Here is a 115,343-nt window from a genome sequence, read left to right as displayed (position 1 = left end):
TTATTGTCTGTCTTAAAAAATTCAATGGCAGTTTTTAAACTGGTTGCCAGTTGATTGGTTTGAGTAGAATTGACTGCCAGCGAGTCCATGACAGCGGCGGTCTGTTTGGTATTTGTTGAGACTGTTTCGGCTTGTTCTGCCGTATTTTCAATCACAGATGCCAAAGAGTCAATTAAATCAATAATCTTATCTGAATGGGTGACTTCTTCATCGGTGATGGACAGCACGGCTTCAATGTCAGTTACGGTGCTGGTTACTGCTGAAAAAATATCATTTAACGCCTGCTGAGCTTGACCGGCACCGGCTACGCCATTTTCGACTTCGGTCCGGCTGCCTTGCATAGCCTGAACGGCGGCAGCAGTGCTTTCCTTTATTCTCTGAATAAGTGCCACAACCTCAGCGGCTCCCTGCGTAGATTGCTCGGCCAGTTTTTTGACTTCTTGTGCTACCACCGCGAAACCGCGGCCAGCCTCACCTGCCCTGGCAGCTTCGATAGCAGCATTTAGAGAGAGCAAGCTTGTTTGGGAGGCAATACCTGTTATGGTGTCGGTGATAGCACCAATTTTGGCGATATATTGATTAAGGGTTCCAATTAACTCCTCGGTTTCCAGTGTTTTGTTCCGGATGTTATTCATACGAACAACGGTACTGGCCATGGTTTTGCGGCTGTCCAGGGTGGTGTTCAGTGTTGATTTTGAGTTAGCTACCGCTGACGCGGCTTCACGTTTGGCAATTTCAATGAGTGAGGAGAGTTCTAATAGTGATTTAGACACTTCGATAACCGAAACTGTGCCGACAGCAGCATCATCGGCCAAGTGGGTACTATAACCTGCCAACTCGGTAGCGGTAGTCGAGACTTGCTCAACAGATGCTGCTGTTTCCTCTGAGGCAACCACTACCTGATCTGCTGATGAGGAAACTGTTCCTACCAGTGAATTCAGGTTAATGACCATGGCATTGATGGCAATACCCAAACGTCCTATTTCATCATTAGCGGTGATAGAAATTTTGGGCATTGCCAAATTGCCAGTAGCCACTTGTTCGACGTAAGTAACCATATCGTGGATTTCGCGGAGAGTTCGTTGGAGGATAAATAGGACCAAGGCAATGGCTATGCTTAATCCGGCGATAATCATGATCGAAAACAGCGCGATGAGCCAATGATATCTGTCAGTAGCGGCTTGATATTCTTTTTGGGCTAATTCCAGTTGGAGGTCTATGAGTTCAGACAGTTTACCTGAGACTGGCTCAATACTTGAGTACAATTCTTCAATCATAAAAGCATTCAACGCTTGTTTGTCTTCTTTTATCATGATGGTAGTGGCATTGGCAAGTGCACCTTCAGCAATTCCTAAAAAACCGTCTATCTGAGCAACCAGCCGTTCTTCTTCGCTTGTAGCTACATGGTTTTTGTAAGTGGTCCATTGCTGCTTAATAATTGTGGTGCCTTCAGTAAGCTTGTTTCGGCCTAAAGCCCAGGCCAGATGGCCGTCACTTACTTTGTGACAGGTTTCTACAACATTCACTGTAAGTGCGTCAGACATAAGCTTAAGTTCTTGTAGGGTTATAATGCGACTGGTGTACATGTTTCGCAAAGCATCGTTGGATGCCTTGATACCGTGCAAGCCAACAATTCCAATACTAATCGATAACAGGGAAAAGATAGCTACAACGACAAGCAGCTTAGTGCGTAAACTTGGTTGGTAATGCAATTTTAGTTTTAACGCCAGATGATTAGTAGGTATGAGGGTTTTTATAGTGTTTAGTGGTCTGGTGATAGTAGTAGCAAATTTTTTTATAAAGCTCATGGCAGATGCTCCTTTGTCGACATGCATTTTGTGAGAAGATGCGGCTTAGTACTATGGATAGAAACAATTTACGCGATATAATACATGTTATTCTTTCCAGCTAATTCTCCTCCCCTGGTAGTTTAAGGTCTTGTTAACTTTATGTTAAGTTTAGGTAAAGTGGCTAAAAACTATAATAAGTAGACATAGTAGAGGGCGGAATATATAATTATTATGAAAAGTAAGTGGATGGACGAGGAGAATTTCCGATGGCGAAAAAAAACAATAAGTTGAAATGGATTGCAGTAATTGTGCTTATTCTCGTAGCTGTTATCTATTACCAGACAATGCCGGCACCAGAAAAATTACCGTCACCTGGTCCTGGCTATGAACTGGAAAAGACGGGTGCGGGGGTGGTGGTTGACTTCATAACTACGGCTTCCAAGATTCATACTGCTGTGGATAAGGGGTTGACCAAGGCATCTATAACTCCGCAAGAAGTTAAAGAGGAACAACGTGAAGTTCCCCGTAAAGGGGTAGAGGGGCTTATCCGTTGGCATACACGGAGTATGCTGCTGGTTATCCCGGAAACCATGTCACTGGAAGGAGTTGAGCAGGCCCTGGCTCCGTTGGTTGGCAAAGCAGGCGGTAAGGTCATCGGGAATGAACCGGATAATTATAATGGAGTGTCAGCTGTACGGGTAGATGTGGGAATTAAGGATGTTCTTAATAGCGAGCCGCTTACGATTGTCACTGACCGCTTATTTATTGTTAAAGCTAACGGCACACTGCCGCCACCTGCACCACCTAAGCCCAAGGGCGAAGTTAGGGCGGGAGATATGGCGATCATAATCGATGATTGTGGTTATACCATGGGGCCTGTTGCTGATTTTGTCGATATGGGACGACCTATTACTTTTGCTATTTTGCCTTATCGTGCTTACAGCAATGAGGCTGCCTCCAGGGCGCTAAGTGCAGGTCACCTGGTTATCTTGCATTTGCCGCTAGAACCAATGGATGCTGGCGCAGTGACAGAGCCGACCGTGATTACTGTCAGTATGAGTGATGATGAAATCAAGCAGACAGTGGGTCAAGCCCTGGCTTCTGTACCAGGGGTTAAAGGGGTCAATAACCATCAAGGCTCAAGGGCAACATCTGATCGTCGGGTCATGAAGGCTGTACTTGGTGTTTTGAAATCACAGAATCTGTTTTTCATTGACAGCCGCACTATTGGCACAACGGTGGGCGCAGAGGTTGCGAGACAGCTAGGTATGAGAAGTGGAGAAAATGAATTGTTTTTGGATAACAGTTCAGATGTAGAGCTAATAAAAAAACAACTGCGAAAAGCAGTTGTTTTGGCTCAAAGGAATGGCAGTGTGACTGTTATCGGTCATGCCCGGCCCAATACGGTCATCGCGGTACGGGAGATGATCTCCGAAATGGAGGCTGCCGGCATTCGGTTGGTCTATGCAGATCAGTTGCTGAATTAATTGGGTCAGGAAGGGGTATGCAATAACTTCACGCTCGAGCTAGGCAGCTTTGGCGTGATATTTTTTTGTATGCGGTCAAACTCGGTCATATATTTCCAGTAACGCTTTGGCATATGGCTCATGCGGCACTCTGGGTTATGCCGTCCGTGTATTGCAATGGTATCATAAAATAGCTGCCATAGTTCGCGAAAAGTTTGCTCTTCCTCATCTACTTCGGGCAATTCAAGAGCTCCAATAGGAATGACTGCAGACTGGTATGGCTGATAAACCAGTCCCATGCCATGTGTTTTGTCATGGATTAAAAAGCGCTCTTCCGGATAACGCTCACAAAAATGCTGTACGAGCAGTGGCAATACAAAATTTTTTGGCGCTATTTCGCCCACAAGAACATTGTTGATGATAGAAAATCGCAGAAAGCCTTTTAATAGATGGCTTTCCTGCTCTAAATGCCTGACTGCTTTAAACAGGGTATTTACTACGTCGTCTGTCAGCATATTCATTACGGACCGGCCATGGCGGAATCCCAGCCGAAGGAATAACAAGATATATAACTCTTTTTGTAAAAGGCAAGTTAAAAAAGCGTGTTGGACAAAATTAAGTGCTGCTGTTCCCAGTTTTTTTGGAATAGAATCCAGCACCCGCTTTGCTTTTTGTGTGTCAGTCGGGATGTTTTTGGTGGCAAAGAGTATGGCGTGTGAGGCCTCGGACAGAAGAATATCTATTGGTATTTCTTTGTTTTCGTAGCTTTCAAATACGCAGCATAATAATCCGTCAAAGCTTCCGTCATAGCAATAAACTAGCTCAGATTGGGTAGGCATTTTCGTAGACCTCCTGTGGCAATGATAGCAGTGACGGCTGGTCAAAAAGGGAAAGTTGTTCTGTAGGTGATGAAAAATCTAAGTGGTGTAGTTCCCGTGTTTTCTCGGACAGTAGGGAGCGGAGCATTGTGTTCGGAGTAAGCTTACTATCAGGTGCTGTTTTTCCGTTGCAAGTAACAAAATATTGTGCTCGCTTGAGGACAACGCCTAGTGATTTAAGGCCATTAAAATAAAGAGTTGTTGTACGCCGGGCAGTAAGAATACGTTTGGCACTTGTTACGCCAATACCTGGAACTCGCAGTAAGTCGCGATAAGAAGCGCGGTTTACATCCAAGGGAAAAAAATCCATATGATTGAGTGCCCAGGTGCATTTGGGGTCTAAATAGGGGTTAAAGTTTTGATGCTGTTGATCAAGAAGTTCATTAGCGGCAAAACCGTAAAACCTGAGCAGCCAGTCTGCCTGATAAAGCCGGTGTTCACGCCATAGCGGCGGTTTCGTATCGATTGTTGGCAGAAGACTATTCTCTGCAACTGGCATATAGGCTGAGAAAAAGACGCGCTTAAGTTTATATTTATGATAAAGACTTTCGGTTAAATTTAGTATTTGATAATCTGATTCCGGGGTAGCTCCTATTATCATCTGCGTGCTTTGCCCTGCAGGAACAAATTTGGGAGCATGCCGGTATTTTACTAAATCCCGCGAGTTTTCCTGTATTCGATTTTGAATATAGCCCATGGGGGTTAAAATGGAATGCTTGGATTTGTCCGGTGCTAAGAGCTGCAAACTGTTCTGGGAAGGTAGTTCAATATTTACACTCATCCGGTCAGCAAGCATACCAAGGCGGGCCAGCAGCAGACTGTCGGCGCCAGGGATAGCTTTGGCATGGATATACCCGGAAAACCGATATTCTTCACGCAGGATACGCAGTGCCTCAATCATTTGTTCGCAGGTATAGTCGGGATTTTTTAGTACGCCGGAACTTAAAAAAAGGCCTTCAATGTAATTGCGACGATAAAAGTTTATGGTTAGTTCAGCTAGTTCACGTGGTGTAAAAAAGGCCCGCGGTGTATCATTGGATAAGCGATTGACGCAGTATTGGCAATCGTAAGCGCAAATATTGGTCATCAGTACTTTTAACAGAGAAATGCACCGTCCATCTGCTGAAAAACTGTGACAGATTCCACAAGCAGAGGCATTACCAATTTCTCCGGCCGATGCTTTTTTATTCACACCACTTGATGTGCATGCTACATCATATTTGGCAGCATCGGTTAGAATTTTTAACTTATCGTAAACATCCATATACTTCAGCCCCTTACTAAAATAGAATACCACAAGAACAAGTGTTTTGCAAACATTTGTTCTTGTGGTAAGAAAGTCTTATTAAACAAGTGGTGTCAAGTATAAAACCCGGCATCCCTCGTAACTCCCGTAACCCCCCGGCCTTTGCCGGAAAAAGCGTTCCGCAGGAGAAAAGCCGGGCGGTATTCCGTTAAAAAATCCGTACTGTTTGAGCGTAGCGAGTTTACGGATTTTAGGAATATCGCTCGGCTTTTCAGCTTTTGGAGGCTTAGGGCCTAGACCTTTTGTTACTTTTGGGGCAATGCCAAAAGTAAAACCCCTCACCAGAAATTGCATGCTTTGGCAGATAAAGCGCTGTACGAAGCTAAGAGTGGTGGGTACAATCAGGTGAGATTTGCGGAGCAGTATTCTGATTAATGAGGTATTGCCAGAATGATTCAAGGCAGAAAGGAAACAGCGGTTGACGGCTAATAGCGTAGAATTGGCGCTTGATTGCCGGGCCAGGTAGCGGCAGGGTGATGAGTTGACCGGATTTTAGTTCAGTTTCTACTGCCCAGGCCGAAATAAAGCCGACGCCGATTTTGTTAAGAATGGCTGCTTTTACTGCTTGGTTACTGCCTACTTCCATAATAACACTAAGCTGTTCAGGGGCAATATTCAAGCCGGCCAGGGCGTCTAAAGCCGCTCTTGCTGTGCCTGAGGATTTTTTGCGCAAAATAAACGGTAAGGAAAGCAGCCAGTCTTGTATAGGACTGTCCTGGGTGTATGTTTTATAATCTGGATGGGCGGCAAGTACCAGCGTGTCATGCCAAAGGGGCTTGCTGATAAGATTATCCGCTGGTTTAGTGCCAACTACTGCGATGGGGATCTCACCTGCATTAAACTTTTCTAAGATAGCCTGGCTGTCACCTGTTACCAGGGATACAGTCAGGCCCATGTGGTCTTTAAGAAATTTTGCAATCAACGGCGGTAAAATATAATCGGCAGGGATGGTACTGCCGCCAAGCAGTATCCGCCCGGCGGAACCCTGTGCCATGGCTTGAATTTCCTGGTGAGTGCCGGCAATCAGGCCATTGATTGTCCGCGTAGTCTCATGAAGTTTTTTACCATAAATTGTTAAAGAAACACCTTTGGATGTCCGGGTAAATAGCGGGCAGCCAAAATCTTTTTCCAGATTATCAATGTGAAAAGACACAGTTGGTTGTGTAAGTTCTAACTTTTTGGCGGCCGCAGAAAAACTACCTTCTTCGGCAACATATAAAAATACGGTTAAAGATTGAATATAAGACATGAGCTCACCTCGTTTGTTAATAACAAAACATAATTATAAGTAGTAATTCGTAAAAGAAGACAAAATTTCCTGTTTCCGTCTTACCCAAGCAGGAATATATATTGTGAACATATAATATTTATTGGTGTAATAATAAAATTTTCTATGAGGTGATGTGGTGAACTGGTTAATTATTGTCACGGGTATGGTATTTGGATTAGGAGCAGTGCTGCTGGTCAAGTTTGGCAACCCGGGTAACTATGGTTTCTGTGCCGCTTGTCATTTGCGGGATATTGCTGGCGCGTTGGGTATTCACAGCGTCGCTACGCTGCAGTATGCTCGACCGGAAATTGTCGGCTTTATCCTGGGGGCGTTTGGGCTGTCCCGTTTTAGTGGTGAATTTAGGCCGCGTGGTGGTTCCAATCCTGTACTACGATTTTTGTTGGGGATGGCCATGATGATAGGGGCACTCGTGTTCTTAGGTTGTCCGCTAAGGGCCATTCTGCGGGTAGCAGGTGGTGACCTCAATGGCCTTACGGCCTTGGCAGGCTTTATTACCGGTATTGGCGTGGGCGTGGTATTTTTGAAACGCGGCTTTAACCTGGGACGGGCGCATGTTTATACAGGTGGCGTGCAGATTACCGGTTATCTGGCAGCGGCTGCGGCGCTGGTATTGCTTATTGCTGCAAGTATTGGGGCTGGCTTTTTAAACATTAGTGCTAAAGGACCGGGTTCTATGCATGCCCCGATTATTATTAGCTTACTAGTCGGTTTGGCAGCAGGTGCCTTGGCTGGGCGCACCCGCATGTGTCTGAGTGGTGGTTTCCGCGATTATATGCTCACTCGCGATACTTCATTGCTTAAAATCTACGGAGTTATGTTTTTAGCTGCCTTGGCAGGCAACCTATATTTTGGCTTTTTTAAATTAGGTTTTGAAAACCAGCCACTGGCGCATACCATGCATATCTGGAATTTCCTCGGATTATTCCTGACAGGTTTGGCAGCTACTTTGGCAGGCGGCTGTCCGCTGCGGCAAATGATTATGGCAGGCGAAGGCAATACAGATGCCATGTTTTGTGTACTGGGCATGCTGGCAGGTGCCGGTGTAGCCCACAATCTTAATGCCGCTGGTTCGGCTGCCGGTGTTGGTATCAATGGACAAATTGCCGTAGTGCTTGGCATTGCTGTAATTTCCGCTTTAGGTTATCTATGTAGAGAAAAACTTGTGCCGATAAGCAAAGGAGTCTGATAAGTTATGGCGAATATTCTTGATTTGAGAGGGTTAAGTTGCCCGATACCACTCATCAGGACCAAAGACGCATTAGTTGGGGCTGAAACAATCAGTGTTGTGGTTGACGAGCCACCAGCTAAAGAAAATATTATTAAATTTGCCCAGTCCCAGAACTTCCGGGTGGAATGTTCAGAGGCAAATGGTGAGTATACTATTAACATATCCAAATAGAGCAGATTATGTACTAGCTGTTAAATGATGAAAGGGTTAGTCTATGAATTGTGTAATTACATTTCCATCAGTCTATCATGCTTTTAGGGCTAAAAAAATCTTAAAAGAGCAGAGTATCATTGCTGAGCTTGTACCTATACCCCGCGAATTAAGCGCTTCCTGTGAGGGGTTAGCAGCGCAAGTCAGTGAACAGGATGTTGACCGGGCTGTCGAAATACTGGGAGCCAAAGGCATTGTGATGCTGCAAAAGGGTGTAAAGCTTGTGCAAGCATATTAGAGGCTGTTACAAAATATTAAGGAAAGTGTGTTTTTTGAAACACACTCTATTAATGAAAAGTAAGAATTTCAAGAGTCTGTTGGTGCAGGCTCTTATTTTTTCTGTCAATCAACAGGAAAAGGCAAATTTATGGAGAAAATATTCATGTTAACCCTACTTAACATACGGAGGAAGCTATGCAAAATATTTTTGACCGTCTGAATCCGGCGCAGCAGGAAGCTGTCGCCTATATGAACGGACCACTGTTAATTATGGCCGGGGCCGGGTCAGGCAAAACTAAGGTATTAACCAGTCGGATTGCCAATCTGCTGGCTCAGGGAGTGGCGCCGTATAATATTCTGGCCATTACATTTACCAACAAAGCGGCTGCTGAAATGAAAGAACGGGTAGCCGGTATCGTTGGGCATGTTGCCAAAGATATTTGGCTAAGTACGTTTCACGCATTTTGTGCCAAGTTTTTGCGGATGGAGATCGAAAACCTGGGTGGCTATACCCGGAATTTTGTTATCTATGATGCCGGTGATTCCCAGTCAGTCATTAAAGGCTGTTTGAAAGAGCTTAACCTGGACGAAAAACAGTTTACGCCAAATGGTGTGCAATCTACCATCTCTAATGCCAAAAACGCGTTGCAGGATGTGCGGGAATTTACCACCCAGGCTGACAACTTTTATAACCTGAGGGTAGCCGAAGTGTACAAACTGTACCAGAGCAAGCTGAAAGCTAATAATGCCCTTGATTTTGATGATCTCCTGATGCTGGCAGTAGAGCTGTTGGAATATAATCCTACCGTCCGGGGAAAATATCAGGATAAGTTTCACTATATTTTGATTGACGAATACCAGGATACCAATAGGGCCCAGTATCTGCTTGCGCGGACACTGGCGGCCAAGTCCCGCAACATCTGCGTCGTAGGTGATATTGATCAGAGCATCTATGGCTGGCGGGGGGCGGATATTAAGAATATCATGGATTTTGAAAGAGATTATCCTGAGGCTAAGGTCATTAAGCTTGAACAAAATTACCGCTCCACCCAAATAATTTTGGATGCAGCGAATGCGGTTATCGAGAATAATTGCAACCGCAAGCCGAAGTCACTTTGGACAGATAACCAGGCAGGGGAGTCAATAACCCACTATTTGGCAGTTGATGAACGGGACGAAGCCCGCTATATTGCTGATAATATTGTTAAGCTCAATACGGTTTACCGTACACCCTACAAAGATATAGCCATCCTGTACCGTACAAATGCTCAGTCACGGGTATTGGAAGAAGCCTTGCGCAATGCCGCTATTCCTTACACCATGGTGGGTGGACTTAGGTTCTATGACCGTAAAGAGATAAAAGACATTATGGCCTATATTAAGGTGCTGTTCAATCCGGCAGATGCTATCGGATTGCTGCGGATTATCAATGTGCCGCGCAGGGGAATTGGTGACACTACCATCAGGCATTTAGCCGAATATGCTGCCCAAAATAATGTACCGTTGTTTGACGCTGTGTCCAATCCTGATTTGGTGCCAGGCCTAACCGCCCGTGCCAAGCACCAGTTAGAAAAGCTGGCTGAACTCATCTTTAATCTGATGGCTTGTCAGAATACGTTACCAGTTGCTGAACTGGTAGATAAAGTAATGCGTGATTCTGGATATTTAGCTGAACTGGAAAGCGATGCTGATCCTTTGGCGCCTAACCGCATTGAAAATCTGAAGGAACTTGTCAGTGATGCCAAGAAGTTTGCGGAAAATGAAGAGGATAACACGCTGGAAAACTTCTTGAGTCATGTATCGCTGCTAACTGATAGCGACAAGTCAGAAGAGGAGGATGATCAGGTTACGGTCATGACTTTACACTCGGCCAAAGGACTGGAGTTTCCCATGGTATTCCTGGCCGGTCTGGAGGAGGGAATCTTTCCCCATGTCCGGACCCTTATGGATGAGCATGAAGTCGAGGAAGAGCGCCGCCTATGCTATGTTGGTATTACCAGGGCAAAGCGTAAGCTATATATATCCAATGCCCGCCAGCGCATGATTTATGGTAATATTGTATGCTATTCACCGTCCCGTTTTCTTGATGAGATTCCGCCTGAACTTATCGAGAAGTACGCACCCAAGCGGCCTAATCCCTTACCGTCTGTGCAACCCAGTCGTCCGGCAAATGTCACCATGCCACCTCGGGCGATGATTAAACCTGAGCTGACTCTGCTCAAAGGTATGGTGCAAAACCCGGCTAAACCGCAAAACATCGACTGGAAAGCAGGCGAAAAAGTGTATCACGCCAAATGGGGCACAGGTACGATTGTCGCTGTTACCGGCAGCGGCAGCAATATGCAGTTAAACATTGCTTTTCCTAATGAAGGTATCAAAAAACTGGTGGCCCAGATGGCACCGATCAGCAGAGTGTAATTTGCCCGCGCCGGGTCATTGTTATATATCGAAACAGGCTCTTTAATAATAATAATAAAACTACTCTTTTGCTGCAGCTTAACCCCTATGTTTTCGGCAGCAAAGAAGCGGGAGGAACTATTGTATGGATATTGGTGCTCGTATTAAAGAGCTAAAAGAGAAGATTGAGTACCATAATAAGAAGTACTACGAAGAGGATGCACCGGAAATTACCGACTTTGAGTATGATTCTATGCTGCGGGAATTGAAGAACCTTGAGTTTGAATACCCAGAGCTGGCAACACCGGAATCGCCGACAAAGCGGGTGGGTGGAAAAGCCAAAAGAGGAGCTAAACAGATTGCGCACGATGTCCCTATGCTTTCCCTGGATGATCGGTTCTCAAGAGAAGAAGTAGCAGACTTTATTACAAAGATACAAAAAGAAGTTGAAAACCCTGTATTCATTGTAGAACATAAAATCGACGGTCTCTCTGTTGCGCTGCGCTATAGAGGTGGGGAATTTGTAGAAGGCATGACCCGTGGCGATGGTATAAGCTATGGGGAAGATATAACAGATAATCTAATGATGATCGATACTGTGCCACTAAGTATTCATGAAAAACTTCCGTATCTTGAAGTGCGTGGCGAAGTTTATATGGATAATGCTGCATTTGAGGCTGTCAATGAGCGGCAGGAAGAGATAGAGGGTAAAATCTTTGCTAATCCACGAAACTGTGCAGCAGGCACGATGCGGCAGCTAGACCCGAGTGTAGTTGCTGAAAGGGATTTATCTATTTTTGTCTTTAATCTCCAGGCAATTCAGGGAAAGGAATTTACCTCTCACGCTGAGACACTTGACTGGTTGACGACGCAAGGTTTTACAGTACCTAAATATTTTACGTGCACTACAGAAGAAGGCGTTTGGGATGCTATCACCTTAATCGACGAAACCCGGGGTGAGCTGCCATTTGGAATAGACGGTGCAGTTGTAAAATTAGACAATCTGGCTGATCGTGAGAAACTTGGTGCCAGTTCAAAAGTGCCGAGATGGGCGATTGCCTACAAGTATCCTCCGGAAGAAAAGGCAACTAAGGTGTTACATATCGAAGTAAACGTTGGTAGAACCGGTCGACTAACTCCCTTAGCGATTTTGGAACCTGTTAGGTTGGCGGGTACAACTGTTTCTCGTGCATCGTTGCATAATCAGGATCAAATTGACCGGCTGGATATACGTATTGGTGATACAGTAATCGTACGCAAAGCGGCTGAAATTATTCCGGAGATTGTTAGGGTTATAAAGGAGCAGCGTGCCCATGATACTACTCCTTTTAAAATTCCCGATAGATGCCCGGTCTGCGGCGCTCCTGCTTTACGGGGGGAAGACGTAGCCGACATCCGTTGCAGCGGAATTAACTGCCCTGCGCAGCTCGCCCGGCTTATTGTTCACTTTGCATCCCGGGGAGCAATGGATATAGAAGGTCTGGGACCGGCTGCAGTTCATTCCCTTATGGATAAAGGCTATATAAAGGATATTGCCGATATATACTATCTCAAAAACTATCGGGACGAGTTTATTGCCAATGGGATAACTCCCCGACCTCGTAAACAAGTAACTCCACGTAAGGATGGGAGATCACGTAAACAGAAGGAACCCGATTACACAGCCAGTACTGATAATTTACTTTCTGCCATAGAGCGCTCAAAAGATCAAAATCTTGAGCGGCTCATAAACGGTTTTGGAATACCAAATATAGGTAAGCAGACAGGAAGTATCCTAGAAGAAAACTTTCCTGACATACATGCTATTGCTAAGATTAGTTATGATAAATATAAGCAGTTGAAAGACATCGAAAAGCAATTAAATAAAGAACGCAGTAAACTTACAAAGACGCTGAAGATCTCTACGAAGCCGGAGGACTTAGAACTGCTTAATGAAATGAATAAGCGGCTAAGCGATGTCGGGAAAGAACTGAAGGCAAATGGAGATATCAAAGGTATTGGGGAAGTAAGTATCAAAGCGATTGCTGTTTTTTTTGCCGAGCCCCAAACCAAAGTTATCCTTGAGCGTCTTAAAGAAGCCGGCGTTAATATGAAATCAAGATCTGCCAGCAAAGTGATTGATGATCGACTTGAGGGGGCAACATTCGTCCTTACAGGGACCTTGCCGACATTGGGCCGGGAAGAAGCAGCTCAACTAATTCAGGAGCACGGTGGGCGCGTTGCTGGAAGTGTATCAAAGAAAACGACCTATCTTTTAGCTGGCGAGAGTGCTGGCGATAAAATGAATAAAGCGCAAGCTCTTGGTATTAATATTATTACTGAGGACGAGTTTCTAAAGATGATCGAGTAACTCCCGTAACCCTCCGGCCTTTGCCGGAAAAAATGTTCCGTAGGAGAAAAGCCGGGCGGTATTCCGTTAAAAAATCCGTACTGTTTGAGCGTAACGAGTTTACGGATTTTAGGAATATCGCCCGGCTTTTCAGCTTTTGGGCGCTTGGGGCCTAGACCTTTTGTTACTTTTGGGGCAATGCCAAAAGTAAAACCTCAGAATATATTAGTCTTAGGCATTATTGCAATAGGATGGGAGTGACTTTTTTGGAGAAAAAATCAAATAATCAGCGTGCTTTTTTGCTATTAATTCTTGTAGTATTTCTTTGGGGCGTTAATTCAGTCTCCATAAAATATCTTACCTATTTTTTTCCGCCTCTGGCCCTAGCGCCTATTCGCTTAACCTTGGCAAGTGCTTTATTGTTACCGATTGTGCTTTATCAATATGGTTATCAAAAAATACCAACAAAAGCTGTGTTACCTATTGCTGGTATTGCCGTATTTTGCATCTTCCTCCATCAAATTGCACTGACTATAGGCATCGGTGCTACTAGTGGGATTCATGCGGTTCTTATACTGGGATTAAGTCCTTTGTTTACAACAATCTTCTCCGTTTTTCTTTTACATGAATCGTTTACCCTTGCTAAAGGACTTGGTATTGTACTCGGTTTTGGTAGCTTACTTTTCGTTGTAGCAGGTCAAGCCCAAACCGGCGCAAGCCTTGTAGGCGATGGAATCACATGTATTGCTACAATTACCTTTGTAATTGGTTCTCTTTTTGTTAAAAAGGCTACCTATTATGTTTCTCCATTGGTGGTAACTGCCTACAGCCACGTAATGGCTGCAATCGGCCTTGATGTTCTCGGATTAGTCACTAATTCAGTGTGGCTTTATCCGGATCATCTTGGATTCTGGCCCATTGCCATATTACTATTTTCAAGCTTCATGAGTACTGCTGTTGGTGCACTATTATGGAATATGAGCATTCAAATAGTAGGTGCTTCTACGGCATCTTTCTTTCAAAACGCTACCCCTATTATTGGTATTTTTGCTTCGGCCTTATTTCTTGGTGAGGAATTGCACTGGCAGCATTTTTATGCGCTTATCCTTGTTATGATAGGTGTTAGCTTAGGGTCTGGCGCCATCAAAATGTCAGCACTATCCTGGCTCAGAAGTAGATCATAGTACTGAAATCGCAAGCAGTATAGATTGTATTTTTAAGCATATAATTTTTTCTTATGAACTTTAATAGAATTTATATATTTCCCCTTTGGATAATAACATAGTAAAATTTTGGCGGAAATTACTATGTAATTAATTGCAAAGTGGGTGAATGATTGTGGACAAGATGACGCGGCGTACATTTATTAAGATTGGTGCAACAGCAGGAGCCGCAGTTGTAGCTGGTGCTTATTTCAACTGGTTTGGTGAAAATATACCGGCGACAGTACGCAATGGCACGGCAATGTATGATGTATTGATTATTGGCAGTGGTGGTGCCGGGATGCGGGCAGCGTTGGAGGCTGCCAAAGAGAAGGGTCTCAAGGTAGCAGTCATGACAAAAATGGTTCCTACCCGGTCAGCGACGACTATGGCTCAAGGCGGGATTAACGGCGCCTCAAGGATTACTGATGATAAGGATTCACCGGAGGCTCACGCTTTCGACACTGTAAAAGGCGCCGACTATCTGTGTGACCAGGATGCCGTAGCGTATTTTACCGAGCAAGCAGCTACGCTTTTGTTTGAGCTTGATTATTTCGGTATTGCGTTTAACCGTCAGGAGGATGGACGTTTTCACCAGCGTAAAATGGGTGGCAGTTCGTATGCACGGGCTGCCTATTCGGCTGATATATCAGGACATGCAGTATTGCATACCATGTTTGAGCAGTGCTTAAAACATGACATTGATTTTATTTCGGAATGTCAGTTGCTCGAAATTGTAACCGAAAATGGAAAATTAAATGGTGTAGTTGCCATTGATATGCGCAGCGGTAATATGTTGTCTGTGCCGGCTAAAACAATTATCGTAGCTACCGGTGGCTATGGTCGTGCCTACTGGGTTCGGACAACAAATCCATATAGTTCAACAGGGGATGGTATTGCCGCCTGCCTGAATATTGGTATTCCGTTCAAAGATCCGGAAATGGTGCAGTTCCATCCTACCGGACTTGCCAGTAATGGTGTATTGATGTCGGAATCAAGCCGCAGTGAAGGCGCCTATTTGTTAAATAAAGACGGTGAACGGTTTATGGCCAAGTATGCGCCCAAAGCTATGGAGCTAGGACCGCGTGACTTGGTTTGTCAGTCGGTAGAAAAAGAAATACTGGCAGGGCGTGGTATTGGTGAAGGCTTAAATGCGGCCGTATATTTGGATTTTCGGCATATTCCCCGGGAGCGTATTATGGAACGGCTGTTCCAGGTTTACCAATTAGCATTGCAATTTGAGGGCGTGGATATTTTAGAAAAGCCTGTGCCGATACGCGGGACATGCCACTATTCAATGGGGGGCATTGACGTAGTGGATTATAAGACCTGCGCCACGAAGGTTCCCGGTGTATTTGCCGCCGGAGAATGTTCCTGTATTTCGATACATGGAGCAAACCGTTTAGGCGCTAATTCTTTGAGTGAAGTGCTTGTATTTGGTAAAACAGCGGGAGCGGGTGCTGCGCAATACGCAAAAAATACGGGCTATGAAGGTTCTAAAGAGAAACTACAGGCGGCAGTAGACCGATGGAATAAGAAATTTGACGAGGTCGCAGGCAAAAACAGCGGTGTTTCGGTTGCTTCTATCCGGGACAAGATGGCAATGACCATGTGGAACAATGCCGGAATTTTCCGCACTGAGGAAGGTTTACAGCAAGCGCTGCGGGAAATTGACGGTTTGCAGGAAGAATACAAAAATTGCTTTGTCGGTGATGCCAGCCGAACCTGTAATACGGCATTTATGAATTATGTAGAGCTAGGTAATCTTCTTGGAATTTCTAAAGCAATTGTCATGGGGGGGATAGCCCGTAAAGAAAGTCGGGGGAGTCATTCCCGTCCGGATTTCCCGCAACGTGACGATCAAAAATTCTTGCAACATACCTTGATTAGTAAAGAAGGCAATACCTTTAAAACTGAGTATCGTCCGGTGGCAATTACCCAATATAAACCGGTAGAGAGGAAGTACTAATCATGCAGATTACATTAAAAATTCAGCGATTTCTTAAGGATAAACAGTGGACTCAGGATTACAGCATGGAAGTAGCAACAGGAATGACTGTTCTTGCGGCGTTGATAAAAATTAAGGAAACAGTTGATCCTACTCTGACTTTTTCAGCATCATGCCGGTCAAGTATTTGCGGTGCCTGCGGCGTGCGCGTAAATGGCAATGCCGTACTTGCGTGTGAAGCTTTAGTGGCGGATTTGGTAAAACGCTATAACACCGAAGTTCTTACTGTAGGGCCGTTAGCTAATTTTACAGTTTTGCGTGACTTAATGGTAGATTGGAAGCCTAAGTATGAGAAGTTAAAGAAAATTAAACCGGCGCTGCAGCCTAAAGATGAATTTAGTGCTGCTACCGGCTGCAAGCAGTCACGGGATGACTTTAGAAAGTATAGCAAAAATTCAGAGTGTATTTTATGCGGTTCCTGTGTTTCCGAGTGCAACAAAAGTACAGCCGATTCCAGTGATTTTCTTGATCCGTTTATTTTTTCCAAGGCGCAGAAATTTGTTGCCGATTCCCGGGATAAAGACCCTGTCGCTCATTTAGAGCCTGCGGTCAAAGAAGGTCTCTGGAAGTGCATGAACTGCCAGGAGTGTGCTGCTAAATGTCCCAAAGGCCTTAATCCGGCAGAAGACATAGAAAAACTGCGCATTGCCACCTTTAAAAGTAAGTTATCCAGTAACGCGGGCTCTGACCATGCGCAGGCTTTCTATGATGATGTTCATGAAACAGGCCGCCTTGATGAAGTGAAGCTAGGCCTTAAAACAGAAGGATTAAAATCTGCTCTGCGTATCCCTGTTGCCTACCGGTTAATGAGGGTTGGTAAACTGGCACCTCTTGAAAAGGCCGAAGTCATTTCGGAAATTGAAAAGGTACGTACGATCATGGCAGCGGCAAAGGAGGAAAAATAAATGAAATACGCATTTTTCCCAGGTTGTGTTCTTCGGGGAGCTGCAAGTGAGGCGTTTTTGGCTACTGTAAAAGTAACGGAAGCTCTGGGAATCGAGCTTGTTGAGATTCCCAGTTGGACATGCTGCGGTGCATCCCATTTACAGGATGTCGATAATATTACTGCTTTGGCAATCAATGCGCGTAACCTGGCAATAGCCGAAAGTATGGGGTTACCGGTTATGACAGTGTGCAATACCTGTACACTGCAATTACGTCGAGCCAAAGAGGATTTGGATCATGATGAAAATCGTAAGGGCCAGGTAAACGCCATTTTAGCAAAGTCTGGTTATGAGTACAAGGGAACCGCTGAGGTTACCCATCTCTTATGGGTGCTTGCGTCCAATCCTCAGCTATTTGAGGGTCAGGTGGTTAAGCCGCTTACAGGCTTAAAAGTTGCCGGGTATTATGGCTGTCATTTGTTGCGGCCACCAAAGATTATGAACTATGAAGATTGTTTAAATCCGCAATCTTTGGAAAAAATTATCGGGTTACTCGGAGCTCAGGCAGTAAACTTTGATTTTAGGCTGAAATGTTGTGGCTTCCATGCGTTTTGGACAGCAGAAAAGGACGTTATGAAAGTTACCGGGCAGGCTGTGGATAGTGCTGCTAAAGCTGGTGCTGAATTAGTGGTTACTCCTTGTCCTTTGTGTCAGATGCAGCTTGATATGTATCAGCCTGAGGGAAGGGAAGCGGCTAAGACCAGTGTTGAAATTCCCGTTTTACATTTGCCGCAGCTTATTGGTATGGCATTAGGCATGAGTAAAGCAGATCTTGGAATTGGACGACACGTTTCGGCTGCAGATAAAGTTCGATTTTAATATTTGTAACCAAAATTTTTGGTATAATGAGCTATGTAAACGGCTTGCTGCTGTCCAATCTATTGTAATTAACATTGCTTGATGTACTCAACAAACGCGTTAACTGCTGATAATTCTAATGCAGAATCCTGATACATCATCCAGGTCTTTCGTCTAAGCGGTTTGCCATTTTTCCAATATAACTCTTGGGTATATAGATTGTCATGTTTTCTTAGCCCGATAGCCGGTAAAACTGCCCAGCCTAACCCTTTTAGTACCATTTGCCGGCAGGTATCCATATTGTCAACCTCCATGGGATTCAAAGGAGGCTGCGCAAAAGACTGACGCCACCACTCTTTAATGACGTCATATAAAGAACCATCTGTTGCATAGGAAATTTGCGGCTGATTGGGCAAATCTGTGTACTCGATAGGCAGGGAAGAAACAAGGCAAATTGGCTCGTCGCGCAATAGTACTTTTCCTTCGTTCCATAAGTAATCACCACGTAAGATTGCGACTGCAATATCCCCTTTTTGGAGGGCGTGGTTGACAGTATGGCTAAGCCCCGTTTTAAGGGATAGATCGATCTGCGGGTATTGCTCGCGGAAGCCTTTTAGTATATCTGGCAATTCATAATGGGCAAAGATTGAAGACGTGCCAAGGCGGAGCGTGCCTTGAACTGTATTTTCCATGTTCAAGACACGCTCCTTTGTATCTCTAAACTGTACGAGCATCGCTTTCGCATAGTCAAGTAAAAATTCGCCTTGAGAAGTAAAGGTTACTCCGGTTGATCTTCTCTGTAAAATCTTAGTGCCGAAGTCTCTCTCCAGATTCTTTAATCGCTGACTTATCGCTGGCTGTGATATATAAAGCCGTTCAGCGGTTTTGGTGATGTTTTTTTCTTCAGAAATAACTTGTAGCATGAGCCAGTCTTTATCATCCATTTTTTACTCCTTACATCGTTATATGATTAGAAATAATTATCGGCTTAGAGAATTATCATTTGTTTTATTTATTGGACTTATTATACTATAATGAATGAAGGTTTCAAATAATATGTAATTTATTGACAAAGCATAGTTGCGTTTCTAGAGCGCTGTTTCCTCAAGTGTGATTGACGAATCATTATAGAGGGAGAAATAAAATGAATGTAAAACTGATAAAAGGTACCACTTGTATCGTAATACCCAGTATTATATTGTTACTCCCTGTTCCTGCAGGGCTAACTCTATTGGCCTGGCAGTTATTTGCCATATATTTAGGAGCGGTTCTTGGAATTGTACTAAAGCCTGTTTCAGAGCCGGTGGTACTTCTCACAGCTATGGCTGCAGCGTCAATATTTTTTAAACAAATTCATGCGGCTTTGGGTGCTTTTAGTGAAAGAACACCATGGTTGGTGTTCACTGCTTTTATTATTGGACAGTGTTTTGTAGAAACTGGTCTTGGAAAACGGATTGCCTATTTTCTAATCGATAAGTTCGGTAAGTCAAGTTTGCGTTTAGGCTATATCTCGACTGTAACCGACTTGCTATTGTCGCCGGCGATACCTTCCAATACCGCAAGAACGGGAGGTCTGGTTTATCCAATTTTCCAAAGTCTGGCAGTCACTCTCAATTCTCGGCCTGATTCCAATCCAAGGCGTATTGGTTCCTTTCTTATGGTATTGATGTACCAAAATAGTCTGATAACCGGCACGATGTTTATGACTGCCGGCGCCATTATGCCAATGATGATAAAGCTGGCGAATACTATTATGCATGCGGATATTTCCTGGATACAATGGGCGGCTGCCATGTCTGTTCCTGGGTCTATCTGTTTACTCCTGGTTCCTTATCTGGTTTACAAAATATATCCTCCTGAGATCAAAGAAGTAAATAACAAAGCTATCGCGCAAGCGGGTTATAAAGAACTAGGTCCCATGAGCAGACGTGAAACAATACTGGCGGTATTGTTTGCTCTGGCAATTGTTGGCTGGGCGACAGGAACAATCACTACTATTGATTCCACCTCAGTTGCCCTTGGGTTACTTTCTCTAAGTTTATTAACCGGAGTTATTTCCTGGGAAAAAGTATTACAATGTAAAAGTGCCTGGAGTACTTTTATCTGGTATGCAGGTATCATTTCGTTAGCAAATGGACTAAATAATGTTAAGTTTTTTGTTTGGCTGGGAAACGTATTTGAGCAAAATTTGTACTTCGCTGAGCTGGATAGCTTGGTTGCACTTGCAGGTCTAATAGTTATGAGTGTTATCGTTCGCTACTTTTTCGCTTCGACAATCGCCTTCGTAGTTACTTTTATCCCTGTAATTTTTACTATGGGTGCTGCGGCTAAACTGCCGGCCCTTCCTTTGCTGCTGCTGTGTGCGGCTTCAGCCCAGATTGCCAGTCTGATGACTCACTATGGTAATGCGGTGGGAACAGTATTGTTCGGTGCAGGATACGTGGACCAGGGGACATGGTGGAAAATTGGCCATATTGTAACGGCTATAGCCTTAACTATTTATTTTGTTGTGGGTCTTTCCTGGTGGAAAGTGCTAGGCTTGTGGTAACCTATAATATATTACAAGTTTCTGGCGCTGGTACAAATGCCTGAGGCATGATATAATATCTGTTATTGAAAATATTGGCACATTTTACTTTTAGGAAGGTGAGATTATGAAAATAAACCGCCAAGATGTTGAAAACGTGGCCCTTTTGTCACGTCTGGAGATGACTGCCGAGGAATTAGAGGCTTATTCCGGCCAGCTCAACGCCATCTTAGAATACGTTGATGTCCTCAATAAGCTTGATACAAAAGGCATTGAGCCTACGGCTCACGTTTTGCAGCTGAAAAACGTAATGCGGCCTGATGAAGTTAAACCCTCTTTGCCGCAGGAACTAGCCCTGTCCAATGCACCAGAAGCCGAGGACGGCTATTTCAAGGTACCGAAAGTAATGGAAAGCTAAGCGATTGGAGGTTGATACCGTGGAATTATTTAAACACACTGTGCATACCCTGCATGGCATGCTTGTTAAAAAAGACATATCAGCCGTCGAACTGGCAAAGTCGGTATTTGCCCGGACAGACGCTGTTGAACCCCAGATACGTTCCTACATAACCGAGACCAGGGAGCAAGCGCTGGCTCAGGCAACCGCTGTTGATGCCAAAATTACGCGTGGGGAAGCGATTGCACCGCTGGCCGGTATCCCTGGAGCCCTGAAAGATAATATTTGCACCAAAGGTATTAAGACTACCTGTGCGTCCAAAATTTTGGCTAACTTTGTCCCGCCTTATAATGCTACAGTGGTAGACAAGCTGGCAGCCCAGGATGCTGTCCTGACAGGCAAGGCCAATTGTGATGAATTTGCCATGGGCGGCTCTACCGAGAACTCGGGCTTTTTTGTTACTCACAACCCTTGGGACACCGAGCGGGTGCCTGGCGGGTCAAGCGGCGGCTCGGCCTCGTCGGTGGCAGCAGGCCAGGCTATCTGGGCGCTTGGCTCAGACACCGGCGGTTCTATCCGTCAGCCGGCTGCCTACTGTGGCAATGTCGGTCTCAAGCCAACCTATGGCCGCGTATCCCGCTATGGCCTGGTCGCTTATGCTTCCTCACTGGATCAACTTGGCCCCATTACCCGGGATGTGACTGACAGTGCCCTTGTGCTTAACGCGATTGCCGGGTATGATGCTAAAGATTCTACTTCGATTAATGCCGAGACGCCTGACTATACCAAAGCCTTGGTACAGGATGTTAAGGGGCTTAAAATTGGTTTGCCCAAAGAATATTTCGGCGCTGGTATTCAGCCGGAAGTTGCCGCTTCCATCAAACGGGCTATTGACCAGCTAACCGCTATGGGCGCTGAAGTTAAGGAAGTATCCCTGCCGCACACCGAATATGCCCTGCCGGCCTATTACCTCATTGCTCCGGCAGAAGCCAGCTCCAACCTGGCCCGGTATGATGGCGTAGGTTTTGGCCATCGTGCGCCAGGTAATGATATTATTGAGATGTACAAAAAGACCCGCAGTGAGGGCTTTGGCCCTGAGGTTAAGCGTCGCATCATGCTTGGCACCTATGCCTTGAGCTCAGGCTATTATGATGCTTACTATCTCAAAGCGCTGCAAGTACGTACCTTAGTCAAACAGGACTTTGATAAAGCCTTTGCCGAAGTTGATATACTTATTACGCCAACAGCGCCGACAACGGCTTTCAAAATCGGCGAACTCAGTGATCCGCTGGCCATGTATTTGCAGGATATCTGCACCATTCCCATTAACCTGGCTGGTCTGCCGGGGATATCCATCCCCTGTGGTTTTGTAGAGGGTCTGCCTGTAGGTATGCAGATTATCGGCAAACCGCTGGCCGAAGCCACCATTATTCAGGTGGCTTATGCCTTCGAACAGGCTAATGATTATCATACGCGTTTTGCGCCGCTGGGGGAGGTTTAAGCTATGAACTATGAAACAGTCATTGGACTTGAGGTCCATTCAGAACTTAAAACTAAATCTAAAATATTCTGTGGTTGCAGCACCAAATTCGGTTCAGACCAAAACACAAATGTGTGTCCGGTCTGTCTGGGACTTCCCGGGGTACTGCCGGTCATTAATGAAAAAGTAGTAGAGTTTGCCATTCGCGCAGGACTTGCCCTTAACTGCAAAATCTTACCGTTCAGTAAATTTGACCGAAAAAATTACTATTATCCTGATTTGCCGAAGAACTACCAAACCTCGCAATATGATCTGCCTATTGCTGTTGACGGCTACCTGGATATTGAAGTCAATGGCGAGACCAAACGCATTGGCATTACTCGCGTTCATATGGAAGAAGATGCCGGAAAACTAGTACATTCAGGCACTATCAACAATAGCGAGTACGCCTTGGTAGATTACAACCGCACCGGTGTACCGCTCATTGAAATTGTGTCTGAGCCTGATCTCCGGTCGCCCGAAGAGGCTAAAGCCTATCTGGAAAAAATGAAGAGCATTCTGCAATATATTGATGTGTCTGACTGCAAGATGGAGGAAGGCAGTTTGCGCTGCGATGCCAATATCTCCCTTCGCCCGGTGGGTACGGAGACTTTGGGCACGAAAGCCGAGCTGAAAAACCTAAATTCTTTCCGTTCTGTGCAGCGTGGTCTTGAGTATGAAGTAGAACGCCAGACAGAAGTGCTGGGAGACGGCGGTCATATTATTCAGGAAACTCGCTCCTGGGATGAAGGCAAGGGAGTAACATTATCCATGCGTAACAAAGAACAAGCTCATGACTACCGTTATTTCCCTGAGCCAGAACTTGTTCCCATTGTGGTTGATCCGGCCAAGGTAGAAAGCATCCGGGCTAACTTACCCGAAATGCCTGATGCCCGTAAGGTAAGGCTCATGGCAGACCATGGTTTGTCGGCTTATGATGCCGAAACCATCATCGCCAGCCGGGCAATGGCTGATTACTATGATGCTACCGTTAAAGCAGGGGCTGATGCCAAAGCGGCCGCTAACTGGCTAATGGGTGAGGTCTCCAAGCATTTGAATGCTGCCAATAAATCAGTCGAGGAGTGCCCGGTTACGCCAACGCAGCTAGCCAGCCTGGTTGGGCTTATTGCCAAAGGAACCATCTCCGGCAAGATTGCCAAAACAGTATTTGAAGGCATGTGGGACAGTGGCAAAGATGCGGAGGCCATCGTTAAAGAACAGGGCCTTGTTCAAATTAGCGACGAAGGGGCAATTGTTGCCATTGTGGACGGTGCCATTGCCGCCAATCCGCAATCGGTAGCCGACTTTAAAGCAGGCAAAGAAAAAGCGATTGGCTTCCTGGTTGGTCAGGTTATGAAGCAAAGCAAAGGCCGGGCCAACCCCGAACTTGTGAACAAATTATTAAAAGAACGGTTAGCCTTACTCTAAAGTAGTTGCATAAATTTCCAGGCAGGGCGCGGATTTTCGCGCCCTGTTTTTGTATGGTATGAAAGCTGGTAGGAGCGCATATAATGGTATTGATGTACCTAAAAAAAGAGGTTGACAATATGCTAAAAGCCACCTGGAATTTACGCGCCGTACTATCTGTTCACATTTTGCGTCTGGCAGTTGGAATTTTTATTGTGCGACTAGTCTATCCACTATTTTTTGACGCCAGTTCCTTTGTTATTGAAATGACAGACCGCATGCTAGTCGTAGCGTTAGTATTATGGACAGTTCGTCATACTAAGGGTGACCTGACACAGCTGGGATTTTCCCTAAATAACTGGGGGCGAAATGTGCTAACAGGCCTGGCAGGCGGGGCAGCGCTACTCTTTGTCAGCCTGTACAGTGAACGGCTATATACCACCACGCTGTTAGTGTCGCCGACCCAGCACCCGATAGTAGCGCAGGTACAAGCAGCAATGTCCTGGCAGCAGCTCATCATGCCATTATTTCTGGCTGGCGTTGCTGCACCGGTGACAGAAGAAATACTCTATCGGATGTTTACCTTTTTGCCGCTAAAAGATAAGTGGGGATTATGGGGTGGGGCAGTAGCCAGTGCCGCTATTTTTGCTCTTTTTCATTTCAATGCCTATTGGCTGGTGGAAATGATTATTGTGGGCATCGGTTTTGCCTTACTCTATTTTTGGACAGGGTCACTACTAACTTCAATTACGGCTCACTCTTTCATCAATACCAGTAAAATAGTAATGATGGTATTGGGAGTGCCCTTAGTGTAGCAGGATTTTTTCAATAGAAAGTAGAATGCACTTTATGTGGAAAAATCTACATAAATGTGTAGGAAGATGAAAATAAGGGAGGACTTCTTTTCATGGCCATAAGTCAGGAATTGCCAATCGAAAAACTCCGCTTTAACTGTGATGAAACGGCTTTTACCTTTGATACAACTGAAACTGTGCCGCCGCTGGAAGTCATGATTGGTCAGGAGCGGGCCGTAAAGGCAGTTGAATTTGGCCTTTTTACCAAAAATCCCGGTTATAATATCTTTATGTCCGGTCTAGTTGGTACGGGAAAAATTACTTACGCTGAAGCAGCGGTGAAAAAAGTTGCCAGCACGCAGGAACGTCCCTATGACTGGTGTTATGTAAATAATTTAGAAACTCCCGGACAGCCTATTGCCTTAGCATTGCCTTCAGGTATGGGATATATTTTTAAGCAAGATATGCAAGAACTTATCGAAGACCTGAAAACAGATATTCCCAAAGTATTTAGCAGTGAAGACTATGAACAGGCCAAAGCCGGACTGGTAAAACAATACCAGGAACAGCGCTCAGTTATGGTGGAAGAATTCACTCAATATGCTGAAACCCAGGGAATTTCGCCACAATGGAGTTCTACCGGTTTTGTCGGGTTGCCCATGCTGGATGGCAAGACCTTAGCCCCTGAGGATTTTCAACAGCTGGCCAAAGAACAGCGTGACGCTATTGAGAAAAATTTATTTGCGGTTCATGAAAAAGGCATGGAAGTTGTTCGGCGTATTCAACTGCTGGAACGGGCGACGCGTGAAGAATTAAAGCAGCTTGATATCAAAATTGGCTTATTTGCTGCCGGACACTTAATTGATGAGCTGAAAGAAAAATATGATGGACATAAAACGGTTGTTGATTACCTGGAGGCCATCAAGCAGGATGTATCCAAAAATATTAACGAGTTTAAACCTCAACAGGAAGAGGATAACAACCCGCTGGCCTTGCTCAAACGCCCGGCACCAGATGCTAAAGACAAATATAACGTCAATCTGCTGGTAGACCACCGTGAGACCTTGGGGGCTCCTGTCATCGTGGAGATTAATCCCACCTACTATAATCTAGTTGGTCGGGCTGAGTATGAAAATCATATGGGAGTGGTTAGTACCAACTACACCATGATTAAACCAGGAGCGTTGCACAAGGCTAATGGCGGCTATTTGATCTTAAATGCCCGTGATGTACTGACAAATGTCGGCGCCTGGGAAGCTTTGAAACGGGTACTTAAGACTAAAAAACTACAAATTGAGAATCTGGGTGAGCAATATGGCGTATTGGCTATGGCCTCACTAAAACCGGAGCCCATTCCCATTGATATTAAAGTAGTTCTTATTGGCAATCCCAATATATATCAACTTTTATATAACTATGATGAGGATTTCCGCAAACTATTCAAAGCCCATGCCGATTTTGACGTAGTTATGGAGAATAACGCCGGCAACATTCAAAAATTAGTTGGCTTTATCAGCTCTACCGTCAGCCGGGAAAAACTCAAGCATTTTGATAAAGCAGCAGTCGCTAAGGTTGTTGAATACAGTTCACGCCTGACCGGCACGCAAACCAAGCTGACTACCCGCTTTAATGATGTTGTTGAGTTACTGTGCGAAGCCGATGTCTGGGCTACAATGGATAACAGCCAGATAGTTACAGCTGCGCACATCAAAAAAACCATCGAAGAAAAGCGCTACCGCGCTAATAAATATGAAGACCGGCTGCAGGAAATGTTTGCCGAAGGACATCTCCTGATTGACACCGAGGGTGAAAAAATCGGACAAGTAAACGGCTTGGCGGTACTGTCTGTGGGCGAGTACATGTTTGGTAAACCCTCCCGCATAACCGCCAATACTTATCTTGGGAAAAGCGGCGTTGTTAACATTGAGCGTGAAACTAAGATCAGCGGTACCAGCCATACCAAAGGCGTGCTTATCCTAAGCGGTTACCTTGGTCAGAAATACGCTCAGAAACATCCGCTGACCCTGACCGCCAGCCTGACCTTTGAACAACTATATGACGGTGTTGATGGCGATAGTGCATCAAGTACAGAACTATATGCCATATTATCCAGCTTAGCTGAATTGCCGATCAAACAAGATATAGCTGTTACCGGATCAGTTAATCAAAAAGGTGAGATTCAGCCTATTGGCGGGGCCACGGAAAAAATTGAAGGCTTTTTCTCGGTGTGCAAGCTAAAAGGTCTGACAGGCAGGCAGGGGGTAATGATTCCCCATCAAAATGTCAGTAATTTGGCATTAAACGACGAGGTTATTGAGGCGGTGCAGCAAGGTAAATTTCATATCTACCCGATTACCACCATTGACCAGGGGATTGAAGTCCTGACAGGCACACCTGCCGGTGAATCCAATCCGGATGGAAGCTATCCACCAGGTACGGTCAACGCCCTAGTTGCCCAAAAACTCAAAGAATATACAGATACCCTGATTAAGTTAGCCAAGGCTTCTGACGATAAAAAAGAGTAAGCAAAGAGGGCGGACATTTCCGCCCTCTGTTGCTATTCTGACAGTCATTGCGAGCCTTTAGTTGCAGCAATTATTCGCGGTGGATATTTTAAAAGAAAAGGTGACATTCGTGACCAACAAAGCTTCATCAGTTCCCGTAGAAAAAGGACAAACCTATACAATTGATATAACCGGTCTCGGACATAGTGGCGAAGGCGTAGGACGATATCAGGATTTCACAATATTTATTCCGGGGGCCTTGCCAGGAGAAACAGTGACGGCAGCCATTATTACTGTCAAAAAGACCTATGCTATTGGCCGTCTCGCAACAGTTCAAACTCCATCGCCCCACCGGATTATCCCCGAATGCGGGATATACAGCCAATGTGGTGGCTGCCAGCTACAGCACTTGAACTATGAAGAACAGCTCAATAGTAAGCGGCAGCAGGTTGTTGATGCGATTACTCGTATTGCTAAGCTGCCGGAGGTTCTTGTTCATCCTACCCTGGGTGCGGACAGTCCCTGGTATTATCGCAATAAAATGCAATTTCCTGTAGGGAGAAAAAACGGCAAAGTAGTGGTAGGCTGCTATTCTCAGGGAAGCCACGATATTGTCAATACCGAGAACTGCCTTATCCAGCATCAAAGCAATAACGATATTGTCAGGGAAGTTAGAAAAGCAATCCAAGAACTTGGCATTGAACCCTATAATGAGCGTACCGGGCAGGGTGTTATTCGTCACGTCCTGGGGCGGGTAGGCACAGCAACCGGCCAAGTCATGATCGTACTGGTGACAGCCACTGCGCAACTGCCCCAGCAGCAAGCTCTCATTGAATGTCTTCAAACCAGGATATCGGGGCTTGTCAGCATTGTTCAAAACATAAATTCCAAGCGTACTAATATTATCATGGGCCAAAAAACTCGCACCCTCTGGGGCCAAGACACGATAACCGATAAACTTGGTGAATTCAGCTTTGCCATATCGGCCCGGTCATTTTTTCAGGTAAACACGGTCCAGGCTGAGGTACTCTATAACCAAGCCGTTAAGTACGCCAGACTAACCGGCACGGAAACCGCCATTGATGCTTACTGCGGTACTGGTACCATCACCCTCTTTCTGGCCCGGCAGGCAGCCAAGGTTTACGGTATCGAAATTGTCGAACCGGCCATCCTCGACGCCCGGCAAAACGCCAGCAATAATAATGTCCAAAACGTAGAGTTCCTTGTCGGCGATGCCGTTGCTGTCATGCCACGCATGTTTCAACAAGGCATCAAACCAGATGTTATCGTCGTCGATCCCCCCCGGGCCGGCTGTGATCAGAAGGTGCTGGAGACCTTTGTGAGCATGGAACCCAAGCGGATTGTCTATGTATCTTGTAATCCCGCTTCACTGGCGCGGGATTTGGCGGTGTTGAATGACTTAGGTTATAAGGCGCAGGAGATACAGCCTGTTGATATGTTTGCGCAAACAAGCCATGTGGAGTGCGTGGCGTTGCTAGAGAAGGCATAAGGCTTGATTTTAAAGGCTTGGCGGGTTTCTGTCATTTAAACGCCTCAAGACATTTGAGTAACAGTTTTAGGAGGGAAATATTATGGAACATGAATTGAAAGAGTTTATTAAAAAATGCGACCTTGCGATAAGGCAAGAGGATTTTGATACGCTGATGAATTATTATACTGATGATGCAATTTTGATTGTAAAGCCTGGAATGATTGCACGGGGCAAAGCGGAAATCAAAAAGGCATTTATTGCAATTGCAAAATATTTCAATAACAGTATTGTACCGACACAAGGGGAAATGATTATTTTAGAAGCTGGAGACACCGCATTAGTTATCTCCCAGACATTTCTTGAAGCCGATATAAAGGACTCGGAATATTCTATGGAGAGAAAGGCAACATATGTGTTTAAGAAAAATTCACAAGGTACATGGCTTTGCGCAATCGACAACTCATATGGTACAGACTTACTCAGTAAGAAGACATTATCAAATGGCACATTGAGTCAGTAGTTCTCCTGCAAAGAAGAGAAACCACAAAATAGTTTATGAATGCAAATTGCTAAAAAATAAGGAAAGAAGGAGAAAATTATGAATTATAAGGAAGTACTGGAAAATGCACGTACCTGTATTGGCAATTACTGCAAGGCATGCAATGTCTGCAATGGTATTGTCTGTAAAAACAACATTCCTGGACCGGGGGCAAAGGGCGTTGGAGACACAGCCATCCGCAATTATCAGAAATGGCAGGAGATTCGTGTCAATATGGATACACTCTGTCAGAGCAGACCAGTAGATACAACATTGGAATTATTTGGTCAGACATTCAACTATCCGTTCTTTGCGGGACCTGTTGGTGCGGTAAATATGCACTACAGTGATAAATTTAGCGATATGACTTATAATGATATTCTGGTTTCTGCCTGCATGGAAAATGGAATAGCTGCGTTTACCGGTGATGGTACAAATCCGAAAGTCATGGAGAGTGCAACAGCGGCAATTGCTAAGGTGAATGGTCGTGGTATTCCTACTATTAAACCATGGAATATGGATACAATTAACGAGAAAATGGATCTGGTGCATAAGGCAGCTGCTGTTGCTGTTGCCATGGATATAGATGCAGCCGGACTGCCTTTCTTAAAAAATATGACACCTCCGGCTGGTGGGAAATCGGTCGACGAACTCCGGCGCATTTCTGAAATTGCCGGTGTTCCGTTTATTGTAAAGGGGATTATGAATATAAAGGGCGCATTGAAGGCCAAAGAAGCAGGAGCAAAAGCAATTGTTGTTTCTAACCATGGCGGCAGGGTGCTGGATCAGTGTCCGTCAACTGCGGAAGTGCTTCCGGAAATCGCAGCGGCTGTTGGAAGCGAGATGAAAATTCTCGTTGATGGTGGTATCCGTTCTGGTACAGATATTTTCAAGGCACTAGCACTTGGTGCAGACGGTGTCCTAATCTGTCGTCCGTTTGTAACAGCTGTCTATGGCGGTGAAAAGGAGGGCGTGAAGATTTATATTGAAAAATTGGCTGAAGAATTAAAGGATACGATGGCAATGTGTGGTGCTTTTAGTCTAAGTGAAATTACAAAGGATATGGTACGTAGATAGTGAATTTCCATACATTTAAAGACTGATCCAAACCTGAAAGACTAGCATAAGTGAAAGTACTTCGGGTGGGAACTGGAGGTGGTTTCATGTATTCCATAAGTAAATTATGCCGTGAATTTAACCTTTCAAGGAGTACTCTTCTGTATTACGATACCATTGGATTATTAACCGCTTCTGAACGCACTCGGGCTAATTACAGGCAATATTCGGAAGAAGACAAAAATCGTCTGGGTCAGATATGTGCTTTTCGTGAAGCAGGAGTGCCTTTAAACCAGATAAAGGATATACTTGATGCTGATGATGGTATGAATGAGAGTACTATTTTAGAGAGACGCTTAAATAAATTAAACCAGGAAATACGGTATTTAAGATTGCAGCAAAAACTGCTTGTTGAAATGCTCAAAGGGAAACCCCCAACTGACAAAAAAATGCTGATGGACAGTCAAACATTTATCTCCATACTCAAATCCACAGGGCTTGATGATGAAACATTGAATTATTTACATATACAGTTCGAAAAGAATTCACCAGATTCTCACCAGTTTTTTCTGGAATTCTTAGGATTAGCCGACGAAGAGATAAAACATATCCGGGAGTGTTGCCTGCAGGCAGAAAAAAGAACCTGATAAATACTTGACCTGACTATAGCTTTATAGTTTAAGATAACCTAAAGTTATAGAAAGGTCGTAATAAATATGATTAATAAAAGCTTTACTTTTCTTTGGCTGGGAAAGGTTGTATCTCAACTGGGAGATAAGTTTTATGCCATAGCGCTTGCGTGGTGGATTTTGCAAAAGACCAATTCTCCTTCTATCATGGGATTTTTTTTATTGATATCAGTACTTCCGGGTATTCTTCTCGGATTTCTCGCTGGGGCGTTGACTGACCGCTGGCAGCGGAAAACAATGCTGGTTGTGACCGATATTATCCGGGGCTGCTTTGTGTTGGATATAGCTTATCTATCGATGGCCAATGCACTTGAAATCTGGCATGTTTTTCTAATCGGATTCTGTTTGTCCCTGGCCACGGCCTTTTTTGAACCGGCCATACAGGCGATTATTCCAGAAATAGTCGAGAAAGAAAATCTGACAAAAGCAAATGGCATGAGCCAAATGGTCAGTGGTATCTGTACGGTGGCGGGACCGCTGCTGGGGGCGGTGGCTGTAAGCATTTTTGGATTGACATGGGTGTTTTTCGCCAACAGTATTTCTTATTTTGTTTCTGCATTTCTGGCCTGTTTTATAAGAATAAACAAAGCTTATCGAACCCCCGGCGAAAAGAGAAGTATTTGGCAGGATATGCATGAAGGTATTTGCTTCATCAAAAAACAAAAACGGCTAACTTTTGTATTGAAAATTATCGCGATAGCCCATCTTTTTGTGGGAAGTTTAACAGTTTCACTGCCGTTTTTGGCAAATGGGCTGGAGGGCAGCGGCGTGAACAACCTCGGTTACCTGGAAGCGATGATAGGGGTTGGACTGGTTGCAGGAGCAGCATTTATGAGCGTGAAAAAGAAAGCTTCCATAGACGAACGAACATTGGTTTCATTTATCATGGCGGTGGGGTTTTGCTATATAGCAATCAGTGTTTCGCTGTTTTTAGGAATACAAACCGTGTACATCTATATGTTAATCATGACGGTTATCGGCGCTTGTGTTGCTTTTGCGGCAGTGTTTTGGCAATCATTGCTGCAAAGCTATACGCCAGACCATATGACGGGAAGAGTGTTCAGCGTGTCGACATTGGTCGGCAATACGTCGCTCCCGCTTGCTTACGGCATATTCGGCGTATTGTTGAACGTAAGCTCCGTCTATATTTTGATGGCGGCATGCGGCGCGTGCTTGATAGGCATATGCGCTTATTATATTTTTAGAATACGAACACGTATTTAGTCAAATTGAATTAGCATAAGAAAAATACGAAATTTAAATTAAGAATTTTATCCATGTCCGAAAACAGCCAGTATTTTTTGTCGTTCACTGTTATAATGAGTCTTGGGTGATGGAAAAGCATGATGCAAACAGAAATACCAAAATTGCTTTTGGATAGTAAAGCCTGTTATGCCGCCATGCAGGCTCGTGATGTCCGATTTGACGGACGTTTTTTTTGTGGGGTTTCTTCTACTGGAGTATATTGTCGGCCAATTTGCAGGGTAAAACATCCTAAGGAAGGAAACTGTACTTTTTTTATTAGTGCCGCTGCGGCAGAAGCAGCTGGTTATAGGCCTTGCCTTAGATGCCGTCCGGAGTTAGCCCCAGGATCGGCACCAGTCGACTCGACAACTCGATTGGCGCGGAGCGCCGCCTTGATTATGGCGGAAGACTATTTGACCACTTGCAAGATTTCGGAATTGGCAGCTAAGCTCAAAATAACTGACCGGCACCTCAGACGAGTCTTCTTTACTGAATATGGCGTATCACCAAGTCAATATTTTAAAACACAAAAATTGCTGTTAGCTAAAAGTTTGCTAACAGATACTCGGCTTACAGTGACCGATGTGGCGCTAGCTGCGGGTTTCAATAGCATTCGCAGATTTAACGAGCTGTTCAAAAAATATTACCACCTTACCCCAAATGAACTTCGAAATAAAGGTCGAAGTATAGAAAAAAACAATGATCGAATTACATTATTTATGGGCTATCGACCACCGTATGCTTGGGATAGTCTGCTTTCTTTTTTTGCAATTCGGGCTCTTCCGGGAGTCGAGAGCGTGACCGAAAACACTTACCGCCGTACGGCAGTCATCAAAAAGGGTGGAACGTTCTATTTCGGGTGGATTGAGGTAGAAAATATATCAAAAAAAAACGCCCTTTCTGTAACCATTTCGGCAAGGTTATTGCCGGTTTTGTCACAAGTATTGGCTAGAATCAGGTTTCAATTTGACCTGAATTGCAGCCCGGAAATAGTATACGAAAAGCTTGTGGCGATGAACGAGGTTGTGCCAAATATCTGTGTGCCAGGAATCCGGGTGCCAGGATGTTTTGATCCGTTTGAAATGTCGGTGCGAGCTATTTTGGGGCAACAGATAACTGTTAAGGCAGCTGGTACATTGGCTGCACGATTAGTTGCGGCTGTTGGCCAAAAAGTGGATACTCCATTTTCAGAACTCCAGTATACGTTTCCTCAACCGGATAGATTTTGCGCCATGGAAGGCCTGATAGAGAATCATCTGGGACCACTTGGTATAACGAAGACCAGGGCTCGTTCAATTTTGGCCGTGGCGTCGGCGGTGACGAATAATGCTATCACACTTTCATATAGTGCCAATCCGGGAGTTGTGATGGAAAAACTCTTGAAGCTTCCGGGAATTGGCCCATGGACAGCCCAATATCTTGCACTTAGGGCTCTCGGTTGGCCGGATGCTTTCCCGCACACTGACTATGGAGTAAAAAAAGCGCTTTTAGATTGTTCGCCACAAGAAATATTGCAACTGTCACAGAACTGGAGTCCCTGGCGTTCATACGCGACTATTTTGCTGTGGGACTTTTTTACCCAAAAACATGAAATTGAGAAAGGGAGTTGTTGTAGCCATTGATTTACACGTGTTCGATAGATACCCCTTTAGGGGCGATGACTGCCGCCCTAAAAGATGAGGCCCTCGTTGGTTTGTGGTTTATCGGGCAAAAATATTATCCTCACCAATGTAACGAGTGGATTTACGCACCCGATCAACCGATTTTTAAGGCTCTACGAAACTATCTTGCCGGTTATTTTGCAGGTAAGTCCAGAACGTTTGATGGACGGCTTAACCCTCAGGGATCTCCGTTCCAAAAAATGGTCTGGAATATTCTGTTGACAATACCGCTGGGACAAGTTGCTACTTATGGACAAATTGCCAAGTGCGTGGCTTTGAAACGGGGTTTAGCTTCAATGTCTGCCCAGGCTGTGGGTGGGGCTGTCGGTCATAATCCTATTGGAATTTTGATTCCCTGTCATCGAGTTGTCGGATTTGATGGAAGCCTGACTGGTTATGCTGGTGGATTGGATAAGAAAAAGGCCCTGCTGCAAATTGAAAAGGTAGATTTAGCAAATCTTAATCGGAGCACTCAAATTGAGATCTAAATTTATAAAATCCGTCATAAAAACACGGTATTTCCAATTGCCGTGTTTTTTATGATGGATTTGCTGAGGTTTTCAATCAAGGCCAGTGAGGTTGTTCCTTTCTTGTCAATGAAAACCAATAACGAAGCAACGAAGCAACGAAGCAACGAAGCAACGAAGCAACGAAGCAACGAAGCAACGAAGCAACGAAGCAACGAAGCATCAAATAATACCACTCTGTTCTCATAGACATAGCATGTTGAGTCAGTTGCGTTGATAGAGCCGAAATAGCCTTATTCCGCAAGGGTTCGCGGGTTTTGATAAATTAAAAATGTGTGTATTTATGTTTGCATAGACGTATTAAACGGGGCGAACGTATGTTGGGGGTCGACACCCCCTAAAAGAAATTCGGCGGGGTTAAGGGGCGCGGGGCCTTGAAATATAAGGGTTTTACAGCTATGAACATTAAATGTATCGAACGTGTGTTGGGGGTCGGAAAAGCGACCCCCCTAAGTCTATGCGAACATAGCTTAAATGAGTTAATTATGATCGTTGTTTTGGTAAATGTGTACGATAGTTTTATATTTGGAAAATTTTTGAAGTGCTCCAGCCCGTGAAAATATGGGTCAGAGCACTTTTTTGAATTTAGAGAACTATTGCAGAGCAGTTTAGTACTAGTATCAGATGCTTTTTAAACCGGCTGAAAACCTGGCGGCAAAAATTGCGTCAGAACCCTGTTTTCTTGTAAATATTTACAAAAAATTACAAAATAGCAGGAATATTTATCTATGTGTAGAATTAAATACTAAATATTATTTATTGAGCTTCGGGGGTAGGATATTGGATTTATCAGGAGTCGAGCACTTTCAAATACTTTCACTTGACGGCGGAGGTATAAAAGGACTATTCTCTGCTGCAATTCTAGCCGCTATAGAAGAAGATACAAGGAGTAATATTATTGATCATTTTGACCTAATTACAGGTACGTCCACTGGTGGCATAATCGCTATTGGACTTGGATTGGGGATGAAACCCAAGGAAATTGTCGAATTCTACTTGGAGGATGGCCCTAAAATATTTCCTCGTAGATATGGATTAAATTATATAAAACACTTTTTATATAGGAAATTTTCACCACAACCGCTTGAAGATGCCTTAAAGGCCAGATTTCAAGATAAGACATTAGGTGATAGTATCAAACCACTAGTAATTCCCTCTTATAATCTTGGCCAAGATGATGTGTATTTGTTTCGTACCCCCCATAGTAGTAGATTAAGGCGTGATTACAAAGTTCATGCTTGGAAAGTTGCTCTCGCAACAAGTGCAGCTCCTACTTATTTCCCATGTACTCGCGAAGTAGATAGGGTTCGATTAATTGATGGTGGTGTATGGGCAAATAACCCTACTATGGTTGGTATAGTGGAGGCATTGTCCATGGGGGTTCCCCTAAGTTCGCTATCAGTTTTAAGTATAGGTACTTCTGACGAGGTTGCATCAAGATCTAGACTACTGAATAGTGGCGGGCTTTTAACTTGGATAATCAGTAAAGCAGCTACAAACGTAATTTTGAGAGGCCAAAGTATTGGTGTGACTAACCAAGCAAGATTCTTATTAGGGAAAGAAAAACTCGAGCGACTAAACCCAAAGGTACCAGAAGGAGACTTTTCTCTTGATAACATAAATAAGGTTGAGGATCTAGTTGGTATGGCAGCTCATCATAGCCGACACTTTATTCCAACCTTTGAGAATAAATTTATGAATCATACCGCTTATCATTATAACCCTTTATACACTGTAAATAGGGAGGCTTTCATAGATGGCAATTAATGATATATTGGTAAAAATCTCATCAGCCTTAGATATTCCTGATTTTGTGTATGAGAATGCAACCTTAAAGTATGAGGATGTTGGGCAATGGCTTGCTGAAGAACATTCGGAATTAAAAGGGTATTCCCCTGAAATTTATCCGCAGGGTTCATTTAAGCTTGGCACTGTGGTGCGACCAATTTCGGGACAAGACCAATATGATATAGATTTAGTTTGCTATTTAAACCTTCAGAAAGAGCAAACAACGCAGGCTAATTTGAAAAAAATAGTTGGAGATAGAATAAAACAGCGTGAAGATTTGAGAAAGTTATTGAAAGAATCAAGAAGATGCTGGACTCTAAACTATTCATCAATTGGCGCACCGCAATTTCATATGGATGTATTGCCGTCAATATGTAACACTGAATCACCTAATGGAATATTGTTAACTGATAAAGAATTGAGATTTTGGCAAAAAAGTAATCCTAAAGCATATGCAGATTGGTTTTATAAAAGAATGGAGACTATTTTTCTTGAGAAAAGAGCATTACTGGCAGAGAGTATGAATGCAAGTGTAGAAGATGTACCTGAATGGCGTGTAAAGACGCCTCTTCAAATAGCTGTACAAATACTAAAAAGGCATAGAGATATACACTTTCAAACCAAACCGGATATTAAACCGGTTTCAATTATAATAACTACTCTTGCAGCAAAATCTTATAAAGGTCAGGCAGATGTCTACGATGCCCTACAAAGCATCGTAGCTGAAATGCCTAAACATATTGAATATATTAATGGGAAGTGGTGGGTAAAAAGCCCTGTTGCCGACGAAAACTTTGCAGACAAATGGAATGAATATCCGGAGAGAAGGGCAGCATTTATAAATTGGCTTAACAAAGCCCAGGCTGACTTTTCAACTGCAGCTAAATATCAAAGTATTAATGAATCAGCAAATTTTTTAGCTCCAATCATGGGACAAAATACTATGACAAAAGTTGCCGCCGATCTAGGTGTTTCTTTAGGGTCAAGATCAACGGTTATAGAACCAATTTCTGCTATAGCACAAGTACCTGCGTTAGGAGATATCTCACACTGTAGGCCTTTACAATGGCAACAGTGTCTAAAATATATAGCAAAAGTTAGAGGATCCGTACATTTTAAATACGGCGGTAAACAACTATGGGCTATGTCTGATAGGCCGGTTCCCCAAAATGTTTGGCTTAAATTTGTTGTGACTACCAATGTTCTAGAACCATATGAAATACATTGGCAGATTGTAAATACAGGATCTGAGGCACAACGTGCGAATCAACTAAGGGGAGAATTTTTATTAAGTGGTACTCCCAGTAATCCCGTACACTGGGAGTCAACAAGTTATAGAGGGACACATTGGGTTGAGGCTCTAATAATAAAAAATAACCAATGTGTTGCAAAGTCGGGTCGCTTTTATGTGAAAATAAGGTAATATCCATTAGGGGCTTTGAATTCTTCTAAGATATAAGGTTATCATTAGTTAGAAAATAACTATCTTAAACACCGCATTTTGCGGACATTAACACGATTACTTTGCAATGGCATAATGATAACGAATTAAAGGATAATCCTGCTCCCCGTCTGGTGGAAAGAGGAGCGAAGTGCCTATGCGCATGACGAAATATGGCATTAATGTGCCGGATGAATTGTTAGTGAAACTGGAGAATGAACTGGTCGTATTGTTTGTTGGGGCCGGTATCTCTATCCTAAGCCTTCAGGATTACCCAACTTTGTAAAATTAACTGAAGATATCTGCAAGGAAGCAGGTATTGTCTTCTCAGATAATTATCACTTGATTATAACCTAAGCAGGTATCTAAGGCCGGATATGACGTTCATCAACGAGTTCTTGAGAAAATGAAGCCTTCGAAATCTCAAGCCGAATGAATGGAATGAAACCCTCCTCCGATGGTTTGGAAATAAAAGTAAAGCACGTATTATCACAACGAACTTTGATCCACATCTGAGTAAAGCCGCTAAAAAAATGAAATGGAAAGTACAAACATTATAGTTCCTATGGGTTTGTAGACTTTCCAGTGCCTGTAACATTGCAAGGACTTTCATACATAAAATTTTTACTCATCCTCATCTGCCGCGAAATTTACCCGTACATTCGGAAGTTCGTCAGTGTTTGCGCACATTCTTACCATGGATATTTTGTAGGCCTGAGCACTATAGACTGTTCCGTCCACCTTTGGACGAGTTCCCCATACTTGCGTATCAGAGCAGTTCTCACGCGACTTCACCGAGCTTCTGACGTTTCAGTACTTACTTATATCGACGCCAGTCGGAGTATTAAAGTGAACCCTTCAAGGCGTTACCCCATCATTTGATTTATCAAGATATTAGTTCTCTTGGCATTAATGCCAGTGCCTAAGCTTTTCACTTAGAAACGTGTCGCACTTTATGTTCGTTTAGACATTGTCTAAGCGATTTTTTGTTGAGGGGGGCGACAGTCTTATACAAATATTGCACTTTTAGAATTTAGTATTTTTACATGTAGTCCACAGCGAGTCGGGAAGTAAGGCTGGAAAGAAAACACAGCTAATGCCCCCTTATCTCGCAAGCAATTGAAGGATTTTACTTTAGTTCCTTATACACAGGTAAAATGGTAAGGTAATGATTTTAAAATTAAAGTACAGGATTTTTACAAGTAAAAATAGAATTGTCTAAAATTGTAGGTTTGTTATCTTTTAACATGCCAATAACGTCAAGCCTGAGTGAGTAAACAGCACGGAATAATGGTTCTTGGGTAAACAAGCTATCCATAAGGACATGAATATGCATGGACACCACTTTTTAATGTATGGTTATCATATCAGGAATAATGTCAGTTGCCTTTTTAATGCTTCTAAGCGGCGTTTATAACCATGACTTCGATTGTATAGAAATAAATAGATAGGAGAATCACCCTATAAATGAACATGGAAAAGAAATCAAAAGGCAATACGCTAAGAGTTTTTGAAGCGTTTGCTGGAATTGGAGCGCAGGTAACTGCATTCAAAAGGCTAAATATTAACTATGAAATTGTTGGAATCAGTGAATGGTTTGTCAACGCAATCATTTGCTATGATGCTATTCATTGTTCTTATAATGAAATTGAGATACCTACTTATGAAGAACAACTGGAATACTTAAATAAATTTCAATTTAGCGGTGATTCTATGCACCCAATTAAAAACATTAAAGCCCTTGGTAGGAATGCAATAGAACAACTGTATATAGCAAATAGGAGGAGCAATAATTACGGGTCAATTACTCAACTTCATGGGCGGCAAATGCCTGAGACAGATTTGCTTGTATATAGCTTTCCGTGTCAGGACTTGTCTACAGGTGGAAAAGCTTTAGGTATGAAAAAAGGTTCTGGCACCCGTTCCGGCCTGTTATGGGAAATAGAGCGAATCTTACTTGAGCTAAAAGATTTAAATAGGTTACCGGAGTATCTTTTACTTGAAAATGTAAAGAACATACTTGCTGAAGTGAACAAAACTGATTTGGATGAATGGCTTAACTTTCTAACTTCTATAGGATATCAAAATGATGAATTTATGATGTTGGATGCAACTGATTTTGGTGTACCACAAGAGCGTCAAAGGGCATTTTTGGTAAGTCATCTTGGTTCTAAAACCAAGATTGAAAGGGAAATTATTAAACAAGAAAAGAACTTTGATATTTTAAGATTTTTAAGAACTGATTATGAAAATCCAGTATACCGGCATGAAGCTGATATTGCACAGCTTAACCGAACTCCTTCTCGTGAAGTAATGTGGAAAAAGAATGGCAGAGAAATCAATGACAATACAATAATTCATACTATAACCTGTAATATGGATAGAACCAATACTGCTGCACTTTTTAGATATATTGGAGCCAAAGGGGATACATACAGACGCCTTACTATCCGTGAAGCTTTTCTGTTAATGGGGTTTACTGAGGAGGAATATGAAAGAACACTGTGTCTGGAGTTTAGTTACCGGCAAATGAATAAACTGATTGGGAATTCAATAGTTGTCAATATACTTGTCGAGATTTTTCGTGCACTTTTCAGTGAAAAGTATGGCAAGGAGGATTCTGATTGAATAAAATAGTTCTACCGATAGACACGAAGTCTCTTCACTATAATATAAAAAATGATAACAAATCAAGACACACAGCGACAGTGTCAACGCCTCTTAAGCAGGGTAGTTCATACCGTGAGGATTTAGGAAGGATATATAACATACCTCACAACATCAGCATACAGAGCGAAGACGGATTGATTGAGCAGTTAATTAGTTTGTCACGTTCCAAAGTACGTATTACAGATGTATTTGTTTTTGATAAGATATCTGTAAACGGAATAGGTGTTAGCACAAGTGCAAGCTTTTGCATTTACCTTAGAGAAGAAACAGATTCCAAAAGCGTACATTACGGTCGTATAAAGGTTCATTACCCCATTACCTTAAAATATGAGGATTCAGAAACAATTATTGATAATCGCAAAATTATCAACTCCATTTCAAATTGTCTTCATAATTATGCTTTCTTAGTAAAAGCGTTCGAATATGATTTTGATACTGGATTATTTAATTTTATGGTTACTATTGTTGGTGAAAATCAAATACCATATTCAAAAGTATTTGTAAATGAAAGAGGAACCGGGAATAAATTTACCACCGTTTTTAATGAGATTGCCGATGTATACGATATGGAAATAATCAGCATGCGCCAAAACATAGGTGAAAATATTTCACCTAGCAATTTTCCGGAGATCATGCAAGATAATAAGGAAAAAGCCATTAAACTGGCTGCGTCTGTACTTAAAACTAAAGGATTTAAAGAAATAATAAGTGTCAGTGAAGAATATCCTTATTCGCTTTTTGATATCCAATATACTGATAACGAAATAACTAAATATTTGATTGTGTGTTTTACCTCAACTAAATCTAAATATTTTAATCTTTCTGTAAAAAAAGTTGCCTTTTGTAATGATTTCTCTGATTTTGTTAAGGTACTATTAATAACGGATACTAATGCTAAGCCGGTAATAAATGAGTATACTTTTTCAGACTTTAGCGCCTTGCCTAAAAGAATCAATTCTATTATGTACATAGATGGGGACGAATTTTATGAGTAGAATAATTGAAAAAGATCCGCCTGCAAAATCTTTGATTTTTGGAATTAGAGCAATTGGGTATAGTTTCTCAACTGCTGCCGCAGATATTATAGATAATAGCATTTCAGCCGGAGCAAAACGTATTGATATAATTTCCGATCCACTTGATGAATCAACCTATTTTGAATTTCTTGATAATGGTTGCGGTATGGATCAAGTGGAACTTGAGAATGCAATGCTTCTAGGCTCTGACCGTATGGGTAAGCCCGATAGTGATATTGAACTTGGTAGGTACGGTTTGGGCTTAAAGTCTGCCTCACTATCTCAGTGCCGGGAATTTATAGTTGCCAGCAAAAAAGACGGACAGGTTAATGCGATGTCTTTCGATCTTGATTTAATTGAAAAAGAAAATAAGTGGTATTTAAAGATACTTGACATTGAAGAGATGGAAGACTTACCTAATATCGAAAGGCTGATTCAGTGCGAAACAGGGACGCTCGTTATATGGAAAAAATTTGATAAAATCGAGATGTTGGCTAAGAATTTTGAAGATTCTTTTAGGTCTTTCGTTGCTAATTCAAAGAAGCATGTCGAGTTTGTTTTTCACCGTTTTTATAACAGTGTTGATATTTATTTTAATTACAAACGTATTGAAGAGCGTGATCCATTTCTACGTGCCTCAGTTGGCAGGCAGCAAACAGGATATACTGAAAAACTTAATATTGACGGATATACAGTTGCCATAACTCCATATGCACTTCCGTTCTGGAATACATTGACTGATGAAGAAAAGGAATTGCTTGGTAACCCAAAGAGCATCTATGATGATCAGGGCTTTTATCTCTACAGGAATAAGCGATTGATTTTGTGGGGTAGTTGGCTTCGTATGGGTATTAAAAGCGAATTTAATAAGTTGGCTCGGATTCAAGTGGATATCCCATCGGCATTGGACTCTGTTTGGATGCTTGATGTTAAAAAATCATCAGCTAAAATTCCTGATAAAATAAAAGATGAACTCAGGGCTTCAATTAATGATTCTGAATTGAGAAGTAAAAAAACGGTTAAATTTCCCGGTATCAAGGAACAAGCAGCAATTAATAGAATATGGGAAAGGCGAGTAAATATACATGACAACACAGTACGTTATGAAATAAATAGAAACAACCCTATCATTACCGCGCTTTTTGAAGCAATTGGGGAGAATGAAGTAAAGCTTCTTGAAACTTTACTGTCACAGTTGGAGTGCTATATACCTAAATTTTCAATTCAGAATGACATTGCTGACTCTATTAAAATTGTAAACAACGGAGATGATGTTGATGAACAAAAGCTGATAAATGAGTTAATCGACATTATTTCCATGGTAGGTCCTGAAGCAAAAGAAAAGAAACTTAATATGCTGTTATCTATTGAAGCATATCAGGAATTATTTGATAAACGTGAAGAAGTAATTAGAGAGGTGCTGGGAGATGAAAGTTGAAAGATGAAATGATTGGTTTGATAAATGAAACGCTTATAAAAAAGGCATACAACATACTCGATATTCTGTTGGAAGGTTCTAAGCATACACATACAAATACGGTCAAGTGTGCTGTGTCTGTTGTGAGCGATACGCTTAAAGTACATAGAAACACTCCGGAATTTAAGGAATTAGTTGACATTATCGTCGATATGTATGAAGGTAATGTTGGTATCAAAGTGTATGATCCCGATATTATTGTTGAAGATCCAAATAGTGGTTTGTGGCTAAAGCAGAAGAAAGAGAAATTAAGCCACAGATATTTTTCACAATATCGGCACTATCTATTAAATGATGAGGGTTTTAGCAGAACTGTTATTGACAATATTGAAGCAAGCTGTGAAAAGGCACTTTCTTACTGCGCTGACCCTGAGAACTTTGCCGATATAGCAAACACAAAAAAACGGGGGTTGGTAGTCGGTGATGTTCAGTCTGGTAAAACAGCAAACTATCTAGGATTAATAAATATGGCATGCGATTACGGATATAAAGTAATCGTTTTGCTTGCGGGGCTAACAGATTCTCTTCGTAAACAGACACAGAAGCGTGTTGACATGGGATTTATTGGCGCTCATAGTAGTACGATCGGTAACATAATCGAATATGTCGGTGTAGGAATAAGCAATAAAGATCATTATGCTATTCCGCTAACAAATTCAGATAATGATTTTGCAAAATTCGTTCAGAAAAATTTAAATGCAACAGCTGGTGATTTTAATAAGCCAGTTGTTCTTGTTATTAAAAAAAATGCTAAAATTGTTGAAAGTGTGGAAAAATGGCTTAAACCTGGGCAAAACAATATCTCCGGAAAAAATGTTCTTATAATCGATGACGAGGCAGACAATGCCTCGGTAAACACCAAAAAGCCAGATCAAGATCCGTCAACAATAAATAAATATATCCGAAAAATATACAACAACTTTCCAATTGCATCGTATGTGGGATTCACTGCAACTCCATTTGCAAATATATTCATTAATCCGGACAATATCGATGACACGGATCAAGATCTCTTTCCTGCTGATTTTATCGTTCAATTAAAGGCTCCGAATAAATACTTTGGAGGAGAAAAGATTTTTCCGATTGATGGAAATCATTCAAGATCAGTACGGAAGCTAAATGAAAATGAACCCAAATTTTTACCAGTCAATCATAAGAAAAATGTTGAGCTTCGCGAATTGCCTGAAAGTTTAAAAGAGGCAATTTTATGTTTTTTAATTAACAATGTTATTCGTACAAAGCGTGGCCAGGCAACAAAACACCGTTCCATGATGATAAATATCTCTAAATACAATGATCCACAAGAAAGCATTAAATTTTATGTTGATAAGTATTTGGAAATAATACAAAACATCATAGAGCAAGACAGTTATAAACCGGTGCATGTATTTATCAAGAACGGGGAAATGAAGAAACTGTACTCTCTATATATGCACGTTGATCCAACAAAAGTTGATTTCTATAAAGACATTCGTAAAAAATTTCCATGGAAAGAAATACAAAACGTCCTTGAAAGTGAAATAAAACAGTTTGTTACTGCGATAATCAATAACCGCTATAAAGGTGACATGCGATTTGATTATGGAAATTATGGTAATAACGGTGCTAGAGTCATTGCAATTGGCGGATTTGTGCTTTCACGCGGACTGACACTTGAAGGGTTGATGGTCAGTTATTATAGCAGAAATGCCGGAGCGTATGATACTCTACTTCAGATGTGCCGCTGGTTTGGCTATCGTCCAAAATATGAAGATCTTTGCAGAATATACATATCTCAAACCAATATTGATAGCTTTTCCGCAGTTCTGGATGCTGTTAGAGACTTGAAAGAACAGTTTACTGAAATGGCATTAAGAAATAAGAAACCAAGAAATTTCGGATTAATGATTAAAGAATCCCCGGAGATATTGGAGACCACTTTGTTAATTACAAGCCGCAATAAAATGCGTGGTACAGATGTACTTACACGCTATTTGAATTACGGCGGTGTGTATACAGATACATCCAAATTATATAGAGATCCGACAGTAAATAACAAGAATCGTAATGCGTTTTTTGCATTTACACAAACTCAGTTGGAAAAAGACAAAACTCTTAATCATATAGAAACTGGTCGATATATGTTCACAGATGTTGACAAAAAGGATGTCGCAACTCTTCTAAAAAGTGTTGTAATTCCGTATGAAAATAAAAAATTTGATACCGAAAGTCTATCCGAATATATAGCAGAAAGTGAACAATTCAAATTTTGGGATGTTGTTGTTGCAAATGGTAAATCAAACCATAAATATAAAGTTATAAACGGGGTTTTGATTAATGCGGTAGAGCGTAGTTTTCATCTGGGAAAAGGTGAAAATTTTATTAGAATTGGTGGATCAAATAACCGTATTATTGATCCGGGTATTTTTAATAGTGGACTAGATTTGCCAAAGGATTTTATTAAAGACTTCCTTAGAAAAAAAAAGAAGGCAAACCCTGATAAAAACTGTGAAGAGCTCACGGCAAGAGATTATTTAAAAATCCGTACTAAACCTCTTCTCGCGATTTATCCTATAGACCTTAAAATTGAGGACAATGAGGATTTTGAAGAAATGAAAGCCGAAAAAATAGTGACTAAGGAGAGTTTTGGTACTGAATTGTTGATCGGTTTTGCTATTGGTTTTCCCGAAAAAGAATCGAAGGCTTATGTTCAATATCGTGCAAATAGAGTTAAACTTAATCAGTTAACCAAAGATATTGATGTTGACGAAGATGAGGAGGAACTCGACGATGATTGATTTTATAAATATGTACTCAGATCTTGAAAAAGATCTTTTAGAAAATCAGAAAAAGCTAATAATTTCATCTGTACTTAGTGTGTATTACGGAATTAATGGTGATGGTAATTTTAGATTGTCTTTCATGTCATCGGTTATTCCTCCAAAGATGGAATCAACTAAGATGCTAAAAGTATCTCAGTTCCAAGAAAGTGATGCTGTTTATTGGACATGCTTTGACTTGATGCAGTCCACAGCCAAACAAGTGTTTTATACTTTTTGCGGAGATATTGTCAGTTCAGTTTACGATATTCAGGATGAGCATAAAGCTCTTATACTGTTAAAAAACCGTTTTCACACATGGAAAAGCATGTTTAAGCGAGACACAAGCAAGATTACTGATGAAATGACCAAAGGATTGCTTGGAGAACTGTATTTTTTAAAGGAGTTTATGATTGTTAAATACGGTGTTGACGATGCAATTGAAGCATGGAGTGGCCCTGCCGGAACAAATAAAGATTTTTCAAAAGGTACTGATTGGTATGAGGTTAAAACTGTATCTGCGAATATGATTAGTGTCAAAATATCGTCGGTAACTCAACTTTCTTCATCTACTCCGGGGCACTTAGCAATAATACGACTTGAATCAATGTCTTCACAATTTGAAGACATTGATTCAAGCGTTGGCAAGTTATTCAAATCAGTTTTACAACTGATTGAAGCAGACGAAACCAGAGAGAAATTCTTAGAAAAATTACTTTCATACGGATTTGATCTTTCGGACGACTGCTGTAATGTAAAGTATAAAATTCTGTCTTGTACGCTGTACAAAGTAGATGACGAATTTCCGAGGATACAGGAAAGTGATATAAAATTTCAGGAAATATGCAAACTGAGCTATGAACTTATTATAAACGCACTTGAGAGATTCAGGGAGGGATAAGCACCATGGAACTAAATGAGTACAGAGAATATGTTATTAACCAAATTAAGGCTACTGCTATTGAGGAACAACGATATCCATATGAGGTCTTTATTGATTTTGCCGCCGATATTATGGTTAGTGACTATTCTATGTTCTCTGGTATTGAACAGTGCTATTTCTCTTTATCAACAGGCAATAAGTCGTTTAAAAGTATGCACATTGATGCTGGCTCGCTTGAGCTTTCAACCAATACTCTTAATTTAATGATTGCCGATTTTAATGATGGTAAACTTGCTAATATAAACAACAGTGATGTTAACGCTGCAATCGTGTCCATGATAAATTATTTTGAAAACTGTCTTAAAGGATTCTTTGTAACTGCTGAGCAATCAGATCCTGCTGTACAGTTGGCTGTTGAAACAAGAAGAAATCTCGAGTCTATTTATAAACTGCATCTGTTTATTGCCAGTACCAAGCAGCTTAGTAAGAGGGTCAAAAATGTAACGCTAACAGACTTTACATTTAAAGGCAAAACATTTAAAGTCGAACTTGATATAGTAGATATTGTTAAGATATTTAATGCGCAATTAGCAACTTCGGAAAAAGAAGATATAATAATTGATGTTACGGACTTTAATATTTCAGGCATTCAATGTATTAGGGCAGATATAAATTCGGAAAATTATGAGGCATATCTGGCAGTTGTTCCTGGAAGTTTTTTATCTGATATTTATAAGAAATATGGTCCGCGACTTCTTGAAGGAAATGTACGTTCATTTTTGCAATTACGTGGTGGAGTAAACAAAGGGATTCGTGGAACTATTCTAAACGAGCGCGAAAAATTTTTTACATATAATAATGGAATTTCTACAACTGCTAAAGATATTGAATTAAAAGAAGTATCGGGAAAGGGGCTATGTATTACCTCTTTTACAGAACTCCAAATAATAAATGGAGGACAAACAACGGCATCATTGGCCTCCGCAACTATAAAGGATGGCGTACTTTTGGACGGAATATTTGTCCAAATGAAGCTAACAATAGTAAAAAATGAGGATTCTGAATTTATTCGCAACATTTCTCGGTATGCCAATAGCCAAAATAAGGTCACGGCTGCTGACCTTAACTCCAACTATCCTTTTTACAACCGTATTGAAGAATATTCTCGCAAGATTTATGCTCCGGCAGTAAAAAACCAAACATATCAGACCATATGGTTCTTTGAGCGTTCAAGAGGTCAATATGATCAGCCCAAGATGAAAATGACAAAGAGTGAACGCGCGACCTATGAACGAATCAACCCTAACAGCCAGAAATTTGACAAGACGGATTTAGCAAAGTATATTAATTCAGATGAAATGAAGCCTCACGATGTTGCTTGGGGTAAAGAAGTCAATGCTACTAAATTCCAGACTGAAATGGAAAAACAGTGGGAGAAAAACGATTCTGTATTTAATGAATCATATTATCGTGACCTTATAGCAAAAGCTATAACATTTGGAACTATTCGTAAAACAATTCTAGGATTAGACTGGTACAAAGAACATAAAGGTTATTTAGTTCAATTGGTTACGTATTCTTATGCAAAATTAATATATGAAGTTAGAAAACTGAAGAAGTTTATGAATTACAAATATATATGGGATAAACAGGAATTGCCGGATTTCCTTATTGAGGATATTGCTGAGATTGCAAAATTGGCGGCTGAAACATTTTATGATCCAAATAGAACAAATGGTAATATCGAAACATACTGTAAGTCAAAGGTGTGTTGGGATAATTTGAGTGCTAAATTATACAATCTCTCAGATAAAACTAAGGTATTTTTGAAAAATGATGAAGAAATAAAGGTTGAAAAGATACAAGCTAAAAAAGAAAAAAATTTTAATAATAGCCTTAATATCGAAATTCAAGTATTTACATTAGGTTCTGAATATTGGAAACAGCTAATGGAAATTGGATGCGCACAAAAATTACTTACTCCCATGGATATGAAAGATTTACAAGATGTAATTGCATACTGTAACGGCGTTAAATCATTGCAACCTTACCAGTTTATCAGAATTTGGAAAATTAGAACGAAATTGGGCGAAGTTCAAGTGCCGGTATAATGTGATGTCAGGGGGACGGGGTGTGCGCCAGGTAAAGGGTGCATCATATAGCGGGTGGGAACCCCGCTGAATAAGGTTTAGCAAACTATGCCAATCGGGACGGTTCCGCCTGACAACGAAATTTCACTAATTCGTTTTGCCGATTATCGAGAGTGTAACTCACGGGAACAAAGGAAGACAAGTATAATCCAGGTGATGGTTCCTGACTTGTAGAGAACGGAGTTATCGGCAACAAATTTTGCTCAGCAATAATACACAAAAAATAAAACACCGCAAAGTAATAGCCAGTTAATATGGCTACTATTCTGCGGTGATTACCGGCACTTTCAAAGCTTGTCCAGGATAAGCACGCGCATTATTATCTAATTTATTTATCCACCGAATCTCATAAATGACTTCCCGGACATCGTCTTTAGCTGTAGTGTATTTAGCAGCAATTTGTCAAACGGTATCTCCGGGTTTTACGTAGACCGACTCATACGCAGTAGTATCAAAAAAAGCACGAGCAACAGCCAGTGCCAATATAACAAGAGCTAAAAATAGTATGAATTGAACTAAAAGATAAAGTTTAAAAAAGTATAGCATGATTGAAATTACATCAATGAAGATATATAATTTAGATGTCAAATTTAATTCACTTTCTTTGGCCCAGCACTAAGCTGGGTATTTTTTTTGCCTTCTTCCGGGTTTGAGGCTGGTGGACAATGTTTGGGTGCGCAGTATCATTAATGCAGTACACATGATGTATTGCCGGTAAGGATAACAAAAAATCCGCCGTATTCCATATTCATCGGAATAACGACGGATTTTTTGTTTTTCTTTATGGCGCCTGTAGTCATTTTTTCGGTCGACCCAGACAGGAGCTAGTTTGACTTCTGGGGTCATCGCTCGGTTTGGTTTACCGGCAATTTTAAACATGTTCGTAATGCCAACCGGGACGGTTCCGCCTGACAACGAAATTTCACTAATTTGTAATGACGATTATCGAGATTGGGACTCACGGGGACAAAGGAAGACAAGTATAATCCAGGTGATGGTTCCTGACTTGTAGAGAACGGAGTTATCGGCAACAAATTTTGCTCAACAATAATACAACAAAAAATAAAAACACCGCAAAGTAATAGCCAGTTAACATGGCAACTATTTTGCGGTGATCACATTTTTAGTAGATAGATTATATCTCTTTACGCCAATGATTAGTTTTTCTGAGCCGCAATAAGTTCTGCAATTCCGGTCTCTTTTACTATTTTCGATAGTTTTTTATTATCGGATATCCATCTATCGCCAAAATCCTCTGGCCCTAGATACTGGACTAACATTCCCAGTTTCTCCATATTCTCTTTGAACTCAGGGTCATTGACCATTTCCCTTAGCCCTGCTGCCAATCTGGCCTTTTCAGCAAGCGGCATTTCTTTGGGAGCGGCGATTCCGTTCCAAAAGCTGAAAGCAATATTGATTCCCTGTTCCTTGAAGGTTGGCACATCCTCAAAACCAGGAATGGTTAATCTATTCTCTTCGGCAACTCCCAGTATTCGGATTGTACCACTTTCTACATGTTCTTTTAAAGCCGCTGGATTATATGCAAAAATAAGCTGAATATGACCGCCTAAGAGAGCCGCCAAAGACTCTGGTTCACCACCCCGGAAAGGAACTTGTTTGATAGAAATACCAGCTTCTTTAGCAAATATTTCTGCTGTAACATGTACTGCTGTGCCCAAACCATTATGTCCAAACTTGATTTCACCTGGGTGCTGTTTAGCGTAACTGACTAATTCATTTAAATTCTTCCATGGTTTGTCAGTAAGACAGGCCACTATTGTAGGCGAAGATGTAACCTTAGCTAGCGGCTCTAAAGCAGTAGGATAATGGTATCTTGTCTGGCCATAGAGTGGTTGCAATATTGCGCCAACACCAACAACGCCAATTGTATAACCATCGGGTTTGGCACCAGCAAGCTCGTTCATGCCGATGGTGGCTGCACCACCGGGCATATTGACTACAATCAGAGGTTGCCCCAGATACTTTAGTGCCGACCTTTCTAGTGCCCGCGCCAGCATGTCGGTACTCCCGCCAGCAGCAAATGGCACGATTATCGTAATTGGCTTAACTGGGTATCTTTCTACAGATGCACTTTCTTTTGCTCCCATGTCACAAACTCCTAACATAATTGTTATGCTTAATAGGATGGTAATTCCAATAAATAAAAGCCGTTTTGAATTCATTAAGCCGGATTCCATCTCCTCTCATAATGGCATCATGGAATGATGCTTTTTCTTGGGGATTCACTTTGTTGGCATCACCTCTTATAAATTGTTTATTTCTTATAAAATTGTGTAATATTATATTTAATACCACAAAATAACATTAAATTCCTGCTTTTGACAAAAAATAAATAGCCGTGTTAGACGGCTAATGGTATCTGTGGGACATAGAAATACAGGGATGCTGTGTGTTTTCTGGTAGATATCTTATTTTTGCTAATAAATCATTGCTTACGATTACCGGCACTTTCAAAGCTTGTCCAGGATAAGCACGCGCGTTATTATCTAATTTATTTATCCACCGAATCTCATAAATGACTTCCCGGACATCGTCTTTATCTGTAGTGTATTTAGCAGCAATTTGTCAAACGGTATCTCCGGGTTTTACGTAGACCGACTAGTATGTAATAGTATCAAAAAAAGCACGAGCAACGGAATACGAGTAGCAAACGATACATTTCCTTCGAAACTGTTGTATTTATTATAATACAAGGAACATTTTAACTATGCTTTAAAAAAGTCTGCAATCCTACATATATATCAGTGAATTGCATACTTTTAACGGATTAGTCACAAGTGCATTAAGTCGAATTCGCACGGGAATATACAGGTAATTTTTTGCAGGAAATTTTGACCTTTTGTTGAAATAATTACAATTAAACAAAATAAGCACGGGGGGCGCGAGATGCTAACAACGTGCTTATTTTGTTTAATTGACAGTGCATTCCAATTCATCGGAAGCACTTTTGCAATATATACATCTGGAGGATACAAGGTGACGGTTCGTCCTGTTTCCTTTGCCTTATGTTTGACCATATTGATTATGACTCTTGTCAACATTTTTGCTTGTTTGAAACAAGTGAAAGGAAATAAGCTATTTATTGGCGAAAAGAGATAGTGGACTTTTTTGGTAATACTAGTGATTTTTTCAGTGGTTGCCGAAAATGATGTCAGCAATAAAGTTCTGCCTAGGGCGGGATGTTACTGGCATTATCATGTAGAAAAGGGAGAGATTAATTATGACAGAAGATGTAATAAAAGAAGAACAAGCTAATTCAAAAAAGGTGAGTTGGGAAGCTTTCGTAAAGCAGGATGCACTTAACTTTATGATGGCTCATAACTTACAGGCCATAACGGTTGATGATGGTGCCGGTAAGAAGGGCGTCATTAAACGGACAAGTAAAGGTGACTTTTCCGTACAGATCACTTCCAACGAAATATTGTAAAAGTGAGACCCCATAGGTGGCGACGAGCTACCTATGGGGTGCAGTTTATCATCTGCTATTAAATTTTCCGGGAGGTAGTCTTTTTGTTACCGGTAAAAAAGGTGGCTGTTTTTCTTATGATGCTTGGCGTGAAAAAAGGCCAAAGTATCCTTGAGTTAATGGATAATAGCGAAATCAAAGCTGTTGTTTCTGAAATTCGGAGCCTATCGGCGGTTTCACCAGAATTGCAAAAAAGCGTCTGGGCAGAGTTTAAAGAGTTAGGCTTCGAAGAAAACATGAGACCTTCTGAAATATTAACTGTTCTACGATTTTTATTCAACGGCAGCAAGATAAGTGATAAAGGGGACCGGCGATATGATTAGCAGCTTTCCGCCGTTGTTTGCGCTATTCATTCTATGGAATTTAGTTACATTTCTGATGGTTATGCTGGACAAGCGCCGGGCTCGCAGGAATGAATGGCGCATCCGTGAGCAAACTTTTTTCGTTTGTGCTGCAGCCTTTGGAGCGTCAGGGATTTTGCTTGGCATGCACGTTTTCCGCCATAAGACACGCCATCGATTATTTACTATAGGCATACCAGTGTTATGTTTGCTTAATCTTATTGTTGGATATTTTTTCGTGAAGTTAATAGCCTAAGTGTAGCTGCTCGCCGTTTTGTCCGTGCTTGCTCGCGACATGTGCCAAAATCTGCCCGACATTTTTAGGCCGTTATGGAAGTTCACTCTCGATGACGAGATGAATCAAATGGTTATCAATAAGCCTTTTGTTTCGTTGTGCCGCACTCAGTAAGCTGTGCATACAGACTTTGTTGATGGAACGGAAGGCGCCAGATGAATATTTGTAGATTTCGTCAATGGCTTTATCTGTAAAGAACTTGGCAGTTCAGTGTGCAGCCGATGACATGTAGCGCAATATCCGCGAGGCACCAAAAGCGCAACGCGAATACCGCAGCGAAGAGTGACGTAACGAAGTCGGTGGTCATGACAAGAAAGCGGGCCGTTGCAACACGGACAGACGGAAAGAATCTTACTTGAAAGTATTCCTATTGAAATGTTTTTCGTAACGTGATAGTATGACCATGTTGTTTATTTTTGTAACCACGGTACGGGATTGAGGGATCCTAGCCGTGGTTTTTTCATTTTCACCCCGGTATCAGCTAATACTGGCATTATACACTTATAACCTGGATTCCCGAAAAACATAACGATGAACATGCTAGAAAGCTAGTAAATATCGGTGTTTAAGCCACTTTTCTCTTGAGTTATACCTCGTTATGTTATATAATAAACATAACGAGGTGGTGGTTGAATTGCCGGCGATTGTTCATCAGAAAGATAAGCGTACGGGGATTACTTATGCATACGAGTCCATATCTTATTGGGACACAGAAAAGCAGCAGTCACGGGCAAAACGTAAGTTAATTGGTAGAGTCGATCCCGAAACCGGGCAAATCGTGTCGACACGCAAAAAAGCAGCTAAAACGCCTGGACCAGAGATACTTACACAGCCTAAGATTGGCCCCTTCTCCATTACCGCCATCACAAGATCCTATTATGGAGCAACTTATCTATTCGACGAAATTGGAAATATGTCTGGTGTTACGGAAGATCTCAGAAAATGTTTCCCTGATACTTGGCGTCAAATCCTGTCCATTGCCTATTACCTCATTCTTGAAGATAAGAACCCGCTTTATCGATTCTTAAAATGGTCAAGAATGCACTGACATCCTTATGGCGAGAATATCTCGTCGCAAAGAAGTAGCGAGCTGTTTGCATCCATTACGGAAGAAGCAAAGGAAAAGTTTTTCATCCTGCAGGGAAAGCGGCGTGTAGAGAAAGAATTTTGGGCGTATGATACAACTTCGATATCCAGTTGGTCGGAACTTCTGAAGGAAGTGAAATACGGTCATAATAAAGATCATGACTTACTGCCACAAATCAACATTGCCATCCTTTTTGGAGAGAAGTCCAATCTACCGTTTTATTATAGGAAGCTTCCAGGCAACATTTCGGATGCGAAGACGGTGAAAAACCTGTTGGCTGACATGCGCTTTCTTGGCTATGACAGAATCAATCTAGTTATGGATCGAGGATTCTATAGTGAAGAGAACATCAATGCCCTTTATCACGATCATCAGAAATTTTTGATCGGTGTAAAACTGTCACTGAAATTTGTCAGTGCAGAGGTTGAAAAGATCAGTGATTCCATCCGTAATTTAGAACATTATTCGGAAAAATATGATTTATATGCCTATGTGGTGCCCATCAAATGGAATTATTCGCAGAAACGTCCATATAAAGGTGATATCCTCAAGGATAAGCGCAGAATGTACTTGCACCTCTTCTATAATCCAGAGAAGGCAGTGGATGACGAACGCGTATTTAACCGGAGGATTTTATCATTGCGAGACGAACTGCTAAAGGGTAAAAGAAAAGCAGACCATGAAAAACAATATGAGACCTATTTCAATATAAAGAGCACGCCAAAACGAGGAATTCAAGTTTCCATCAAACAGGATGCTTTGGAAAAAAACAAAAAATGCTATGGATATTTTGCATTAGTAAGCAATGAAGTGAAGGAACCTATTTTGGCGCTTGAGATATATCGCAACAAAGATCTTATTGAAAAAAACTTTGGGAACTTGAAAGAGCGACTTAATTTCAGACGAACCCTGGTTTCCTCCGAAGAAAGTTTAGAGGGCAAGATTTTCGTGGCATTTGTGGCCTTGATCTATCTCGCTTATATAAAGAAACAGATGGAAGATAAAAATTTATTCAAAAAGCACACAATGCACGAACTTTTGGATGAATTTGATGTTATTGAGTGCTATGAACAACCAGGCCATGAGTTAAGGGTTAGCGAAATAACGCAGAAGCAGATTGAGTTATATAAAAATATGGGTGTAACTCCTCCTCGTTATGTTTGTCCGGGAGGATAGGTTATAATGGAAAATGGTTTTGAATTTTATAGACCTGCTATAATGGCAGAGTCTTTTTTGTCTGTATAGGATTTTACTCATTATATGTCGAAAGTCAAATTGTAGCCGCTAACTTCCTTTGACCATGCCTTGCCCGCGGCTTTTGTCCATGGCAGTATGGAATTGCTCTCTTGAATTGTCTCTTACCCCGGTATATAATTCCAGTTATCAACTGGTACCGGGGTGAAATAAAGATGCCACGCTGCGAGTGCCCTGAACAAGTCCTCGTAGCGTGGCTGCCAATAAATAGCATGGTTATACTATCACGTTACGAGATAAAATTCAATCCTCAATCGCATATTTTTTGTTACCAGTAAGGATTTTTCCATCTGCCCGTGCTGCGGTAAGCCGCTTTCCGGCTACGACCATCATCTTCGTATGGTTCGCCTCCGATGCGGCATCAAGGTCCGACTGCTTGTGCCAAGGGGGTTTTGTAGCAACTGTCATCGCCTGCATACTCAGCTACCGAGCTTTGTTCAGCCCTACAAGCACTATGAAGCCATGGTCATCCAGCAGGTCATGGAGGAGAAGACACTTTCTACCTGTCCGGTTGAAGATTCCACCATCCGCAGATGGCAGGCCGCGTTACGGCACGCTGCCCCGTATCTAGAGACACTGCTTTATGCCGCCAGGCACAGGAAGTGCCCTTTGTTCGGTGAATTCTTACTGGAGAAATTACAAAAATCCATCCGCCGATGGTTAACTATTGTCAACCGAATACTTATTTCTTCCGGTATTCATTTACCCACCTGCTTTGCGTTCACGCCGTCCGGCTGAAGGTGTATGCTCGCCTTATACAGATGAAGGGAGCTGAACCTTATGAAAAAATCTATGGAAGATGTGGCTGCGGCAAGGTTTGAGATCATCAGTCCTTTGCTCGATGCCGCCTTAGATCCGGTTTTGCGTATCGAGAAACAAAAGGAGGTATCCTGGCACTGTGGTAAATCCTATCGCACCATTGGCCGTTGGCTTAAAGCTTACCAGTCAACGGGCTTTGCCGGGCTGAAGCCGAAGAAGACCTGTCCGAAGACTGTATCCGTTTTGCCAGAAAATTATGCTGAAATTTTAGAGGCGGCCATCACGCTTCGCCGGGAATGTCCGACCAGAAGTGTGCGGGACATCATCCAAATTCTTGAGCTGGAAGGTGTTGCAGAGAAAGGCTCTTTGAGCCGCAGCACATTGCAGCGGCATCTGCAGAAAGAGGGCTTCGGCATGCGCCAAATCCGGATGTATGCCAAACACGACGCGGCTTCACGCCGTTTTTCGAAATCCCATCGCTGCATGTTGTATCAGGGAGATATCAAGTACGGGCCGTATCTGCCGGTCGGCAAAGACGGCCAGAAGAAGCAGACGTATTTGGCCGCTTGGATTGACGATGCGACGCGCTTCGTCGTCAGTGCTAGGTTCTACACCAATCAGAAGGTAGATATCATTGAAGATACGCTGCGAGAAGCCATCCTCACCTACGGAAAACCCGAGGCCATCTATGTTGACAACGGTAAACAGTATCGGAGCAATTGGCTTCAAAAGGCTTGTGCTCGGCTTGGCATCAGGCTTTTGCATGCCAAGCCGTATCACCCGGAGGGAAAAGGAAAAATTGAGGCCTTTAACCATCGGTTGGATTCTTTTCTGGCAGAGATTGCCCTGCAGAAACCAAACAGTTTGGAAGAATTAAATCACTATCTCGCTGTATGGCTCAAGGAGAAGTATCATAAAGATTCGCACGCCGGGCTCTCAGGTGTTTCGCCAGAGACGGCCTATCTTACGGATAAGCGCCCGCTTTCCTTTCCGGACATCGATGCCTGCCGGGAAGCCTTCCTACACACGGAGGTCCGCGAGGTAGACAAGGCAGGCTGCATCAGCTTTGACGGCCAGAAATATGAGGTTGGTCTGAAACTGGTTGGTCGAAAAATCGATGTTTTCTACGATGCAACCTGGAAAGACGAGGTAGAGATCCACCATAAAGATTTTTCTGCCTTCAAGGCCAAGCGGCTGCAGATTGGTGAGAACTGCGGCCAGACGAAGCTCTTCCCGGAAGTGACACAGCCTATCTCAGCGGAGAATTCGCGGCTGCTCACCGGTCTGGACAAGCAGTCTGCCAAGGTGCATAACCCAGCACCTGTCGCCACGAGCTTTCGCAGCATGGCAAAGGAGCTGAATGCTCATGTATGAAGAATTCTTTTCAATGAAGCATACGCCCTTTACCAATCGCATTCCAACGGATTGCCTGTATCTCTCCGATGCCGTGAGCGAAGGTCTTGGCCGCTTATGTTATGCGGCAGATCAGCAACTCTTTGCCGTAGTAACGGCTACGGTCGGCTGCGGCAAGACAACCCTTATCCGGAGGCTCGCGGGCAGTCTGAACCCGGAGAACTATCTGGTGCTGTATCTTTCGGATTCCCAGCTCACGCCGCGCTGGTTCTACAATGGCCTGCTGCAACAGCTTGGAACTGAGCCGAAATTCTATCGCGGTGATGCCAAGCTCAGCCTGCATCAGCAGCTCGAATATATCCGGCAGGCGAAACATAAGAAAGTCGTCACCATCGTCGATGAAGCACATCTCTTAAAGCGCGAGACATTGGAAGAGATACGGTTCATGCTGAACTACCAGATGGATTCACTCAATCCAATGGCGCTCATCCTCGTAGGGCAGAACGAACTTTGGGGCAAGTTGAACTTGCAGACATATGCTGCTGTTCGCCAACGAATCGACCTGAAATGTGAGCTGCCGGCGTTTGACCGATCGCAGACAGAAGCCTATGTGCATGCCCATCTGGCCTACGCCGATGGCAGCGAAGAAATCTTTACAGATAAAGCACTTGATGAAATCTACAATTATTCAGCCGGATCTGCTAGGGCAATCAATAAAGTTTGCACACACAGTTTATTGAGCGCAGCCCAGCGAAACAAGAAGCTTATTGATGACCACATGGTTCATATGGTTATTGAAAGCGAGCTTCCATAACGGCTTAAAGCTTGGCATCTTTCAAGGTGCCAAATTTTAAGCCGTTATGCGGCAAAATATATGAGCAGGTTTTGGCAAATGTCTTGGGCAAGGCAAGGACAAAACCTGCGAGCAGCAACATCAAATACAAATTAGCAGAGGCGGTGGAAGTAGTGGGAGATGCTATATTTAGCTTATTTAAAGCGAACAGACCACAAGAACAACTTGACGATAATGATTATTTTGGAAGTATTACAAAAGGAAAAATGATTATTGATTTTTTGCAAAATATAGTAAATCATCCTAGTGCAGAGATACAGATGATTGCATTATATGGTTCTTGGGGACAAGGGAAAACATCATTAATAAAATGGATGAAAAATAAACTTGATAAAAAACAGGAATTCAAAACATTTTTCTTTGAAGCTTGGAAGTATGAAAAAGACATAAATTTATCATTATCGCTTTTTGATGTTATGTATGAAAGTGTTAATACAAGTAAATATGAAACAAATATTAAAAGTACAAGGGAAATATTAATTTCAATTTTATACGGTTTATCTAAAAGCTTTGTATTAGATTGTGGATTTTTAAAATTTAATCTCAAAGATTTAGTACAACATATAGAAACTGAAGAAAAAGGATTAGAAACATTTCATAAAAAGATACGAAAATTTAGTAATGATAAATGTCAATCGGGACGGTTCCGCCTGACAACGAAATTTTACTAATTCGTTTTGCCGATTATCGAGATTGTGACTCACGGGGACAAAGGAAGACAAGTATAATCCAGGTGATGGTTCCTGACTTGTAGAGAACGGAGTTATCGGCAACAAATTTTGCTCAGCAATAATACACAAAAAATAAAAACACCGCAAAGTAATAGCCAGTTAATATGGCTACTATTCTGCGGTGATCACATTTTTAAGCAGATAGATTATATCTCTCCACGCCAACGATTAGTTTTTCTGAGCCGCAATAAGTTCTGCAATTCCGGTCTCTTTTACTATTTTCGATAATTTTTTATTATCGGCTATCCATCTGTCACCAAAATCCTCTGGCCCTAGATAATGGACTGACATTCCCAGTTTCTCCATATTCTCTTTGAATTCAGGGTCATTGACCATTTCCCTTAGTCCGGATATCAGTCTGGCCTTTTCGGCTAGCGGCATTTCTTTGGGGGCTGCAAGTCCACTCCAAAAATTGAAAGCAACATTGATTCCCTGTTCTTTGAAGGTTGGCACATTCTCAAAGCCTGGGAGAGTTAATCTATTTTCCTCTGCAACTCCCAGTATTCTGATAGTACCGCTTTTTACATGTTCTTTTAAAGCCGCCGGATTATATACTCCAATAAGCTGCACATGCCCGCCCAAGAGAGCCGCAATAGCTTCCGATCCACCCCGGAACGGCACTTGCTTGATCGTAATACCGGCTTCTTTGGCAAACATTTCTTCCGTAATATGCACTGACGTACCCAGTCCTGAATGACCAACCTTGATTTCACCAGGATGCTGCTTGGCATAGCTAACTAATTCACTCAAGTTTTTCCATGGTTTATCAGCAAGAGTAGCCAGCATTACAGGTGAAGATACAACATTAACCAAAGGTTCCAAGGCAGAAGGATAATGGTATCTTGTCTGCCCATAAAGCGGTTGCAATATTACGCCCGTACCAACCATTCCAATTGTATAGCCATCAGGTTTGGCGCCAGCAAGTTCATTCATGCCGATGGTGGCTCCGCCGCCAGGCACATTGACTACCACCAGCGGCTGGCCCAGATGCTTATAGGCTGACTTTTCCAGCGCCCTTGCCAGTATGTCTGAGCTTGAACCGGCGGTAAACGGTACGATTATCGTAATGGGTTTTTCCGGATATTTTTCAGCAACCATACTTTCTTTTGCTCCCATGCTACAACCTCCTAGTGTGATTGTCATGCCTAATAGGCTGGTAATTCCGATAAGTAAAATCCGTTTTAAATTCACTAGCCTAGTCCCATCTCCTCTCATAGTGGCATCATGGAATGATGCTTTTTCTTGGGGATTTGCTTAGTTGGCATCACCTCTTGTAATTGTTTATTTCTTATAAAATTGTGTAATATTATAATTAATACCACAAAATAACATTAAATTCCTGCTTTTGACAAAAAAATAAATAGCCGTGTTAGACGGCTAATGGTATCTGTGAGACATAGAAATACAGGGATGCTGTGTGTTTTCTGGTAGATATCTTATTTTTGCTAATAAATCATTGCTTACGATTACCGGCACTTTCAAAGCTTGCCCAGGATAAATACTCGCGTTATTATCTATTTTATTTATCCGACGAATCTCATAAATGACTTCCCGGACATCGTCTTTATCTATAGTGTATTTATTGGTAATTTGTCAAACGGTATCTCCGGGTTTTACGTAGACCGACTCATACGCAGTAGTATCAAAAAAAGCACGAGCAACGGCCAGTGCCAGTATATCAAGATCTAAAAATAGTATGAATCGGACTAAAAGATAAAGTTTAAAAAAGTATAGCATGATTGATAATACAACCATGAAGATATATAATTTAGATGTCAAATTGTACATCACTTTTTTGGCCCAGCACTAAGCTGGGTATTTTTTTTTGCCTTCTGCCGAGTTTGGGGTTGGTGGACAATGTTTGCTAAGCCGCATCATTAAAACCGAAATTTGTGGAATTTATTAGAATCCCACAGGAGACAATAAAGTGCGGAGGTGTTATGTCGTGAATATCGAAATTCCACAGGATTCGTTCCGTTTATATTTTCGGGATATACCAGATATGCCGTTCGGCTGGCTGAAGTTGAAGCATGGAGATATCGTTTGTGATAAAACGCTAATCCTTGCTTTTTTGGACGAGGCAATTGAAAAACATCTAATCTGGACCATGGATCAGATCAGAATTTATTACGAGGACTGTCCTGACCATGAATTTGAAAGCCCAACAGAAGAAGAAATGGCGCGAGCTGTGGAAAACGCAAACGAGAACACTATTCACAAATTGGGCGAGCCTAATGTTCCATTACAGGTGTTTTTCGTCGTCTCGAAGGCCACAGGTGGGTCTGGATGCCGGAGCGCAGTGTTATCATTTGCGGCATAGGCCACATACGAGATTTGACCATTGCTGGATTGGAAAAAGGGGTTTTAAACGACTTAGACCGCTTCGATGTCATATATAAAAACAGCAAACCGCTACCTAAAAAAATGGATATAGACTCCTTGCTTGCCATGATGCGCGGCGAAGAGAGATAAAAAACCAGGACGCCGATTGCCGTATCCTGGTTTTTAGTCTTTTTCGGCCTCTTTTTTTTCCCACGCTTCGATAATTGACATTAGCATTTCGACCGGAACCTTCGCCTTTTCCGCGCGTGCTTTCATTACCGCATAGGCCGTCTTTTCGCCGTCACCCAGGGCGCACTTAAGAAGGACGGCTTCATCCATGTAAAAGTAATACATATCAACCTTTAAAGCCTTGGCAAACTTCGCGGCTGTTTCTGTTGCTGGAAACAGCTTTCCGTTTTCATAAAGGGAAATAGTGCTTTGCTTTACGCCGGTCAACTCTTGAAGCTGCACCATTGTGAGCTTTTTGGCTTTACGAAGCTCTTTTAATTTATGCCCAAGAAACTTCATCCTTCTCCCTCCCTACCGTGTTTGTACAATTATCACTTTAGTTATATTATACTCTTGTTATAGCGCAAGGTATAGGGAATATAATACCAGACTAATATCTATTGACGAAATATTAAATCTAGTATTATAATTTGGACATAGAGTTTGTGATTATGTTAACAAAACTAACTATGCTTCCGCATACTACTAAAACGTATAACGAAAAAGGAAAGAGCTTTTGAAGCAGCAACTACTAGACATTGGTGTCCCTGGTTTGCCTGCTGGAAGTCGTCTAGTTAATTTGAACAACTATATAGTAGTATGCAAATGATGAAATTCGTAGCTATTGTGGTAAATAAATAAGCGCAGCAAGGAGGTACATAACGGCGCCAAATATAGTATAGTGTCGGGGTTTATATCGAATCACTTCCAGTTGGGTTCTAAGATAGTATTCTCTTAGCTAATCCTGATTAGTGATAGGAAGGACGATAATGGAAGATATGATAAAGATGGATATTAAAGGTGTGATTCCCTGTCCAGCATGTGGCAAGGAATTTGTATTTGCATACTCAGACGCCAGGGGGCACGCTTCGGTGCCTTGTGTAAGATGTAGGAGAATATCAATGGTTGATTACGGGACACTGTTGGCAACACTAATGCCACCTTTGAGTCGAAAGAATAAAGTTGATGCTAAGTAAATAAGAGAACGAGCACTGATGACCATAGCAATTATGTTACTTAACTAGTAATTTTATTAGGCGTTTTTAAAATTTAATAAAGATTAATACTGACTGAGCCACTTAGGGGCGCTAAAGCCACCACAAGGCCGGGGTATTGCTAGAAAAGCGATACTTTGGGCCTTTTTTTATTTGACTTTTCAGGGCTTATTTAGTGCTGCCTTTTTTCTAGCTATCCGGCTAGATGAAAGGAGCACTAAATGAAAATCAAGTATGAATTTGTAACTGGTGAGATTGTAGAAATTGAGGTGGAAGACAACATCGGGGAGGTAATGGTCCAAATCGATAGAGATATTTATCGCAGCAACCGGCGCGAGACTAACAAGCACAATTCGGTTGAGGCACTGGAAAATAAAGGCATCCAACTTGCCGACGAGAGTATGGATATTCCTTTTTTCATTGAACAGCAAGAAACAACAGAGGCATTACATAATGCACTAGACAAGCTTCTCCCTCAGCAACGTGAATTGATTCAAAAAGTATTTTTCACAGGCAAGTCAATCTCCGAGATTGCTCGTGCTGAAGGTGTTGATGAGTCGTCGATTCGTGATCGCTTAAAGCGGATCTATAAAAAACTTAAAAATTTTTCAAAATAGACCCCCCGAATTGATGTTTCCCACTGCTTATATATAGAGGCACTTTTAAGAGCCTCAAAAATGAAGGAGGCAACATCTATGAAAACCATCACGATCACGATTTCCAGTTGCAGTCCAGCATCAATTGTTATCACAGATCAAAAGCCAGAAGACAAAGAAGCAAAAAGAAAAGCGACACTAGCGTACTTAGACGCAATGTTTAAGCCAGTACTGAAAGAAATGGGGAAGTAATTTTTATGAAGTTTATCTACATTTGTTCACCCCTGAAAGGTGATTTTGAACGAAATATTCGCAAAGCAAATGACTATTGTCGATTTGCGGTCAAACATTCGGTTGTACCAATCGCTCCGCACGCCATGTTTACTGGTTTCCTGGATGATACCATACCGGAGGAAAGGGAAATAGGGCTAACAATGGGGTTAGAACTACTAAAGTATTGTTCAGAAGTATGGGCGTTTGGCAACAGGATATCGGAAGGGATGCTGGCAGAAATGGAAGTAGCCAAGGAACTGAACATTCCAATTCGCTACTTTACGGACAAGTGTGAGGAGGTTGCCAATTGATGAGCAAACAAACACTGGCCCTTGAAATAGCAGCGGACTTACGCAATCTTGCCGCTCGTATTGAGGCTTACGCCAAGGAAGCACAAGCATCTGGGGATATACCCAAGGTTGAGCAAGCCCAAGCGGAAGCGCCAAAGCCGGAACCAATCCCTATTGAAAGAATACGAGCTATCCTTGCTGAAAAATCGCAGTCCGGAAAACAGCCAGAGGTCAAAGCCCTTATCACAAAGTTCGGAGCCAAGAAGTTAACAGATATTGATCCTGCCTGCTATGCAGAACTGCTTAAAGAAGCCGAGGTGCTCTAGTGGCCAAACACGCACTATTATCTGCGTCCAGTTCTCACCGCTGGCTGCATTGCACTCCTTCAGCAAGATTAGAGGAAACATTCGAAAATGTGACCAGCGTTTTTGCTGAAGAAGGAACTGCCGCCCATGAACTGGCTGAGCATAAGCTCCGTTTGTTTTTAGGACAACCATCCAAACGGCCAGTCAGTGACTTTGATGGTGAGGATTTAGAGTGCTACACCGATGTGTATGTGGATTTTGTGAGTGAATTAATCACTGAGGCACATGCAAGGTGTAAAGATCCAATCGTGTTAATCGAGCAAAAGCTAGACTTTTCCGAGTATGTGCAAGAAGGTTTTGGAACTGGCGACCTCGTGATTGTAGCAGATCATACCTTGGATGTAATTGATTACAAACATGGCAAAGGGGTACCTGTTTCCGCAGAGGATAATCCGCAGATGAAACTTTACGCGCTTGGAGCCTTAGCGCTTTTTGATAGTCTGTACGATATCCAGACGGTTCGCATGACAATATGCCAACCACGACTTGATAACATCTCTACTTGCGAGGTACCAGTGGACGAGCTTATCTACTGGGCTGAAACTGAACTTCGCCCCAAGGCAGAACTTGCTTTTAAAGGGGAAGGTGAGTTTGCGCCTGGAGCGCATTGCCGTTTTTGCCGAGCCAGGCAGACCTGCCGGGCTAGAGCCGAGTGTCATCTGGAATTGGCAAAACATGATTTTAAGCAACCAACTTTGCTAACAGATTATGAAATTGCTGAAGTGCTGTCTAGGGCTGAAGTAATTGCCGCATGGGTAGATGATGTAAGAGCTTATGCACTCACGGAAGCAGTAAAGAGCGGGAGGCAATGGCCGGGCTTTAAAATTGTTGAGGGTAGGAGTAATCGCAAATACGCAGACGAGGCTAAAGTGGCTGAGGTGCTGCTGGCAACAGGTACCTATAGTGAGAGCGATATATTCACCAAAGATTTACTCGGCATAACAGCGATGGAGAAACTGCTAGGAAAAAAGCAGTTCAATGGCTTGCTAGGTAACTTTATTCAAAGACCTTCAGGAAAACCATCCTTAGTGCCAATATCGGACAAGCGTCCGGAATTTAATACCGCAATAGCGGATTTCAAGGAGGAAATTTAATTATGGAAAATACAACCAAAGTGGTTACAGGCAAAGTGAGATTTAGCTACGCAAATGTATGGGAGCCGAAGTCAATCAACGGTGGCGATGAGAAGTACAGTGTGTCCCTTATCGTACCAAAGGTTGATACAAAGACTATCGCTGACATCAAGGCTGCAATCGAACAGGCAAAGAAAGACGGCGTTTCCAAGTTCGGCGGAAAAGTCCCGGCTAGCTTAAAGCTTCCGCTCCGGGACGGTGACGTGGACCGCCCAGATGATGAGGCCTACAAGGATTGCTGCTTTATCAACGCTAACAGTAAAGATTGGGGCGTCCCCCGCAAAATAGACAGGAAAAACCCAAGAATTTCTCAATATCTCAAAGCCATGCTCATTATTTCAACAAAGTCACTAACTTTTTTCGTATCGACGCGATAATTTTCCTGATTTCGCTACGACTCATCCCGGCTAAATCGAGATCAAATTCTATGTCGTCTACGAATATGTCGCCCATGGCCCAAATGTCCGACTTCTTTATCGTCCAACCTTTGATAAACTTGTGCTTGGGAGGCGATCCGGCCTGACGATAAGATTCAAGTAGCTTGAAATCAAACGCCGTATCGGTTTTGAGCTTGCGTTTTATTGTTCGTATAAACATGATAACAACCTCTTGTGAAATATAGTCACTACAGCCGATGTTTATAGTCACTACAATCATCAGTCTCTACATTCGCAATGTTTTGCACAATTGCCTACGCCGCCAAGGCGATTGAATAATATTCTTCCGGAGTTAGATAGCCGTTGGTTTCATGCAAGCGCTGTCGGTTGTAAAATATTTCAACATATTCAAAGACGGCAGCTCTTGCCTCATCTCTTGTCTTAAACCGATGCTCATTGAGCCATTCGTATTTCATTTTCCCCCAGAATGACTCCATTGGCGCGTTGTCCCAGCAGTTTCCCTTCCGCGACATACTGCAAGTGAACTTATATCTTTTCAGCAGCTTTTGGTAGTCGTGGGAGCAGTACTGGCTGCCTCGATCCGAATGAAGTAATACGTTTTCTGGCCGGCCCACCCGAAAATAAGCGCTCTTCAAAGCGTTTATCACTAGTTCTTTCGTCATTCTATCCCCCATAGATAAGCCTACTATCTTCTGTCCGCAAAGATCCATTATTCCAGCAACATATAGCCAACCTTCCTCAGTCCATACATAGGTAATATCGCTTACCATCTTCTGATTAGGTTTTTCTGCTGTGAACTCACGATTTAAGAGGTTTTCAGCTACCGGCAGGGTATGGTTAGAATTCGTAGTGGCCTTAAACTTCCTGGCTACTTTCGAGCGGATTCCTTCTTGTTTCATGATTCGTTCGACCCGCTTATGGTTTACATGATTGCCGAGTCGTCGTAGTTCCCGGGTCATCTTCCGGCTGCCACAGGTCCGATTCTTTCTTTCATGAATTTCTTTGATTTTTTCAGCTAATGCTTGATTTTCAAGCGTTCTATTGCTTGCCGGGCGTTTTTCCCATGCGTAATAAGCGCTTCTTGCAACAAAGAGCACTTCACATAGCTTCGCTACCCGATATTCATGGCGGTGTTCTGCGATAAACTCGAACCTTTTTACTTGAGGTTCTTGGCGAAGTACTGCGCCGCCTTTTTTAAAATCTCATTTTCCTCCCGCAGCTCACGAATTTCTCGTTCCAGCTTACGCATCTTTTCATCATCGTCGCTGAGCTTGCCGCTGCCGGGAAAAGGATTTACCGGTTTTTCACGGTGCCGCTTTATCCATCCGTGCATCGTATTTTCATTAACCCCAAGATCAGCAGCCACTTTAGCGACCGATTCACCCGTCTGCTCCAATCGTCGAATTGCTTCCATCTTATATTCTGCGCTGTACTTCTTAGCTTGCTTCATCTTTTCTATCCCCTCTCTGATATCAGTATACTATGTGTTTCTACTGTCCATCAAACGGGGTACGCGGCAGATCGACCTGGTATCGTAGATAAAAATGTGAAACCCATTCTTGACAGAGCGAACTGTACAGTGGCTGCTACGGTAGAGCAAGCATTACCTTCTATGCCTTTAACCAGAACGGGAACAAAGGGGTAGCTTGCGGTTTGCAAAATCTGCAGAAATTGACTGACGGCGAACCTCTTAGCGGACGCAGCAGAGCAGAAGACGATTTTGATGCTGCTGAGGACGATGACTTTTTAGCTTAGCTAATCAAATAGGGTCCGATGGCTTTCCTATCGGACCTATTACTTTTTTAAGGGGAATGGATATGAAAACGATGGAAGAGATTTGGAAAGATATACCTAGCTATGAAGGCCGATACCAAGCTAGCACCTTCGGGCGCATCAGGAGTATTGATCGTTGTATAACACAAATTGGGCGTGGAGGAAAACCCTTTACTCGTAAGTTGAAGGGGCGAATTCTAAGGCCAGGGCAATTTTGTAAATCTGGACACGTTAGTGTGACTCTGGGAAAGGGAACTTCAGGTAAACCAGTTCATCAACTTATATTGCTAACATTTCAAGGAGATAAGCCTTCTGATTGCTTAGATGTACGGCACATTGATGGTAATCCCAAAAACAATAGACTAGATAATCTCATATATGGAACCAGAACAGAGAATATCCTTGATACGTACCGACAAGGAAAGGCTTGGCGGAAGTTAACGCTTGAACAGGCTAGTGAGATAAAGAGAGCTCTTTCGCAAGGAATTAAGGGTCGTACGCTTGCTCGGCTTTATGGTTTGTCAGATACTACGGTTTCTCGTATTAAACTAGGTAGGTACTATGCATGGATCTCCTAAGTATTGATATTGAGAGCTATTCTAGTGTGGAACTAAAAAAGGCAGGAGTTTACCCCTACGCCGGTTCTCCTGACTTTGAAATTTTGCTCTTTGGCTATGCTGTGGATAATGAACCCATACACGTTGTAGACCTTGCGAGCGGCGAGGTCATACCGGATGAAATTATTGCTGCTATTACTGATCCGACAATTACTAAAACTGCGTTTAATGTTGCTTTTGAACGAGTTTGCATATCAAAGTATCTTGGACTATCAGACTACTTATCTGCCGAGTCCTGGCAATGCACTATGGTTCATTCGCTGTACTTAGGATTGCCAGCCAGTCTTGATAAGGTAGCAACAGTGCTGCAGGTAGGTGGAAAGCTGACCGAAGGCAAAGACTTAATCAAATATTTCTGTGTTCCCTGTAAACCAACCATCGCAAATGGAGGCAGGACCCGTAACCTACCGTACCATGATCCGGAAAAATGGGAACGGTTTAAGCAATATAACTTCCGTGATGTGGAAGTAGAACGGCAGGTTCGAACCATGCTTTCAAGGTTTCCCGTACCGGAAAACGAGTGGCGGTTATGGGCACTAGACCAACAGATTAATGATCGCGGTATTTTAGTCGATAGCAGTCTCGTTGACCATGCCATTCGCTGTGACGAACAGCACAAAGCTGAGGCGATAGAAGAAGCCATTCGTTTAACTGGGTTAGATAACCCCGGTAGTGTGTATCAATTAAAAAACTGGCTCTATGAGAAAGAAGGCCTGGAAGCCGAGAAGTTGACGAAAGATACTGTGCCGGAGCTTGTGAAAAAGACGGGCAGTAAAACCGTTAAGCGAGTGCTGGAACTAAGGCAAGAACTGGCCAAGACCTCTGTCAGAAAATACACGGCAGTAAAAAATGCTTTTTGTAAAGATAACCGGGTACGAGGACTTTTGCAATTTTATGGGGCTCGAACCGGAAGATGGTCAGGGCGTATTTTTCAGCCACAAAATCTACCTCGTATATCCTTATCCCACTTAGATTTGACTACAGCACGGAACCTACTCAAATCCGGCCAGTACGAAATGCTTGATGTGCTATATAAAAGTACGCCAGATGTGCTTTCACAACTTGTTAGAACCATCTTGATCGCAAACAAAGGTCATATTTTTCATGTCGTAGACTTTAACTCCATTGAGGCTTTGCTTCTAGCTTACTACGCAGGTGAAAACTGGGCGATGGACGTGTTTTATGCAGGCGGTGATATTTATGCGCATACCGCGAGCCGCATGTATGATATGTCAGTAACAGTCATTACCAAGGAAAGCGCCGAAAGGGCACGCGGAAAACTTGGTTGCCTCGCCTGTGGTTATCAAGGCAGTATCGGGGCCATTCAGAAATTCATAAAACCAGGTGAGATGACAGAAGACGAAATGAAGGAGATCGTATATGGATGGCGTGAGGCTAACCCCAACATCGTAAAGTTCTGGAGACAGTTCGAAGAGGCTGCAAGAGAGGCAATCGCTACAAAAACGTCCGTTCCGGTAACAAAAGGAATTGGCTTTAAAGTCCAAAGTGGCATGCTCTTTATGCATTTACCAAGTGGACGGCGATTGTCGTACCCAAAGGTCAGGATTGAGCCTCACCCCGTCTATGGCTGGGATGCTATCAGTTTCGAAGGCATAAACAGCGTGACGAAAAAATGGGGAAAGCAATTTACCTATTCAGGCAAGTTGGTGGAAAATGCCATCCAGGCCATAGCCAGAGATTGTTTGGCAGAAGCCATGCAACGGGCCGAAGCGGCAGGTTACCCCATTTTATTGACTGTCCATGACGAGCTGATCACCCAAACTATCGACAATTTTGGAAGCGCCAAAGAGTTGGCAGAGATAGTAACTCAGCCAATATCATGGGCACCAGGACTCAAGTTTCGCGCTAGCGGGGATTCCTCAAGCTACTACTGTAAATAAGGAAGGATGGATTAATGATATTTGACTCAATCCCTAAGACACTTCGTGAGCTGCCTCGCTGGATTTGGTGGGATAAAGATAAAAAACCGCGCAGTGCTGTAACCGGCAAGCAAACAGACCCAACCAACCTAGCTAACGGAGTTTCGTATGAAGAAGCAGTAGATTTTATGATGATGGAACTCAATGCCAGTGGTCTTGGCTTCCTTCTTGGAGACGGCATTGTCGGGGTCGATATTGACGGAGCCTATGACGACAGCGGTCACCTAAACCAAGATGCCGCAGATATCATTGAAATGCTTAAACCCTGCTATGTGGAACGCTCACCTAGCGGCAGAGGCGTCCATATTCTTGGGTTTGGAGAAAAGAATACATCACTGTGTAAGAAACCTTTAACCAATTCCAAGCTATTAGAAGTCTACGATAAAGCACGTTACTTTACTGTTACCGGCAATAAACTGCCTGAGTCTGAACCTGACATAACTGACTTTACGTCAAGACTAGCTACTCTCTGTGATACATTCCTCCCGGAAACGGTCAAAGGGAAAGCAGTTGTAGCTAATACTGACGATGCATGGACAGACGAAGAAGTCATTGCTTCAATTCAATCATCGCCAACACACTCGTTTGTTTTTCATGACCTGTGGAATGGCGATCTGTCTCGGTATAACGGCGATGCATCAAGCGCCGATGCTGCCTTGGTGGAACGGTTGCTATTTTTCAGCGGTGGGAATGAAGAACAGGTAGACAGGCTATTTCGGCAATCAAGCCTGATGCGCGATAAATGGGATGAGATGCGCGGTAAGCAAACCTACGGACAACTAACCATAGTCCGCATCAAACAACAGATGACTGTGTTCCGATCCAAACAACGGCCATTAACCGAAGTCGGGGTTGCCGAGAGAATGGCGGATCACTATGGTGACAGCATTAAGTATTGTCACGATTGGGGGAAATGGCTCATATGGGACGAAACAAGGTGGGACATCGACAGAACTAATCAGATTCAATCTATGGCGGTACAGATGATTCGTTCCATACCACGGGAAGCCAAGGCCATGGATGAAGAGACACAAAAAGCTTATGTAAAGTTTTCACGAGGGCTTGAAAAGAATACCGCTGTAGGAAACGTGCTTCGGCAGGCAGAGCGAATGGTTCCTGTATTGTCCAACAATCTAGACTCAAATCTTTGGTTATTAAACTGCCTCAATGGAACGCTCGACCTTACGAGCGGAAAGCTCTATCCCCATAACCCCAAAGACCTCAACACCAAACGAGTACCTGTTATATATGATCCTAAAGCAAAATGCCCGCGCTTTGACGAGTTTCTTCAAACGGTGCTATGCGGTAATGAAGAACTGATCGAATTTATTCTACAGTACATGGGCATTACCTTAACCGGCTCCATCCGAGAGCAGTGTTTTGTGGTACTGTACGGGCAAGGCGATAACGGTAAAAGTGTTCTCTTAAACATCATCCGGGCGCTCATGGGAGATTACGGCAAAGCCGCCCCGCCCAACGTTTTTCTAGAGAAAAAGCATGGTGATGGGATTCCCAATGACTTGGCAGACCTCCAAGGTGCTCGGTTTGTCGTAGATATTGAAACCAAAGAGAGAATCCACTTTAACGAGCAACGTATCAAAGCAGTGACCGGCGGAGAGCCAGTCAAAGCACGGTTTTTGAACAAGGAGTTCTTTGAATATGTACCCCAGATGAAACTATGGATTGCCAGTAACCATAGACCTACCATTAGTGGAATGGATAAAGGCATATGGCGGCGGATTAGGCTAGTCCCTTTTAACGCAGTTATTTCAGATAACAAGAAAATTAAAGACTTAGATAAGATTATCATCCACAGAGAATTACCGGGAATATTGCGGAAAGCAATACAAGGAGCACTCAGTTGGCAGAAGGCAGGTAAACTTGTTTCACCCGAAATTGTTCGGCTAACTACGGCAGAGTATCAAAAAGACATGGATATTTTGGGCCAATTCATTGAGGAGTGCTGCGAAGTTGGAACAGACAATTCGGTTATGAAAGATGAACTGTACCAATCGTACCGTAGTTGGGCAATCAGTGCTGGGCAAAAGTTCCCGCTCACATCGGTCATGTTTGGCATCAAAATGAAAGAACGAAACCTGTTCGGGGAACGCAAGCATAGAGGTCTTAATGGAAGATATTCTTGGGAAGGTATGGGGCGTCCCCCGCAAAATAGACAGGAAAAACCCAAGAATTTCTCAATATCTCAAAGCCATGCTCATTATTTCAACAAAGTCACTAACTTTTTTCGTATCGACGCGATAATTTTCCTGATTTCGCTACGACTCATCCCGGCTAAATCGAGATCAAATTCTATGTCGTCTACGAATATGTCGCCCATGGCCCAAATGTCCGACTTCTTTATCGTCCAACCTTTGATAAACTTGTGCTTGGGAGGCGATCCGGCCTGACGATAAGATTCAAGTAGCTTGAAATCAAACGCCGTATCGGTTTTGAGCTTGCGTTTTATTGTTCGTATAAACATGATAACAACCTCTTGTGAAATATAGTCACTACAGCCGATGTTTATAGTCACTACAATCATCAGTCTCTACATTCGCAATGTTTTGCACAATTGCCTACGCCGCCAAGGCGATTGAATAATATTCTTCCGGAGTTAGATAGCCGTTGGTTTCATGCAAGCGCTGTCGGTTGTAAAATATTTCAACATATTCAAAGACGGCAGCTCTTGCCTCATCTCTTGTCTTAAACCGATGCTCATTGAGCCATTCGTATTTCATTTTCCCCCAGAATGACTCCATTGGCGCGTTGTCCCAGCAGTTTCCCTTCCGCGACATACTGCAAGTGAACTTATATCTTTTCAGCAGCTTTTGGTAGTCGTGGGAGCAGTACTGGCTGCCTCGATCCGAATGAAGTAATACGTTTTCTGGCCGGCCCACCCGAAAATAAGCGCTCTTCAAAGCGTTTATCACTAGTTCTTTCGTCATTCTATCCCCCATAGATAAGCCTACTATCTTCTGTCCGCAAAGATCCATTATTCCAGCAACATATAGCCAACCTTCCTCAGTCCATACATAGGTAATATCGCTTACCATCTTCTGATTAGGTTTTTCTGCTGTGAACTCACGATTTAAGAGGTTTTCAGCTACCGGCAGGGTATGGTTAGAATTCGTAGTGGCCTTAAACTTCCTGGCTACTTTCGAGCGGATTCCTTCTTGTTTCATGATTCGTTCGACCCGCTTATGGTTTACATGATTGCCGAGTCGTCGTAGTTCCCGGGTCATCTTCCGGCTGCCACAGGTCCGATTCTTTCTTTCATGAATTTCTTTGATTTTTTCAGCTAATGCTTGATTTTCAAGCGTTCTATTGCTTGCCGGGCGTTTTTCCCATGCGTAATAAGCGCTTCTTGCAACAAAGAGCACTTCACATAGCTTCGCTACCCGATATTCATGGCGGTGTTCTGCGATAAACTCGAACCTTTTTACTTGAGGTTCTTGGCGAAGTACTGCGCCGCCTTTTTTAAAATCTCATTTTCCTCCCGCAGCTCACGAATTTCTCGTTCCAGCTTACGCATCTTTTCATCATCGTCGCTGAGCTTGCCGCTGCCGGGAAAAGGATTTACCGGTTTTTCACGGTGCCGCTTTATCCATCCGTGCATCGTATTTTCATTAACCCCAAGATCAGCAGCCACTTTAGCGACCGATTCACCCGTCTGCTCCAATCGTCGAATTGCTTCCATCTTATATTCTGCGCTGTACTTCTTAGCTTGCTTCATCTTTTCTATCCCCTCTCTGATATCAGTATACTATGTGTTTCTACTGTCCATCAAACGGGGTACGCGGCAGTATTAAGCTAAAAGTAACAGACAACTTTCTGCAATAAGCCTGTACCATTGGTGCACTTGGTGCTTATCCATCAAAACCCTTATAGAATCCGGACTGCACCAAATGCACCATAATTATTTTCGCTGTAGTGCTGATTTAAGAAAACTCACCAAGAAACACTGGGTTTGTACCAAGCAGATAGTGGCTTAAAACTCTTGCGCCATAAGGATTAGACCAACTACACCATTATTATTCTTTTTATTTACCATGGTAAGTAAAAGTAAAGATAAATAAAAGTATATATATATATAAAGAGGAAAAAGTCTGGTTCTCTGGTGCAAATCCAATAAAATCAAGGGTTTAAGGCATTTATCCCTGGTCGGCCATGGTGCAACCTTCGTGATTAAGGAGATTTGCATGTTAGAACGCACGATTGAACGTAAATTGAAACAACGCATAAAGGCACAAGGAGGTTTGGCTTTGAAGTTTGTATCGCCGGGAATGGTTGGGGTGCCGGATCGAATTGTGATAACGCCGAATGGACAAGTAAGGTTTGTAGAATTAAAGGCACCTGGCAAGAAGCTATCACTCAGGCAAATAAAAATAGCTTGTCGGTTAGCGGCAGTAGGACACCAGGTTTGGGTTATTGATTGTGATGAAAAAATAACAGAATTTATGCAGGAGGTATTCGGTGAGTGAAATATACTCCACATCACTATCAAACCTATGCGGCTGAGAAAATCATCGAAGAGCCTGCCTTTGGACTCTTTTTAGACTGCGGTATGGGCAAAACAGTCGTCACGTTAACTGCCGTTCTTGATTTGCTGCATGATTACTTTGATGTGGTGCGGGTCCTTGTGATTGCCCCTCTGCGGGTAGCGGAGGATACGTGGAGTAAGGAGTGTGAGAAGTGGCAGCATTTAAAGCATCTGCGAATATCCAAAATCCTCGGCAGTGAGCAGCAAAGAAGTAAAGCGGTAAATACAATAGCTGATATTTATATCATCAACCGGGAAAACGTCGAATGGCTTGTTACTTTTCACGGCAAAAATTGGCCTTACGATATGGTCATTTTGGACGAGTTATCCAGCTTCAAGTCGGTAGGTGCCAAACGGTTTAAGGCACTGAAAAAAGTACGACCACTGATTAAACGAGTTGTTGGACTTACAGGAACACCAGCACCTAATGGACTTCTTGACTTGTGGCCGCAGCTATATCTTTTAGACCGCGGCGAACGGTTGGGTAAAACATTAACTGGTTACCGCGAACAATATTTTGTCCCCGACAAACGGAATCAGAATGTCGTATTCAGTTACAAAACAAAAAAAGGTTCAGAGGATTCCATATACGAAAAAATATCCGACATTTGCATGAGCATGAAAGCTTGCGATTATCTGACAATGCCAGAGCGCATAGACAATGTAGTGGAAGTACAATTGCCGGAGAAGGAAGCAGCGCTGTATAAGCGGATGGAAAAAGATATGCTGCTACCTTTCGAAGGTGGTGACATCGATGCCGTTAATGCTCCAGCTTTGAGTAATAAGCTTCTCCAGATGGCAAACGGTGCAGTGTATGACGAAAACAAAACTGTTAAGGTCATTCACAACAAGAAGCTCGATGCGCTAGAGGATTTGATTGAAGCAGCTAATGGTAAACCAGTGTTAGTCTTTTATAGCTTCCTCCACGATAAGGAACGGATTTCAGAACGATTTTCTGTGACTGAGATGAAAACGTCTGAGGATATCTCAAGGTGGAATGAAGGCAAGATTCCTATCGCTATTGCCCACCCGGCTTCCGCTGGCCATGGCCTCAATCTTCAGGCTGGCGGTAGCACAGTAATTTGGTTTGGGTTGACTTGGAGTCTGGAGTTATATCAGCAAGCCAACGCAAGACTCTGGCGGCAGGGGCAAAAAGAGACGGTTATCATTCATCACCTTGTGGCTGCTGGAACCATCGACGAGCAAGTAATGTCATCACTGAACCAAAAAGAAATAGGACAAGCATCGCTAATGAATGCAATCAAAGCAAGAATAGGAGCAGTGGCATAAGATGAACATGTTACCGATTAATGCCGAATGGAAACGACGAATAAAATGGGAGAGCCAACAGAATATGAGACAAAAGTCCGCAGGAAAATTGTGTGAACAAATCAAATGCCTAAAACAAAAGGTGGACAACAAAGCAGCAATAATTCAAACGGCAGTCAGAGAAAGAAAGTGAGCAGTAAAATATGAACGTCAAGCAATACTTATCACAGGCCTTTTGGTTGGATAAAAGAATTAACAGTAAGCTGGAGCATGTAGTTTCACTTAAGGAAATGGCTACCAAAGCTACTGCCAGCATTCATGCAGAGCGTGTCAGTGGTACAACTCAGCACAGTCCAATGGAGAATGCCATTATTAAACTTATAGACTTGGAACATGAGATTAATGATGATATCGATAAGTTAGTGGATTTGAAGCGAGAAATTATTACTGTAATACAATCCGTGAAAGAGCCGGAATATCAATTGCTGTTAGAACTACGATATCTTAGATACGAAAGTTGGGAAGATATTGCGGAAAAGATGAATTATAGCTGGCGTAACATTCATTATCTTCACGCCAAAGCTTTAAAAGCAATTAACCTCAATATATCTTTGCATAGTTTTGCACATAACATCCGTCGTATAATATAAACTGAAAAAGAAATATGGAGACGCCCCGGAAAGCACTATTCCGGGGCGTTCGTTATAACTTAACTGTAAAACCTGTAGTTTGATTACTGACAATGTTTTTAACGAAAAGCGGAGTTGATTAGATAGATGCCAACAAAACCTAAGAAACCATGTAAACATCCGGGGTGCCCACTCCTAACGGCAGGTACCTATTGCGAGTTCCATATCAAATTACATACAAATGACCGAGCCAGTGCTCATGAGCGTGGCTACAGCAGTCGATGGCAAAAAGCTAGAGGTCAGTTCTTGAAAGCTAATCCTCTTTGCAAAGAGTGCCAAAGCCAAGGTAAGTTAACACCGGCCACAGTGGTGGATCATGTCAAAGCCCATCGAGGAGATAAGAATCTGTTTTGGGATGAAAGTAACTGGCAACCGCTTTGTAAAAAATGTCATGACAAGAAGACCGGAATGAGGGACCAGCATCCCGTCTACCGATATTAAGTGTAAACTTGTAAACAAATACACGAAACAATGTATGGCGAAAACGGGCGTAGGGGGGAGATAATCGTCGTAATAGGTAGCTAGAAGACCGCCGCCCCCCTTCGCGCGAAATTTCGCATAATAAACAAGAGGGGGGATAGGAAACCCCACCAATTTTGAGGCACGCAGACCTTGTAGTTACAGGGTTCAAGCGTGCTATTTATTTTGCGTAAAAGTATAAATTAAAAAATTTCCTAACAAAAAAAGATCCTGTACATATCCAGGATCACTTGGCATAGGTAGTAGTGGTTCATTACATAGTATGTAGTCCAATCCGGTTACCCTCGCTATCTTCAAAATAAGCACAAAAACCATATTCTCCGATACTCGTCATAGGGATTAGCTCTTTGCCTTTGTGCGCAACTACCTTGTTCAGCGTACCGGGAATATCGGTAACAGAAAAGTATATTATCGTACCCGTGTAAGAAGGAACAAAGTGTTCTTCCTTCACTAACGCTCCGCCAATTCCAGGAACATTCATTTCCATTGGGAACATAGCCATTTGGCGTGGACCCATATCGACTATAGTTAGCTTTCGATCAAAAACTGCTTCATAGAAAGCCTTGCTTCTTTCCATATCCGCTACCGGAATTTCAAACCAGATTACCGGATTTATTTCCGTATTCATTTCTTCACGCTCCTAATATTGCTATTTTACGTCTGAAACATAGAATCGTTAGTCATAAATAGTATTCTTCGATCTGCTACCTAGTATAACTGAGAGTTAGTAGCCAGACAGTTCGATTGTTATTTATTTTGCGTAAAAGTATAATCGCAAAATGAGAAAGGAGATATCGCATGACGCCGGAGCAAAAAGAAAAAATCTATAAACTTAGGCTCCAAGGACTAGGCTACAAAGCCATTGCCCGGGAAATGCAAATCACTGTTGACGCCATAAAAGGCTACTGCAAACGGCACCATCTAAATGGACCGACAGAAGTCGTACACCTTAATGCCGAGGTAATCCAAGAAAACAATGCCCTGTGTTTGCAATGTAAAAATCCGATGCGGCAAAAGCAACAAGGCAGGAAAAAAAGATTTTGTTCGGATGCCTGCCGATATAGCTGGTGGAATGAAAATCAAGACCAGCGCAGTAAGAAAGATATAGCTATATACCATTTCACCTGCCTATACTGTGGCAGGCGCTCAAGTTCTTACGGGAATAAGCAGAGAAAATATTGCAGCCACGACTGCTACATCAAAGATAGATTTTGGGGAGATGAAGATGGAGTTTAAGAAGCTACCGATTGATAATCTGATACCAGCGAGCTATAACCCAAGGAAAAAGCTTAAACCCGGCGACAGCGAATTTGAGAAAATCAAAAACAGCATCACCGAATTTGGTTATGTCGATCCGGTTATTGTCAATAAGGATCGAACAGTTATTGGCGGCCACCAGCGCATCTCGGTACTTAAGACCCTTGGCTATACCGAGATAGACTGTGTTGTCATTGACATTGATAAAACCAAGGAGAAGGCGCTGAATATAGCTTTGAATAAGGTGACGGGCGAGTGGCAAAAGGATCTGCTGGCTGAACTTATCAAAGATTTGCAGTCTCTAGACTATGACGTGTCTTTCACCGGCTTTGAACCGCCGGAGATTGATCAACTTTTTAATGATGTTCACTCAAAAGAAATCAAAGAAGACAATTTTGACGTAGAAAAAGAACTGGCAGAACCAGCTCTTACAAGACGTGGTGATGTATGGCTTTTAGGCAGGCATCGGTTGGTGTGCGGTGACAGTACTGACCCAGGGGTATTTAAATTGTTGATGGATGGCAAAAAAGCGAATCTGGTAGTTACAGATCCCCCGTACGGGGTCTCATATAAAGCTAAAGCCGGAACAATTCAAAATGATAACCTGAAAGATGATGAATTTTATAATTTTTTACTTAAGGCCTTTACCAATATGGCTCAAGTCATGGAACGCGACGCCTCTATTTATGTGTTTCATGCTGACACTGAAGGCCTGAATTTCAGAAAAGCTTTCCAACAGGCCGGTTTCTACCTTTCCGGAGTATGCATTTGGGCCAAACAAAGCTTGGTTCTTGGTCGCAGCCCGTACCATTGGAAGCATGAGCCTATTCTCTACGGTTGGCGCAAAGATGGAAAACATAACTGGTACACCGACCGCAAGCAAAGTACTATCTGGAACTTTGACCGGCCCGCCAAGAGTCCAGATCATCCAACGACAAAGCCTGTTGGTTTAATGTAAGCGTCAAAAATGCCGTCACCTTGACAACAAGTCATTTGGTAACGGCATTAGTTTTACAGTAATCTGGAACAAAACTGGGCATTAGTCGTTGTAGTGCCTCAACATCATTTCGTATATCCCAGTTGGGTGCGTTTTTAAAAATATAAGTCAGGTAGGCATATGGATTGAGCCCATTTTCCTTTGCGGTTTCTATTATGCTAAACACAACTGCGCTGGCTTTAGCTCCTCGCGGTGTGTTGGCAAAGAGAAAATTTTTGCGGTCAATCACAAACGGCTTAATGCTGCGCTCGGCGCGATTGTTACTGATTTCCAGCCTTCCGTCCAGTAGATATCGTTCGAGATATTTCCATTGCTCCAACGTATAGTGCACGGCTCTGCCAAATCCGCTCTTGGTAGATGCCTTTACTGTATGAAGGTACGACAAAAACTCGTCAAGCACTGGTTTTGCCAGTTCCTGACGCTTTTTATAGCGTTCTTCCGGTGTACAATCAGCTAGTTGGCGCTCAATAGTAAATAGCTTATCGCAATATTGTTTGCCACGTTGCGCCCCAGAGCCTTCTCGGTCTTTTTCCAAAAGGCCTTTTAGCGCCTCGTCAAATTTTCTTCTGGCATGTGCCCAGCAGCCCACAATGACGATTCGCTCCGGCAAGCTATGATACCCGGCATAACCATCCGTATGAAGGTAGCCGCTAAACTCCTGCAAAAATTCTAAAGGATGCTTTGCCTTCCGGTCTGGCTGATAATCACACAGCACAATAGGTATACTAGCACACCCGCCAGTTCTATACAGCCACATGTAGCTTTTGCTTTGCGCAGATTTGCCCGGCTCGTGAAGTACCTGTAAAATGGTTTCATCTGCGTGGAGCACTGGCTGTATGGAAAGTAGCTCTTTAAAGGCATCATAGATTGGCTCCAGCCAATCTTCAGAACACCGAATTAGCCAGTTAGACATAGTTTGTTTGGAAAGAGCTATGCCCATACGGCTCAAATCTTGCTCCTGGCGATGCAATGGCATTCCATTTGCAAATTTCTGTGTCATAATATGAGCAACTGCTTCTGGAGAAGCAAAGCTTCCTTTGATTACCGGCTTGTCCATTGGTGCCTTGATAATAGGCACGCTGCATGAATTGACTTCACAGTCGCGGCAGGCATATACATAGTCAATATGTTCTACGATAACTGCCTTGGCCGGGATGATCTTCAATTCGCGGCGGACATTTTTACCCATAATATGCAGTTTTGAACCACATTCCGGGCATTCCTGTTCATGTTCCGGTAAAAAATGCTCTACAACCTCTATTGGTAAATCGGCAGGAATGGTCTCTTTTCTTTCTTTGACATTCTTACGATAATGCTTCTGAACTTCAGTCAATTCAGGCTCGGGCACCCGTTCATCTGCTGTTGCCTCCGCCTCGTTAAAAAGATTAAACTGATCGTATTTGCTTTTTTCACTGGAGGAGCCGAACTGTTTTTGTTTGGAAAGACGCATTTGCTCCATCAGCCACTTGACCTGTTGAGTCAGTTCCTCATTTTGTATTTTTAGTGCCTCATATTCAGTACGAGAAACAGAGATCATTTCTTCTTGTGTATTAGTACCGTTCACTAGAATTTTCATGTAATAATTATACCATATTTTATGGCTTTTTTCCATGAAAAATCCGTTAAATCCATTGATTTTGCAGGATATTTAGGACTTTCAGCAAATTAGACGATTTGTATTTTATCGACTTTTTTATGCGCCCTCGGCTGTTGAATGCTTAACCCTTCCATTAGCCAACGAAACTGTTGTGGCGTAATGTGTTTGACCTCTTTTTCATCTTTTGGCCACTGAAAGCCTCCGTTCTCCAGCCGTTTATACAAAAGTACAAAGCCATCGCCATCCCAAAAGAGCGCTTTGATTCGATCACGCCGACGGTACCGCAAAACAGGAACAGACTGCTGGAGAACGGATCTAGGTGAAAGCATTGCTGTATGGTCGCTGCCAGACCATCAATAGATCTTCTCATATCGGTGTGGCCACAGGCGAGAAAGATATGTTCGATTTTAGATATATCACCTAACATAAATGTTTCAGTGCCAGAAGCGTAGCCTCCACGGTTACCATATCAGCGCCTTGATAGACATGGATTTGCATATCGTTACGCTCAATCGTGATAGCCAATGTTTCCGCACGATGCTTAGGCATCTTCATTTCTGCAAATACCGAACCCTGTACGGGAACAGCCTCGCTGGAGGCAGGGAGACTTACCGAAATTGCCCGGCAAGTCTCCTGACATACAAGTTTCTGCCAATGATAGTATGTTTTCACGTTAATGTTATTTTCGCTGCACCACGTTTTAATGGTTTTGCCACTGTTGCGGCAAGCCGTAACAATATTGCGCCATTTCTCCAATCGAACTTCATGCGTCACTTTCTGTACGCTCATAAAAGTAGACCTCCTGCGAGTTTCTAAGAATCCAAATGACTCCAACAAACTCTATGTGATTCTCTTGGACCTATTGTCTCATCCGGAGGCCTGGTTGTACATGTGACGATTTATTTGACGCTTACGGTTTAATCGCCTATCCGATTCAAAACAGCAGCATGAGCAATTGCATCGTGCTGGACCCGTTCGGAGGCAGTGGTTCTACCTTAATTGCCTGTGAGCAGACCAACCGGATTTGCCATACCATCGAACTGGATGAAAAATACGCAGATGTGATTGTGAAGCGGTATTGCCAAATCCTTGGAACTGACAGCGGTATATTTTTGGAGAGAAACGGCCAGAAAATACCGTATAAAGAAGTCCCAAACCCGGAATAAACGCTTGCTATTATCTGTGTTTAGAGTGATATATAGGATAACAAAAACACAGGAGGCGACTAGCATGAAAGCACACTTTGGAAGAAAAATGTCCGACCTCGAAACTTTACTTAAGGCGACCCGGCGAGCCGAACAAGAAAGGTCTGGCGACTCAGCGTACATAGTTACCAAGGAAGTTGAACTCAGCGACTTAGAATTTCGAAATTTTGCCGAAGACCTACTGGAGGATCAACCATGGATTGATAAAACGGATGGCGGAATGAACCGAGCCAGGGAATTTCGGTGCATCAGAGTGCGAAATGCCCAGAGTGGCGAGCGGATTTTGGTGAATAGCGAAGGCTACGATTATCCAAGGTATACTGCCATCGAAGAATAAAAAACAAACATCGGAGCAGGCTTAGTGCCTGCTTCTTTTAACTATCAAAGGTAATACTGTATACTTTCAGTAAAATGATACAATTATCAGACAATTAACTGGCTATATAACCCCCGTAGAGCTAATATACACACTAAGCCAAGCGGCACACTCGAAGGGGGCATGCAAAATGAAAACGCAAAGAGTCGGTATCGAAATTGAAATGACAGGAATCACAAGAAGAGAAGCAGCTCATGTTATTGCTCGATATTTTAACAGCCAAGTCGAATACAGGGGTGGAGCCTACGACGAGTACCGAGTACTTGATGATAGAGGAAGAAGATGGAAACTAGTAAGCGACGCGAGTATCACTACCATGAAAAAGGTACAGGTCCAAATGATCTCGGCTGATAAACAATACAGTGTCGAACTGGTAAGCCCCATTCTTACCTACGAGGATATTGAGCCCTTGCAGGAACTGGTCAGACTTTTGCGGAAAGCAGGAGCCATTAGCAGCAGCCGATACAATGCCGGTATTCACATCCATGTGGATGCCAAGCCCCATACCCCTAATAGCTTGAAAAACCTGGTTAACTTAATGGCCAGTAAAGAAGAACTACTTTACAAAAGCCTTGCGATTGATTGTGCTAGAATGCGGTATTGCAAAAAGGTCAACGAGGACCTAATCACTGCCATCAATAAGAAAAAGCCAAAAACCTTAGCGGCTTTAGCCGATATTTGGTATGATGGATACGGGCAGGAAAGTAGAGAACGGCATTACCACAACAGCCGCTACCACGGGCTAAATCTACATAGCACGTTCACCAAGGGAACTATAGAATTTAGACTTTTCAACGGAACTTTGCATGCCGGAAAAATTAAGGCATATTTGCAATTTTGTTTAGCTCTGAGCTACCAAGCCTTAGCGCAAAAGTCGGCCAGCGCCAAGCGAACAACCACCGACAACGAAAAATATACCTTCAGATGCTGGATGCTTCGCCTTGGCTTGATTGGAAAAGAGTTTGAAACCTGCAGGCTCCATTTTTTGAGAAATCTTAGTGGAAACTCAGCCTGGAGGAAGGCCGCCTGAAATGAAGGATAGGCCGCAAGGGGCAACACGCCCCTTGTTGGCTTTGATGATATGTGATAGAACGTACGAAGGAGAAACTGATGGAAACAAAGATTTATGCTGCTTATGGCAGTAATTTGAACCTCAAGCAAATGAAGAAACGTTGCCCCAAGGCAAAGGTTATTGGCAAAGGTGAATTATTCGATTATAAACTTACCTTCCGGGGAAAACAGACTGGAGTAGCAAATGTGGAGCGTAGTGCTGGATGTACGGTTCCGGTTGTGCTCTGGACAATCACGAAAGATTGTGAGCAAGAGCTAAATCGCTACGAGGGCTACGTGCGACCGTAAGAGTAGTTCGATAACTACTTGCGGGTTGTGAGGAATACTGCCTTGAGCAAGCAGTGAGAAAAGGTATCTAGCGGTAAACACCGCATCTCATTATCCCCCGACTTATCCAGAAAGGGAAACCGGATGGGGAGTGCAGCATGTCGGAGAAATCGGGATATTCGAGCTTCACGAATATCAGAGCCTAGGGATAAAACAACGTGTATGAGGATGAAAGCTAAACTGCCTGAACAATAGTCAGAGGTTGAGTCTAACGTAGCCCCCGGCGTATGGAAGCTAAACTCGCCGGAACCCTGAAAATCAGCGCGGGTTGCCTGCTGATTTGATGATACCCAGGGTAAACCTAGCCACAGGACAGTGGAAAATGACGAACGTTGCATCCGAAAACACGATATGCTTCGGTTCCTGCAACCTAAACGGTGATTGCCTAAAGCGGAATGCCAAACGGCTATAAATGCCCTTGCGACGGGTGATTTTGAATATCCGCTATGGTAACAGAGGTTCCATAGTAGTCCGAGAGCGGGAAAGCCGCTTACATGGCAAAGGGAACCAGTTCAATCAGCAAATACGGACATGGAAGGATGCGAGAGGCATTATGAGAAATCCAATTCACGTATTGTGCAGCTTAGAGGAAAAAGCGCTAAAAAAAGGGTATGTTCATAAGCGACTGTACAGGAACTTATACAACCCAGATTTCTACTGGTTGGCATACAAAAAGATTGCATCGTCACAAGGCAGCATGACAGCTGGCATAGATGGTATGACTATCGATGGCATGAGCGAAGTACGCATACAGCGTATCATCGCAGCACTCAAAGAACACAGCTATCATCCCAGCCCTGCACGAAGGACGTATATTGAGAAGAAAAACAATCCATCCAAAAAACGTCCACTCGGCATTCCTTCATCGGATGACAAACTAGTGCAGGAAGTTGTCCGCATGTTACTAGAAGCAATCTATGAACCGACATTTTCAAGCAGATCTCATGGCTTTCGCCCAAAACGAAGCTGTCATACGGCACTAACAGAAATTCAATATAATTTCAATGGCATAAAATGGATGATTGAAGGAGACATCAAGGCCTGCTTCGATAGCTTTGACCATCATGTATTAATTAGATTGCTACGCAAACAAATACATGATGAGTACTTCATATCGTTAATATGGAAATTTTTAAAGGCTGGATATATTGAACAGTGGGAATATAACGTGACGTACAGTGGTACACCACAAGGCTCAGGGATAAGTCCGATTTTAGCAAATATATACTTATCAGAGCTGGACAACTTTATTGAAGAATATAGTAAACGTTTCGAAGTTGAACCCAACGGATGTAGAAAAGTCAATCCCGCATATACCAGAGCAAACTATGCCTTTAAAAGTACCAAAATGAAATTACGTGCAACGTGTGATGATGAAACGCGGAAAAAGCTCGTCAAAGAGCTAAAGCACTATCAATTACAGCGGAAGACTCTACATTATTACCCAGTAAAAGATACAAGCTTCAAAAAGCTGCGCTACAATCGTTATGCCGATGATTTTCTAGTGGGCATCATCGGTTCTAAAGAGGATGCCGAAAAAATCAAGCAAGATATTAAAAAATTTCTTCACGAGAAATTAAAGTTAACACTATCTGAAGAAAAAACTAAAGTGACACATTCTTCGGAAATGGTAAGATATCTTGGCTATGAGATTAGCGTATCCCGAAATGTCGATGCAGCACGGGATAGAAATGGCATTTTAAAGCGCATGCGCTATGGTAGAGTATCGCTATATCTTCCGCGCGAAAAATGGGTAGGAAAGTTACATGAGTACAAGGCGTTTAAAATAGTATACGACCAAGGAAATGACAGGGAGTTTTGGAAACCGCTACACCGTGGAGAACTGCAAAATAGAGCAGATGTTGAAATCATTCGTAAATATAACAGCGAAATCCTCGGCATATATAACTTCTATCGGCTCGCATCCAACGTATCTGTACTGAACCAATTTGATTTCATTATGAATGGAAGCATGCATAAAACGTTTGCATTTAAGTACAGAACTTCAGCAGAAAAAATTAGAAAAAAATATATGCGAGACGGAATATTTGGAGTAGATTACGACACACACCATGGCCCAAAGCGATGTGAAGTCTACAGCGGAGGTTTCAAAAAAGAGAAAACTCCTTTACTTAAGGAAATAGACACGATGCCTCAATATAAGAGATATGATCGCCCAAACAGTCTAGCAGGCCGCATAAAAAAGTAAGCGTCAAATAAATCGTCACATGTACAACCAGGCCTCCGGATGAGACAATAGGTCCAAGAGAATCACATAGAGTTTGTTGGAGTCATTTGGATTCTTAGAAACTCGCAGGAGGTCTACTTTTATGAGCGTACAGAAAGTGACGCATGAAGTTCGATTGGAGAAATGGCGCAATATTGTTACGGCTTGCCGCAACAGTGGCAAAACCATTAAAACGTGGTGCAGCGAAAATAACATTAACGTGAAAACATACTATCATTGGCAGAAACTTGTATGTCAGGAGACTTGCCGGGCAATTTCGGTAAGTCTCCCTGCCTCCAGCGAGGCTGTTCCCGTACAGGGTTCGGTATTTGCAGAAATGAAGATGCCTAAGCATCGTGCGGAAACATTGGCTATCACGATTGAGCGTAACGATATGCAAATCCATGTCTATCAAGGCGCTGATATGGTAACCGTGGAGGCTACGCTTCTGGCACTGAAACATTTATGTTAGGTGATATATCTAAAATCGAACATATCTTTCTCGCCTGTGGCCACACCGATATGAGAAGATCTATTGATGGTCTGGCAGCGACCATACAGCAATGCTTTCACCTAGATCCGTTCTCCAGCAGTCTGTTCCTGTTTTGCGGTAGTCGGCGTGATCGAATCAAAGCGCTCTTTTGGGATGGCGATGGCTTTGTACTTTTGTATAAACGGCTGGAGAACGGAGGCTTTCAGTGGCCAAAAGATGAAAAAGAGGTCAAACACATTACGCCACAACAGTTTCGTTGGCTAATGGAAGGGTTAAGCATTCAACAGCCGAGGGCGCATAAAAAAGTCGATAAAATACAAATCGTCTAATTTGCTGAAAGTCCTAAATATCCTGCAAAATCAATGGATTTAACGGATTTTTCATGGAAAAAAGCCATAAAATATGGTATAATTATTACATGAAAATTCTAGTGAACGGTACTAATACACAAGAAGAAATGATCTCTGTTTCTCGTACTGAATATGAGGCACTAAAAATACAAAATGAGGAACTGACTCAACAGGTCAAGTGGCTGATGGAGCAAATGCGTCTTTCCAAACAAAAACAGTTCGGCTCCTCCAGTGAAAAAAGCAAATACGATCAGTTTAATCTTTTTAACGAGGCGGAGGCAACAGCAGATGAACGGGTGCCCGAGCCTGAATTGACTGAAGTTCAGAAGCATTATCGTAAGAATGTCAAAGAAAGAAAAGAGACCATTCCTGCCGATTTACCAATAGAGGTTGTCGAGCATTTTTTACCGGAACATGAACAGGAATGCCCGGAATGTGGTTCAAAACTGCATATTATGGGTAAAAATGTCCGTCGCGAATTGAAGATCATCCCGGCCAAAGCAGTTATCGTAGAACATATTGACTATGTATATGCCTGCCGCGACTGTGAAGTCAATTCATGCAGCGTGCCTATTATCAAGGCACCAATGGACAAGCCGGTAATCAAAGGAAGCTTTGCTTCTCCAGAAGCAGTTGCTCATATTATGACACAGAAATTTGCAAATGGAATGCCATTGCATCGCCAGGAGCAAGATTTGAGCCGTATGGGCATAGCTCTTTCCAAACAAACTATGTCTAACTGGCTAATTCGGTGTTCTGAAGATTGGCTGGAGCCAATCTATGATGCCTTTAAAGAGCTACTTTCCATACAGCCAGTGCTCCACGCAGATGAAACCATTTTACAGGTACTTCACGAGCCGGGCAAATCTGCGCAAAGCAAAAGCTACATGTGGCTGTATAGAACTGGCGGGTGTGCTAGTATACCTATTGTGCTGTGTGATTATCAGCCAGACCGGAAGGCAAAGCATCCTTTAGAATTTTTGCAGGAGTTTAGCGGCTACCTTCATACGGATGGTTATGCCGGGTATCATAGCTTGCCGGAGCGAATCGTCATTGTGGGCTGCTGGGCACATGCCAGAAGAAAATTTGACGAGGCGCTAAAAGGCCTTTTGGAAAAAGACCGAGAAGGCTCTGGGGCGCAACGTGGCAAACAATATTGCGATAAGCTATTTACTATTGAGCGCCAACTAGCTGATTGTACACCGGAAGAACGCTATAAAAAGCGTCAGGAACTGGCAAAACCAGTGCTTGACGAGTTTTTGTCGTACCTTCATACAGTAAAGGCATCTACCAAGAGCGGATTTGGCAGAGCCGTGCACTATACGTTGGAGCAATGGAAATATGTCGAACGATATCTACTGGACGGAAGGCTGGAAATCAGTAACAATCGCGCCGAGCGCAGCATTAAGCCGTTTGTGATTGACCGCAAAAATTTTCTCTTTGCCAACACACCGCGAGGAGCTAAAGCCAGCGCAGTTGTGTTTAGCATAATAGAAACCGCAAAGGAAAATGGGCTCAATCCATATGCCTACCTGACTTATATTTTTAAAAACGCACCCAACTGGGATATACGAAATGATGTTGAGGCACTACAACGACTAATGCCCAGTTTTGTTCCAGATTACTGTAAAACTAATGCCGTTACCAAATGACTTGTTGTCAAGGTGACGGCATTTTTGACGCTTACATAAAAAAAGGACTATGCGAGCTCTGCGGTGAACAAACGGGCGAGATATATATGCATCATGTGAGACGTCTCAAAGACTTGAGTGGCATATTGTCCAGCGAGCGGATGATGATGCAAATTCGCAGAAAATCGCTTGCGCTATGTTTGCCATGTTTTGAAAAAGTTCGCGCTAAACTCCTCTAAGCGATTGTTCAGAAAGCCGGATACACTGAGAAGTGTCTGTCCGGTTTGGGAGGGAGTGGAATGGAAACCTATCTGTACAGGCAGAAAAGGCGCCAGATTGCTTACCTCATCCAAGACTGTATGGAAAAGAAATAGTTACCATTACGACGCCTGCCGGAGAACAAGAGGCTATGCTGTATGTTATGGCCAAGCAATATGAAACTATGCCTGCTATTCCAAGTGAATATTACTTTGATGTAATTCGTCAAGGCTATCAGGATAATGGAATTGACACAGTTTCATTGAGTGATGCTCTAGGAAATACCAAAACAGAGTTATTATAACCTTAAGGAGCTTATACGATGGATACATTTTTTTCGCAGAAATTTTGCGATAGGTGTGGCGGCAGTCTTGATGGTGGTAGAATTATGTCCATGTTTAACACCGAATGCCTTTGCCTTGCCTGCAAAGAAAAAGAAAAAACGCGGGAAGACTATGGCAAAGCAGTAAAAACGGAGTACGAAGAAATCAAAAAAGGCAATTTCAATTACAAGGGCATCAAAGGATAAACAAAATCTAAATTTTGAGTCTATCAGAAGATAGGCTCTTTTTCTTTGCCAGAGAAGAGGAGGTGATACCTATGGCCCAGAAAGGAAGAAAGCCAAAGCCGACAGCGTTAAAAATACTGGAAGGTAACCCCGGTAAAAGGCAGCTTAATAACAGTGAACCTACACCAGTAAAAAAAGCACCCAAATGCCCAAGCTGGCTTGATAATGAAGCCAAGAAAGAATGGCGTCGCTTGGCTAAACAACTAGAAGATTTGGGACTCTTAACTAATATTGATATGGCGGCTTTTGCTGGATACTGCCAAGCCTATGCCCGGTGGAAGGAAGCCGAAGAATTTATCAGTAAGCATGGCACAATTGTTAAAACCCCGTCTGGTTATTGGCAGCAGGTACCACAGGTATCTATCGCCCAGACCTACCTTAAAATCATGAATAAACTTTGCGAGCAGTTTGGACTAACCCCGTCGGCACGTAGCCGAATTGTTGCAGATACCGGACAGCAAAATGAGGCTGATCCGATGGAGCTGATTTTGCTAAGTGGAGGTAGGAAGAGTGTATGATGAGGCAAAAGCTCAGCATGCAGTTAGCTTTATTAACTGCTTAAAACACACCAAAGGACAGTGGTATGGTGTGCCTTTTGTACTCTTACCTTGGCAAGACCAAATTATTCGGGACATTTTCGGAACAGTAAAAGAAAACGGCTACCGGCAGTACAACACGGCGTATATTGAAATTAGCAAAAAAAATGGAAAGTCGGAAATCGCCGCCGCAGTGGCACTATATATGACTTGCGGCGATAACGAGTGGGGAGCCGAGGTGTATGGCTGCGCTTCGGATCGGCAACAGGCTTCCATTGTATTTGATGTGGCGGTTGATATGGTAGACCAGTGCCCTGCCCTTAGAAAACGAATTAAGCCGATTATGTCAGTGAAACGCTTAGTTTATCAGCCAACCAACAGTTTCTATCAGGTACTTTCAGCTGAAGCATATACCAAGCATGGCCTCAACGTGCATGCTGTTGTGTTCGATGAACTACATTCCCAACCAACCCGCGGACTCTATGATGTTATGACCAAAGGCTCCGGTGACGCAAGAACACAGCCATTGTTTTTCCTCATTACAACGGCTGGTAATGATAGAAACTCCATTTGCTTTGAGGTCCATCAAAAAGCGAAGGACATACTGTCTGGTAGAAAAATCGACCCGACCTTTTATCCTGTCATATATGGTATTGATGATACCGATGACTGGGCTAACGAAGAAAATTGGTATAAAGCCAATCCATCGCTTGGCTATACCATAGATATAGAGGAAGTCAGGGCTGCTTTTCAAAGTGCCAAGGAAAACCTAGCCGAAGAGAACCTATTTCGCCAACTACGGCTCAACCAGTGGGTGAAACAATCGGTTCGCTGGATGCAGATGGATCGCTGGGATGAGTGTGCTTTTCCCATCCATCTTGAAAGCTTGCGCGGTAGAATATGCTACGGGGGACTTGATTTATCAAGCACCACAGATATTACTGCCTTTGTTCTGGTATTCCCGCCACGTGATAGCACTGAAAAATTTATAGTGCTGCCGTACTTTTGGATTCCAGAAGATAACTTGGCCACAAGAGTTCGGCGAGATCACGTGCCCTATGACATCTGGCAGCAGCAGGGCTACATTAAGACCACCCAAGGTAATGTGGTTCATTACGGCTTTATCGAAGCCTTTATTGAAGAACTCAACACCAAGTACAACATCAAAGAAATTGCCTTTGATAGATGGGGCGCTGTACAAATGGTCCAAAACTTAGAGGGCATGGGTTTTACCGTCATTCCTTTTGGACAAGGTTACAAGGATGTGTCACCTGCAACCAAAGAACTCATGAAGCTTACCTTAGAGAAAAATATTGCACATGGTGGTAACCCCGTACTCCGGTGGATGATGGATAACATCTATGTAAAAATCGATCCCGCTGGCAATCTTAAGCCAGACAAAGAAAAAAGCACCGAGCGGATTGACGGTGCAGTGGCATTGATTATGGCTTTGGATCGGGCGATACGGAATGTTAACAAAGCCAGCGTTTATGATGCGAGGGGAATATTGGTGTTATAAGATATTTGTATTGGAATAGTACTATAAATGTGTTAAAATGTACTTTAAGCTTTTATACATTTTGCAGCTTTTTGGAGGAGTGAATGTTTAAAGACTTTAGCACTTGGAAAACCTATGATGGTGCTCATGAAGGTAGCGGAAGAAGTGAAAAAATATGGTTGAAGAATCCTGTTACCGGTCAAATCGGGTTATTTAAGTATAAAAAGGATTTAGAGACCAAGGATCATGTATCAGAAAAACTGGCATCAGATTTAGCAGCATTATTAGAATTGCCTTGTGCACAAGTGGAAATTGGTACTTACGAAAATCGTGAAGGCTCAATGAGCTATTTGATAAATAAGTATAATGAAGAACTTATTGAAGGAATATCGCTTATTAATCAATATTATCCTAATTATAGTGCCGAAAAAATGTATGATAGTTCTTTAGATGAACACTACTCAATCCATATGTTGAGTAAATCTATCGAAAAATATGGCCTACTCAAAGACTTACTAAAAATGCTCGTTTTTGACTATCTTATAGGAAACACAGACCGTCATCAAAATAATTGGGCAATAATTAATAAGGGTAATGGCGCTTATGAATTTTCTCCCCTGTATGATAATAGTTCATCATTATGTTGCTACGTACCTGAAGGTAAAATAAAAGAATTTTTAGGTAGAGATACTAAGAGATTACAGTCTATTGTACGAACTAAATCTAAGTCGATAGTAAGAATCGATAAAAAAAACAAAAAAAGACCAACGCATGAAGAGGTTTTAGAATATATAAACAAACGATACTATAACGAAGTAAAAGATTTTATAGAACAAATAAAACTACAGATTACTGCTAGTAACATAGAGACGTTGTTAGTTGAGTACACCGAACCCTTGTTGAGTGAAGAAAGAAAAAAGCTAATTACAATTTTTTTGATTGAAAAGGTTAAATTGATGGAAATGATAATAAAGAGAGAGGAGGCGTAAAATGTCTATTAAAGATGGCAGGGATTATCTTCTACTTGTTTGGAAAGAACCCAAAACAAAAAGAAGATATATTGTTGGCGAATTATCTAAAAATGGGCAATTTGAATTTTCATATAATTATGAGGTTCAAAAGGCTATAGCGGCTGGTTTTGAATTATTAATTGCTTTTCCAGATATTGAAAAAGTATATAAAAATGATAATTTGTTTCCCGTGTTTGCAAGCAGACTACCTGATCCAAAGAGAAAGGGCATTGAAGCCATCCTTGAGAAATACGGTTTATCAGAGTATGATGCATATGAATTTTTAAAGAGCAGTGGTGCTAGACTACCTATTGATAATCTAGAGTTTATTGATCCTATTTTTAATTTTGAGTCAGGAAAGATTGTAAGGAGATTCTTCATAGCGGGTACAGGATTTTGTCTTGGCTGTGACGGGGAATTTTGTGAAAAATCTCTTGAAGTAAAATTACATGAAGACTTAAGATTAATGCCAGAGCCGGAAAATGAATATGATAGGTATGCGATTAAAATACTTAATGCTGCAGGGGCTTCACTAGGGTACTTACCACGCTATTACTCTGAGGGTGTTAGCCAACTAATCGGAAATAATACAGTTATTAGCTCTAAAGCAATTGAGGTAAATAAGGATACTAAATGTTTAGAATGTATTAAAGTGGAGTTAACCATCAAAAAAGAGTAGGATTTATTTAAGCCCGAAAAAGCATCTGTTTTGGCAGGTGCTTTTTTTGCGCCCATTTTCAGGAGGTAATCAGTGAAAATCCCATTTATATCAAGATTATTTCAAACAAGAGCCAGCCCGCAAAACACCTGGGGCAGCGCATATAGCTTTTTCTTTGGAACTAGCACCAGCGGTAAAAACGTAAATGAGCGAACTGCCATGCAAACAACCGCTGTGTATGCCTGTGTTCGAATCCTAGCCGAAACCATAGCCTCGCTGCCTTTACACACTTATCGTTATACTACGAGCGGTAAAGAAAAAGCAGCGGATCACCCCATATATTATCTGCTCCATAGCGAACCAAATCCAGAGATGACTTCATTCGTGTTTCGAGAAACACTGACGGGTCATCTTTTATTATGGGGCAACGCCTATGCCCAAATCATCCGCGATGGCCGGGGCAGAGTGGCCGCTCTCTACCCGCTCTTACCAAACAAAATGACTGTCAATCGAAACGACCAAGGCCAACTCTACTATCAATACGATAAAGATGGCCAAATCCATTTGCTCCGCAGCTACGAAGTTCTGCACATTCCAGGTCTAGGCTTTGACGGTCTCATTGGTTACTCCCCAATCGCCATGGCCAAAAATGCGATCGGCATGGCCATAGCAACCGAAGAATATGGCGCTAAACTGTTTGCTAATGGTGCTAACCCTGGCGGTGTACTGGAACATCCGGGCGTTGTAAAAGATCCAGCCCGAGTCAGGGACAGTTGGAATGCAGTTTACCAAGGCAGTTCCAATGCGCACCGCGTGGCAGTTTTGGAGGAGGGGATGTCGTTCAAAAGTATTGGCATTCCACCAGAGCAAGCGCAATTTTTAGAAACAAGAAAGTTTCAAATCGAAGAAATATGCCGCATATTTCGGGTGCCCCCACATTTGGTTGCAAGCCTTGATCGGGCGACTTTCAGCAATATTGAGCACTAATCCATTAGCTTTATTGATAATACCATTGTTCCATGGGTTTCAAGAATCGAACAATCAATGCAGAAGGCGATATTTACAGAAACCGAGAAAAAGGCATTCTTTGTGAAGTTCAATTTGAATGGACGATTACGGGGCGATGCGGCCACAAGGGCTGCCTTCTATCAAACCATGCGGCAAAATGGGATCATGTCGGCCAACGAAATTAGGGTTCTAGAAGATATGAATATGATACCGGATGAGTTAGGTGGCGGAAAATATTTGGTTAACGGAAACTTTGTTGATATGGCTAATGCCGGGGCTTGGACTGGTAAGTATGATGTTGGAGGAGGGATAAAAGATTGATTGAAAAGTTTTGGATTTGGGCCGAGAGTGAAGAAAAACGCACACTGTACTTCGACGGCTACATAGCTGCGAATAGTTGGTATGATGATGATATTACCCCGAAAAAATTTAAAGCTGAGCTGATGGCCGGGGACGGTGATATCTCAGTTTGGCTCAATTCTCCAGGTGGCGATGTGTTTGCCGCGAGCCAAATATACACAATGCTAAAGGAGTACAAAGGAAAAGTCACTGTCAAAATTGACGCTCTCGCTGCCAGTGCCGCCTCAGTCATTGCCATGGCTGGCGATGAAATCCTCATGTCGCCGACTGCCTGTATCATGATCCATAATCCGGCCACCATGATTTTTGGTGAAGCCGCTGATTTTCAAAGCGGCATTAAAATGCTTGGAGAAGTGAAAGAAAGCATCATCAATGCATACGAGCAACGAACGGGCCTATCAAGAGCCAAAATATCAAGCATGATGGATGCGGAAACCTGGTTTAGCGCCCAAAAGGCAGTGGAGTTAGGTTTTGCCGATAAAATCCTCTACGCTCCCGAGCAGGTGGAAGCGGCAGAGGGTTTTATTTTTGACAAAATTACCGTGACCAATGCCCTGCGGCGTAAGCTGCCAAAGGAAAACCAAGAACCAGTAGCGCAGCCATCAGGCACACCCCATCAAGAGCTACTCACAAGACTGAACTTGCTGAAATAGGGAGGAAAACAAACATATGAACAAAATATTAGAACTCCGCGAAAAGCGGGCCAAGCTTTGGGATAGTACCAAAGCTTTTTTAGATAGCAGAAGAAACGAAAATGGTCTTCTATCTGCCGAAGATACAGCTACCTATGAAAGTATGGAAGCCGACGTGGTTAACTTAGGTAAAGAGATTGACCGACTAGAACGGCAAGCAGTTCTTGATCTAGAGCTATCGAAGGCAACCAGTACAGCCATTACCAACAAACCAAATCAACAAACTGAAATTGAAAAAGTTGGCCGAGCCTCCAGTGAATACAATCGCGCTTTCTGGAAAGCGATGAAAAGCAAAAACATCTTCGATGTGCAAAATGCCTTGCAAGTAGGCACGGACAGTGAAGGTGGTTACTTAGTGCCCGACGAGTTTGAACGTACGCTCATCCAGTCATTAGAGGAAGAAAACATTTTCCGACAACTAGCCAAAGTCATTACCACTTCCTCCGGAGATAAAAAGATTCCGGTAGTAGCCTCAAAAGGTACTGCATCTTGGGTCGAGGAAGAAGGTAACATTCCAGAGTCCGACGATGCCTTCGGCCAAGTCTCGATTGGGGTATATAAATTAGCCACAGTTCTTAAGATCTCGGAAGAGCTCATAAATGACAGTGTATTTAATCTGGAGCAATATATCGCCAAAGAGTTTGCACGCCGCATTGGAGCCAAGGAAGAGGAGGCCTTCTTTGTTGGTGATGGCTCCGGCAAACCAACCGGCATTTTCAATGCGACTGGTGGTGCTGGTGTAGGGGTTACAACGGCCAGTGCTACAGCCCTTACTTTTGATGAAATCATGGACTTATATTACTCCTTAAAATCCCCGTATCGCAAAAATGCGGTGTTTGTGACTAATGATGCCACTGTCAAAGCCATCCGCAAACTCAAAGACGGAAACGGCCAATACCTCTGGCAGCCCTCGGTTACAGCAGGCGAACCGGATACTATCTTTAGCCGCCCTGTAAAAACTTCGACCTATGTTCCGGCTATTGCTATTGGCGCTAAAACAATTGCCTTTGGTGATTTCAGCTACTATTGGGTCGCCGACCGCCAAGGGCGAAGCTTCCAACGTCTTAATGAACTCTATGCCGTAACAGGACAAGTTGGTTTCAAAGCCACCCAACGTGTGGACGGCAAACTCATATTACCGGAAGCTATCAAAGTACTCCAAATGAAAGCATCTTAAGGTGACGCTTATGACTATTAAAAACTATGCAGAGCAAGGCGGAGACAAATGGGTGGTCAGTGGAACCCTGGAAATCAAAGCTGATGGTGAGTTAATTCTTGGCGATGTTCCGATCAGCAGAGCTGCCGAACAAGAAAAAAGTGATGCTACCACCATTGCAGAACTAAAAACGAATTTTAATGAACTGATAGCAAAGCTACAAACCGCTGGCCTTATGGACAAACCCCATGGATAATTTAGTGAGTGTAGTCGAGGCAAAAGAATATTTGCGAATTGATGGCGAGGAGGAAGATACCCTTCTCGCCAGTTTGATTTCCATGGCAGCTGCCCATTGTGAGGACTATCTACAGAATGCTTTATCCACCGAACTCCCGTTACCTGTCAAACAAGCTATCCTCATCCTAGTAGCTCATTTCTATGAGCAGCGAATAGGTGAAACGATACCGAAGGTAGTGTATACGCTCCTTTCCCCCTATCGCGCCCATCTGTGGTAGGTGATCATATGAATCCGGGAGAACTCAACTGCCGTGTAAAGCTGCTTCAGGAAACCCAAGTACCTGATGAACAAGGCGGCTTCGAAACGACGTACACAGTTCGCGCCACAGTCTGGGCCAAGCTCATGACGGTGACCACTAAAACAATAGATCAATATGAACAGTTAACGCCAGAACTTTTGCATCGTATCATCATTCGCTACCGCAGTGATGTGGCTGTAACTGATCGCATCCAATATGGCAGCCGGATTTTTGAGCAGCTTGGACCACCGATCAATGAAGAAGAGAAAAAAGCCTATCTTAGACTTGAGTGCCGGGAGGTGGTAGCTGATGAAGCCAACGATTAGAGTGACCGGTATTGATAAATGCCTGCGATTCGGTGATTTAATTTCCGGTAACGTCAGTCAAGCTATCGAAAAAGAGGTAGAGCTTGGATCGCGGGAAATCCGGCAACGCGAGCGGGCATTAGCTCCTAAGAAAAGTGGTCAACTGCGAAAAAGCATCGTCACCCGCAAGGGGAAATACGGTATCTCCAGGATGGTCCGGGCCAAAGCCCCCCACGCGCCACTGCAGGAATATGGTACCAAGCGCGGCGTGAAGGCCAAACGTTTTGCCGAAAGAGCACGCAGTGAATTATTGCCGGGAATCCAAGCTAAGATCCGTGCTGCTGTTCAGCGAGAGGTGAAAAGATGACCCGATCACCGGTATCGACCTTAAATAAAGCGCTTTATGGCAGACTTAAAAATACCCTGACTGTGTCAGTTTATGATCATGTACCTGCAGGCAAGAAAGCACCCTATGTTGTGCTTACTGATACAGTGGCCAAAGCTGGAGCACAAAAACAATATCGGGCGCAGTAGTCACGGCCACGATAAAATCATTAGCGAGTATCAGGGCGACAAGGAAGTTGCGGAACTTGCCGATAGTGTAATCAATGCCATTCAGCAGCCGATATTGGAATTAAGCGAGGCCTGGCAGGTGGTGCTGGCGACTGTCGAAAGCCATTCAGTGGAGCGTTTTGAGTCACACCGCGAAGCCACGGTACTATTTAAATTCACAATAATGGACACCAAGGAGTGATGAAATGCCTTTAATCCCAAGTGATGGCGTAGATTTTCTACTCAAAGTTAACACCGGAACAGCGGAAAACCCTGTATGGGTAACCATAGGCGGCCAACGAGGAGCAACGCTCAGTATGACTGCCGCCATGATTGATGGCAGCAACAAAATGTCCGGGGCCTGGACGACCAGCGTTCCGGGCCTTTTAAGTTGGAGCATTGATGCGGATGCGGTCATGTTGACCGACTCAGCAGGTGTAACAATAGAAGCGGGACGACAGCTGTTGCTATCGTCCTTTTATAACCGCATCCTAGTCCATGTGCGCTACGTGCGCAAAGACGGCAGCAAGTTTCAGGGCTATGCGGCCATTACGGATTTATCCGAAGAAGCGCCGCATGATGATGTGGCGACCTACAAAATTAAACTCGACGGCAGCGGCGCACCAGAAGAAGTCAATGGCACGAAACAAGTAGAGACGGTCATGGTAGCCGGAACGGTATCGACCACAGGCAATGCGACATTTACCGTTACCGCTGCAGGAATGACCGGATCACCGAAAGCTATCAGCGTAGCGGTAGCCTTAAATGACTCGGCGGCTGTAGTTGCACAAAAAGCACGAGAAGTGCTAGCACTTGATAGTGCTGTGACGGCTCTCTTTGATGTTAGCGGTGTGGGAATTGCAGTAGCCTTGACGAGAAAAGTGGCAGCCGCTAATGACGCGACACTGAACATAGCGATTGCCAATGGCACTTGTGCGGGTCTTACCGCTGTACCGACTTCGACTGACACAACTCCCGGAGTAGCCCCGATATAACGTAGGCGCATGGCAAAAAGCTGTGCGCTCATTTTAATGTTTACAGAAAAAAAGGAGGACTTCTCATGACAGGACCAGTGTATCTTACCATCGGCGGCAAAGAGCGCAAGCTTCGCTATGACATTAACGCAGCGGCGGACATGGAAGAATTAATGGGAGGAAAATCCCTGCTATATGTTCTAAGTAATCCGATGGCCGCAGGCTTTTCCGCTATCCGCATCTTGCTATGGGGTGGCCTAAAGCATGCGGAAAAAGGACTAACCCTGCAGCGGGTCGGCCTTATGATGCAAGAGTACATGGAGACAGGTGGCAGCATCGAGAATTTAGCAGCTAAAATCGGCGATGCTGTCCGTAAATCCAAAATCATGGGCGAAGAAACAGAAACAGCAGAAGAAACAGCAGAGTCCGGTGACCTGGGAAACGGACAATAACCACGGTAGCGGAGTGGATTGCGTGTATGGAGCCAATGGCCTATGGGGCGCTGGCCCTTACACCCTGGAAGTTCGGGAGACTGACACCCGGAGAATTCCAGCAGATGATCGATGGGTATCTCTGGCGAACGGAGCAAAAACAGCGCGCAGCGGCCCAGCTTGTCGCCCCGATCATCAATACCTGCACCAATTACGAACTGAAACGACCGGTTACCGTGGACATGCTGTTAGGCATTGAATCGGCCAAGAAAAAACAGAGTAACAAAACACCGGAACAAGTGAAAGCCGAACTGGCAGAACTGATCGCGAAAGTGGGGTGATACCATAGCCGGAAATGCTGCAATGACAATTATCATCGGGGGCGATAACTCCGATTTTCTGAAGAAATGGGAAAGCACAAAACGAGCTATGCGTAAAGGCCTGGGTTCAGAAGCCATGGAAATGTCGGAAAACATCGTCTCCGATTTTGCTGCAGCCGCTGCCGCTATGGGGGCCTTAGGCCTTGCCAGTATTAAAATGGCTGGTGATATGCAGGCGAACAAGAAAGCCTTTGCTACCTTGATTGGGGATAGCGGGCAGGCAGAAAAATTCCTGAGCAATTTAGCCAAGTTTGCGGCACAAACCCCATTTGAACTGCCGGGCCTCGTCAATTCGTCGAAGAAACTGCTGGCGTTTGGTTTTGCCGCGCAAGACATCATTCCCATGATGGCAGCCATTGGTGATGCTGCCGCTATGCTGGGCATAGGACAAGAAGGCATCGACCGGATGGCACTCGCTATCGGACAGATGCAGGCCAAAGGCAAGGTTTCGGGAGAAGAAATGCTGCAGCTTGCTGAGGCTGGGGTTCCCGCCTGGAAGTTTCTCGCCGATGCGATAGGCACCGATATTCCAACCGCGATGAAAATGGCGGAACAAGGTGCCATTACTAGTACCACCGGTATTAACGCCGTACTGTTGGGCATGCAGAGTCGTTTCAAAGGCGGTATGGAGGGCTTGTCGCAAGAAATCCCAGGGCTTTTTTCCACCATTAAGGATAACGTTTCTTCTGTCATGCGCGAAATGGGTGACAAAATCATTGCTGCGCTCGACCTCAAAACAAGAATGAAAGCCATGGCAGAAGCACTCGACCAGTTTGCGGGGTATGTCAAAAATAACGGAATTCAAGCTGCGTTACGCGATTTGATTCCCAAAGAATTATCATTAGCAATTTTTGTAGTAGTCGGGGCGCTCGCAGGAGCAGCTATTCCGGCTATTATTGCTTTTGGCACAGCACTCTGGACAGCCCTGGTTCCATTAGCACCGTTCATTGCTGGCGGTGCCGCCCTTGGTGCAGTAGCTTGGGTTATTTGGCAGGCTTGGGAACCGCTCGGGGGATTGTTCGCCAATACCTGGACAGCGGCTGTTAGCTATACCCAGCAGAAATGGGCAGAACTCAAAAGTATTGTTTTTAGTGGAGTGCAAAATATCCTGACTGCCCTTCAGCCGCTCCTCAATTTATTTGGTGGTGGAATACAATCAGCCGCTGCTGGGTGGCTGGAAAGTGTTTCGCAGGGAGCTGCCAATGCGGGGGAAGAGGCCGCGGCGGCTACCAAACGGGTTCAAGCTGCAGTGGGCGGAATCAGCACAGCCTGGGAAGGTATCGGAAGCAAACTGATCTCAGGTGTACAGGAACTGAAAGAGAGTGCGGGTGGACTTAATACCAACTTTACTGGCTTGACAGGAAGTAATGCTGCCGGAACAAGCGGTGCGCCAACCGGTGCAGGGGGCGGCACTGGTGCTGCTAGCAGTGAGTGGGACAAGCTTGCCAAGAAAGCAGAGCAGACCAGCAAGGCCATTGAAGAGCAATGGGTACAGACGACAAAAACAGAGCTGGAACAATTAGAACTCTGGCGTTCACAGCAACTGCAGGCTTTGAACGGAACGATGGCCGCCAACGAAAATTACCAGCGAGATTTGGAACGGCTGGAGGCCACCTATTCTGTTCGACGTCGTAAGATCATGGCCGACGAACAAAAGAAGCGAAACAGCATCTGGGATCAGGCTGTCGATGCGGCGCGATCTTTGCAAACAAAGCTGGGAGCTATTGGATTGACCGGTGTAGATAAGCAAAAGTTTGATATTGAAACAGAATTTACTTCACGGCTTGACGCCATTCGCCGGAAATACCGTGACTGGGAGACAGAATATGCTGTTGCTACTAAAGAACAGCAGGCAGTTTTTCGCGAGGCGTGGATAGCGAATGGGGTGCAATTTGAAATCACTGAGTCCGGCATGGTTACTTTCAGCAAGCAAGTAGCCGCTGAGCAGGTTGCCATTGAACAAGAGAAAAATCAGAAGCTAAAAGACCTCCATTACGAGCGGGTGAAATTTCAGGAAGATTTGGATCAGGCCCGCAACGAGGGCGATATTGCAAGATTCCAGGAGTTATTAACTAGCGAGCAGGCGCTGCTCGCTCAGGAACTTGCTGGCAAACAAGAATATATTGATAGCTACTATAAGCTATGGCAAGACGCGCATCGTACCTCCATGAGCTACATGGCTCAATATACCAACGGTATGTATGATGGTCTTAAGGGAGTCTTTTCGGATGTGATTACCGGCACGAAATCAATTGGCGACGCCTGGAGTGATTTGGGAACAAAGATCATTAAGATCATTGCTGACATAGCCGCCGAGTGGCTGGCCAGCCGCATCGTAATGTCAGTTTTCGGCAGTTCTTTTAGTACGGCGGGTTTAGGTGGCTCGGCAAAACCTGCTGCTAGCCTTATCAAACCAAAGGTCAGCGTACCAAAATTTGCGTTAGGCGGTAATTACGATGGCGGTCTAGCACTGGTAGGGGAAAGAGGTCCGGAGCTTATTAACTTCAATCGCGCTGGCCGGGTATATAACGCGCAAGATACACAGAGCATGATGTCTGCTGGTTCGCCGACAATTGTAATGAACATAAACACCCCTGACGCCCATTCCTTCCGGCAGTCGCAAGGGCAGATATTAGCCAGTATGAACATGGCTCTGGCCCAAGGAAGACGGAATCTATGAGTAGCTTTCACGAAGTGCAGTTTCCTCCAGACATATCCTACGGCTCGACTGGCGGTCCCGGGTTTTCCACCGGGGTCGTAACTACGTCCAGCGGCGGTGAGCAGCGAAACCAGAATTGGGCGCAGTCTCGCTGTAAATATAACGTGGCGCATGGTGTGAAGAACCAAAAACAGCTAGACATACTGATAGCATTTTTCCGTGCAAGAAAAGGGAAAGCCTATGGGTTTCGGTTTAAGGATTGGTCTGATTTTAAAGCAGTGGGCCAGATTTGCGCGGCTTTGGAAGGAAACAAAGTGGTCTACCAGCTGCAAAAAACCTACGTTGACAGTGCAGGGTTTACCGACATTCGCTTAATCAAAAAGCCGGTTACCGGCACTGTTACCATATATATTGGCGGCGTAATGCAGACAAGTGGCTACACAGTGGATTATGTCACAGGCAGAATTACCTTTGACGCTATTCCAGTCGGTGTTGTAACGGCAGACTTCGAGTATGATGTCCCCTGTCGTTTTGATACAGACGAGATGCCGATCAATATTGATAATTGGAGCAGTTATTCATGGTCAGGGATTACGGTTATCGAGATTAAATGGTAGGAGGCAGCTTTATGTCATTTACGTTTTATACGGTGGGTCTGTTAGAAGAATTTTCCTTCAACAGCGGATTTGTGCAGGTTATTAATAGTGCCTATGCAAGAACAGCCCCTTATTACGCCATCAATCAGGGGGTAAATGCAAGTGTTCTGCGACACGACTTTTCTGAACAAACCGCTGAGGTTTGGTTGTCCCAATGCATTTATATTGCCTCACCTGTTAATACCTCAAACAATGCGATACCACTTGCTCTTAGAAAATCGGACGGAACGACAACACTTGCCTATTTGAGTATCGACCAGCAAACACTTGTTGCGACGGCCTATGTAAACGGAGTAGCCAGAGGCTCCTTCGCCATGACGACCCTAACGATAACTCAAATCGAAATGCGGCTAAAGAAGGATTCGGCAGCAGGTGTTTTCCAGGTATGGAAAAATGGTGAGTTAGTTGTTGATTTTACGGGTGATACGGGACCTGCAACCGATTTAATAGGCTCAGCCTATTGGTATAGCGGGTCAAGCGGGAATGTCCTTTCTTTTTCTTTATCCGATATCGTTATCACCAATGATGGGCGTATCGGCAACAAGCGTCCTGTTATTATCTCATTATCGGGTGCGGGAGAAGCTAGTCCTCCTGCCTACTACGATATAGTAGGTAATCAAGTGACGACAACCTATAGCAATAGAACAGTGGGCCGTACGTATGTCTTGGCCAATGTTTTCGCGCATGCCGGAACGATTAAAACTATCACCGTTAATTTTAATACAACAGGAACTATCTATCTTGGAATCTGTACGCGCAATCAAGGGGCACCAGCCAAACATACCAAACGATTAGTGTCAAATCAGCTTGCTATTTCCGCAACGGGAATAAAAACCTTTGTTGCAGGCGTCGATTTCCCTGATAACTGGATAGTTTCGGCGGGCGAGTGTTTGGCAATTTATACAGAGACAGCGCAGATGAAATACGGCAGAAATTCAGCTGGTCCAGATAATAACGGGTATAACAGCGATGTGACATACTACTTTGCTGGTAATGGACTGGCTGACAGTGTAGAAAGAACCTATACGGCAGACTCAGCCACCTATTTTGATTGTATATATGCGCAATACCAGGTGGCCGACCCAAGTCGAGCCTATAGCCAATCGGCAGCGGCTGATCGCTTGGCAAGGAAAGATTTTTTGGAAACAGTACGCTATGCCGAGTTTGTGAGTGACAACGATCAAATGCTGTGTGCGCTTGGCGATCTACCACTTATTTGCACAGGGGTTAAGTCAGTTAAAGTCACAGCGCGAGCTGTTTCGGGTACTTCCCTGCCGAACGCGGATTGGATACTAAAAATAGGTAGCGATAACCTCGGGGTGCAGGCAGCGATTCCCACAACCATGGCCTTGAAATCCATCCAATTTGACGGGAACTGGACGCCAACTCAGTTCAATGCCGCACAAATTGGGTTTAAGGCCAGAGCGTAAGCGGAGGTACTATGGACAATGCAAAATTAGCCCAGTTATATGGTCAAGCGGTTATAGACCCAAGTACAAGGCTTTCGCGCTTGTACGCGCAGGCACTGCTTACTGATGAGACACTAACCCCGGTAGTATTGTCAGACCTGTATGCGCAGTGTATATGCTTACAACATCTAAAGGTAGCTGATCTATATGTACAGGCACTTGTAGAGCCGCATCCTGTTCCTTGGATGGCCGAGGAGGTATACACTGCTGCCTACGGCTGGCGGGTTGATCGGACAGATGGCGTAACCTTTGGATTTACCTCTCATGATCAAGATATAACCTTTGATGGGGTAACCTACGAAGCGGCCACTGGATTTACGCCGACGGCTGTGGACACCAGTGACAGTTTAGCTGTTGATAACCTTGACGTAGATGGCGTTTTATGTTCTGACCGCATTACTGAGGATGAACTGGCGGGTGGGGTTTATGACTTTGCCCGGGTGACGATCTACCTGGTTAATTGGCAGAATATCAGCGACCCGAAGCTTATTCTAAGGCGTGGTACCATTGGTCGTATCCGTTACGGTAAGACAGGTTTTACAGCAGAGATACGGGGATTAACCGAAGCTTACCAACAGAAGGCAGGTGCGGTATATCAGAAGACCTGCCGGGCAACTTTAGGTGATGCCAAGTGTGGTGTAAACTTAGCAATTTACACAACGACGGGAAGGGTAACGGCGGTCAATGGCGATACACAATTCGCGACCAACGTAGTGGCAGATGCCGGGTTCTACGACTATGGCACTATCACCTGGACAAGCGGGGATAATCGCTATACTACCTCCGAAACCAAGGTATTTATGGCGGATGGTACCATTGAGGTGTATTTACCTACAATTTGGCAGCCCCAAGTAGGAGATACCTTCACCATTGTGGCCGGTTGTGATCGTAATTACTCAACTTGTATCAACCGGTTCAACAACCGGCTAAACTTCCGTGGGGAGCCAATGGTGCCGGGCAATGATTATCTTGCCAGTTATCCGGTAAAGGGTGGCTCCAACGTCGTGGCAGCAGGTGACGATGCGAGTCGGGGGTAAGGAGGTGGTAGTCTGATTGGAGAGAAAGTGGTCGCTGAAGCTCGGGAATGGATAGGAACCAAGTGGCAGCATCAGGCGTCTCTTAAAGGAGTAGCGACTGATTGTGTGGGACTCGTTCGCGGCGTTTATACCGCCGTAACGGGACGACCGGTAGAAAGCGACACGGATTATCACCGGATGCCGGTTCCCGGTCGGGAAAAACGACTGCAAGAGGAGTTAAGTAACTATGCGGCTATGGTAGAGATAGCTAACAGGCAGCCCGGCGACGTGCTGCTTTTTAGTTTTATCAATGGTACCTCTAACCACGTAGGCATCTACGCTGGAGAAGGTCGGTTTATCCATGCTTGGGCCAATGTACAAAAGGTCGTGGAAATGCCACTTAGTCCTGCCTGGGAGCGTTTGTTGCAAGCCGTTTTTCGTATTCCGGAGGTAACCTGATGGCCACCATTCTACTTGCGAACGCGATCGCGGCAGCCAATCCATTCTGGGGTGCAGTCATTTCGATGGCTGCAGGTTTTGTAGACCAGCAGTTGTTTGGTCCTAAAGCGCCTAACGCTGCAGGGCCACGGATGTCAGACCTGTCGATCCAGTGTTCTACCTATGGGGTAGCGATTAACAAGGTCTATGGAACCACCCGGATTGCTGGAAATGTCATTTGGGGAACTAACTTTGTTGAGCACAAAAAGGAAGAGTCCTCCGGTGGCAAGGGTGGCGGAGGCGGTAAGACAACAACCTACTTCTATACCATATCGTTCGCCATCGGCTTATGTGAGGGGGAGATTACCGGTTTTAACCGTGTGTGGGCCGATGGCAAGGAAGTGACTGATAAATTTACCGGAGACAATCCGGCCATAGATTACACTCTGTATTATGGCACCGAAACCCAAGAGCCTGACCCGTTTATTGAGGGTATTGAAACCAGTTTTCCTGTTCCGGCCTACCGGGGCTTGGCCTATATCGTGATTCAGCATTTGGACGTAACCGATTTTGGCAATCGAATCCCCAACTTTACCTTTGAAATTGTGAGGACAGTGAATTATCTTGACAGCATCGTCAAAGAAGTATCGGCAGGAGCGGGCTTACGTACCCAATTAGGAGCTGCCGATATGGAAGCATCCGACTTGGCGGGAATACCGATTGATGGTTTTTGTGTGTCCTCGGAAAAAACCTATCGTGAGCGGATTGAACAGCTTATGATGGTCTATACCTTTGGGGCAGCGGAAGCAAACGGTAAGCTCTTATTTATTAGGAAGGAAAATTATAACCGGTTTCCCGTTCCGGTTGATTTTCTGGGGGCTAAGGAAGGGGATAGTGGCGAAGAGAGCAGCTATCCATTGAGCGTAAGCATGATAGGGAACTGCCTAAATTGGTTAATGTGTCCTATCTATCGTTTGACAAAGATTATCAGGCAGGTTTGCAGGCAGCCGTAAGACCTAATTCCACAAGCGAAAACACTGAAAAGATTGACCTTGATTTTGTAATTACAGACGCCAGGGCGAAGGAACTGGCTGAGCAAAAACTCTATGAGGCATGGATTCGGCGCTCAACGATTGCGGCATCATTAGGACCTTGGTGGGCCTTTTTGGCTCCCGGAGATATTTTGGATATGGATTTATCCGGTCGACGACGATGGGTGCAACTGACCAAGACCACACTCGGGGTTCCTGGAGTGATAAAAGTGGAAGGTAGCGATGTTGGCGGCAATACCTTCAGGCGCACGGAGCGCACAGCAGACCATGAAATACAGCCGTCAGTACTGGTGCCGCCGTCTGTCATAACCGTTGAGTTCCTGGATATTCCGCGTTTGCCAACTGATACAACGTCCGAGCCAGTGGTGTATTTGGCGGCAACTGGCAGTCCATTCTACGGGGCCAATGTATTTGAGACCAGAGATGGGGGCGCATCGTGGATACTAAAGGCGCAGTTGGACAGCCCTTCGACGATGGGCACGACCACAACGCTACTTGGTACTGGAACGACGGAGGTTTGGGATGAGGGCAATTCAGTAACAGTAGTACTGACGCATGGAACTTTAGAGTCTAGGCCTGAGGCCGATGTGTTGAATGGCTACAATGCTGCGATAATCGGTAGCGAGATTGTACAGTTTAGATCGGCGATCTTAACGGCGGCAAATACCTATATACTTTCAGGACTTTTACGTGGGCGCTTGGGTACAGAGGAACAAGTAGATAAACACAGCGTAGGGGAGCGGTTCATATTGCTAAAATCAACGACTATTACGACCCTCCCAGCACCGATGGGTGAATGGTATTCGCCCAGAACATATCGTATTGGACCAGCAACCAAGCCGGTGACGGATGCTACTTACATGGAAGTGGTTTTTGCCAATACAGGTCGGTTGTATCAGCCATGGTCGATTTGTAACGTGTTAGGCAACAGAGATGCGTCGGGTAATCTAGCGATTAGTTGGATAAGACGTGACCGAAGCGGTGGGGCTTGGTTAGATAATGCGGATATTCCGATGAGTGAAAGTCTCGAGCGCTATGAAGTTGATATTGTGTCTGGTTCTACGGTTAAGCGGACATTGACTTCGGCAACTCCAACGGTGAACTATCTGGCGACAGAGCAGGTCGCGGACTTTGGAGTTACTCAGTCTGAACTTGGGGTTAGGATCTATCAGATGAGCAGCACTCGAGGACGGGGAATTGGTAAGGAGGTGACAGTGTGAGTAATACGGTTAGATTAACATTGACGAACTTAGTGTCAGGACAAGCACAAAAGGAAATCACCCATAACATGGCTTTACAGCGATTAGATGCGTTGGTTCAGACAGCAGTAGAAAGTATGGTGTTAACTACACCCCCGGTAGGGATTGAGGGGAATCTATATATTGTCGGAATTGGGGCTACAGGTGTGTGGGCTGGTAAGGATAATAGCCTTGCGCATTTCGTTGGCGGGGCATGGGTGTTTTATGTGCCGTTTGTCGGGATGAGGTGCTGGGATAAGGCGAACTTTACGGCGATGGTTTATACAGGAACGGCTTGGGTGCAGGAGGACACTGCCCAGAGTAAGATTGGATTTTTTGAAGCAAATCCAATCACGAAAACAACAGTGACTTTAGGGAATACAGACACTGAAATAGGTAGCCTTCCACCTATTCCCAAGCAGAAGTACAGGCGCTCCGAGACAAGTGCGAAGAGTTAGCGGACGATGTGCGGGCGCTCAAAGCAGCGCTCAGTTCGTATGGGTTAGTTTAATTGGAGGGGTAAAATGATCGAATATACACAGACGGAGCTGCGGATTATGGCTATATTTTCAGCTATGGGCGCAGTATTTTCTTTTTTGATTGGCGGCGTCGACAAGTTGGTTACGGCACTTCTCGTCTTTATTGTGATTGATTATGTGACTGGGTTAATTGCCGCATGGAATACAGGAAGTCTTCAAAGTAAGAAAGGCTTTGAAGGCATCAAGCGCAAGCTTGCCATGCTGCTGGTTGTTATTATTGCCCATTGGATTGATGTTGGTCTGTTTGGCACTAGTACCTGTAGGTCTATGGTGATATTTGCGTACCTTGGTAATGAGGGTCTAAGTATTATTGAAAATTTAGATCGGATGGGGTACGGACAATATATACCGGTTTTTATGAGAGAGAAGCTTACGCAATTAAGGGAAGAAAAACAGTTTTTGAAAGATAACGAGTAAATCGGCAAAGGGGAGGAATTTATTATGCGTATTGTAATTGACCCCGGACATTCGGGCCGGAATATTGACCCTGGAGCAGTAAATCAAAACACAGGTTTGCAGGAAGCTGACGTTGCGCTCATTATTTCGAGATTAGTTGAGAAATATCTAATCGCCGTTGGCTATGAGGTAAAACTTACTAGAACGAAATGGGAGCAGCCAGAAACGGATGATTTGAGCTATCGTACACGTTTAGCCAACAATTGGGGTGCGGATGTGTTTGTGTCGCTTCATTGTAACAGTGCAGGGAATTCTAGTGCGAAGGGGTATGAGGTATGGACATCACCTGGAGATACCCAGGGGGATAAATTAGCCACCTGCCTGTATCAGCAAATTGCCACTGAGTTTCCTGACCGGGCAGGAAGAACCGATTATTCCGATGGAGACCCGGATAAGGAATCCCGCTTTTATGTGCTGGTTCATACCGAGGCTCCGGCATGCTTAGTGGAAATGGCGTTTATTTCGAATGATGAGGAAGCCGCATTACTAGCAAATCGCACATGGCAGGACCGTTATGCCAGAGCCATTGCTCGTGCTGTGACCGATTATTTTCAATTGCTATATATAAAGGAAGGAAAACGATAGGAGGCCACAATTATGAGTGTTTGGACTAATTTACGTGATAGAATTGTCCGTATGTTGTTGGGGTATGGTGTCAGTAAAGCCGCTGATCCCCAAAATACCGACTGGGTGGAAACCAGGGAAGAAATTAAAAAGGCTGCTGTGGATACAGCAGTAGAAATAGCAAAGGATAAAGTTCTAAGAAAGTAGGTCTTTTAATAACCAGGTGCGCGTGTAAACCGAGCGTCTGGCATTTTGTCTAGGTAAGAGATATCGATGAGGAGAACAAGCAAAATTTTGCCAAATAGCCTTGCTATCAGGCTGAAACAGAGTTAACATGTGAACGGCAAGGAGGGCTGGCAGATGAGCAAGCGCATTTTGAAAATTTATCAATCGGTGGCATATCCAAAACCGGATGTGCCGTGTATCCTGCTTCAGGGCTATTGGTTGCGCGAGCTTGGTTTTCGAATTGGTAACTATATTTTAGTGGAAGAGGGACAGGGTAAACTTTTAATTCAATTAGTGGAGAAGGAAATTGATAGCGAATAATAATGTAGCGGATTGGGTGATAGCAAACATCCAATCCATATTTTTTTGTATCAAGACAATTCGTAGAGACAGCGTTTCTTTATAACTTGACTTAATTTGGCATCGGAGTGATGAATAGAACAAGAACTTGATAGAAAGGAGTCGCCTTATGCGAGTTAGAATTATCGAACCAATCAAACCACCTGAGCTAAAACGTAAACGAGTCTGCGCCTACGCCAGGGTTTCCACGGCAAGTGATGTGCAAGGAGAATCACTAGAAAACCAAACTACTTATTATCAGTCCTAATTGAATCAAATCCCGAGTATGAATATGTCGGTGTTTTTGCCGACCAAGGCATAACTGGCACCAAGGATGAGCGCCCAGAATTTCAAAAGATGTTAGCGTTAGCTAGAGAACAAAAGATTGACCTAATACTAACCAAGTCAATTTCCCGTTTGGCCAGGAATACGGCTATTGTGCTTGAAGTAGTCCGGGAGCTTAAAAGCTTAGGCGTGGAAGTTAGGTTTGAAAAAGAAAATATATCGAGTTTTGATGTGGACGGTGAGCTCATGCTTACTGTCCTTTCTTCTTTTGCCCAAGAGGAGAGCCAAAGCACCAGTGAAAATATAAAGTGGCGATATAGACGCAAATTTGAGAAGGGCGAACTGGCTATCAATGCTACCCGTTTTTTGGGCTACGACAAAGATGAATATGGTGATTTGGTTATAAATCAAAGCCAGGCAGAAATTGTTGAGCGGATTTTTAAGAATTATATAAGCGGTAAAGGGACTTTTGTGATTGCCAAAGAGCTTAATGCTGAAGGAGTTATGACCATTGCCGGTGGCCGGTGGCATCCCGCTACGGTGCTAAACATTTTAAAAAATGAAAAATATAAAGGTGCTGCTAAGCTTCAAAAAACATACATCAAGGACCATCTTACCAAAAAGAAGTGCATTAATCACGGCGAGGTTGATAGCTATTATCTTGAAGAAAACCATGCGCCAATTGTGACCAAGGAAATATGGGAAGAAGCCCAGCAACTGATGGTACAAAGGGCTGAAGCTAAAGGAAACGCAACGGATACGAAGGGTAAACACCAAAACCGTTACTCGCTAACCGGGATGCTACTTTGCAGTAAGTGCGGCGCTCCCTTAATACGGAGAACCTGGAATAGTAAATATGCCAGTAAAAAGATTGTATGGCAATGCAGCACTTATATTAGAGAAGGAAAAAAAGCCTGCTTGGGTACCGTCATTGATGACACGGCTCTAAGAAGGCTGACGATAAAGCAAAAGACAGTAGTTGAGGAGGTATTTAAAAATGGCCAGAAGTATTACCGTTATACCAGCAAGATCCAATAGGACGAGTTTAGCGGAAAATTTGGTACCAGTTAAGAAGCGGGTTGCCGCATATTGTCGCGTTTCGACTGACCAGGCGGAGCAGTTATCAAGTTACGAAGCCCAAGTGAGTTATTATACGACATATATTAGCGGCCATCCGGAATATGAAATGGTAAAAATTTATGCCGATCAAGGCATTAGCGGTACAAATACTAAGAAACGTGAGCAGTTCAATCAAATGATTGTGGATTGTAAGGCCGGAAAAATGGATTTGATTATCACCAAATCCATATCACGGTTTGCGCGCAATACTTTGGACACTTTAACTTACGTGCGGCTACTTAAGGATTTAGGGGTTGAAGTACTGTTTGAAAAGGAGAATATTCGCACACTGGATAGCAAAGGCGAAGTGCTTTTAAGCATTTTAAGCTCGCTGGCGCAAGACGAATCACGGTCGATTTCGGAAAATTCTACCTGGGGCATTAGAAGGCGGTTTGAGCAGGGAAAGCTTCAAATTAACCATGTTAAGTTTTTGGGTTATGACAAGGATGAAGATGGTAATCTTATTATCAACGAAAAACAGGCCAAAATTGTCCGGCGGATTTACACAGAATTTCTTAACGGAAAAGGGGCCAACAGAATTGCCAAAGACCTGGAGCTTAATGGTGTGCCTAACTGGAATGGTAAGGCCAAATGGTACGAGGGGAGTATTCGGAAGATGCTCTCCAATGAAAAGTACAAAGGAGAAGCTTTGCTGCAAAAGACTTATACTGTTGACTTCTTGAGCAAAAAACGAGCCGATAATACTGGACAAGTACCACAATATTTGGTGGAGGATAGCCATCCAGCCATTATTGATAAGGAAATGTGGCAAGCGGTGCAGTTAGAAATGGAGCGCAGAAGAGCTTATGTTTTGGAGCATGGAATTCAGAAGCTTGAGTATGCGACAACGGATAATCCTTTCGCTGGCAGAGTCATATGTGGCTGCTGCGGTAAGATTTATGGCAGGAAGGTTTGGAATAGTACTGATGAAAGGCACAGACGAATAATTTGGCGGTGTAATGGTAAATATCCGGCGAAGGGGGAAAAGGGATGTGCCAGCAAACATATTGATGATAGAGTTTTGTATCAGGCTTTTATAAATACATTTAATGCGATGGTTGAGAGTACGGATTATTTTTTAGGCAAGTGGCGGGAACGGTTGGAAAGCGAGAATTTGCTGGTAAGATATAAGGCCAAGCAATTTATTGAGATAATAACGGATGCTGTGGCGATCCAAGAATTCGACATCAATTTATATTTCGCATTAGTGGAAGAGATAACAGTTTATGATGGTGGCAGATTGATTGTAAGTTTACTTGATGGTACAGAAATTGAATGTCAAAGTTGATAGTGATAGGAAATGGCCGGTTAGGGTGGCATTAAATCATCTTGACGGGCTCCCTTTGAGAGCGGTGGAGATAAAAGAAATTTTGAAAAAAATATGATCAAGTAGTATTTGTGCAAGAAACTTGATAAGAAAATGAATTAAAATTATTATAATCGTAGTTGACAATAATCAAAACAACTGGTATAGTATTAATTCCGAGGACGCGGGAGTGGCGGAACTGGCAGACGCACTAGACTTAGGATCTAGCGCCGCGAGGCGTGCAGGTTCAATTCCTGTCTCCCGCACCAATAAATGCCGGAGTGACGTAATTGGCAGACGTAGCAGACTCAAAATCTGCCGGGGGCAACCCCGTGTCGGTTCGAGTCCGACCTCCGGCACCATGTCTGTATATAGTATTTGGGGTTATAGCTCAGTTGGTTAGAGCGCTTCGTTGACATCGAAGAGGCCAGCGGTTCGAGTCCGTTTAACCCCACCAAACTTTGGATCTATAGCTCAGCTTGGTAGAGCATTCGGCTCATAACCGACTGGTCCTAGGTTCAAATCCTAGTAGATCCACCATATATCTAGGGGTATAGCTCAATTGGTAGAGTAGCGGTCTCCAAAACCGTTGGTTGAGGGTTCAAGTCCTTCTGCCCCTGCCATATAAGCAGAGAGTCCAAGAAAGACGAGCCATAGGCGAAGATCTGATTGGTATGAATCGCTTAGTTCTGAGCGGTAGCGAAGAACATCCTATAGTATAATAATCGGGGCGTGGCTCAGTTTGGTAGAGTACCTGGCTTGGGACCAGGGGGTCGCAGGTTCGAATCCTGCCGCTCCGACCAGATAACATAGATCAGAAAAGCTGAATTTTTTTACTGTCAAACAATTAGTTGACATAATTAAAACTATCTGATATAGTAATAAATCCGAAATGATGGCGATATGGCCAAGTGGTAAGGCTAAGGTTAGCAAGACCTTGATTCCCTAGTTCAAATCTGGGTGTCGCCTCCAATACATAGTCTGGGATGAATTGTTATCTTAGATATGTCCAACCTACTGTAATAAATAGGGAATTCAATAGTATGCAGATGTCGAGCCACCTCAGAGTGGAGGGCAAAAGCGTACTCCAGAATACCCACCTGCTGAGTGCAGGTTTGGACATACAAAGAGACGGCATTTTGGGCATGAGTATAACCAATAAGTAACAGTTGACACGATACAAACAACATGATAATCTATAAAAGTCGCTGTGAGCGGCAAAGATAAATGGCACAGAAAATGTGTTGACATAACGAAAGATAAATGTTATAATAAATATCCGTCACAAACACGACGAACTGCTCCCTGAAAACTGAACAATGTAAGTAATGCATCAAAAAAGCCAGATGTGCGGTTGTATGTCGCTTGCGACATACAAAACCAAAAACAATTTCTTATTTGATTTATAGAGCCAACAAATGGCTTCATATAATGTAGTCACATGTGACTTTGAACTTGTGCCTGGTGCGTCTGTTAATGTAGTTTGTCTACTTTAATTAAGATAGCTAATGGTATTTAAGTTTGTATGCTCATAGACGGCAAACTTTATTGGAGAGTTTGATCCTGGCTCAGGACGAACGCTGGCGGCGTGCCTAACACATGCAAGTCGAACGGGGAGTTACTTGTAACTCCTAGTGGCGAACGGGTGAGTAACGCGTAGACAACCTGCCTCTAAATTGGGGACAACACCGCGAAAGTGGTGCTAATACCGAATGTGGTATCTTGGTTGCATGACTAAGATAAGAAAGGTGGCCTCTGAATATGCTACCGATTAGAGATGGGTCTGCGTCTGATTAGCTAGTTGGTGAGGTAACGGCTCACCAAGGCTTCGATCAGTAGCCGGTCTGAGAGGATGAACGGCCACACTGGGACTGAGACACGGCCCAGACTCCTACGGGAGGCAGCAGTGGGGAATCTTCCGCAATGGACGAAAGTCTGACGGAGCAACGCCGCGTGAGTGAAGAAGGTCTTCGGATTGTAAAGCTCTGTCGTTTGGGACGAACGTGTTCTATGTGAATAATGTAGAGTAATGACGGTACCAAAGGAGGAAGCCACGGCTAACTACGTGCCAGCAGCCGCGGTAATACGTAGGTGGCAAGCGTTGTCCGGAATTATTGGGCGTAAAGGGCGTGTAGGTGGATTTTTAAGTCGTGTGTCTAAGTGCGGGGCTCAACCCCGTATAGGCGCAGGAAACTGGAGATCTTGAGTGCAGGAGAGGAAAGTGGAATTCCCAGTGTAGCGGTGAAATGCGTAGATATTGGGAGGAACACCAGTGGCGAAGGCGACTTTCTGGACTGTGTCTGACACTGAGGCGCGAAAGCCAGGGGAGCGAACGGGATTAGATACCCCGGTAGTCCTGGCCGTAAACGATGGGTACTAGGTGTAGAGGGTATCGACCCCTTCTGTGCCGCAAGCTAACGCAATAAGTACCCCGCCTGGGGAGTACTACCGCAAGGTTGAAACTCAAAGGAATTGACGGGGGCCCGCACAAGCGGTGGAGTATGTGGTTTAATTCGACGCAACGCGAAGAACCTTACCAGGACTTGACATTGAGTGAAAAGCTAAGAGATTAGTTCCTATCCTTCGGGATACACGAAAACAGGTGGTGCATGGCTGTCGTCAGCTCGTGTCGTGAGATGTTGGGTTAAGTCCCGCAACGAGCGCAACCCTTATCCTTTGTTGCCAGCGCGTAAAGGCGGGAACTCAAGGGAGACTGCCGCAGACAATGCGGAGGAAGGCGGGGATGACGTCAAGTCATCATGCCCCTTATGTCCTGGGCTACACACGTACTACAATGGGCTTAAACAAAGCGAAGC

General features: G+C 43.5%; 114 protein-coding genes, 7 tRNA genes, 1 rRNA gene, 1 other RNA gene and 4 pseudogenes (2 of these 127 running past the window's edge). 109 read left to right on the top strand and 18 right to left on the bottom strand.

Annotated features, from left to right (window positions below; genetic code table 11):
* Window positions 1–1,808: the 5' portion of a methyl-accepting chemotaxis protein gene (locus tag AC1ECB_RS14930; RefSeq protein WP_485664527.1), read on the bottom strand. 25 nt of this gene lie to the left of the window's left edge; 1,808 of the gene's 1,833 nt are visible here — the first part of the coding sequence; the start codon lies at window positions 1,806–1,808; the stop codon falls past the left edge of the window.
* A 248-nt stretch (window positions 1,809–2,056) separates the two neighbouring features.
* Here AC1ECB_RS14930 and AC1ECB_RS14925 point away from each other — a divergent pair, with 248 nt between their 5' ends.
* Window positions 2,057–3,277 (top strand): divergent polysaccharide deacetylase family protein, encoded by a 1,221-nt coding sequence (locus AC1ECB_RS14925; protein WP_485664526.1) that lies wholly within the window; start codon window positions 2,057–2,059, stop codon window positions 3,275–3,277.
* Window positions 3,278–3,282: 5 nt separating this feature from the next.
* Here the strand turns inward: AC1ECB_RS14925 and AC1ECB_RS14920 are convergent, their stop codons facing one another.
* The 3 genes from AC1ECB_RS14920 to AC1ECB_RS14910 form a co-directional block, all read right to left on the bottom strand.
* Window positions 3,283–4,095 (bottom strand): TIGR03915 family putative DNA repair protein, encoded by an 813-nt coding sequence (locus AC1ECB_RS14920; protein WP_485664525.1) that lies wholly within the window; start codon window positions 4,093–4,095, stop codon window positions 3,283–3,285.
* Complete coding sequence (locus AC1ECB_RS14915) at window positions 4,079–5,398, bottom strand: putative DNA modification/repair radical SAM protein (protein WP_485664524.1); 1,320 nt, start codon at window positions 5,396–5,398, stop codon at window positions 4,079–4,081. Before AC1ECB_RS14915 ends, AC1ECB_RS14920 begins: the two co-directional genes overlap by 17 nt.
* Before the next feature lie 364 nt (window positions 5,399–5,762).
* On the bottom strand, window positions 5,763–6,689 hold the full coding sequence (locus AC1ECB_RS14910; RefSeq protein ID WP_485664523.1) for a LysR substrate-binding domain-containing protein: 927 nt from the start codon (window positions 6,687–6,689) through the stop codon (window positions 5,763–5,765).
* Between the two features lie 157 nt (window positions 6,690–6,846).
* Between AC1ECB_RS14910 and yedE the strand changes: the two genes are divergently transcribed.
* From yedE to AC1ECB_RS14865, 9 genes are all read left to right on the top strand, one after another.
* On the top strand, window positions 6,847–7,917 hold the full coding sequence (yedE, locus tag AC1ECB_RS14905) for a YedE family putative selenium transporter (protein ID WP_485664522.1): 1,071 nt from the start codon (window positions 6,847–6,849) through the stop codon (window positions 7,915–7,917).
* Between the two features lie 6 nt (window positions 7,918–7,923).
* Complete coding sequence (locus AC1ECB_RS14900; protein WP_485664521.1) at window positions 7,924–8,130, top strand: sulfurtransferase TusA family protein; 207 nt, start codon at window positions 7,924–7,926, stop codon at window positions 8,128–8,130.
* A 43-nt stretch (window positions 8,131–8,173) separates the two neighbouring features.
* Window positions 8,174–8,407, top strand: coding sequence for a putative Se/S carrier protein (locus AC1ECB_RS14895; protein WP_021171347.1), 234 nt, complete (start codon window positions 8,174–8,176; stop codon window positions 8,405–8,407).
* Between the two features lie 176 nt (window positions 8,408–8,583).
* The gene (pcrA, locus tag AC1ECB_RS14890; protein ID WP_485664520.1) at window positions 8,584–10,806 is read left to right on the top strand and encodes a DNA helicase PcrA; all 2,223 of its coding nucleotides are present in this window, start codon (window positions 8,584–8,586) and stop codon (window positions 10,804–10,806) included.
* A gap of 124 nt (window positions 10,807–10,930) precedes the next feature.
* A complete protein-coding gene (gene ligA / locus AC1ECB_RS14885) occupies window positions 10,931–13,135 on the top strand; it encodes an NAD-dependent DNA ligase LigA (RefSeq protein ID WP_485664519.1) in 2,205 nt (734 codons plus the stop codon).
* 245 nt (window positions 13,136–13,380) lie between these two features.
* Entirely contained in the window at window positions 13,381–14,298 is a 918-nt protein-coding gene (locus AC1ECB_RS14880) for a DMT family transporter (RefSeq protein ID WP_485664518.1), read from the top strand.
* Between the two features lie 163 nt (window positions 14,299–14,461).
* Window positions 14,462–16,285: an FAD-dependent oxidoreductase gene (locus AC1ECB_RS14875; protein ID WP_485669351.1), complete on the top strand. Its 1,824-nt coding sequence runs from the start codon at window positions 14,462–14,464 to the stop codon at window positions 16,283–16,285.
* A 2-nt stretch (window positions 16,286–16,287) separates the two neighbouring features.
* Window positions 16,288–17,229, top strand: a complete 942-nt coding sequence (locus AC1ECB_RS14870) for a succinate dehydrogenase/fumarate reductase iron-sulfur subunit (RefSeq protein WP_485664517.1) — start codon at window positions 16,288–16,290, stop codon at window positions 17,227–17,229.
* A complete protein-coding gene (locus AC1ECB_RS14865; RefSeq protein WP_485664516.1) occupies window positions 17,230–18,087 on the top strand; it encodes a CoB--CoM heterodisulfide reductase iron-sulfur subunit B family protein in 858 nt (285 codons plus the stop codon).
* 68 nt (window positions 18,088–18,155) lie between these two features.
* Here AC1ECB_RS14865 and AC1ECB_RS14860 read toward each other — a convergent pair whose 3' ends face one another.
* Window positions 18,156–19,010, bottom strand: a complete 855-nt coding sequence (locus tag AC1ECB_RS14860) for a LysR family transcriptional regulator (protein ID WP_485664515.1) — start codon at window positions 19,008–19,010, stop codon at window positions 18,156–18,158.
* 200 nt (window positions 19,011–19,210) lie between these two features.
* Between AC1ECB_RS14860 and AC1ECB_RS14855 the strand changes: the two genes are divergently transcribed.
* The 22 genes from AC1ECB_RS14855 (at window position 19,211) to AC1ECB_RS14750 (ending at window position 48,606) form a co-directional block, all read left to right on the top strand.
* Window positions 19,211–20,614 (top strand): DASS family sodium-coupled anion symporter, encoded by a 1,404-nt coding sequence (locus tag AC1ECB_RS14855; protein WP_485664514.1) that lies wholly within the window; start codon window positions 19,211–19,213, stop codon window positions 20,612–20,614.
* A 106-nt stretch (window positions 20,615–20,720) separates the two neighbouring features.
* The gene (gene gatC, locus AC1ECB_RS14850; RefSeq protein WP_485664513.1) at window positions 20,721–21,011 is read left to right on the top strand and encodes an Asp-tRNA(Asn)/Glu-tRNA(Gln) amidotransferase subunit GatC; all 291 of its coding nucleotides are present in this window, start codon (window positions 20,721–20,723) and stop codon (window positions 21,009–21,011) included.
* Between the two features lie 19 nt (window positions 21,012–21,030).
* A complete protein-coding gene (gatA, locus tag AC1ECB_RS14845; protein WP_485664512.1) occupies window positions 21,031–22,491 on the top strand; it encodes an Asp-tRNA(Asn)/Glu-tRNA(Gln) amidotransferase subunit GatA in 1,461 nt (486 codons plus the stop codon).
* A 3-nt stretch (window positions 22,492–22,494) separates the two neighbouring features.
* Window positions 22,495–23,937 carry an Asp-tRNA(Asn)/Glu-tRNA(Gln) amidotransferase subunit GatB gene (gatB, locus tag AC1ECB_RS14840; RefSeq protein WP_485664511.1) on the top strand — a complete coding sequence of 481 codons (1,443 nt, stop codon included), beginning with the start codon at window positions 22,495–22,497 and terminating at the stop codon, window positions 23,935–23,937.
* Between the two features lie 83 nt (window positions 23,938–24,020).
* Window positions 24,021–24,731, top strand: a complete 711-nt coding sequence (locus AC1ECB_RS14835) for a CPBP family intramembrane glutamic endopeptidase (RefSeq protein ID WP_485664510.1) — start codon at window positions 24,021–24,023, stop codon at window positions 24,729–24,731.
* Between the two features lie 92 nt (window positions 24,732–24,823).
* Window positions 24,824–27,235 carry a Lon protease family protein gene (locus AC1ECB_RS14830; protein ID WP_485664509.1) on the top strand — a complete coding sequence of 804 codons (2,412 nt, stop codon included), beginning with the start codon at window positions 24,824–24,826 and terminating at the stop codon, window positions 27,233–27,235.
* Between the two features lie 109 nt (window positions 27,236–27,344).
* A complete protein-coding gene (rlmD, locus tag AC1ECB_RS14825; protein WP_485664508.1) occupies window positions 27,345–28,724 on the top strand; it encodes a 23S rRNA (uracil(1939)-C(5))-methyltransferase RlmD in 1,380 nt (459 codons plus the stop codon).
* An 82-nt stretch (window positions 28,725–28,806) separates the two neighbouring features.
* Complete coding sequence (locus tag AC1ECB_RS14820; protein ID WP_485664507.1) at window positions 28,807–29,226, top strand: YybH family protein; 420 nt, start codon at window positions 28,807–28,809, stop codon at window positions 29,224–29,226.
* A gap of 78 nt (window positions 29,227–29,304) precedes the next feature.
* Complete coding sequence (locus AC1ECB_RS14815) at window positions 29,305–30,321, top strand: alpha-hydroxy-acid oxidizing protein (protein ID WP_485664506.1); 1,017 nt, start codon at window positions 29,305–29,307, stop codon at window positions 30,319–30,321.
* Between the two features lie 86 nt (window positions 30,322–30,407).
* Complete coding sequence (locus AC1ECB_RS14810; RefSeq protein WP_485664505.1) at window positions 30,408–30,947, top strand: MerR family transcriptional regulator; 540 nt, start codon at window positions 30,408–30,410, stop codon at window positions 30,945–30,947.
* Window positions 30,948–31,016: 69 nt separating this feature from the next.
* The gene (locus tag AC1ECB_RS14805; protein ID WP_485664504.1) at window positions 31,017–32,213 is read left to right on the top strand and encodes an MFS transporter; all 1,197 of its coding nucleotides are present in this window, start codon (window positions 31,017–31,019) and stop codon (window positions 32,211–32,213) included.
* A 119-nt stretch (window positions 32,214–32,332) separates the two neighbouring features.
* Window positions 32,333–33,856 carry an AlkA N-terminal domain-containing protein gene (locus AC1ECB_RS14800; protein ID WP_485664503.1) on the top strand — a complete coding sequence of 508 codons (1,524 nt, stop codon included), beginning with the start codon at window positions 32,333–32,335 and terminating at the stop codon, window positions 33,854–33,856.
* Window positions 33,853–34,383 carry a methylated-DNA--[protein]-cysteine S-methyltransferase gene (locus AC1ECB_RS14795; RefSeq protein WP_485664502.1) on the top strand — a complete coding sequence of 177 codons (531 nt, stop codon included), beginning with the start codon at window positions 33,853–33,855 and terminating at the stop codon, window positions 34,381–34,383. The genes AC1ECB_RS14800 and AC1ECB_RS14795 overlap by 4 nt, the downstream gene beginning before the upstream one ends.
* Window positions 34,384–35,202: 819 nt before the next feature.
* Window positions 35,203–36,189 (top strand): CBASS cGAMP-activated phospholipase, encoded by a 987-nt coding sequence (locus AC1ECB_RS14790; RefSeq protein WP_485664501.1) that lies wholly within the window; start codon window positions 35,203–35,205, stop codon window positions 36,187–36,189.
* Entirely contained in the window at window positions 36,179–37,633 is a 1,455-nt protein-coding gene (locus AC1ECB_RS14785) for a nucleotide-binding domain-containing protein (protein WP_485664500.1), read from the top strand. The genes AC1ECB_RS14790 and AC1ECB_RS14785 overlap by 11 nt, the downstream gene beginning before the upstream one ends.
* 175 nt (window positions 37,634–37,808) lie before the next feature.
* The gene (locus tag AC1ECB_RS14780; RefSeq protein ID WP_485664499.1) at window positions 37,809–37,937 is read left to right on the top strand and encodes a hypothetical protein; all 129 of its coding nucleotides are present in this window, start codon (window positions 37,809–37,811) and stop codon (window positions 37,935–37,937) included.
* A gap of 1,181 nt (window positions 37,938–39,118) precedes the next feature.
* Complete coding sequence (locus AC1ECB_RS14775; protein WP_485664498.1) at window positions 39,119–40,279, top strand: DNA cytosine methyltransferase; 1,161 nt, start codon at window positions 39,119–39,121, stop codon at window positions 40,277–40,279.
* A complete protein-coding gene (locus AC1ECB_RS14770) occupies window positions 40,276–41,316 on the top strand; it encodes a hypothetical protein (RefSeq protein WP_485664497.1) in 1,041 nt (346 codons plus the stop codon). Before AC1ECB_RS14775 ends, AC1ECB_RS14770 begins: the two co-directional genes overlap by 4 nt.
* Window positions 41,309–42,775: an ATP-binding protein gene (locus tag AC1ECB_RS14765; RefSeq protein ID WP_485664496.1), complete on the top strand. Its 1,467-nt coding sequence runs from the start codon at window positions 41,309–41,311 to the stop codon at window positions 42,773–42,775. Before AC1ECB_RS14770 ends, AC1ECB_RS14765 begins: the two co-directional genes overlap by 8 nt.
* Window positions 42,772–45,591 carry a Z1 domain-containing protein gene (locus AC1ECB_RS14760; protein ID WP_485664495.1) on the top strand — a complete coding sequence of 940 codons (2,820 nt, stop codon included), beginning with the start codon at window positions 42,772–42,774 and terminating at the stop codon, window positions 45,589–45,591. The genes AC1ECB_RS14765 and AC1ECB_RS14760 overlap by 4 nt, the downstream gene beginning before the upstream one ends.
* Entirely contained in the window at window positions 45,584–46,513 is a 930-nt protein-coding gene (locus AC1ECB_RS14755) for a PD-(D/E)XK motif protein (RefSeq protein WP_485664494.1), read from the top strand. Before AC1ECB_RS14760 ends, AC1ECB_RS14755 begins: the two co-directional genes overlap by 8 nt.
* 5 nt (window positions 46,514–46,518) lie before the next feature.
* Window positions 46,519–48,606 (top strand): AIPR family protein, encoded by a 2,088-nt coding sequence (locus tag AC1ECB_RS14750; protein ID WP_485664493.1) that lies wholly within the window; start codon window positions 46,519–46,521, stop codon window positions 48,604–48,606.
* A gap of 654 nt (window positions 48,607–49,260) precedes the next feature.
* Here the strand turns inward: AC1ECB_RS14750 and AC1ECB_RS14745 are convergent.
* Window positions 49,261–49,524, bottom strand: a complete 264-nt coding sequence (locus tag AC1ECB_RS14745; RefSeq protein ID WP_485664492.1) for a hypothetical protein — start codon at window positions 49,522–49,524, stop codon at window positions 49,261–49,263.
* Between the two features lie 278 nt (window positions 49,525–49,802).
* Window positions 49,803–50,753, bottom strand: a complete 951-nt coding sequence (locus tag AC1ECB_RS14740) for a Bug family tripartite tricarboxylate transporter substrate binding protein (protein ID WP_485664491.1) — start codon at window positions 50,751–50,753, stop codon at window positions 49,803–49,805.
* Between the two features lie 1,133 nt (window positions 50,754–51,886).
* On the opposite strand from AC1ECB_RS14740, the gene AC1ECB_RS14735 reads away from it, so the two are divergent.
* The 3 genes from AC1ECB_RS14735 (at window position 51,887) to AC1ECB_RS14725 (ending at window position 52,729) form a co-directional block, all read left to right on the top strand.
* On the top strand, window positions 51,887–52,093 hold the full coding sequence (locus tag AC1ECB_RS14735; RefSeq protein WP_021167038.1) for a hypothetical protein: 207 nt from the start codon (window positions 51,887–51,889) through the stop codon (window positions 52,091–52,093).
* Between the two features lie 83 nt (window positions 52,094–52,176).
* The gene (locus tag AC1ECB_RS14730) at window positions 52,177–52,455 is read left to right on the top strand and encodes a magnesium and cobalt transport protein CorA (protein ID WP_485664490.1); all 279 of its coding nucleotides are present in this window, start codon (window positions 52,177–52,179) and stop codon (window positions 52,453–52,455) included.
* On the top strand, window positions 52,448–52,729 hold the full coding sequence (locus AC1ECB_RS14725) for a DUF1294 domain-containing protein (RefSeq protein WP_485664489.1): 282 nt from the start codon (window positions 52,448–52,450) through the stop codon (window positions 52,727–52,729). Before AC1ECB_RS14730 ends, AC1ECB_RS14725 begins: the two co-directional genes overlap by 8 nt.
* Before the next feature lie 146 nt (window positions 52,730–52,875).
* Here the strand turns inward: AC1ECB_RS14725 and AC1ECB_RS14720 are convergent, their stop codons facing one another.
* The gene (locus AC1ECB_RS14720) at window positions 52,876–53,118 is read right to left on the bottom strand and encodes a DUF6431 domain-containing protein (protein WP_485669350.1); all 243 of its coding nucleotides are present in this window, start codon (window positions 53,116–53,118) and stop codon (window positions 52,876–52,878) included.
* Window positions 53,119–53,402: 284 nt separating this feature from the next.
* On the opposite strand from AC1ECB_RS14720, the gene AC1ECB_RS14715 reads away from it, so the two are divergent.
* The 6 genes from AC1ECB_RS14715 to AC1ECB_RS14690 all read left to right on the top strand — a co-directional run bounded on the left by AC1ECB_RS14715 (window position 53,403) and on the right by AC1ECB_RS14690 (window position 58,745).
* Entirely contained in the window at window positions 53,403–53,816 is a 414-nt protein-coding gene (locus AC1ECB_RS14715) for a hypothetical protein (RefSeq protein WP_485664488.1), read from the top strand.
* 18 nt (window positions 53,817–53,834) lie between these two features.
* Window positions 53,835–55,031: an IS1634 family transposase gene (locus AC1ECB_RS14710; protein WP_485669349.1), complete on the top strand. Its 1,197-nt coding sequence runs from the start codon at window positions 53,835–53,837 to the stop codon at window positions 55,029–55,031.
* A gap of 417 nt (window positions 55,032–55,448) precedes the next feature.
* A complete protein-coding gene (locus AC1ECB_RS14705; protein WP_485664487.1) occupies window positions 55,449–55,847 on the top strand; it encodes a DUF6431 domain-containing protein in 399 nt (132 codons plus the stop codon).
* Window positions 55,848–55,889: 42 nt separating this feature from the next.
* A complete protein-coding gene (locus tag AC1ECB_RS14700; protein ID WP_485664486.1) occupies window positions 55,890–57,242 on the top strand; it encodes a DDE-type integrase/transposase/recombinase in 1,353 nt (450 codons plus the stop codon).
* The gene (locus AC1ECB_RS14695; protein ID WP_485664485.1) at window positions 57,235–58,035 is read left to right on the top strand and encodes an ExeA family protein; all 801 of its coding nucleotides are present in this window, start codon (window positions 57,235–57,237) and stop codon (window positions 58,033–58,035) included. Before AC1ECB_RS14700 ends, AC1ECB_RS14695 begins: the two co-directional genes overlap by 8 nt.
* A gap of 26 nt (window positions 58,036–58,061) precedes the next feature.
* On the top strand, window positions 58,062–58,745 hold the full coding sequence (locus AC1ECB_RS14690) for a P-loop NTPase fold protein (protein ID WP_485664484.1): 684 nt from the start codon (window positions 58,062–58,064) through the stop codon (window positions 58,743–58,745).
* Between the two features lie 228 nt (window positions 58,746–58,973).
* Here the strand turns inward: AC1ECB_RS14690 and AC1ECB_RS14685 are convergent, their stop codons facing one another.
* The gene (locus AC1ECB_RS14685; RefSeq protein ID WP_485664483.1) at window positions 58,974–59,921 is read right to left on the bottom strand and encodes a Bug family tripartite tricarboxylate transporter substrate binding protein; all 948 of its coding nucleotides are present in this window, start codon (window positions 59,919–59,921) and stop codon (window positions 58,974–58,976) included.
* 829 nt (window positions 59,922–60,750) lie between these two features.
* Here AC1ECB_RS14685 and AC1ECB_RS14680 point away from each other — a divergent pair.
* Entirely contained in the window at window positions 60,751–61,125 is a 375-nt protein-coding gene (locus AC1ECB_RS14680) for a hypothetical protein (protein WP_485664482.1), read from the top strand.
* A complete protein-coding gene (locus AC1ECB_RS14675) occupies window positions 61,092–61,277 on the top strand; it encodes a hypothetical protein (RefSeq protein ID WP_485664481.1) in 186 nt (61 codons plus the stop codon). The genes AC1ECB_RS14680 and AC1ECB_RS14675 overlap by 34 nt, the downstream gene beginning before the upstream one ends.
* A 33-nt stretch (window positions 61,278–61,310) precedes the next feature.
* On the opposite strand, the gene AC1ECB_RS14670 is transcribed toward AC1ECB_RS14675, so the two are convergent.
* A complete protein-coding gene (locus tag AC1ECB_RS14670) occupies window positions 61,311–61,655 on the bottom strand; it encodes a helix-turn-helix domain-containing protein (RefSeq protein WP_485664480.1) in 345 nt (114 codons plus the stop codon).
* A gap of 916 nt (window positions 61,656–62,571) precedes the next feature.
* Between AC1ECB_RS14670 and AC1ECB_RS14665 the strand changes: the two genes are divergently transcribed.
* The 6 genes and pseudogenes from AC1ECB_RS14665 to AC1ECB_RS14640 form a co-directional block, all read left to right on the top strand.
* A complete protein-coding gene (locus AC1ECB_RS14665) occupies window positions 62,572–62,967 on the top strand; it encodes an RNA polymerase sigma factor (RefSeq protein WP_485664479.1) in 396 nt (131 codons plus the stop codon).
* 78 nt (window positions 62,968–63,045) lie between these two features.
* On the top strand, window positions 63,046–63,198 hold the full coding sequence (locus AC1ECB_RS14660) for a hypothetical protein (protein ID WP_485664478.1): 153 nt from the start codon (window positions 63,046–63,048) through the stop codon (window positions 63,196–63,198).
* A 5-nt stretch (window positions 63,199–63,203) separates the two neighbouring features.
* A complete protein-coding gene (locus AC1ECB_RS14655; protein WP_485664477.1) occupies window positions 63,204–63,530 on the top strand; it encodes a DUF7768 domain-containing protein in 327 nt (108 codons plus the stop codon).
* Complete coding sequence (locus AC1ECB_RS14650; RefSeq protein ID WP_485664476.1) at window positions 63,530–63,835, top strand: hypothetical protein; 306 nt, start codon at window positions 63,530–63,532, stop codon at window positions 63,833–63,835. The genes AC1ECB_RS14655 and AC1ECB_RS14650 overlap by 1 nt, the downstream gene beginning before the upstream one ends.
* Window positions 63,835–64,968: a DUF2800 domain-containing protein gene (locus tag AC1ECB_RS14645; RefSeq protein WP_485664475.1), complete on the top strand. Its 1,134-nt coding sequence runs from the start codon at window positions 63,835–63,837 to the stop codon at window positions 64,966–64,968. The genes AC1ECB_RS14650 and AC1ECB_RS14645 overlap by 1 nt, the downstream gene beginning before the upstream one ends.
* A 2-nt stretch (window positions 64,969–64,970) precedes the next feature.
* Window positions 64,971–65,303: pseudogene (locus tag AC1ECB_RS14640) on the top strand (DUF2815 family protein); the annotation flags it as partial.
* Window positions 65,304–65,340: 37 nt separating this feature from the next.
* Here AC1ECB_RS14640 and AC1ECB_RS14635 read toward each other — a convergent pair.
* On the bottom strand, window positions 65,341–65,664 hold the full coding sequence (locus AC1ECB_RS14635) for a hypothetical protein (RefSeq protein WP_485664417.1): 324 nt from the start codon (window positions 65,662–65,664) through the stop codon (window positions 65,341–65,343).
* A gap of 34 nt (window positions 65,665–65,698) precedes the next feature.
* Window positions 65,699–66,864, bottom strand: a protein-coding gene (locus AC1ECB_RS14630; RefSeq protein ID WP_485669255.1) for an IS3 family transposase whose coding sequence is annotated in 2 segments (ribosomal slippage) — window positions 65,699–66,591 and window positions 66,591–66,864 — 1,167 coding nt in all. Because the reading frame shifts where the segments join, the coding sequence is not laid out codon by codon here.
* A gap of 54 nt (window positions 66,865–66,918) precedes the next feature.
* On the opposite strand from AC1ECB_RS14630, the pseudogene AC1ECB_RS14625 reads away from it, so the two are divergent.
* The 4 genes and pseudogenes from AC1ECB_RS14625 to AC1ECB_RS14610 form a co-directional block, all read left to right on the top strand.
* Window positions 66,919–67,160 (top strand): annotated as a pseudogene (locus tag AC1ECB_RS14625) (ssDNA-binding protein); the annotation flags it as partial.
* Between the two features lie 62 nt (window positions 67,161–67,222).
* A complete protein-coding gene (locus AC1ECB_RS14620) occupies window positions 67,223–67,756 on the top strand; it encodes an NUMOD4 domain-containing protein (protein WP_485664474.1) in 534 nt (177 codons plus the stop codon).
* Window positions 67,744–69,696: a DNA polymerase gene (locus AC1ECB_RS14615; RefSeq protein ID WP_485664473.1), complete on the top strand. Its 1,953-nt coding sequence runs from the start codon at window positions 67,744–67,746 to the stop codon at window positions 69,694–69,696. The genes AC1ECB_RS14620 and AC1ECB_RS14615 overlap by 13 nt, the downstream gene beginning before the upstream one ends.
* Window positions 69,697–69,710: 14 nt before the next feature.
* On the top strand, window positions 69,711–72,143 hold the full coding sequence (locus AC1ECB_RS14610) for a phage/plasmid primase, P4 family (protein WP_485664472.1): 2,433 nt from the start codon (window positions 69,711–69,713) through the stop codon (window positions 72,141–72,143).
* Between the two features lie 168 nt (window positions 72,144–72,311).
* On the opposite strand, the gene AC1ECB_RS14605 is transcribed toward AC1ECB_RS14610, so the two are convergent.
* A protein-coding gene (locus AC1ECB_RS14605) for an IS3 family transposase (protein ID WP_485669255.1) occupies window positions 72,312–73,477 on the bottom strand; the annotation gives its coding sequence in 2 pieces (ribosomal slippage) (window positions 72,312–73,204 and window positions 73,204–73,477; 1,167 coding nt in all).
* A 457-nt stretch (window positions 73,478–73,934) separates the two neighbouring features.
* Between AC1ECB_RS14605 and AC1ECB_RS14600 the strand changes: the two genes are divergently transcribed.
* From AC1ECB_RS14600 to AC1ECB_RS14585, 4 genes are all read left to right on the top strand, one after another.
* A complete protein-coding gene (locus AC1ECB_RS14600) occupies window positions 73,935–74,216 on the top strand; it encodes a VRR-NUC domain-containing protein (RefSeq protein ID WP_485664471.1) in 282 nt (93 codons plus the stop codon).
* On the top strand, window positions 74,213–75,565 hold the full coding sequence (locus AC1ECB_RS14595; protein WP_485664470.1) for an SNF2-related protein: 1,353 nt from the start codon (window positions 74,213–74,215) through the stop codon (window positions 75,563–75,565). The genes AC1ECB_RS14600 and AC1ECB_RS14595 overlap by 4 nt, the downstream gene beginning before the upstream one ends.
* 182 nt (window positions 75,566–75,747) lie before the next feature.
* Window positions 75,748–76,194: a DUF1492 domain-containing protein gene (locus AC1ECB_RS14590; protein ID WP_485664469.1), complete on the top strand. Its 447-nt coding sequence runs from the start codon at window positions 75,748–75,750 to the stop codon at window positions 76,192–76,194.
* A gap of 126 nt (window positions 76,195–76,320) precedes the next feature.
* Window positions 76,321–76,674 carry an HNH endonuclease gene (locus AC1ECB_RS14585; protein WP_485664468.1) on the top strand — a complete coding sequence of 118 codons (354 nt, stop codon included), beginning with the start codon at window positions 76,321–76,323 and terminating at the stop codon, window positions 76,672–76,674.
* Window positions 76,675–76,966: 292 nt separating this feature from the next.
* On the opposite strand, the gene AC1ECB_RS14580 is transcribed toward AC1ECB_RS14585, so the two are convergent.
* Window positions 76,967–77,341, bottom strand: coding sequence for a VOC family protein (locus AC1ECB_RS14580; RefSeq protein ID WP_485664467.1), 375 nt, complete (start codon window positions 77,339–77,341; stop codon window positions 76,967–76,969).
* Window positions 77,342–77,511: 170 nt separating this feature from the next.
* Between AC1ECB_RS14580 and AC1ECB_RS14575 the strand changes: the two genes are divergently transcribed.
* Together AC1ECB_RS14575 and AC1ECB_RS14570 are read left to right on the top strand one after the other, a co-directional pair.
* Entirely contained in the window at window positions 77,512–77,949 is a 438-nt protein-coding gene (locus AC1ECB_RS14575) for an RNA polymerase subunit sigma-70 (protein WP_485664466.1), read from the top strand.
* Window positions 77,939–78,928 (top strand): site-specific DNA-methyltransferase, encoded by a 990-nt coding sequence (locus AC1ECB_RS14570; protein WP_485664465.1) that lies wholly within the window; start codon window positions 77,939–77,941, stop codon window positions 78,926–78,928. The genes AC1ECB_RS14575 and AC1ECB_RS14570 overlap by 11 nt, the downstream gene beginning before the upstream one ends.
* Window positions 78,929–78,959: 31 nt before the next feature.
* Here the strand turns inward: AC1ECB_RS14570 and tnpC (AC1ECB_RS14565) are convergent, their stop codons facing one another.
* From tnpC (AC1ECB_RS14565) to tnpA (AC1ECB_RS14550), 4 genes and pseudogenes are all read right to left on the bottom strand, one after another.
* The gene (tnpC, locus tag AC1ECB_RS14565; protein WP_485664464.1) at window positions 78,960–80,543 is read right to left on the bottom strand and encodes an IS66 family transposase; all 1,584 of its coding nucleotides are present in this window, start codon (window positions 80,541–80,543) and stop codon (window positions 78,960–78,962) included.
* Window positions 80,544–80,632: 89 nt separating this feature from the next.
* A complete protein-coding gene (gene tnpB, locus AC1ECB_RS14560) occupies window positions 80,633–80,893 on the bottom strand; it encodes an IS66 family insertion sequence element accessory protein TnpB (RefSeq protein WP_485664463.1) in 261 nt (86 codons plus the stop codon).
* Window positions 80,890–80,991, bottom strand: a pseudogene (gene tnpB / locus AC1ECB_RS14555) (IS66 family insertion sequence element accessory protein TnpB); the annotation flags it as partial. The pseudogene tnpB (AC1ECB_RS14555) and the gene tnpB (AC1ECB_RS14560), both read right to left, overlap by 4 nt.
* Window positions 80,985–81,353 carry an IS66 family insertion sequence element accessory protein TnpA gene (gene tnpA / locus AC1ECB_RS14550; protein ID WP_485664427.1) on the bottom strand — a complete coding sequence of 123 codons (369 nt, stop codon included), beginning with the start codon at window positions 81,351–81,353 and terminating at the stop codon, window positions 80,985–80,987. The pseudogene tnpB (AC1ECB_RS14555) and the gene tnpA (AC1ECB_RS14550), both read right to left, overlap by 7 nt.
* Window positions 81,354–81,511: 158 nt before the next feature.
* Here tnpA (AC1ECB_RS14550) and AC1ECB_RS14545 point away from each other — a divergent pair, with 158 nt between their 5' ends.
* From AC1ECB_RS14545 to AC1ECB_RS14300, 50 genes and pseudogenes are all read left to right on the top strand, one after another.
* Window positions 81,512–81,730, top strand: a complete 219-nt coding sequence (locus tag AC1ECB_RS14545; protein ID WP_485664462.1) for a DNA methyltransferase — start codon at window positions 81,512–81,514, stop codon at window positions 81,728–81,730.
* 64 nt (window positions 81,731–81,794) lie between these two features.
* A complete protein-coding gene (locus AC1ECB_RS14540; RefSeq protein WP_485664461.1) occupies window positions 81,795–82,106 on the top strand; it encodes a DUF6329 domain-containing protein in 312 nt (103 codons plus the stop codon).
* A gap of 169 nt (window positions 82,107–82,275) precedes the next feature.
* Window positions 82,276–83,175: an amidoligase family protein gene (locus AC1ECB_RS14535; protein ID WP_485664460.1), complete on the top strand. Its 900-nt coding sequence runs from the start codon at window positions 82,276–82,278 to the stop codon at window positions 83,173–83,175.
* 80 nt (window positions 83,176–83,255) lie between these two features.
* The gene (locus AC1ECB_RS14530; protein ID WP_485664459.1) at window positions 83,256–83,504 is read left to right on the top strand and encodes a gamma-glutamylcyclotransferase family protein; all 249 of its coding nucleotides are present in this window, start codon (window positions 83,256–83,258) and stop codon (window positions 83,502–83,504) included.
* Window positions 83,505–84,096: 592 nt separating this feature from the next.
* Window positions 84,097–85,752: a reverse transcriptase/maturase family protein gene (locus AC1ECB_RS14525; protein WP_485664458.1), complete on the top strand. Its 1,656-nt coding sequence runs from the start codon at window positions 84,097–84,099 to the stop codon at window positions 85,750–85,752.
* Between the two features lie 121 nt (window positions 85,753–85,873).
* Window positions 85,874–86,242, top strand: a complete 369-nt coding sequence (tnpA, locus tag AC1ECB_RS14520; RefSeq protein WP_485664427.1) for an IS66 family insertion sequence element accessory protein TnpA — start codon at window positions 85,874–85,876, stop codon at window positions 86,240–86,242.
* Window positions 86,236–86,592 (top strand): IS66 family insertion sequence element accessory protein TnpB, encoded by a 357-nt coding sequence (gene tnpB, locus AC1ECB_RS14515; RefSeq protein ID WP_485664426.1) that lies wholly within the window; start codon window positions 86,236–86,238, stop codon window positions 86,590–86,592. Before tnpA (AC1ECB_RS14520) ends, tnpB (AC1ECB_RS14515) begins: the two co-directional genes overlap by 7 nt.
* 89 nt (window positions 86,593–86,681) lie before the next feature.
* Window positions 86,682–88,265, top strand: a complete 1,584-nt coding sequence (gene tnpC, locus AC1ECB_RS14510) for an IS66 family transposase (protein ID WP_485664425.1) — start codon at window positions 86,682–86,684, stop codon at window positions 88,263–88,265.
* A complete protein-coding gene (locus AC1ECB_RS14505; RefSeq protein WP_485664457.1) occupies window positions 88,262–88,483 on the top strand; it encodes an HNH endonuclease in 222 nt (73 codons plus the stop codon). Before tnpC (AC1ECB_RS14510) ends, AC1ECB_RS14505 begins: the two co-directional genes overlap by 4 nt.
* A gap of 32 nt (window positions 88,484–88,515) precedes the next feature.
* Complete coding sequence (locus AC1ECB_RS14500) at window positions 88,516–88,806, top strand: hypothetical protein (RefSeq protein WP_485664456.1); 291 nt, start codon at window positions 88,516–88,518, stop codon at window positions 88,804–88,806.
* 18 nt (window positions 88,807–88,824) lie between these two features.
* Window positions 88,825–89,031, top strand: coding sequence for a hypothetical protein (locus AC1ECB_RS14495; protein WP_485664455.1), 207 nt, complete (start codon window positions 88,825–88,827; stop codon window positions 89,029–89,031).
* A gap of 71 nt (window positions 89,032–89,102) precedes the next feature.
* A complete protein-coding gene (locus AC1ECB_RS14490; RefSeq protein WP_485664454.1) occupies window positions 89,103–89,588 on the top strand; it encodes a phage terminase small subunit P27 family in 486 nt (161 codons plus the stop codon).
* Window positions 89,581–91,125, top strand: coding sequence for a terminase large subunit (locus AC1ECB_RS14485; protein WP_485664453.1), 1,545 nt, complete (start codon window positions 89,581–89,583; stop codon window positions 91,123–91,125). The genes AC1ECB_RS14490 and AC1ECB_RS14485 overlap by 8 nt, the downstream gene beginning before the upstream one ends.
* An 83-nt stretch (window positions 91,126–91,208) precedes the next feature.
* Window positions 91,209–92,093, top strand: coding sequence for a HipA domain-containing protein (locus AC1ECB_RS14480; protein ID WP_485664452.1), 885 nt, complete (start codon window positions 91,209–91,211; stop codon window positions 92,091–92,093).
* A gap of 1 nt (window position 92,094) precedes the next feature.
* Window positions 92,095–92,793: an HIRAN domain-containing protein gene (locus AC1ECB_RS14475; RefSeq protein ID WP_485664451.1), complete on the top strand. Its 699-nt coding sequence runs from the start codon at window positions 92,095–92,097 to the stop codon at window positions 92,791–92,793.
* Between the two features lie 78 nt (window positions 92,794–92,871).
* Window positions 92,872–94,101: pseudogene (locus AC1ECB_RS14470) on the top strand (phage portal protein).
* Entirely contained in the window at window positions 94,098–94,793 is a 696-nt protein-coding gene (locus AC1ECB_RS14465) for a head maturation protease, ClpP-related (protein ID WP_485664450.1), read from the top strand. The pseudogene AC1ECB_RS14470 and the gene AC1ECB_RS14465 overlap by 4 nt, the downstream one beginning before the upstream one ends.
* 16 nt (window positions 94,794–94,809) lie before the next feature.
* Window positions 94,810–96,009: a phage major capsid protein gene (locus AC1ECB_RS14460; RefSeq protein WP_485664449.1), complete on the top strand. Its 1,200-nt coding sequence runs from the start codon at window positions 94,810–94,812 to the stop codon at window positions 96,007–96,009.
* Between the two features lie 10 nt (window positions 96,010–96,019).
* Complete coding sequence (locus tag AC1ECB_RS14455) at window positions 96,020–96,244, top strand: Head fiber protein (RefSeq protein WP_485664448.1); 225 nt, start codon at window positions 96,020–96,022, stop codon at window positions 96,242–96,244.
* A gap of 4 nt (window positions 96,245–96,248) precedes the next feature.
* Window positions 96,249–96,503 carry a head-tail connector protein gene (locus AC1ECB_RS14450; RefSeq protein ID WP_485664447.1) on the top strand — a complete coding sequence of 85 codons (255 nt, stop codon included), beginning with the start codon at window positions 96,249–96,251 and terminating at the stop codon, window positions 96,501–96,503.
* An 8-nt stretch (window positions 96,504–96,511) separates the two neighbouring features.
* Complete coding sequence (locus tag AC1ECB_RS14445) at window positions 96,512–96,850, top strand: phage head closure protein (RefSeq protein ID WP_485664446.1); 339 nt, start codon at window positions 96,512–96,514, stop codon at window positions 96,848–96,850.
* Complete coding sequence (locus tag AC1ECB_RS14440) at window positions 96,834–97,196, top strand: HK97 gp10 family phage protein (RefSeq protein ID WP_485664445.1); 363 nt, start codon at window positions 96,834–96,836, stop codon at window positions 97,194–97,196. Before AC1ECB_RS14445 ends, AC1ECB_RS14440 begins: the two co-directional genes overlap by 17 nt.
* Window positions 97,193–97,363 carry a hypothetical protein gene (locus AC1ECB_RS14435; protein ID WP_485664444.1) on the top strand — a complete coding sequence of 57 codons (171 nt, stop codon included), beginning with the start codon at window positions 97,193–97,195 and terminating at the stop codon, window positions 97,361–97,363. Before AC1ECB_RS14440 ends, AC1ECB_RS14435 begins: the two co-directional genes overlap by 4 nt.
* Window positions 97,364–97,587: 224 nt before the next feature.
* Complete coding sequence (locus AC1ECB_RS14430; RefSeq protein WP_485664443.1) at window positions 97,588–98,376, top strand: phage tail tube protein; 789 nt, start codon at window positions 97,588–97,590, stop codon at window positions 98,374–98,376.
* A gap of 65 nt (window positions 98,377–98,441) precedes the next feature.
* The gene (locus AC1ECB_RS14425) at window positions 98,442–98,807 is read left to right on the top strand and encodes a hypothetical protein (RefSeq protein ID WP_485664442.1); all 366 of its coding nucleotides are present in this window, start codon (window positions 98,442–98,444) and stop codon (window positions 98,805–98,807) included.
* A 26-nt stretch (window positions 98,808–98,833) separates the two neighbouring features.
* Complete coding sequence (locus AC1ECB_RS14420) at window positions 98,834–99,127, top strand: hypothetical protein (protein WP_485664441.1); 294 nt, start codon at window positions 98,834–98,836, stop codon at window positions 99,125–99,127.
* 22 nt (window positions 99,128–99,149) lie between these two features.
* Complete coding sequence (locus AC1ECB_RS14415) at window positions 99,150–101,846, top strand: tape measure protein (RefSeq protein ID WP_485664440.1); 2,697 nt, start codon at window positions 99,150–99,152, stop codon at window positions 101,844–101,846.
* Complete coding sequence (locus AC1ECB_RS14410; protein WP_485664439.1) at window positions 101,843–102,442, top strand: DUF2460 domain-containing protein; 600 nt, start codon at window positions 101,843–101,845, stop codon at window positions 102,440–102,442. The genes AC1ECB_RS14415 and AC1ECB_RS14410 overlap by 4 nt, the downstream gene beginning before the upstream one ends.
* Before the next feature lie 11 nt (window positions 102,443–102,453).
* A complete protein-coding gene (locus AC1ECB_RS14405) occupies window positions 102,454–103,911 on the top strand; it encodes a hypothetical protein (protein ID WP_485664438.1) in 1,458 nt (485 codons plus the stop codon).
* Window positions 103,912–103,922: 11 nt separating this feature from the next.
* Complete coding sequence (locus tag AC1ECB_RS14400; protein ID WP_485664437.1) at window positions 103,923–104,987, top strand: DUF2163 domain-containing protein; 1,065 nt, start codon at window positions 103,923–103,925, stop codon at window positions 104,985–104,987.
* Window positions 104,988–105,014: 27 nt separating this feature from the next.
* The gene (locus AC1ECB_RS14395; RefSeq protein ID WP_485664436.1) at window positions 105,015–105,425 is read left to right on the top strand and encodes an NlpC/P60 family protein; all 411 of its coding nucleotides are present in this window, start codon (window positions 105,015–105,017) and stop codon (window positions 105,423–105,425) included.
* Entirely contained in the window at window positions 105,425–106,417 is a 993-nt protein-coding gene (locus tag AC1ECB_RS14390; protein WP_485664435.1) for a hypothetical protein, read from the top strand. The genes AC1ECB_RS14395 and AC1ECB_RS14390 overlap by 1 nt, the downstream gene beginning before the upstream one ends.
* On the top strand, window positions 106,363–107,676 hold the full coding sequence (locus AC1ECB_RS14385) for a phage tail protein (RefSeq protein ID WP_485669348.1): 1,314 nt from the start codon (window positions 106,363–106,365) through the stop codon (window positions 107,674–107,676). The genes AC1ECB_RS14390 and AC1ECB_RS14385 overlap by 55 nt, the downstream gene beginning before the upstream one ends.
* Window positions 107,673–108,152: a DUF2793 domain-containing protein gene (locus AC1ECB_RS14380; protein WP_485664434.1), complete on the top strand. Its 480-nt coding sequence runs from the start codon at window positions 107,673–107,675 to the stop codon at window positions 108,150–108,152. Before AC1ECB_RS14385 ends, AC1ECB_RS14380 begins: the two co-directional genes overlap by 4 nt.
* A gap of 66 nt (window positions 108,153–108,218) precedes the next feature.
* Window positions 108,219–108,650 (top strand): phage holin family protein, encoded by a 432-nt coding sequence (locus tag AC1ECB_RS14375; protein WP_485664433.1) that lies wholly within the window; start codon window positions 108,219–108,221, stop codon window positions 108,648–108,650.
* Window positions 108,651–108,674: 24 nt separating this feature from the next.
* Entirely contained in the window at window positions 108,675–109,274 is a 600-nt protein-coding gene (locus AC1ECB_RS14370) for an N-acetylmuramoyl-L-alanine amidase family protein (protein ID WP_485664432.1), read from the top strand.
* Between the two features lie 12 nt (window positions 109,275–109,286).
* Window positions 109,287–109,460, top strand: a complete 174-nt coding sequence (locus AC1ECB_RS14365; RefSeq protein ID WP_485664431.1) for a hypothetical protein — start codon at window positions 109,287–109,289, stop codon at window positions 109,458–109,460.
* 153 nt (window positions 109,461–109,613) lie between these two features.
* Complete coding sequence (locus AC1ECB_RS14360) at window positions 109,614–109,799, top strand: SymE family type I addiction module toxin (RefSeq protein ID WP_485664430.1); 186 nt, start codon at window positions 109,614–109,616, stop codon at window positions 109,797–109,799.
* A gap of 148 nt (window positions 109,800–109,947) precedes the next feature.
* The gene (locus AC1ECB_RS14355; protein ID WP_485664429.1) at window positions 109,948–110,085 is read left to right on the top strand and encodes a hypothetical protein; all 138 of its coding nucleotides are present in this window, start codon (window positions 109,948–109,950) and stop codon (window positions 110,083–110,085) included.
* On the top strand, window positions 110,049–111,140 hold the full coding sequence (locus AC1ECB_RS14350; RefSeq protein WP_485669347.1) for a recombinase family protein: 1,092 nt from the start codon (window positions 110,049–110,051) through the stop codon (window positions 111,138–111,140). Before AC1ECB_RS14355 ends, AC1ECB_RS14350 begins: the two co-directional genes overlap by 37 nt.
* Window positions 111,100–112,509 carry a recombinase family protein gene (locus AC1ECB_RS14345; protein WP_485664428.1) on the top strand — a complete coding sequence of 470 codons (1,410 nt, stop codon included), beginning with the start codon at window positions 111,100–111,102 and terminating at the stop codon, window positions 112,507–112,509. The genes AC1ECB_RS14350 and AC1ECB_RS14345 overlap by 41 nt, the downstream gene beginning before the upstream one ends.
* A gap of 202 nt (window positions 112,510–112,711) precedes the next feature.
* Window positions 112,712–112,796, top strand: a tRNA-Leu gene (locus AC1ECB_RS14340).
* 6 nt (window positions 112,797–112,802) lie between these two features.
* A tRNA-Leu gene (locus AC1ECB_RS14335) sits at window positions 112,803–112,889 on the top strand.
* 18 nt (window positions 112,890–112,907) lie between these two features.
* A tRNA-Val gene (locus tag AC1ECB_RS14330) sits at window positions 112,908–112,984 on the top strand.
* A gap of 6 nt (window positions 112,985–112,990) precedes the next feature.
* A tRNA-Ile gene (locus tag AC1ECB_RS14325) sits at window positions 112,991–113,067 on the top strand.
* Window positions 113,068–113,074: 7 nt separating this feature from the next.
* Window positions 113,075–113,150: transfer RNA gene (locus tag AC1ECB_RS14320), tRNA-Trp, on the top strand.
* A 103-nt stretch (window positions 113,151–113,253) separates the two neighbouring features.
* A tRNA-Pro gene (locus AC1ECB_RS14315) sits at window positions 113,254–113,330 on the top strand.
* A gap of 94 nt (window positions 113,331–113,424) precedes the next feature.
* Window positions 113,425–113,499 (top strand) — tRNA-Cys (locus tag AC1ECB_RS14310).
* Between the two features lie 3 nt (window positions 113,500–113,502).
* Window positions 113,503–113,676: non-coding RNA, 6S RNA (gene ssrS / locus AC1ECB_RS14305), on the top strand.
* A gap of 396 nt (window positions 113,677–114,072) precedes the next feature.
* Window positions 114,073–115,343, top strand: a 16S ribosomal RNA gene (locus AC1ECB_RS14300); it runs 285 nt beyond the window's last position.

Source organism: Sporomusa sp. 246TCP1 (genome assembly GCF_057319775.1).
Note: the sequence above shows the minus strand (reverse complement) of the source record. Positions and strands in the feature narration are given on the sequence as shown.

Coding starts and splice junctions, on each gene's coding strand:
- AC1ECB_RS14925 (WP_485664526.1), top strand. CDS start 2,057: ATGGCGAAAAAAAACAATAAGTTGAAATGGATTGCAGTAATTGTGCTT.
- AC1ECB_RS14920 (WP_485664525.1), bottom strand. CDS start 4,095: ATGCCTACCCAATCTGAGCTAGTTTATTGCTATGACGGAAGCTTTGAC.
- AC1ECB_RS14915 (WP_485664524.1), bottom strand. CDS start 5,398: ATGGATGTTTACGATAAGTTAAAAATTCTAACCGATGCTGCCAAATAT.
- AC1ECB_RS14910 (WP_485664523.1), bottom strand. CDS start 6,689: ATGTCTTATATTCAATCTTTAACCGTATTTTTATATGTTGCCGAAGAA.
- AC1ECB_RS14900 (WP_485664521.1), top strand. CDS start 7,924: ATGGCGAATATTCTTGATTTGAGAGGGTTAAGTTGCCCGATACCACTC.
- AC1ECB_RS14895 (WP_021171347.1), top strand. CDS start 8,174: ATGAATTGTGTAATTACATTTCCATCAGTCTATCATGCTTTTAGGGCT.
- pcrA (WP_485664520.1), top strand. CDS start 8,584: ATGCAAAATATTTTTGACCGTCTGAATCCGGCGCAGCAGGAAGCTGTC.
- ligA (WP_485664519.1), top strand. CDS start 10,931: ATGGATATTGGTGCTCGTATTAAAGAGCTAAAAGAGAAGATTGAGTAC.
- AC1ECB_RS14875 (WP_485669351.1), top strand. CDS start 14,462: ATGACGCGGCGTACATTTATTAAGATTGGTGCAACAGCAGGAGCCGCA.
- AC1ECB_RS14870 (WP_485664517.1), top strand. CDS start 16,288: ATGCAGATTACATTAAAAATTCAGCGATTTCTTAAGGATAAACAGTGG.
- AC1ECB_RS14865 (WP_485664516.1), top strand. CDS start 17,230: ATGAAATACGCATTTTTCCCAGGTTGTGTTCTTCGGGGAGCTGCAAGT.
- AC1ECB_RS14860 (WP_485664515.1), bottom strand. CDS start 19,010: ATGGATGATAAAGACTGGCTCATGCTACAAGTTATTTCTGAAGAAAAA.
- AC1ECB_RS14855 (WP_485664514.1), top strand. CDS start 19,211: ATGAATGTAAAACTGATAAAAGGTACCACTTGTATCGTAATACCCAGT.
- gatC (WP_485664513.1), top strand. CDS start 20,721: ATGAAAATAAACCGCCAAGATGTTGAAAACGTGGCCCTTTTGTCACGT.
- gatB (WP_485664511.1), top strand. CDS start 22,495: ATGAACTATGAAACAGTCATTGGACTTGAGGTCCATTCAGAACTTAAA.
- AC1ECB_RS14835 (WP_485664510.1), top strand. CDS start 24,021: ATGGTATTGATGTACCTAAAAAAAGAGGTTGACAATATGCTAAAAGCC.
- AC1ECB_RS14830 (WP_485664509.1), top strand. CDS start 24,824: ATGGCCATAAGTCAGGAATTGCCAATCGAAAAACTCCGCTTTAACTGT.
- AC1ECB_RS14820 (WP_485664507.1), top strand. CDS start 28,807: ATGGAACATGAATTGAAAGAGTTTATTAAAAAATGCGACCTTGCGATA.
- AC1ECB_RS14815 (WP_485664506.1), top strand. CDS start 29,305: ATGAATTATAAGGAAGTACTGGAAAATGCACGTACCTGTATTGGCAAT.
- AC1ECB_RS14810 (WP_485664505.1), top strand. CDS start 30,408: ATGTATTCCATAAGTAAATTATGCCGTGAATTTAACCTTTCAAGGAGT.
- AC1ECB_RS14805 (WP_485664504.1), top strand. CDS start 31,017: ATGATTAATAAAAGCTTTACTTTTCTTTGGCTGGGAAAGGTTGTATCT.
- AC1ECB_RS14800 (WP_485664503.1), top strand. CDS start 32,333: ATGATGCAAACAGAAATACCAAAATTGCTTTTGGATAGTAAAGCCTGT.
- AC1ECB_RS14785 (WP_485664500.1), top strand. CDS start 36,179: ATGGCAATTAATGATATATTGGTAAAAATCTCATCAGCCTTAGATATT.
- AC1ECB_RS14780 (WP_485664499.1), top strand. CDS start 37,809: ATGCGCATGACGAAATATGGCATTAATGTGCCGGATGAATTGTTAGTG.
- AC1ECB_RS14775 (WP_485664498.1), top strand. CDS start 39,119: ATGAACATGGAAAAGAAATCAAAAGGCAATACGCTAAGAGTTTTTGAA.
- AC1ECB_RS14765 (WP_485664496.1), top strand. CDS start 41,309: ATGAGTAGAATAATTGAAAAAGATCCGCCTGCAAAATCTTTGATTTTT.
- AC1ECB_RS14755 (WP_485664494.1), top strand. CDS start 45,584: ATGATTGATTTTATAAATATGTACTCAGATCTTGAAAAAGATCTTTTA.
- AC1ECB_RS14750 (WP_485664493.1), top strand. CDS start 46,519: ATGGAACTAAATGAGTACAGAGAATATGTTATTAACCAAATTAAGGCT.
- AC1ECB_RS14745 (WP_485664492.1), bottom strand. CDS start 49,524: ATGTTTAAAATTGCCGGTAAACCAAACCGAGCGATGACCCCAGAAGTC.
- AC1ECB_RS14740 (WP_485664491.1), bottom strand. CDS start 50,753: ATGGGAGCAAAAGAAAGTGCATCTGTAGAAAGATACCCAGTTAAGCCA.
- AC1ECB_RS14735 (WP_021167038.1), top strand. CDS start 51,887: ATGACAGAAGATGTAATAAAAGAAGAACAAGCTAATTCAAAAAAGGTG.
- AC1ECB_RS14725 (WP_485664489.1), top strand. CDS start 52,448: ATGATTAGCAGCTTTCCGCCGTTGTTTGCGCTATTCATTCTATGGAAT.
- AC1ECB_RS14705 (WP_485664487.1), top strand. CDS start 55,449: ATGGTTCGCCTCCGATGCGGCATCAAGGTCCGACTGCTTGTGCCAAGG.
- AC1ECB_RS14700 (WP_485664486.1), top strand. CDS start 55,890: ATGAAAAAATCTATGGAAGATGTGGCTGCGGCAAGGTTTGAGATCATC.
- AC1ECB_RS14695 (WP_485664485.1), top strand. CDS start 57,235: ATGTATGAAGAATTCTTTTCAATGAAGCATACGCCCTTTACCAATCGC.
- AC1ECB_RS14685 (WP_485664483.1), bottom strand. CDS start 59,921: ATGGGAGCAAAAGAAAGTATGGTTGCTGAAAAATATCCGGAAAAACCC.
- AC1ECB_RS14675 (WP_485664481.1), top strand. CDS start 61,092: ATGCCGGAGCGCAGTGTTATCATTTGCGGCATAGGCCACATACGAGAT.
- AC1ECB_RS14670 (WP_485664480.1), bottom strand. CDS start 61,655: ATGAAGTTTCTTGGGCATAAATTAAAAGAGCTTCGTAAAGCCAAAAAG.
- AC1ECB_RS14665 (WP_485664479.1), top strand. CDS start 62,572: ATGAAAATCAAGTATGAATTTGTAACTGGTGAGATTGTAGAAATTGAG.
- AC1ECB_RS14660 (WP_485664478.1), top strand. CDS start 63,046: ATGAAAACCATCACGATCACGATTTCCAGTTGCAGTCCAGCATCAATT.
- AC1ECB_RS14655 (WP_485664477.1), top strand. CDS start 63,204: ATGAAGTTTATCTACATTTGTTCACCCCTGAAAGGTGATTTTGAACGA.
- AC1ECB_RS14650 (WP_485664476.1), top strand. CDS start 63,530: ATGAGCAAACAAACACTGGCCCTTGAAATAGCAGCGGACTTACGCAAT.
- AC1ECB_RS14635 (WP_485664417.1), bottom strand. CDS start 65,664: ATGATTGTAGTGACTATAAACATCGGCTGTAGTGACTATATTTCACAA.
- AC1ECB_RS14620 (WP_485664474.1), top strand. CDS start 67,223: ATGAAAACGATGGAAGAGATTTGGAAAGATATACCTAGCTATGAAGGC.
- AC1ECB_RS14615 (WP_485664473.1), top strand. CDS start 67,744: ATGGATCTCCTAAGTATTGATATTGAGAGCTATTCTAGTGTGGAACTA.
- AC1ECB_RS14610 (WP_485664472.1), top strand. CDS start 69,711: ATGATATTTGACTCAATCCCTAAGACACTTCGTGAGCTGCCTCGCTGG.
- AC1ECB_RS14600 (WP_485664471.1), top strand. CDS start 73,935: ATGTTAGAACGCACGATTGAACGTAAATTGAAACAACGCATAAAGGCA.
- AC1ECB_RS14590 (WP_485664469.1), top strand. CDS start 75,748: ATGAACGTCAAGCAATACTTATCACAGGCCTTTTGGTTGGATAAAAGA.
- AC1ECB_RS14585 (WP_485664468.1), top strand. CDS start 76,321: ATGCCAACAAAACCTAAGAAACCATGTAAACATCCGGGGTGCCCACTC.
- AC1ECB_RS14580 (WP_485664467.1), bottom strand. CDS start 77,341: ATGAATACGGAAATAAATCCGGTAATCTGGTTTGAAATTCCGGTAGCG.
- AC1ECB_RS14575 (WP_485664466.1), top strand. CDS start 77,512: ATGACGCCGGAGCAAAAAGAAAAAATCTATAAACTTAGGCTCCAAGGA.
- AC1ECB_RS14570 (WP_485664465.1), top strand. CDS start 77,939: ATGGAGTTTAAGAAGCTACCGATTGATAATCTGATACCAGCGAGCTAT.
- tnpC (WP_485664464.1), bottom strand. CDS start 80,543: ATGAAAATTCTAGTGAACGGTACTAATACACAAGAAGAAATGATCTCT.
- tnpB (WP_485664463.1), bottom strand. CDS start 80,893: ATGCTTTCACCTAGATCCGTTCTCCAGCAGTCTGTTCCTGTTTTGCGG.
- tnpA (WP_485664427.1), bottom strand. CDS start 81,353: ATGAGCGTACAGAAAGTGACGCATGAAGTTCGATTGGAGAAATGGCGC.
- AC1ECB_RS14545 (WP_485664462.1), top strand. CDS start 81,512: ATGAGCAATTGCATCGTGCTGGACCCGTTCGGAGGCAGTGGTTCTACC.
- AC1ECB_RS14540 (WP_485664461.1), top strand. CDS start 81,795: ATGAAAGCACACTTTGGAAGAAAAATGTCCGACCTCGAAACTTTACTT.
- AC1ECB_RS14535 (WP_485664460.1), top strand. CDS start 82,276: ATGAAAACGCAAAGAGTCGGTATCGAAATTGAAATGACAGGAATCACA.
- AC1ECB_RS14530 (WP_485664459.1), top strand. CDS start 83,256: ATGGAAACAAAGATTTATGCTGCTTATGGCAGTAATTTGAACCTCAAG.
- AC1ECB_RS14525 (WP_485664458.1), top strand. CDS start 84,097: ATGAGAAATCCAATTCACGTATTGTGCAGCTTAGAGGAAAAAGCGCTA.
- tnpA (WP_485664427.1), top strand. CDS start 85,874: ATGAGCGTACAGAAAGTGACGCATGAAGTTCGATTGGAGAAATGGCGC.
- tnpB (WP_485664426.1), top strand. CDS start 86,236: ATGTTAGGTGATATATCTAAAATCGAACATATCTTTCTCGCCTGTGGC.
- tnpC (WP_485664425.1), top strand. CDS start 86,682: ATGAAAATTCTAGTGAACGGTACTAATACACAAGAAGAAATGATCTCT.
- AC1ECB_RS14505 (WP_485664457.1), top strand. CDS start 88,262: ATGACTTGTTGTCAAGGTGACGGCATTTTTGACGCTTACATAAAAAAA.
- AC1ECB_RS14495 (WP_485664455.1), top strand. CDS start 88,825: ATGGATACATTTTTTTCGCAGAAATTTTGCGATAGGTGTGGCGGCAGT.
- AC1ECB_RS14490 (WP_485664454.1), top strand. CDS start 89,103: ATGGCCCAGAAAGGAAGAAAGCCAAAGCCGACAGCGTTAAAAATACTG.
- AC1ECB_RS14480 (WP_485664452.1), top strand. CDS start 91,209: ATGTTTAAAGACTTTAGCACTTGGAAAACCTATGATGGTGCTCATGAA.
- AC1ECB_RS14475 (WP_485664451.1), top strand. CDS start 92,095: ATGTCTATTAAAGATGGCAGGGATTATCTTCTACTTGTTTGGAAAGAA.
- AC1ECB_RS14460 (WP_485664449.1), top strand. CDS start 94,810: ATGAACAAAATATTAGAACTCCGCGAAAAGCGGGCCAAGCTTTGGGAT.
- AC1ECB_RS14455 (WP_485664448.1), top strand. CDS start 96,020: ATGACTATTAAAAACTATGCAGAGCAAGGCGGAGACAAATGGGTGGTC.
- AC1ECB_RS14445 (WP_485664446.1), top strand. CDS start 96,512: ATGAATCCGGGAGAACTCAACTGCCGTGTAAAGCTGCTTCAGGAAACC.
- AC1ECB_RS14440 (WP_485664445.1), top strand. CDS start 96,834: ATGAAGCCAACGATTAGAGTGACCGGTATTGATAAATGCCTGCGATTC.
- AC1ECB_RS14435 (WP_485664444.1), top strand. CDS start 97,193: ATGACCCGATCACCGGTATCGACCTTAAATAAAGCGCTTTATGGCAGA.
- AC1ECB_RS14430 (WP_485664443.1), top strand. CDS start 97,588: ATGCCTTTAATCCCAAGTGATGGCGTAGATTTTCTACTCAAAGTTAAC.
- AC1ECB_RS14425 (WP_485664442.1), top strand. CDS start 98,442: ATGACAGGACCAGTGTATCTTACCATCGGCGGCAAAGAGCGCAAGCTT.
- AC1ECB_RS14420 (WP_485664441.1), top strand. CDS start 98,834: ATGGAGCCAATGGCCTATGGGGCGCTGGCCCTTACACCCTGGAAGTTC.
- AC1ECB_RS14415 (WP_485664440.1), top strand. CDS start 99,150: ATGACAATTATCATCGGGGGCGATAACTCCGATTTTCTGAAGAAATGG.
- AC1ECB_RS14410 (WP_485664439.1), top strand. CDS start 101,843: ATGAGTAGCTTTCACGAAGTGCAGTTTCCTCCAGACATATCCTACGGC.
- AC1ECB_RS14405 (WP_485664438.1), top strand. CDS start 102,454: ATGTCATTTACGTTTTATACGGTGGGTCTGTTAGAAGAATTTTCCTTC.
- AC1ECB_RS14400 (WP_485664437.1), top strand. CDS start 103,923: ATGGACAATGCAAAATTAGCCCAGTTATATGGTCAAGCGGTTATAGAC.
- AC1ECB_RS14390 (WP_485664435.1), top strand. CDS start 105,425: ATGGCCACCATTCTACTTGCGAACGCGATCGCGGCAGCCAATCCATTC.
- AC1ECB_RS14375 (WP_485664433.1), top strand. CDS start 108,219: ATGATCGAATATACACAGACGGAGCTGCGGATTATGGCTATATTTTCA.
- AC1ECB_RS14370 (WP_485664432.1), top strand. CDS start 108,675: ATGCGTATTGTAATTGACCCCGGACATTCGGGCCGGAATATTGACCCT.
- AC1ECB_RS14365 (WP_485664431.1), top strand. CDS start 109,287: ATGAGTGTTTGGACTAATTTACGTGATAGAATTGTCCGTATGTTGTTG.
- AC1ECB_RS14360 (WP_485664430.1), top strand. CDS start 109,614: ATGAGCAAGCGCATTTTGAAAATTTATCAATCGGTGGCATATCCAAAA.
- AC1ECB_RS14355 (WP_485664429.1), top strand. CDS start 109,948: ATGCGAGTTAGAATTATCGAACCAATCAAACCACCTGAGCTAAAACGT.
- AC1ECB_RS14345 (WP_485664428.1), top strand. CDS start 111,100: ATGGCCAGAAGTATTACCGTTATACCAGCAAGATCCAATAGGACGAGT.